Source organism: Arthrobacter sp. ISL-28, from assembly GCF_018613875.1.
In the GTDB taxonomy this organism is placed as follows: Bacteria; Actinomycetota; Actinomycetes; order Actinomycetales; family Micrococcaceae; genus Arthrobacter.
Window position 1 is genome coordinate 1 of sequence record NZ_JAGGPJ010000012.1, and the last position, 111,015, is coordinate 111,015.

Annotated in this window: 109 protein-coding genes, 3 tRNA genes, 6 pseudogenes and 1 riboswitch (1 of these 119 only partly in view); of the genes and pseudogenes, 25 read left to right on the forward strand and 93 right to left on the reverse strand. The window is 64.7% G+C overall.

Annotated elements, in window-relative coordinates; genetic code table 11:
• Together J7E80_RS09105 and J7E80_RS09110 are read right to left on the reverse strand one after the other, a co-directional pair.
• Window positions 1–211: pseudogene (locus tag J7E80_RS09105) on the reverse strand (hypothetical protein); the annotation flags it as partial.
• Window positions 212–413: 202 nt separating this feature from the next.
• Window positions 414–1,448: a LacI family DNA-binding transcriptional regulator gene (locus J7E80_RS09110; protein ID WP_215051160.1), complete on the reverse strand. Its 1,035-nt coding sequence runs from the start codon at window positions 1,446–1,448 to the stop codon at window positions 414–416.
• A gap of 97 nt (window positions 1,449–1,545) precedes the next feature.
• Here J7E80_RS09110 and J7E80_RS09115 point away from each other — a divergent pair, with 97 nt between their 5' ends.
• From J7E80_RS09115 to J7E80_RS09125, 3 genes are all read left to right on the forward strand, one after another.
• Window positions 1,546–1,881 (forward strand): hypothetical protein, encoded by a 336-nt coding sequence (locus J7E80_RS09115; protein ID WP_215051161.1) that lies wholly within the window; start codon window positions 1,546–1,548, stop codon window positions 1,879–1,881.
• Between the two features lie 347 nt (window positions 1,882–2,228).
• Window positions 2,229–3,002 carry a YqjF family protein gene (locus J7E80_RS09120; RefSeq protein WP_396020739.1) on the forward strand — a complete coding sequence of 258 codons (774 nt, stop codon included), beginning with the start codon at window positions 2,229–2,231 and terminating at the stop codon, window positions 3,000–3,002.
• A gap of 22 nt (window positions 3,003–3,024) precedes the next feature.
• Window positions 3,025–3,228 (forward strand): hypothetical protein, encoded by a 204-nt coding sequence (locus J7E80_RS09125; RefSeq protein ID WP_215051279.1) that lies wholly within the window; start codon window positions 3,025–3,027, stop codon window positions 3,226–3,228.
• A gap of 404 nt (window positions 3,229–3,632) precedes the next feature.
• Here J7E80_RS09125 and J7E80_RS09130 read toward each other — a convergent pair whose 3' ends face one another.
• The 6 genes from J7E80_RS09130 to J7E80_RS09155 form a co-directional block, all read right to left on the reverse strand.
• The gene (locus tag J7E80_RS09130) at window positions 3,633–3,863 is read right to left on the reverse strand and encodes a zinc-ribbon domain-containing protein (RefSeq protein ID WP_215051163.1); all 231 of its coding nucleotides are present in this window, start codon (window positions 3,861–3,863) and stop codon (window positions 3,633–3,635) included.
• 197 nt (window positions 3,864–4,060) lie between these two features.
• Complete coding sequence (locus J7E80_RS09135; RefSeq protein WP_215051164.1) at window positions 4,061–4,435, reverse strand: hypothetical protein; 375 nt, start codon at window positions 4,433–4,435, stop codon at window positions 4,061–4,063.
• A gap of 237 nt (window positions 4,436–4,672) precedes the next feature.
• A complete protein-coding gene (locus J7E80_RS09140; RefSeq protein ID WP_215051165.1) occupies window positions 4,673–5,218 on the reverse strand; it encodes a MarR family transcriptional regulator in 546 nt (181 codons plus the stop codon).
• Window positions 5,215–5,856 (reverse strand): DUF3618 domain-containing protein, encoded by a 642-nt coding sequence (locus J7E80_RS09145; protein ID WP_215051166.1) that lies wholly within the window; start codon window positions 5,854–5,856, stop codon window positions 5,215–5,217. The genes J7E80_RS09140 and J7E80_RS09145 overlap by 4 nt, the downstream gene beginning before the upstream one ends.
• Window positions 5,857–5,875: 19 nt before the next feature.
• Complete coding sequence (locus tag J7E80_RS09150) at window positions 5,876–6,274, reverse strand: phage holin family protein (protein WP_215051167.1); 399 nt, start codon at window positions 6,272–6,274, stop codon at window positions 5,876–5,878.
• Entirely contained in the window at window positions 6,271–7,089 is an 819-nt protein-coding gene (locus J7E80_RS09155; RefSeq protein WP_396020741.1) for a hypothetical protein, read from the reverse strand. Before J7E80_RS09155 ends, J7E80_RS09150 begins: the two co-directional genes overlap by 4 nt.
• A 158-nt stretch (window positions 7,090–7,247) precedes the next feature.
• On the opposite strand from J7E80_RS09155, the gene J7E80_RS09160 reads away from it, so the two are divergent.
• A complete protein-coding gene (locus J7E80_RS09160; RefSeq protein WP_251036699.1) occupies window positions 7,248–7,415 on the forward strand; it encodes a hypothetical protein in 168 nt (55 codons plus the stop codon).
• Between the two features lie 12 nt (window positions 7,416–7,427).
• Here the strand turns inward: J7E80_RS09160 and J7E80_RS09165 are convergent, their stop codons facing one another.
• Window positions 7,428–7,604, reverse strand: coding sequence for an ANTAR domain-containing protein (locus J7E80_RS09165; RefSeq protein WP_311380794.1), 177 nt, complete (start codon window positions 7,602–7,604; stop codon window positions 7,428–7,430).
• An 802-nt stretch (window positions 7,605–8,406) separates the two neighbouring features.
• Here J7E80_RS09165 and J7E80_RS09170 point away from each other — a divergent pair.
• Complete coding sequence (locus tag J7E80_RS09170; RefSeq protein WP_215051169.1) at window positions 8,407–10,329, forward strand: LVIVD repeat-containing protein; 1,923 nt, start codon at window positions 8,407–8,409, stop codon at window positions 10,327–10,329.
• Window positions 10,330–10,797: 468 nt separating this feature from the next.
• Here J7E80_RS09170 and J7E80_RS09175 read toward each other — a convergent pair whose 3' ends face one another.
• Together J7E80_RS09175 and J7E80_RS09180 are read right to left on the reverse strand one after the other, a co-directional pair.
• Window positions 10,798–11,313, reverse strand: coding sequence for a DUF2269 domain-containing protein (locus J7E80_RS09175; RefSeq protein ID WP_215051170.1), 516 nt, complete (start codon window positions 11,311–11,313; stop codon window positions 10,798–10,800).
• Between the two features lie 8 nt (window positions 11,314–11,321).
• On the reverse strand, window positions 11,322–11,570 hold the full coding sequence (locus tag J7E80_RS09180) for a hypothetical protein (protein ID WP_215051171.1): 249 nt from the start codon (window positions 11,568–11,570) through the stop codon (window positions 11,322–11,324).
• A 106-nt stretch (window positions 11,571–11,676) separates the two neighbouring features.
• Here J7E80_RS09180 and J7E80_RS09185 point away from each other — a divergent pair, with 106 nt between their 5' ends.
• Window positions 11,677–12,267, forward strand: coding sequence for a TetR/AcrR family transcriptional regulator (locus J7E80_RS09185; RefSeq protein WP_215051172.1), 591 nt, complete (start codon window positions 11,677–11,679; stop codon window positions 12,265–12,267).
• A 104-nt stretch (window positions 12,268–12,371) separates the two neighbouring features.
• Here the strand turns inward: J7E80_RS09185 and J7E80_RS09190 are convergent, their stop codons facing one another.
• The 8 genes and pseudogenes from J7E80_RS09190 to J7E80_RS09225 all read right to left on the reverse strand — a co-directional run bounded on the left by J7E80_RS09190 (window position 12,372) and on the right by J7E80_RS09225 (window position 19,411).
• Window positions 12,372–12,782: a four-helix bundle copper-binding protein gene (locus tag J7E80_RS09190; protein WP_215051173.1), complete on the reverse strand. Its 411-nt coding sequence runs from the start codon at window positions 12,780–12,782 to the stop codon at window positions 12,372–12,374.
• 126 nt (window positions 12,783–12,908) lie between these two features.
• Window positions 12,909–13,388, reverse strand: coding sequence for a hypothetical protein (locus tag J7E80_RS09195; protein ID WP_215051174.1), 480 nt, complete (start codon window positions 13,386–13,388; stop codon window positions 12,909–12,911).
• 1 nt (window position 13,389) lies between these two features.
• Window positions 13,390–14,274 (reverse strand): F510_1955 family glycosylhydrolase, encoded by an 885-nt coding sequence (locus J7E80_RS09200; RefSeq protein WP_215051175.1) that lies wholly within the window; start codon window positions 14,272–14,274, stop codon window positions 13,390–13,392.
• Between the two features lie 100 nt (window positions 14,275–14,374).
• Entirely contained in the window at window positions 14,375–15,007 is a 633-nt protein-coding gene (locus tag J7E80_RS09205; protein WP_251036671.1) for a DUF305 domain-containing protein, read from the reverse strand.
• Between the two features lie 152 nt (window positions 15,008–15,159).
• Complete coding sequence (locus J7E80_RS09210; protein WP_215051177.1) at window positions 15,160–15,648, reverse strand: hypothetical protein; 489 nt, start codon at window positions 15,646–15,648, stop codon at window positions 15,160–15,162.
• 85 nt (window positions 15,649–15,733) lie between these two features.
• Window positions 15,734–16,249: pseudogene (locus J7E80_RS09215) on the reverse strand (HAD-IC family P-type ATPase); the annotation flags it as partial.
• Window positions 16,250–17,125: 876 nt separating this feature from the next.
• Entirely contained in the window at window positions 17,126–18,256 is a 1,131-nt protein-coding gene (locus tag J7E80_RS09220; protein ID WP_215051178.1) for an EAL domain-containing protein, read from the reverse strand.
• A 657-nt stretch (window positions 18,257–18,913) separates the two neighbouring features.
• The gene (locus J7E80_RS09225) at window positions 18,914–19,411 is read right to left on the reverse strand and encodes a DUF1643 domain-containing protein (RefSeq protein WP_215051179.1); all 498 of its coding nucleotides are present in this window, start codon (window positions 19,409–19,411) and stop codon (window positions 18,914–18,916) included.
• A gap of 1,518 nt (window positions 19,412–20,929) precedes the next feature.
• On the opposite strand from J7E80_RS09225, the gene J7E80_RS09230 reads away from it, so the two are divergent.
• The gene (locus tag J7E80_RS09230; protein WP_251036673.1) at window positions 20,930–21,157 is read left to right on the forward strand and encodes a hypothetical protein; all 228 of its coding nucleotides are present in this window, start codon (window positions 20,930–20,932) and stop codon (window positions 21,155–21,157) included.
• 155 nt (window positions 21,158–21,312) lie between these two features.
• On the opposite strand, the gene J7E80_RS09235 is transcribed toward J7E80_RS09230, so the two are convergent.
• Both J7E80_RS09235 and J7E80_RS09240 read right to left on the reverse strand, forming a co-directional pair.
• Complete coding sequence (locus tag J7E80_RS09235) at window positions 21,313–21,471, reverse strand: hypothetical protein (protein WP_215051180.1); 159 nt, start codon at window positions 21,469–21,471, stop codon at window positions 21,313–21,315.
• Window positions 21,472–21,606: 135 nt separating this feature from the next.
• Window positions 21,607–22,017, reverse strand: a complete 411-nt coding sequence (locus J7E80_RS09240; protein WP_215051181.1) for a hypothetical protein — start codon at window positions 22,015–22,017, stop codon at window positions 21,607–21,609.
• A gap of 214 nt (window positions 22,018–22,231) precedes the next feature.
• On the opposite strand from J7E80_RS09240, the pseudogene J7E80_RS24250 reads away from it, so the two are divergent.
• A pseudogene (locus J7E80_RS24250) lies at window positions 22,232–22,516 on the forward strand (IS21 family transposase); the annotation flags it as partial.
• A 349-nt stretch (window positions 22,517–22,865) separates the two neighbouring features.
• Here the strand turns inward: J7E80_RS24250 and J7E80_RS09250 are convergent.
• From J7E80_RS09250 to J7E80_RS09260, 3 genes are all read right to left on the reverse strand, one after another.
• Entirely contained in the window at window positions 22,866–23,264 is a 399-nt protein-coding gene (locus J7E80_RS09250; RefSeq protein ID WP_215051183.1) for a hypothetical protein, read from the reverse strand.
• Window positions 23,265–23,330: 66 nt separating this feature from the next.
• Window positions 23,331–23,729 carry a cytochrome P450 gene (locus J7E80_RS09255; protein WP_215051184.1) on the reverse strand — a complete coding sequence of 133 codons (399 nt, stop codon included), beginning with the start codon at window positions 23,727–23,729 and terminating at the stop codon, window positions 23,331–23,333.
• Window positions 23,711–24,652, reverse strand: coding sequence for a hypothetical protein (locus J7E80_RS09260; protein ID WP_215051185.1), 942 nt, complete (start codon window positions 24,650–24,652; stop codon window positions 23,711–23,713). Before J7E80_RS09260 ends, J7E80_RS09255 begins: the two co-directional genes overlap by 19 nt.
• A 229-nt stretch (window positions 24,653–24,881) precedes the next feature.
• On the opposite strand from J7E80_RS09260, the gene J7E80_RS09265 reads away from it, so the two are divergent.
• From J7E80_RS09265 to J7E80_RS09275, 3 genes are all read left to right on the forward strand, one after another.
• Complete coding sequence (locus J7E80_RS09265; RefSeq protein WP_215051186.1) at window positions 24,882–25,322, forward strand: hypothetical protein; 441 nt, start codon at window positions 24,882–24,884, stop codon at window positions 25,320–25,322.
• 101 nt (window positions 25,323–25,423) lie between these two features.
• A complete protein-coding gene (locus J7E80_RS09270; protein ID WP_215051187.1) occupies window positions 25,424–26,098 on the forward strand; it encodes a DUF6766 family protein in 675 nt (224 codons plus the stop codon).
• A 107-nt stretch (window positions 26,099–26,205) separates the two neighbouring features.
• A complete protein-coding gene (locus J7E80_RS09275) occupies window positions 26,206–26,907 on the forward strand; it encodes a PAS and ANTAR domain-containing protein (protein WP_215051188.1) in 702 nt (233 codons plus the stop codon).
• 261 nt (window positions 26,908–27,168) lie between these two features.
• On the opposite strand, the gene J7E80_RS09280 is transcribed toward J7E80_RS09275, so the two are convergent.
• From J7E80_RS09280 to J7E80_RS09370, 19 genes and pseudogenes are all read right to left on the reverse strand, one after another.
• Window positions 27,169–27,402, reverse strand: coding sequence for a hypothetical protein (locus J7E80_RS09280; protein WP_215051189.1), 234 nt, complete (start codon window positions 27,400–27,402; stop codon window positions 27,169–27,171).
• A gap of 108 nt (window positions 27,403–27,510) precedes the next feature.
• Window positions 27,511–27,789 carry a hypothetical protein gene (locus J7E80_RS09285; RefSeq protein WP_215051190.1) on the reverse strand — a complete coding sequence of 93 codons (279 nt, stop codon included), beginning with the start codon at window positions 27,787–27,789 and terminating at the stop codon, window positions 27,511–27,513.
• Between the two features lie 44 nt (window positions 27,790–27,833).
• Window positions 27,834–28,225 (reverse strand): annotated as a pseudogene (locus J7E80_RS09290) (CBS domain-containing protein).
• Window positions 28,226–28,351: 126 nt separating this feature from the next.
• Entirely contained in the window at window positions 28,352–28,789 is a 438-nt protein-coding gene (locus J7E80_RS09295) for a hypothetical protein (protein WP_215051191.1), read from the reverse strand.
• A gap of 358 nt (window positions 28,790–29,147) precedes the next feature.
• Window positions 29,148–29,387, reverse strand: a complete 240-nt coding sequence (locus tag J7E80_RS09300) for a helix-turn-helix domain-containing protein (RefSeq protein WP_311380791.1) — start codon at window positions 29,385–29,387, stop codon at window positions 29,148–29,150.
• A gap of 560 nt (window positions 29,388–29,947) precedes the next feature.
• Window positions 29,948–30,631: pseudogene (locus tag J7E80_RS09305) on the reverse strand (magnesium chelatase domain-containing protein); the annotation flags it as partial.
• On the reverse strand, window positions 30,632–30,988 hold the full coding sequence (locus J7E80_RS09310) for a YraN family protein (RefSeq protein WP_215051192.1): 357 nt from the start codon (window positions 30,986–30,988) through the stop codon (window positions 30,632–30,634).
• Between the two features lie 162 nt (window positions 30,989–31,150).
• Window positions 31,151–31,477 carry a DUF2469 domain-containing protein gene (locus J7E80_RS09315; RefSeq protein ID WP_215051193.1) on the reverse strand — a complete coding sequence of 109 codons (327 nt, stop codon included), beginning with the start codon at window positions 31,475–31,477 and terminating at the stop codon, window positions 31,151–31,153.
• 53 nt (window positions 31,478–31,530) lie between these two features.
• Window positions 31,531–32,202: a ribonuclease HII gene (locus tag J7E80_RS09320; RefSeq protein ID WP_215051194.1), complete on the reverse strand. Its 672-nt coding sequence runs from the start codon at window positions 32,200–32,202 to the stop codon at window positions 31,531–31,533.
• 2 nt (window positions 32,203–32,204) lie between these two features.
• Window positions 32,205–33,128: a signal peptidase I gene (gene lepB, locus J7E80_RS09325; protein ID WP_215051195.1), complete on the reverse strand. Its 924-nt coding sequence runs from the start codon at window positions 33,126–33,128 to the stop codon at window positions 32,205–32,207.
• On the reverse strand, window positions 33,129–33,809 hold the full coding sequence (gene lepB / locus J7E80_RS09330; protein ID WP_215051196.1) for a signal peptidase I: 681 nt from the start codon (window positions 33,807–33,809) through the stop codon (window positions 33,129–33,131).
• Window positions 33,810–33,893: 84 nt separating this feature from the next.
• Window positions 33,894–34,253, reverse strand: coding sequence for a 50S ribosomal protein L19 (gene rplS, locus J7E80_RS09335; RefSeq protein ID WP_215051197.1), 360 nt, complete (start codon window positions 34,251–34,253; stop codon window positions 33,894–33,896).
• A gap of 261 nt (window positions 34,254–34,514) precedes the next feature.
• Window positions 34,515–35,309: a tRNA (guanosine(37)-N1)-methyltransferase TrmD gene (gene trmD, locus J7E80_RS09340; protein ID WP_215051198.1), complete on the reverse strand. Its 795-nt coding sequence runs from the start codon at window positions 35,307–35,309 to the stop codon at window positions 34,515–34,517.
• Window positions 35,310–35,897: a ribosome maturation factor RimM gene (rimM, locus tag J7E80_RS09345; RefSeq protein ID WP_215051199.1), complete on the reverse strand. Its 588-nt coding sequence runs from the start codon at window positions 35,895–35,897 to the stop codon at window positions 35,310–35,312. It lies immediately after the preceding gene.
• A gap of 147 nt (window positions 35,898–36,044) precedes the next feature.
• Window positions 36,045–36,287, reverse strand: coding sequence for an RNA-binding protein (locus J7E80_RS09350; protein ID WP_076802241.1), 243 nt, complete (start codon window positions 36,285–36,287; stop codon window positions 36,045–36,047).
• A 1-nt stretch (window position 36,288) separates the two neighbouring features.
• Window positions 36,289–36,699, reverse strand: coding sequence for a 30S ribosomal protein S16 (rpsP, locus tag J7E80_RS09355; protein WP_215051200.1), 411 nt, complete (start codon window positions 36,697–36,699; stop codon window positions 36,289–36,291).
• 223 nt (window positions 36,700–36,922) lie between these two features.
• Window positions 36,923–37,360 (reverse strand): hypothetical protein, encoded by a 438-nt coding sequence (locus tag J7E80_RS09360; protein WP_215051201.1) that lies wholly within the window; start codon window positions 37,358–37,360, stop codon window positions 36,923–36,925.
• 127 nt (window positions 37,361–37,487) lie between these two features.
• Window positions 37,488–38,363 carry a VOC family protein gene (locus J7E80_RS09365; RefSeq protein WP_215051202.1) on the reverse strand — a complete coding sequence of 292 codons (876 nt, stop codon included), beginning with the start codon at window positions 38,361–38,363 and terminating at the stop codon, window positions 37,488–37,490.
• Between the two features lie 50 nt (window positions 38,364–38,413).
• A complete protein-coding gene (locus J7E80_RS09370; protein WP_215051203.1) occupies window positions 38,414–39,523 on the reverse strand; it encodes an amidohydrolase family protein in 1,110 nt (369 codons plus the stop codon).
• 142 nt (window positions 39,524–39,665) lie between these two features.
• Window positions 39,666–39,773: riboswitch (TPP riboswitch) on the forward strand.
• Between J7E80_RS09370 and thiC the strand changes: the two genes are divergently transcribed.
• Entirely contained in the window at window positions 39,768–41,600 is a 1,833-nt protein-coding gene (gene thiC, locus J7E80_RS09375) for a phosphomethylpyrimidine synthase ThiC (protein WP_215051204.1), read from the forward strand. (Overlaps the previous riboswitch by 6 nt.)
• Before the next feature lie 75 nt (window positions 41,601–41,675).
• On the opposite strand, the gene J7E80_RS09380 is transcribed toward thiC, so the two are convergent.
• Both J7E80_RS09380 and ffh read right to left on the reverse strand, forming a co-directional pair.
• The gene (locus tag J7E80_RS09380) at window positions 41,676–42,410 is read right to left on the reverse strand and encodes an alpha/beta fold hydrolase (RefSeq protein WP_215051205.1); all 735 of its coding nucleotides are present in this window, start codon (window positions 42,408–42,410) and stop codon (window positions 41,676–41,678) included.
• A 55-nt stretch (window positions 42,411–42,465) separates the two neighbouring features.
• Window positions 42,466–44,043, reverse strand: a complete 1,578-nt coding sequence (gene ffh / locus J7E80_RS09385; RefSeq protein ID WP_215051206.1) for a signal recognition particle protein — start codon at window positions 44,041–44,043, stop codon at window positions 42,466–42,468.
• Between the two features lie 144 nt (window positions 44,044–44,187).
• On the opposite strand from ffh, the gene J7E80_RS09390 reads away from it, so the two are divergent.
• Window positions 44,188–45,594, forward strand: coding sequence for a glucose-6-phosphate dehydrogenase (locus tag J7E80_RS09390; protein WP_215051207.1), 1,407 nt, complete (start codon window positions 44,188–44,190; stop codon window positions 45,592–45,594).
• Window positions 45,595–45,735: 141 nt separating this feature from the next.
• Here J7E80_RS09390 and J7E80_RS09395 read toward each other — a convergent pair whose 3' ends face one another.
• Both J7E80_RS09395 and J7E80_RS09400 read right to left on the reverse strand, forming a co-directional pair.
• Window positions 45,736–46,074, reverse strand: a complete 339-nt coding sequence (locus tag J7E80_RS09395) for a P-II family nitrogen regulator (protein WP_215051208.1) — start codon at window positions 46,072–46,074, stop codon at window positions 45,736–45,738.
• Complete coding sequence (locus J7E80_RS09400; protein WP_215051209.1) at window positions 46,071–47,435, reverse strand: ammonium transporter; 1,365 nt, start codon at window positions 47,433–47,435, stop codon at window positions 46,071–46,073. The genes J7E80_RS09395 and J7E80_RS09400 overlap by 4 nt, the downstream gene beginning before the upstream one ends.
• A gap of 228 nt (window positions 47,436–47,663) precedes the next feature.
• Between J7E80_RS09400 and J7E80_RS09405 the strand changes: the two genes are divergently transcribed.
• Window positions 47,664–48,923: an MFS transporter gene (locus tag J7E80_RS09405; protein WP_215051210.1), complete on the forward strand. Its 1,260-nt coding sequence runs from the start codon at window positions 47,664–47,666 to the stop codon at window positions 48,921–48,923.
• A 33-nt stretch (window positions 48,924–48,956) separates the two neighbouring features.
• On the opposite strand, the gene ftsY is transcribed toward J7E80_RS09405, so the two are convergent.
• The 7 genes from ftsY to coaD all read right to left on the reverse strand — a co-directional run bounded on the left by ftsY (window position 48,957) and on the right by coaD (window position 57,101).
• Window positions 48,957–50,165 carry a signal recognition particle-docking protein FtsY gene (ftsY, locus tag J7E80_RS09410; RefSeq protein WP_215051211.1) on the reverse strand — a complete coding sequence of 403 codons (1,209 nt, stop codon included), beginning with the start codon at window positions 50,163–50,165 and terminating at the stop codon, window positions 48,957–48,959.
• Between the two features lie 60 nt (window positions 50,166–50,225).
• Window positions 50,226–53,837: a chromosome segregation protein SMC gene (gene smc / locus J7E80_RS09415; protein ID WP_215051212.1), complete on the reverse strand. Its 3,612-nt coding sequence runs from the start codon at window positions 53,835–53,837 to the stop codon at window positions 50,226–50,228.
• Window positions 53,838–53,945: 108 nt separating this feature from the next.
• Entirely contained in the window at window positions 53,946–54,899 is a 954-nt protein-coding gene (gene mutM / locus J7E80_RS09420; RefSeq protein WP_215051213.1) for a bifunctional DNA-formamidopyrimidine glycosylase/DNA-(apurinic or apyrimidinic site) lyase, read from the reverse strand.
• Window positions 54,900–54,906: 7 nt separating this feature from the next.
• A complete protein-coding gene (gene rnc, locus J7E80_RS09425; protein ID WP_215051214.1) occupies window positions 54,907–55,626 on the reverse strand; it encodes a ribonuclease III in 720 nt (239 codons plus the stop codon).
• 21 nt (window positions 55,627–55,647) lie between these two features.
• Window positions 55,648–55,851, reverse strand: coding sequence for a 50S ribosomal protein L32 (gene rpmF, locus J7E80_RS09430; RefSeq protein ID WP_009356569.1), 204 nt, complete (start codon window positions 55,849–55,851; stop codon window positions 55,648–55,650).
• Window positions 55,852–55,887: 36 nt separating this feature from the next.
• The gene (locus tag J7E80_RS09435; RefSeq protein ID WP_215051215.1) at window positions 55,888–56,412 is read right to left on the reverse strand and encodes a DUF177 domain-containing protein; all 525 of its coding nucleotides are present in this window, start codon (window positions 56,410–56,412) and stop codon (window positions 55,888–55,890) included.
• A gap of 188 nt (window positions 56,413–56,600) precedes the next feature.
• Window positions 56,601–57,101, reverse strand: a complete 501-nt coding sequence (gene coaD / locus J7E80_RS09440) for a pantetheine-phosphate adenylyltransferase (RefSeq protein ID WP_215051216.1) — start codon at window positions 57,099–57,101, stop codon at window positions 56,601–56,603.
• A 93-nt stretch (window positions 57,102–57,194) separates the two neighbouring features.
• Here coaD and J7E80_RS09445 point away from each other — a divergent pair, with 93 nt between their 5' ends.
• Both J7E80_RS09445 and J7E80_RS09450 read left to right on the forward strand, forming a co-directional pair.
• Window positions 57,195–58,403 carry an aminotransferase class I/II-fold pyridoxal phosphate-dependent enzyme gene (locus tag J7E80_RS09445; RefSeq protein ID WP_215051217.1) on the forward strand — a complete coding sequence of 403 codons (1,209 nt, stop codon included), beginning with the start codon at window positions 57,195–57,197 and terminating at the stop codon, window positions 58,401–58,403.
• Between the two features lie 2 nt (window positions 58,404–58,405).
• Entirely contained in the window at window positions 58,406–59,191 is a 786-nt protein-coding gene (locus J7E80_RS09450) for a spermidine synthase (RefSeq protein ID WP_215051218.1), read from the forward strand.
• 3 nt (window positions 59,192–59,194) lie between these two features.
• Here the strand turns inward: J7E80_RS09450 and rsmD are convergent, their stop codons facing one another.
• From rsmD to thiL, 4 genes are read right to left on the reverse strand one after another with little or no spacing between them, the layout of a single operon-like run.
• Window positions 59,195–59,800, reverse strand: coding sequence for a 16S rRNA (guanine(966)-N(2))-methyltransferase RsmD (gene rsmD / locus J7E80_RS09455; RefSeq protein WP_215051219.1), 606 nt, complete (start codon window positions 59,798–59,800; stop codon window positions 59,195–59,197).
• Window positions 59,801–59,860: 60 nt separating this feature from the next.
• The gene (locus J7E80_RS09460) at window positions 59,861–62,098 is read right to left on the reverse strand and encodes an ATP-dependent DNA helicase RecG (protein WP_215051220.1); all 2,238 of its coding nucleotides are present in this window, start codon (window positions 62,096–62,098) and stop codon (window positions 59,861–59,863) included.
• Between the two features lie 13 nt (window positions 62,099–62,111).
• Window positions 62,112–63,116: a DAK2 domain-containing protein gene (locus tag J7E80_RS09465; RefSeq protein ID WP_215051274.1), complete on the reverse strand. Its 1,005-nt coding sequence runs from the start codon at window positions 63,114–63,116 to the stop codon at window positions 62,112–62,114.
• 22 nt (window positions 63,117–63,138) lie between these two features.
• A complete protein-coding gene (gene thiL / locus J7E80_RS09470; RefSeq protein WP_215051221.1) occupies window positions 63,139–64,164 on the reverse strand; it encodes a thiamine-phosphate kinase in 1,026 nt (341 codons plus the stop codon).
• Window positions 64,165–64,387: 223 nt separating this feature from the next.
• Here thiL and J7E80_RS09475 point away from each other — a divergent pair, with 223 nt between their 5' ends.
• Complete coding sequence (locus tag J7E80_RS09475) at window positions 64,388–64,840, forward strand: DUF3515 family protein (protein ID WP_215051222.1); 453 nt, start codon at window positions 64,388–64,390, stop codon at window positions 64,838–64,840.
• 42 nt (window positions 64,841–64,882) lie between these two features.
• On the opposite strand, the gene J7E80_RS09480 is transcribed toward J7E80_RS09475, so the two are convergent.
• From J7E80_RS09480 to leuC, 6 genes are all read right to left on the reverse strand, one after another.
• Complete coding sequence (locus J7E80_RS09480; protein ID WP_396020745.1) at window positions 64,883–66,034, reverse strand: D-alanine--D-alanine ligase family protein; 1,152 nt, start codon at window positions 66,032–66,034, stop codon at window positions 64,883–64,885.
• Window positions 66,031–67,083, reverse strand: a complete 1,053-nt coding sequence (locus J7E80_RS09485; protein ID WP_215051224.1) for an NAD(P)H-dependent glycerol-3-phosphate dehydrogenase — start codon at window positions 67,081–67,083, stop codon at window positions 66,031–66,033. Before J7E80_RS09485 ends, J7E80_RS09480 begins: the two co-directional genes overlap by 4 nt.
• On the reverse strand, window positions 67,080–67,826 hold the full coding sequence (locus tag J7E80_RS09490) for a 1-acyl-sn-glycerol-3-phosphate acyltransferase (protein ID WP_215051225.1): 747 nt from the start codon (window positions 67,824–67,826) through the stop codon (window positions 67,080–67,082). The genes J7E80_RS09485 and J7E80_RS09490 overlap by 4 nt, the downstream gene beginning before the upstream one ends.
• Before the next feature lie 9 nt (window positions 67,827–67,835).
• Complete coding sequence (gene murA, locus J7E80_RS09495) at window positions 67,836–69,161, reverse strand: UDP-N-acetylglucosamine 1-carboxyvinyltransferase (RefSeq protein WP_215051226.1); 1,326 nt, start codon at window positions 69,159–69,161, stop codon at window positions 67,836–67,838.
• Between the two features lie 267 nt (window positions 69,162–69,428).
• Entirely contained in the window at window positions 69,429–70,031 is a 603-nt protein-coding gene (gene leuD / locus J7E80_RS09500) for a 3-isopropylmalate dehydratase small subunit (RefSeq protein WP_215051227.1), read from the reverse strand.
• A gap of 9 nt (window positions 70,032–70,040) precedes the next feature.
• The gene (gene leuC / locus J7E80_RS09505; protein ID WP_215051228.1) at window positions 70,041–71,498 is read right to left on the reverse strand and encodes a 3-isopropylmalate dehydratase large subunit; all 1,458 of its coding nucleotides are present in this window, start codon (window positions 71,496–71,498) and stop codon (window positions 70,041–70,043) included.
• Between the two features lie 111 nt (window positions 71,499–71,609).
• Here leuC and J7E80_RS09510 point away from each other — a divergent pair, with 111 nt between their 5' ends.
• Window positions 71,610–72,329 carry an IclR family transcriptional regulator gene (locus J7E80_RS09510; protein WP_043420062.1) on the forward strand — a complete coding sequence of 240 codons (720 nt, stop codon included), beginning with the start codon at window positions 71,610–71,612 and terminating at the stop codon, window positions 72,327–72,329.
• An 89-nt stretch (window positions 72,330–72,418) separates the two neighbouring features.
• On the opposite strand, the gene J7E80_RS09515 is transcribed toward J7E80_RS09510, so the two are convergent.
• Both J7E80_RS09515 and J7E80_RS09520 read right to left on the reverse strand, forming a co-directional pair.
• The gene (locus J7E80_RS09515) at window positions 72,419–73,102 is read right to left on the reverse strand and encodes a response regulator transcription factor (RefSeq protein ID WP_215051229.1); all 684 of its coding nucleotides are present in this window, start codon (window positions 73,100–73,102) and stop codon (window positions 72,419–72,421) included.
• Complete coding sequence (locus J7E80_RS09520; protein WP_215051230.1) at window positions 73,095–74,471, reverse strand: sensor histidine kinase; 1,377 nt, start codon at window positions 74,469–74,471, stop codon at window positions 73,095–73,097. The genes J7E80_RS09515 and J7E80_RS09520 overlap by 8 nt, the downstream gene beginning before the upstream one ends.
• Before the next feature lie 139 nt (window positions 74,472–74,610).
• Between J7E80_RS09520 and J7E80_RS09525 the strand changes: the two genes are divergently transcribed.
• Complete coding sequence (locus J7E80_RS09525; protein ID WP_215051231.1) at window positions 74,611–75,162, forward strand: DUF1697 domain-containing protein; 552 nt, start codon at window positions 74,611–74,613, stop codon at window positions 75,160–75,162.
• A 34-nt stretch (window positions 75,163–75,196) separates the two neighbouring features.
• Here J7E80_RS09525 and J7E80_RS09530 read toward each other — a convergent pair whose 3' ends face one another.
• From J7E80_RS09530 to J7E80_RS09560, 7 genes are all read right to left on the reverse strand, one after another.
• Window positions 75,197–76,810 carry a GTPase gene (locus J7E80_RS09530; RefSeq protein ID WP_215051232.1) on the reverse strand — a complete coding sequence of 538 codons (1,614 nt, stop codon included), beginning with the start codon at window positions 76,808–76,810 and terminating at the stop codon, window positions 75,197–75,199.
• On the reverse strand, window positions 76,807–78,594 hold the full coding sequence (locus J7E80_RS09535; protein ID WP_311380792.1) for a dynamin family protein: 1,788 nt from the start codon (window positions 78,592–78,594) through the stop codon (window positions 76,807–76,809). Before J7E80_RS09535 ends, J7E80_RS09530 begins: the two co-directional genes overlap by 4 nt.
• Before the next feature lie 7 nt (window positions 78,595–78,601).
• On the reverse strand, window positions 78,602–79,657 hold the full coding sequence (locus tag J7E80_RS09540) for an acyltransferase (protein ID WP_215051234.1): 1,056 nt from the start codon (window positions 79,655–79,657) through the stop codon (window positions 78,602–78,604).
• A gap of 126 nt (window positions 79,658–79,783) precedes the next feature.
• A tRNA-Glu gene (locus J7E80_RS09545) sits at window positions 79,784–79,859 on the reverse strand.
• Between the two features lie 131 nt (window positions 79,860–79,990).
• A tRNA-Gln gene (locus tag J7E80_RS09550) sits at window positions 79,991–80,062 on the reverse strand.
• Between the two features lie 303 nt (window positions 80,063–80,365).
• On the reverse strand, window positions 80,366–81,004 hold the full coding sequence (locus J7E80_RS09555; RefSeq protein WP_215051235.1) for an FMN-binding negative transcriptional regulator: 639 nt from the start codon (window positions 81,002–81,004) through the stop codon (window positions 80,366–80,368).
• A gap of 36 nt (window positions 81,005–81,040) precedes the next feature.
• The gene (locus J7E80_RS09560) at window positions 81,041–81,961 is read right to left on the reverse strand and encodes a DMT family transporter (protein ID WP_215051236.1); all 921 of its coding nucleotides are present in this window, start codon (window positions 81,959–81,961) and stop codon (window positions 81,041–81,043) included.
• Between J7E80_RS09560 and J7E80_RS09565 the strand changes: the two genes are divergently transcribed.
• On the forward strand, window positions 81,960–83,372 hold the full coding sequence (locus J7E80_RS09565) for a PLP-dependent aminotransferase family protein (RefSeq protein WP_215051237.1): 1,413 nt from the start codon (window positions 81,960–81,962) through the stop codon (window positions 83,370–83,372). The two genes, J7E80_RS09560 and J7E80_RS09565, sit on opposite strands and share 2 nt — an antisense overlap.
• A gap of 31 nt (window positions 83,373–83,403) precedes the next feature.
• Here the strand turns inward: J7E80_RS09565 and J7E80_RS09570 are convergent, their stop codons facing one another.
• The 17 genes from J7E80_RS09570 to J7E80_RS09650 form a co-directional block, all read right to left on the reverse strand.
• The gene (locus J7E80_RS09570) at window positions 83,404–84,129 is read right to left on the reverse strand and encodes an HAD family hydrolase (RefSeq protein ID WP_215051238.1); all 726 of its coding nucleotides are present in this window, start codon (window positions 84,127–84,129) and stop codon (window positions 83,404–83,406) included.
• A gap of 35 nt (window positions 84,130–84,164) precedes the next feature.
• The gene (gene gltX, locus J7E80_RS09575; protein ID WP_215051239.1) at window positions 84,165–85,688 is read right to left on the reverse strand and encodes a glutamate--tRNA ligase; all 1,524 of its coding nucleotides are present in this window, start codon (window positions 85,686–85,688) and stop codon (window positions 84,165–84,167) included.
• A gap of 78 nt (window positions 85,689–85,766) precedes the next feature.
• Window positions 85,767–86,543, reverse strand: a complete 777-nt coding sequence (locus J7E80_RS09580) for a fumarylacetoacetate hydrolase family protein (RefSeq protein WP_215051240.1) — start codon at window positions 86,541–86,543, stop codon at window positions 85,767–85,769.
• A 50-nt stretch (window positions 86,544–86,593) separates the two neighbouring features.
• Window positions 86,594–87,391 carry an MBL fold metallo-hydrolase gene (locus tag J7E80_RS09585; RefSeq protein ID WP_311380793.1) on the reverse strand — a complete coding sequence of 266 codons (798 nt, stop codon included), beginning with the start codon at window positions 87,389–87,391 and terminating at the stop codon, window positions 86,594–86,596.
• Window positions 87,392–87,524: 133 nt separating this feature from the next.
• Window positions 87,525–88,637: a branched-chain amino acid aminotransferase gene (locus J7E80_RS09590; protein WP_215051241.1), complete on the reverse strand. Its 1,113-nt coding sequence runs from the start codon at window positions 88,635–88,637 to the stop codon at window positions 87,525–87,527.
• 101 nt (window positions 88,638–88,738) lie between these two features.
• Window positions 88,739–89,791 (reverse strand): 3-isopropylmalate dehydrogenase, encoded by a 1,053-nt coding sequence (locus J7E80_RS09595; protein WP_215051242.1) that lies wholly within the window; start codon window positions 89,789–89,791, stop codon window positions 88,739–88,741.
• Between the two features lie 77 nt (window positions 89,792–89,868).
• Window positions 89,869–90,630 carry a sortase domain-bontaining protein gene (locus J7E80_RS09600; RefSeq protein WP_251036676.1) on the reverse strand — a complete coding sequence of 254 codons (762 nt, stop codon included), beginning with the start codon at window positions 90,628–90,630 and terminating at the stop codon, window positions 89,869–89,871.
• A 71-nt stretch (window positions 90,631–90,701) separates the two neighbouring features.
• Window positions 90,702–91,358: a hypothetical protein gene (locus tag J7E80_RS09605; RefSeq protein WP_215051243.1), complete on the reverse strand. Its 657-nt coding sequence runs from the start codon at window positions 91,356–91,358 to the stop codon at window positions 90,702–90,704.
• A gap of 356 nt (window positions 91,359–91,714) precedes the next feature.
• Window positions 91,715–93,274: a methionine--tRNA ligase gene (metG, locus tag J7E80_RS09610; RefSeq protein WP_215051244.1), complete on the reverse strand. Its 1,560-nt coding sequence runs from the start codon at window positions 93,272–93,274 to the stop codon at window positions 91,715–91,717.
• 35 nt (window positions 93,275–93,309) lie between these two features.
• Window positions 93,310–94,065: an ABC transporter ATP-binding protein gene (locus tag J7E80_RS09615; RefSeq protein WP_215051245.1), complete on the reverse strand. Its 756-nt coding sequence runs from the start codon at window positions 94,063–94,065 to the stop codon at window positions 93,310–93,312.
• A complete protein-coding gene (locus J7E80_RS09620; RefSeq protein WP_215051246.1) occupies window positions 94,062–96,857 on the reverse strand; it encodes an ABC transporter permease in 2,796 nt (931 codons plus the stop codon). Before J7E80_RS09620 ends, J7E80_RS09615 begins: the two co-directional genes overlap by 4 nt.
• A 200-nt stretch (window positions 96,858–97,057) precedes the next feature.
• Window positions 97,058–98,647 carry a phosphoglycerate dehydrogenase gene (serA, locus tag J7E80_RS09625; RefSeq protein WP_215051247.1) on the reverse strand — a complete coding sequence of 530 codons (1,590 nt, stop codon included), beginning with the start codon at window positions 98,645–98,647 and terminating at the stop codon, window positions 97,058–97,060.
• A gap of 124 nt (window positions 98,648–98,771) precedes the next feature.
• Window positions 98,772–99,797 carry a ketol-acid reductoisomerase gene (ilvC, locus tag J7E80_RS09630; protein ID WP_215051248.1) on the reverse strand — a complete coding sequence of 342 codons (1,026 nt, stop codon included), beginning with the start codon at window positions 99,795–99,797 and terminating at the stop codon, window positions 98,772–98,774.
• Between the two features lie 112 nt (window positions 99,798–99,909).
• A complete protein-coding gene (gene ilvN / locus J7E80_RS09635; RefSeq protein ID WP_108600449.1) occupies window positions 99,910–100,422 on the reverse strand; it encodes an acetolactate synthase small subunit in 513 nt (170 codons plus the stop codon).
• A 2-nt stretch (window positions 100,423–100,424) separates the two neighbouring features.
• Entirely contained in the window at window positions 100,425–102,326 is a 1,902-nt protein-coding gene (locus J7E80_RS09640) for an acetolactate synthase large subunit (RefSeq protein WP_215051249.1), read from the reverse strand.
• Between the two features lie 404 nt (window positions 102,327–102,730).
• Complete coding sequence (gene ilvD, locus J7E80_RS09645) at window positions 102,731–104,452, reverse strand: dihydroxy-acid dehydratase (protein WP_215051250.1); 1,722 nt, start codon at window positions 104,450–104,452, stop codon at window positions 102,731–102,733.
• 132 nt (window positions 104,453–104,584) lie between these two features.
• Window positions 104,585–105,523: a LysR family transcriptional regulator gene (locus tag J7E80_RS09650; protein WP_215051251.1), complete on the reverse strand. Its 939-nt coding sequence runs from the start codon at window positions 105,521–105,523 to the stop codon at window positions 104,585–104,587.
• A 174-nt stretch (window positions 105,524–105,697) separates the two neighbouring features.
• On the opposite strand from J7E80_RS09650, the gene J7E80_RS09655 reads away from it, so the two are divergent.
• The 3 genes from J7E80_RS09655 (at window position 105,698) to J7E80_RS09665 (ending at window position 108,221) form a co-directional block, all read left to right on the forward strand.
• Complete coding sequence (locus tag J7E80_RS09655) at window positions 105,698–106,726, forward strand: hypothetical protein (RefSeq protein WP_215051252.1); 1,029 nt, start codon at window positions 105,698–105,700, stop codon at window positions 106,724–106,726.
• A gap of 172 nt (window positions 106,727–106,898) precedes the next feature.
• Window positions 106,899–108,032: a sorbosone dehydrogenase family protein gene (locus J7E80_RS09660; protein WP_251036695.1), complete on the forward strand. Its 1,134-nt coding sequence runs from the start codon at window positions 106,899–106,901 to the stop codon at window positions 108,030–108,032.
• A gap of 116 nt (window positions 108,033–108,148) precedes the next feature.
• Window positions 108,149–108,221 (forward strand) — tRNA-Lys (locus J7E80_RS09665).
• Here the strand turns inward: J7E80_RS09665 and J7E80_RS23765 are convergent.
• Window positions 108,183–108,557: a helix-turn-helix domain-containing protein gene (locus J7E80_RS23765; protein ID WP_311380795.1), complete on the reverse strand. Its 375-nt coding sequence runs from the start codon at window positions 108,555–108,557 to the stop codon at window positions 108,183–108,185. The genes J7E80_RS09665 and J7E80_RS23765 overlap by 39 nt on opposite strands.
• A complete protein-coding gene (locus J7E80_RS09675) occupies window positions 108,502–109,038 on the reverse strand; it encodes a CGNR zinc finger domain-containing protein (protein ID WP_215051253.1) in 537 nt (178 codons plus the stop codon). The genes J7E80_RS23765 and J7E80_RS09675 overlap by 56 nt, the downstream gene beginning before the upstream one ends.
• Before the next feature lie 25 nt (window positions 109,039–109,063).
• Between J7E80_RS09675 and J7E80_RS09680 the strand changes: the two genes are divergently transcribed.
• Window positions 109,064–109,732, forward strand: coding sequence for a LysE family translocator (locus J7E80_RS09680; RefSeq protein ID WP_251036677.1), 669 nt, complete (start codon window positions 109,064–109,066; stop codon window positions 109,730–109,732).
• A 6-nt stretch (window positions 109,733–109,738) separates the two neighbouring features.
• Window positions 109,739–110,727: pseudogene (locus J7E80_RS09685) on the forward strand (IS481 family transposase).
• Here the strand turns inward: J7E80_RS09685 and J7E80_RS09690 are convergent.
• Window positions 110,724–111,015 carry the 3' end of an NADPH-dependent F420 reductase gene (locus J7E80_RS09690; protein ID WP_215051254.1) on the reverse strand. 350 nt of this gene lie beyond the right edge of the window, so only the last 292 of its 642 coding nucleotides appear in the window; the start codon falls outside the window, past its right edge; it ends in the stop codon at window positions 110,724–110,726. The pseudogene J7E80_RS09685 and the gene J7E80_RS09690 overlap by 4 nt on opposite strands.

The window sequence follows — 111,015 nt, forward strand, 5'->3', positions numbered from 1 at the left end:
TGTGGGAGTTGTTGAAGTTATCCACAACCGTGGCCATGTTGGGGTACCAGGCCCAAACGGAGACCTTCGGCGCGTCGGCATGGACAATCTTGTTAGTGCAATTGGTGCTGTTGGCACCGGCCCCCGCCGCATCCCCGCCGCCACTGCAGCCTGCCAAGGTGGCAGCCAATGCAGCGACTGACATAGCCGCTGCGATTGCTTTCTTGTTCACGTAGATTCCCTTCGGTCGTGCATGGACGTCGTCGTCGGAGGTAGAGCAGTGAGGGTGGCCCGTCCTACAGCCAGTGCTGGCGTGGAAGAAGCTGGACGGACTCGGCGATCGGACTCACAGAAGATTCCAAGGTCTTTACATCGATGTAAGTAATCGTTGTAAATCCATCATGGTGTGACGCGGCTTACATGTCAAGAAGAAATTAGGCGTGGGCCCCATTTGAACTCGGGATGGCCGTCGACTCCCGGCTGATGACCTTGAATCCGGCCTCGAACTCGCGGGCGGCTGCTGGCGCGGCAGCGCCCTCGATACGTTCCAGGAGCATCACGACGGCAGTTTCGGCTATCTCCCGCCGACCCGGATCGATCGTCGACAACGTCGGCAGTGAGTACCGGGTCTCATCGATATCGTCAAAGCCAATAATTGCCACATCCTCCGGGATTTTCAGCCCGACGTTCTGCATGACCCGCATCGCACCCAAGGCGAGGGAGTCGTTGAAGGCCACGACGCCGTCGAACGCCAATCCGGACTCCAAAACCTGGTGCATGGCCTGGGCACCGTCGGATCGGTGCCACAACTGGACATCGATTGCGAGCTCCTCCCGATACTCAACTCCCGCGTGCCGCAGGGCGCGGCGGTAACCTTCCAACCGGAGCCCGGCTGAGCCAATGACTTCATTCCTGTGAGCCCCGAAAGCGAGCAACTTGGTTCGTCCGCGCTGCAAGAGGTGTTCCGTGGCCGCTTGCGAAGCTTCAATGTTTTGCATGGTCACATGGTCCGCGGGGCCATGGAAGATCCGCTCACCGAGCAGGACGATGGGTGTCGGGATGTCAATGAGGTCCGCGTCCTCCTGACTCAGGCCCAACACACTGTAGAGGACGCCGTCAACCATTCGCATCCTTGGACCATGCAGGATTTCCAGTTCACGTTCCCTTAGGCCTCCGCTTTGCTCGATGATCACCACTTTCCCCCGCTTTGACGCGGCGGTCATTACGGCGTCAGCCAGCTCGGCGAAGTACGCGTTCTTTAAATCCGGAATGATGAGGCTAATGACATCTGTGCGGCCCGACCTTAACCCGCGGGCAGAGAGGTTGGGCTGGTAACCAAGTTTCTCAATGGCAAGCAAGACCCGCTCGCGTGTCCCGGGTTTAATGTTTGGATGTTCATTGATGACATTCGACACGGTCTTGATCGATACATCGGCCGCCTGCGCCACATCCCGCATGGTTATTGCCAACTTTTCCCTCTTCCGCGCGCACGTCAGTTTCCGCCTCCACAGCAGATTACATCGTTGGAACGAATTTGGGCCGAAAGCCGCCTCAAACACCACAAAGATGTGGTGTGAACTCCATAGAAGGGTCTACGCAGCACGGGAAATCTACCGCCAGATCACCAACCCCCAAGCAGCCCCAAACAACACCGACCTACGCCACATGCGCACCAAACTCGGATTGACCATCACGACCGCAGCCCGCGAACTGGGCCAATGGCCCTCCAAAATTTCCCTCCTGGAACGGGGCCTCGTCCGCAACGACCAACTTGCGATGGCCTACCGCCAATGGCTGACCAGTCAACAGACCCAAAATCACGACTTGCCCGCTGTACCCATCGCGGATGAGGCCGAATCTTCCTTGGTGCCGAGTTTGAGCCCGCTTCCAAGCGTGGTGTGAAGGACTAAGTTTCGGGTGAGGAAGAGTCGCCTACGGTCACGAGAGTCGGGGGCTGTCGGCTATGCGCGTATTGCCTGCAGGGGAAGCCCATACGCTCCCCCGCCGGTGGGCCGCGCACGGGCGGGCAGTTGGGTGTTGCCTTCGGACATTGCAGCCAGCGGTGAGTGCGTGGACGATGATTGCATGGGAACACACGTCTTAGCTTCCCGGACCCCGGTTCGGGGCGGTGCCTGATGGACGCGGACCGGGTCCCCTGGGCGGGGCCCTTGGGCGGGGACGCCACGTTTGTCCCTTTGCCGGTGTATCAGTCGTGGGCCGATGTGGTCTTCCTCCATTGGAGGATTCCCGTGGCAGCAGCGCAGCCGTACATGCCCCAAGGCGTCGAGCCCGACGTGTATGCGGATATGACGTGGGTTGGCTTGATCGGTTTCCGGGTCACCCGCACCTGTCTGGGGTCGCGCCTGCGCCTTCCCTATGTTGGCGCCTTTACCGAGGTCAATGTCCGGCTGTATTCCCGTGACGCGGCGGGGCAACGCGGCGTGGTGTTCCTCTCGCTGGACGCGGACAGGCTCGCCTTCGTGCTGGCTGGCCGTGCCGCTGGACTGCGCTACGTGTGGTCCCGCTGCCGGTCCACCACTACAAACGGCACCTCGCGAGGATACGCGTACGAGGTCGAACGTTTCCACGGCAAGGGGACTTCCTCGTTCACTGCATATCCCGACGTGGACCACAGGGCTGTGGACGGTTTGTCGCTCTGGCTCACAGCCCGCTTCGGAATCCATACCCGTATGGGTCAGCGTGCCGTTTATCTGCCCATAGCTCATCCGCCCTGGCGGCTGTATTGCGCTGCCGCGGCCGCAGTGGAGGACGGCCTGGTCCGGGCCGCAGGCCTCACGGTCCACGGTCCGCCTGACTCCGTACTGTATTCCGCCGGTGTGCGTACGCAGTTCGGGCAGCCCCGGCAGCTGGACGGCCGATCCCAAAACACCCTTGGCAGACGACTTATTCTGCCCTCACTGAAGCCTCTTGCTTCCGGCGGCCGGAAGGGCGGCCGAAGCTGGTCCAAAGCGGGAATCGATCATCCCTGCGCACGGGAAGAAACCTGCCCTTCCCGACAATGAAGCGCGGTGAGACGATCCATTTATGAGCGAAAAGAAGGCTAAAGGTCCCCCTGCGTCCGCGGATCGGCCCGCGCAGCATGGCCAGGACCAGGAGAGCTACAGCGGGTCCCCGTCCACGCAGCAGATGCGCACCGTGGGCAGGCGCCGGCGGGATGCTGAAGAAAAGCTGGAGCATCATCTGGATGAGGCCCGGCACAAGAACGATCCCCACCCGGACCACCACTGAGACAGCAGCGAGCAGCATCCCGACTAAAGCGGGCACCTGGGAGGAAAAACCGCCGGCGCGCCGGCTGCCCGCCAAGGCAGCGGAGCCAGGGGCTGATTCATCAGCAGCAACAGGCACCAGCTAACCGCTGATGCCCTTAACCGCGGTCGCGAAACGCTGTCACATCAGGTGTTTAGGGTTATCGGGGTCGCAGCGTCGCGCCGCACCCATCGAGGGAGAAGCATTGTGATAGACAATTATTGCGGCGCCCCGGTGGTCTTCCACGAGATTTATCCCCGCCGTTGATGCCGTGTGGATGTCTAGAAATGCCCTTAAGCACTATTGCCTGTACTGTTCGACGATCGTCCTGCCTCGCCTCGGCCGCCCGATACCGAAGGGATGACAGTCCGCCGAAAGGGACGGTTTCACCGGTTTAGCGCCTTTTTCTGTCGTCCGCTAATAGTGGAGCGTTGCCCGCAGTTTGAGCAGGTGACGTGGTAGGACCTGGACGTGGTGAAGACGGGGATGAAGAAGAGTGTGAGCCTGGTGGCGCGCTCGTCGGGGTAGTGCTGGACGAGCGCCTGGCAGTATTGGCAGGTTGCGGCCCGGGAGGGCAGCGCCTTGAACTTGGAACTGAGTCCGAAGATAAAAATCATCAGTGGCCTTTCAGCGGTGCCAGTCGGCGTGCGGTGTTGGTTTGCTCCCGGGCGAAAGGTTCGGGTCCGGCTGTGCCAGGGATGGATGCTCGGCCCTGTTCGTGCTGGCTAGGTCGGGTTCTCGTCCGGTAGGGCTGCCAGCGTGCCGAATGCGGTGACGTGTTTAGGCGGGCGAGGCCGGGACCGGGTGTCTGAGGCTATTTTTTCAATGGCCCGGTGCGCTCCTTCGATGAGGACCGCCGCCAAAGAAGAATCCAGGTCAATTCTGCCGCCGCATCAAGCAGGTACATCTTGCTGATTCTCCCCGAGAACCCATAGAAGGCATCGATGAAGGCCAGCGTGGCCGCGGTGCCGATTCCGATGCGTCTTGCTTGGGCGAGACTGTCGGATGAGTCGGCGGTTCGGAGTTGGGCCAGCCCGTTGGCGATTAGCAGGCCGGCGACGGTCCGGACGAGCCATGTGTCGCTTTTGGGCCCGAAGACCAGTTCAAAACTTCGCATATGGGCCAGCGGCCACAGCCCGGTGATGACGTTATAGAGTCCGTGGGACCGGGCGATATCCAATTGCCTCATGCTCTCCTCCTCCAGGACCTCTTCGTAGAGAGGTGTGCCATTCGCGTACAGCCCGGACCTTCCCAGGCTGCAAATATCGGGGCTGCGGTCCTGCGGGAGGGCCCGGCTGCCCGGGAGAATCCCAATGCATCGTCAGTGTTCATGATTCCGGGATGAATCCCAGGAACCCGACGAGCAGGAACACTGACCCTTCAGCCGGTGATGCTCTCTGAAGCCTGGTCGTGGGGTTGGTGGTCGTCATGCGGGTCTGCTTCTTGGTGGCTGTGGGAAGGGGTTGTGCTCTTCGTACTGTCTGAGCTCACGGATGTGATGTTCCAGATGCCGGCGGAGGGTCCTCTCAGCCTCCTGGCCGGTTCGCGGCAGCTCATGCAGGAGTTCTTCCGCGGCAGTCAGCGCGCTCCGGCCGCGGACGGTGAGCCGGATGTTGGCGTTTCGGCGGTCATCGCCGCGTTCCCTGGCGAGGAAGCCACGACTGTCAAGGCGCCGAACCATGCTGCCCAGGCTTTGTTTAGTCACGCAGAGCAGCGAGGCCAGGTCCGAGACGTTGACCGGTTCAAGTTCCGCTACCGCCTCCAGCACATCCAGGGCACTCTTGGTCAGGCCCAGTTGCGTGAGGTGCCGGTTGATCCACCGCTCGTCCAGACGGGCGGCAATGCTCAGGAGCCGGTGAATGGGCCAGCCATCCGGTTCCCTCGGACGGGCAGGCCCACTGCCGCGGCGCTCCCCGGGCCGTCCCATCGGATCGCGGCGGGGCGGCTCAGGGAGCGTGTCCGGGCAGCTCACGTGTTCTGGACGTGGTCCTTGGCGTCCGTGGCGCTGGACTTCACATCAGAGGCGGCGGTCTGGCCTTCCTCCTTGACGTGCTGGACCGCATCGCTTGCCGTGGTCTTGACGTTTTCCATGGCTTCCTGGGCGGGTTCCTTCAGGCCCTCGGCCATCTCTTTCGCGGCATCGGTCAGCTGGGTGGTAACGGGCTCCGCGGCGGATTTCAGGGCGTCGGCGGCTTCGCGTTCCTTCTGGCTCGGCGGGATCAGCGAGGAGACCAGGAGGCCGGCGCCGAAGGCGATCAGCCCGGCGGCCAGGGGGTTGCCATGCGTTTTCAGGGCGGCCTGGTGGGGCGCGTCGGCGACGGCGCTGCCGGCATCGCTGAGGGTGGAGCCGATGGCGGATCCGGCATCCCCCATGACGGAGCCGGCGCTGTCGGTGGTGGAGTGGACCTTGGCAGTGGCGGTGTCTGCTGCTCCCATGATTTTGTCCTTCACTCCGACGACGGCGTCTCTGACCTTGTCCTTGGCCTTGTCGGTCTGCCGGTGGACGATGTTGGACGGGGTGACTTTGTCCGCGACCGCGTCCACGTCGGTGCCCAGGCGGGTGCGGGTTTCTTCGATATCGGCGCGGATCGCGTCCGGGTTTTCACTCATCGGTTCTCTCCATTGGATTTCAGGGTGGCTGGAGTGTTTCAGCGGTCTGGGGCATGCCCTTGATTCGGTTAAGTTCCTTGCGGCCGACCGAGACGAGGATCGCCGCGATGATGCCCCAAATGACGGCCACGACGACGGCGGACCAGACGAGCCCGATCAGCTCGCCCGGGGCGTACCAGAGCGCGACGGAGAGGAACAGGAGAACGAAGTGCCCGGCCACGCCCGCGCCGGCGAGCAGGCCACCGCCCTTGCCGGCTTTCGTTGCGGACTGTTTCGCTTCGGCCTTGGCCAGCTCCAGTTCCTGGCGCATCAGAGTGGAGAGATCCCGGGTGACATCACCCAGGAGATCCCCGAGGGAATTGATGTCCGCTTTGGCGTGCGCGGCGGTCGGAGGAGGCTCCGGTATCTGGCTGCTCACAGGGGACGCCCTCCACCCTCGGCAAAGGGGTCATCGGCGTCGCGCAGCGGAACCCCCGCAGTGGAACTTCCCGGCGGGGTCTGTGCCGGGGCTCCACGCGTGCCTACGGTGGGCTCCGCGTACGAGGTCTCCCCGTAAGCCGGAACACCCGTCGTGGTTTCGTCGTACAGGGGCTCGCCCACCCCTGAGGTGACGGTGCTTTCCGGGGCCAGGGTCTGGGCTGCCTGCGGCGGAACAGCCGTGCCTGCCGCTGTGGAGTCCGGGACTCCGGCCTGGAGGCTGCGGCCCAGCCGGCCGGCGAGCAGACCGGCGCCCGCGGCGAGGAGCAGGAAGGTGCCGGGGCGTTGGCGCGCGAAGGTTTTGACCTCATCCAGCAGTGAGCCTGGGTCCCTGTTCTCCAGCCAGGAGGCGACGGATTCGGAGCGGTCGGCGGCCTGGTGGACCAGGTCGGAGGCGACACCTTGCTGGTCTGGGGCGTCGGCCATCGTGCGCAACTGCGAGGAGATGGTGCGGATGCCCTCGGCGGCCTTCTGCTGCTGGGCGCCCGCCTGGTCAGTCAGGTCGGACTTCGCCTGGTGCAGGAGATCCTTGGCGCTGGTCTTCGCCTCGGACGCCACATTCGCAACCTCGGTCTTGGCAGTCTCGGCCACCCCTTGGGCTGCGCCTGCTGCCTGCCCGGCCACGTTCGCCGCTTCCTCCTTTACCGCGTCTGTTTTGGTGCTGGCGCCGGCCTGTGGCGTGGCTGTTCCAGCGGTGCCGTAAGGGTCAGCGGGGTAGGGATCAGATGTCTGCGGCCATGGGTTCTCGGTCATCATTGCTCTCTTTCGTCAGGGGTAGCTGCTGTTGACGAACCAGCACGCGAGGCAATAGTAAGTCTGTTTACCATCAATAGTAAGTACCCTTGCTAACCAACCGGTCCTCCATGCCCGCCCGGCGGATGGGGGCAGACATGCAGGGCAAATGCAGGCGTTCCGTGGCACAACACGTGATTACCCTCGAAGATTTGTGGGTTCAGTACTGGGCCAATGGCGGTTGTGCCAAAGAAGAGGAGCTCGACGCTTATCTGAACGGGGTTCTGGAGCCTGACGCGTTCGAGCTTGCCGTTCTTGGGTGGGCCCTGGAGGACCTGGCGATCGGCTAGGTCGAAGCCCTGTCAGTCTTCAAAGTGACTAATGGCTGTTTCGCGGCCCGCGGTCCGTCCATTGAGGATGCCCCAGGCAACATCGTGGAGTTTCTGGTTGCGGTTCTGGGAGGCCCTTAGCAACATCTCGAAAGCTTCGCCTTGGTTGCACTCGTTTTGCGCCATGATGATTCCGGACGCGAGATCAATGGCAGTTCTCCATCAAGGTTCGCGCTGCCAGGCGCGGGTCTTTCACTGCAAACACCTCATTCCGGTGGCGCCGTGCCATCGGGAAGTCATCTATGCCCTTGCTTCTGAAGACTCCTCCATGATTTCAGATTCCCGAAGTCGCCGCTGGCCTGCCATCAGCCACTGCGCAGAAAACACCTGAATCCCGATTTGACGCCTATAGGAGCATCGTCGTAGACAGATCAGGGCCAGGGATGGCCGGAGCCCTGCGACGGACAGCACTGGACCCAACAGCCGGCCGCGCCAGCGGACGCCCGAACGGGTGCGAGCCCCGCGAGCATGCCTTGGTACAACCTGTTGCCCGATTCGACGTTTGCCAGCCCTGTGCTGGAAGTGAATCGCCCAAACCGGGCCGCACGCCGGCAGAAGGGAAAATCCGATCCGGTGGACGCCTACCAAGCCGCCCAATCGGTACTCGACGGCCGGACCAAATCTGTCCCGAAAGCCAAAGACGGTCCCGTTGAATGCCTCCAAACAACGGACTAAGGACTACGTGGCCAAACGCACCGCAGAGGGCAAGAGCAAACGTGGCTTTAGCGCGAGACCGCCGAAGGACCGAATACGCGTGATTCGAAAGCGCTCACCTGATAGCGGATCCCTAGGGGTATCTCTCCACTCATCCCTGGTTGCAAAAGGAATGTGGTGGCGTGACTTATCGGATGAAATTTAGCTAGACATTGGAAAAACTCAGGTTTACGCTGAGCGCCATTGGGGTCTCACAGAAAATCACAGCCGGGGGTAAGCCATGCTACGACGCAGTAGATTGGTTGTTTTTGCAGCATTAAGTACCTTGGCGCTGTCGGCCTTAGGGCTGACCGGTGCCATCGCAGATCCGGACGGGCGACACGGCACGGACGAGGGGCATCTCCTCGGCAGCGGGGAGTCCGGAAAGATCGAACTCGTGGATGTAGTCGGCCTGACCGATACGCCCGATCTGATAGCGGATGTTACCGTCTCACCGGACGGCAATACAGCATTTCTCGCCAACTGGGGCGAACCTGATTGTGCAGGGCCGGAGACCGGGGGGCAGACAAGCCCGGATGCCGGCGTCTACATCGTGGATATTTCCGGTGTGGACCAAACCGATCCCGCACCCGGATCCGAACCGAAGCTGATCGGGTTCATCCCGTCGCACCAGGACACCCGCCCGGGCGAAGGCTTGCAGGTTGTGGAGATCACCACCGCCAGCTTCAGCGGCGATATCCTGGTAGTGAACAATGAACTGTGCGGCAAGAACGGCAAGGGCGGTGTGTCCCTCTTTGACGTCACCGACCCGCTCAACCCCAAGAAGTTGTCCGAGAATTTCGGCGACCGCGCACCAGGCAGCCGTGATAGCAACGAGATCCACAGCGCTTTTGCCTGGGACGCGGGCGACAACGCCTACGTTGTGGTGACCGACAATGAAGAGCTCACGGATGTGGACATCTTCGACATCACCAACCCGCACCGGCCGCGTTTGGTCGCCGAATATGACTTGAATGACTTCGACGTGGACCAGCCCGGACTGGGACTCACCGACTCTTTCCTGCACGACATGGTTGTCAAGGAAATCAACGGCCAGTTCATAATGCTGCTTTCCTACTGGGACGGAGGCTACGTTCTCCTGAATGTCGATGATCCCGCCAACGCCCAGTTCATTGGCGACTCTGAATTCGCCGCAGTTGACCCCCAACTGCTGGAATCCCTAGGTGTATCCCTGACTCCGGAGGGCAACGCCCATCAGGCTGAGTTCACCATCGATAACCGGTTCATCATTGGCACCGACGAGGACTTCGCCCCCTATCGCACGGATGATTTCAAGATCACCAGCGGCGCCCATTCGGGCACCTACCCGTCGTCGATCGTCTCTGGCGGGCAAGCTCCGGCCATTCTGGACGACCTGACCCTGAACGGCCCAGTGGTCTATGGCGGCTACGGCTGCCCGGACTCTGCAGCGATCCCCACGCCCGAGAGCATTTCCGGGTACATAGAGTCACTGGAACCTGGCGAGGAAACCATCCTTGTGCTCCAGCGAGGCCCCGCTGGTGACTCCAGCGCCCCGGAAGAAGCCTGCTTCCCTGGCGAGAAGGCCCATGAGGCGGCCCTGGCCGGCTGGGACGTGATGCTCTTCGTGAACCACCACAGCGGAGAAGCCGCCGGCGGTGAGCCATTCTGCGGCTCCGGCGCCTTCGTCGATGAGATCGTCGCCATCTGCACCACCCACGCGGCCTTCCACCGGCTCTTCGACCTGGCACCACTTGATGCTCCGTGGAGCTACCCGGAAAACCTGGCCCTCGGTACGATCGGGGCGGAAATTGAGGTCGGCTCGATCTTTGACGGCTGGGGTTACGTCCACCTCTTTGATGCGAACACCTTGCAGGAGCTGGACACCTATGCGATTCCGGAAGCTCATGATCCGGCATACGCGTTTGGCTACGGGGACCTGAGCGTTCACGAGGTTGCAGTAGACCCGCAGGATCCGTCCCTGGCCTACCTGTCGTACTACTCCGGGGGCCTGCGGGCGATCCAGATCCAGTGCAGCAACCCCGCTGACACCGCCACCTGTGAACTGATGGAAGTCGGCAGCTACTTGGACCCGGAAGGAAACGACTTCTGGGGAGTGGAAACGTTCATCGGTGAGAACGGCACGACCTACATCCTCGCCAGCGACCGGGACAGCGGCCTCTGGATCTTCAAAGATCCGTAAAAGGAACAAATAGGAACGAAATCGAGTAGGAGGGCCGGGTTTCCCGGCCCTCCAACTCACCACCGTACGTGCTGGCCTCATACACACAGCGGTTCGTCAGGTTGTCCTGTAGCGACCCCAGGCATAGTGAAGGAATATATCAAGCCAAGGTTTTCCCAGTAATAGTTGGGCAAGGCCCCGGTTCAGGATGGGAAATTTCGCGATCCGCAACGGCTCGTCGAGCCGGTGGTCTTGTACTTTCCTTGCCTGGTGTCTGGCAGGCGGTTTCCCGTCACCCTGGCGGCAAATCCTGTTCGTTGCCTGAAAACGGGGCTGCGCCCGCGCCAGCGTTGGCGGCGGACGGCGGAGGAGTTCTCCTATAGTTCAAGGATGTGTCGCAGGAAGACCCGGTCCTACTTGGGTGAGCGCCCATGGCAAGGGACTCCTGAGTCGTCCCAGCTCCCTCGGGAGGTGCAGTTGCGGGGTCGGCTACGACACTGACTGCTTGCGCCGCTCCAGTCTTTTTCGCTGACCGTACCGGGTCATGCCTTGGGGCTTGTAGACGGCAAGGACCGTTATCAGAAGCAGCACGGCCAGGCCGCCTCCGGTGTGCAGCAGTGCCGAGGGAAGGTCCATGCCGGACATCGCAGGGTCTGCCGCCATGCCCGCCACCGTGGTGATTGTTTGGGTGTACAGCACCAGCACGACCGTGGCAATGAGAGTGAGCACGAGCTTAAAGAGCACCCAGTAATGCCGGAACAACCCCCAGGCGGTCCCGAGCGCCAGAACGACGCCGGTCAGCAGGGACGCGAAGGCCAGAGGAACGAGCAGAGACCAAACAGCCGGCTGCAGCGCCAGCCAGAGGATACGTCCCAGTTGGGGATCCCGGCCGGTCAGGGCCGCAATATCGAGGACGACAAAGACAGCAACGGCTCCAGCCCAGCCCAGTGACGACAACACATGCAGGGTCAGCAGAAACTTCCGGAGGGCGGATGTCAGGACCATATGGAGGCTCAGACCTGGCCGCTGCCGGCACGAATCTGCTCGTTATGCGCCTGGCTCGACACCGCGCCGGTGCCGCCCATTCCCAGGCCGTGCCTGGCCGGGCCGTGCTGGCCCCCGCTGAGCAGCATTACGGCAACAGCAACCAGGATCAGGATGCCCGCGACGATCGCCGAGACTTTGACCCAGCGAGGCGGTCCAGTCAGAGTTTCGCGGTCCTGTTCGTTGCCCTTGGCCGGCCGGTTTGGCTCGTTGGTCATGTCTTGTCTCCTGCTTTACCTGCTGCCTAAGCGGCAGCTTCTTATAAGACAGTATGTATTGTTGCCGTCTAACTGTCCAAAAGGCGACGTAGCGTATAATTCAGGAATGCCGAAGCTCTGGAACGAGACCATCGAGACGCACCGCAACGCTGTTCGTTCGGCGATTCTGGACACAACGGCGGCACTGGTCGCCGAACACGGGATCTCCTCGGTGAGCATGTCGCAGATCGCTCTGTCCGCAGGGATCGGGCGGGCCACCCTGTACAAATATTTCCCTGACGTCGACGCGATCCTCGTGGCCTGGCACGAACGCCAGATCCAGGCGCATCTGGAACATCTGGCCCAAGTGCGGGACCGCACGGAAGGCAAGTCGGACCTAAAACTTGAAGCCGTTCTCCAGGCCTACGCGCTGATCTCCCACTCCCACAATGGCGGTGCTCAGGCCGCGCGGCTGCATCAAGGTCCACATGTCAGCCGCGCCCAGCAGCATCTCCAGGAATTCCTGGCGGAACTGCTGGGTGAGGGAGCCGAGGCCGGGATCTTCCGCAACGATGTCGCCCCGGGCGAACTCGCCGGATACTGCCTCCATGCCCTGGAGGCAGCCGGCGGGCTCACATCCGGAGATGCAGTCCTCCGGCTCGTCAAAGTCACCATGACAGGGCTGCAGCCACCCGGCGTGGCAGTAACCGGGCACTAATAAGAACAACCGGTTAGGGCCAGCGGTCCGCAGGGGTCGGCATCAGTTCCTGCGGCCGGCAGGACGCACCGTCCCATTGCGAACGGACATTGTCCTCCAGCCGTTTAGGCCATTGCATCAAGCAGGGCTGTGCAGGCGGCTTCGCACCGGCGGCAGGCTTCGGCGCAAATCCTGCAGTGTTCATGCATGCCGGCGTGTCGCTCGCACTCTTCGGCGCAGGCCGCGCAGGCGGCGCGGCAGGCCTCAAGCGCCCCGCGCGTGATGGCGATGTTGGTGGCGGTTTGGCGAGTCAGAACGTTGCCGGTTGCGGCGCACATATCGGCACAGTCCAGGTCCGTACGGATGCACGCGGCGAGGTCGGCGACCATGTCCTCGCCCAGGCAAGCGTCAGCGCAGGCGATGCAGGTCTGGGCACATTGAAAGCAAGCGGCAATGCAGTCAGCCAGGTTGTCCTTATCAAGAGTGCCGGCCCCCTTGGGGTGGGCATTGAGCATCGCACTGATGTGGTGGGTCATGATGCAGCTCCTGTCACTTGTGATGGGGCGGTCGGGCCGTTTCCGGCCCTCACGCCTCACCCTAGACCCGCTCTGATCATGCCGTCTTCCCCTTGCACCTCCGGCCGGTACCGTGCCGGGTTCCCGCTAGCCTAGCACCAGCTTGACCAGCACGGTGAAAAGTCCCAGCAGGAACAGCAGGAGGCGGATGAACGCGCCGACGGATTCGGCAGCCCTGACCTGCCCTGGGTCGGCCGGTTCCGGGAGGTCGAACACCGCGGTGGCGGTCCTGAGCTGGAATCGAACCACTTCTTGGCGGAAAAGGAACCACACCACGGCAAGGAGCATCATCGCAAAGCCCAGCTCCGCGGTGATTCCCGACCGTGCCGGAGATGGCGCACCGATTCCATAAACCACGGCAACGTCGAGGCCGACCGCCGCCAGGGCGGCGCATCCTGCCAGCTGCCAGCGCAGGCCCGGAGCGGCTGTCTTCAAGGACGTCCGCGGGTAGCTCCCGTCGCGCTGCGGCCAGCCCACCGCCCGGTCCCTCCGGTTCAGGACCATCCACAGGGCGATGGCGGCTAAGACAAGGAATCCGCCTGTCAGGACTAGGGACGGGTCAAGCATGTCAGGAGGCGTCGGAGGGTCGGAAGGTGGTGCCGCCGTCCGTTGAGACGACGATCCCGTCAGCGGTGGCTGCCCAAATCCATGGGCTGCCGTCCGCGCCCTTGACGGCCGCAATCGCCAGTACCTGACCGTCGATGCGGCCCTTGCGGGTCCAGGTCGCGCCGGCGTCGGCTGAGTAGTGGACGGTTCCGTCGGGTTCGACCCCTGCTGCTTCTGCGGGATGGGCGAACGCGGCGAACTGGATGACGGGCCCGGACTTCACCGGCGTCCACGTGGTGCCGCCGTTGGTGGACCGTTGGATTCCCTCCGGCGTGGTGGCCAGGACGGTGTCGCTGTCGGGGTGGCCGGCCAACGCTGCGGGGGCAAAGTCAGCGGTCACGGTTTTCCAGGCCTTGCCGTCCGGGCTGGTGCGCAGTGTGCCGTCGAACGCTACGATGCCGGACTTGGTGGCGGTGAGGGCATGGAAGTCTGATTCGCCCTGCCGGGAGAGCTGTTCCCAGGTTTTGCCGCCGTCTACGGATTTGACCAGCCCGAGCGGGTTGGGAAGATCCGAACCTTCTCCGGGGTGGCCGGAGGCGTAGAAGACGCCTGCGTCTTTCCCGGCGGTGAAGCCCATCAGGTCGTTGGTGCCGCCGATTTTGCTGGCGGGCTGTTTCGTCACGTCGAACAGCCCGTCGTGGGTGGCCAGGAGTACCTGGCTGGTGTCGCCGCTGACGGTCAGCCCGTGGATGTGGGTGCTGGGCAGGCCGCTGCCGGCCTGCTGGGTGGACGATGCGCCGGCAGTCTGTTCGGCCGTCGGTGTGCAGGCCGCCAGGGTCAGGACCAGGGCTGTGGCACCGGCGATCAGGGCTGCGGACTGCAACATGGTTTTGGGTGAGATGGTCATTTGGGGAACTCCGGAAGATCGAGGGAAAAGAAGGAAAGCAGGGCCCGGTACCGGCACCGGCAGCGGCACGGGCGGCGGCCGGCGCCGGACGGTGTGCCGGTTAGACGGAGGAGAGCAGTTTCTCCATTTCCTGGATTTCGGCTTCCTGAGCCGTGACAATGTCCTTGCTGAGTTTGACCGCGTCGGTGTTCCTACCGGCGGTGTTCTCGGTTTTGGCCATCATGATCGCGCCTTCGTGGTGGGCGATCATCTGCTTCAGGAAGAGCCGGGCGGCCTCAGTGCCCTGGGCGGCGTCAAGCTTCTTCATGTCCTCATCACCCATCATGCCGCCCATGCTGTGGCTGCTGTGGCCGGAGGGCATCTGCGTGGGTTCGTTCCAGCTCTGGAGCCAGCCGGTCATCATTTCGATTTCCGGTCCCTGGGCGGCCTTGATCTTGGTGGCCAGGGCCGTAACCTCGGCAGGAATGTCCTGCTTCTTCAGCATCATGTCGCTCATCTCCACGGCCTGGGCGTGGTGCGGGATCATCATCTGGGCGAACGTGACGTCCGCGGCATTGTGTTCCGCGGCCGAAGCCGGGGCGCTGGTGGACGGTGCACTGGCGGGTGAGCTGCCGTGATCCATGCCGGGCATGGACGTGCCGGAGGATCCGGTGCCGGATCCGGACGCGCAGCCGGCCAGGGCCAGGACTGCGGCGACGGCGGTGGCGGAAAGGGGCAGAAGTTTCTTGTTCATGGACAATGGGTCCTTCAAAACATCAGGGGGCGAATGGCGCCGTGGAGTGGTGTGCATCAGCGGATGCGGGCTGATCGCCCGCCCCGGGAAGGGGGCCTCAGTAAGGGATGTGCGCGCCGGAGATCGTTGTTCCGGAGCGGGGGCGCCTGGTTTTACGTCCTGCTGATGGACAGCTCACCCGGTGAAGGACTGCCGGGACGATACGAATAGGAATGGGATACGGCGCCGGGGGCCCTGGCGTTGGAAATGATGCCCAAAACCGCGGTGCCTGGCAGCGGGGCCGACAGCGATCCGGTTTTCGCCGACGGGGTGCAGGACACCGTCATGGTGTGCATGCTTGTGCAGTTATCGGAGCACGAGCACTGTTCCACGGCGACGCTGGCAGCCGTATGCCCGCTCGAAGAAAGTTGGGCTGAGGAAGTGTCGGCCGGCCCGTGCGCCGTGTGGCCATGGGCCGTTGTGGATTCCGCAGGGACCGTTGCGGCCCCGGCCGCGGCGGTGAGGGCGGTCGGGGAGTGCATGCTGTGGCTGCCCGTCATGACGTGCATGCCCAGGATCCCTGCGAGGACGGCCAGGATGCCGGCCAGCAGGCCCGCGCGGTGGAGGAACGCCGACGCGACGTCCCGGTGGGATGCGGTCATGACGTTCCTCCTTTCGTTCGGGCTGTGATTTCTAGGCTACCGGCTGTTGGCGGCCGGGGTTCCCGGCGGTTTGGCGCCCTCTGGGTCAACGAACCTCGGCGGGGTTCAGTTTCACCCGGCGCAGCAGCTGGGCGTTGAGCGCAACCACGATCGTGGAGGCGGACATCAGCACCGCGGCGGCGGCCGGGGATAGCACGACCCCGGCGAAGGCGAGAACCCCGGCGGCCAGCGGGACGGAAATGATGTTGTAGCCCGTGGCCCAGACCAGGTTCTGCCACATCTTCCGGTAACTCGCCCGCGACAGGTCCACCATGGACAGCAACCCCGCGGGGGTCATTGCCGGCCAGGACCACCCCGGCCGATTCCATCGCCACATCAGTGCCGGCGCCGATCGCGATGCCGACCTCGGCCCTGGCCAGTGCCGGGGAGTCATTGACCCCGTCGCCGACCATGGCTACCCGCAGGCCGCGTGCCTGCAGCTCGGCGACCTTCTTGTCCTTGTCCGCGGGCAGGACTTCAGCGAAGACCTCGTCGATCTTCAACTCGGACCCCACGGCGCCTCGGCGACCTGGCGGGCGTCACCGGTGATCATGGCGACCTTGGCTAGTAGACACCGGAACAATCCGAGCGTTGGGCGCCGGAGAATCTATCTTCACGGCAATCGCGGTAGGAGCTGTTCTTATACAGATGTGGCCGTATCTGGCAGGCACCGCGGTCTAATCAACGGTCCACCGGAAATGTATATATGCCGGTCAACCCACATCGGCGGCGACTCAGGGCTCCAGTCTTAGGGGAGTGCCCGGTAGTTGTTCGGCTTCAGGGTCATGGGGCCGGGCCCTGTGGCTTGATGCTCTGTGATCGGGAACCGAGCCCGTCAGAACCAGCGCCAGACGTCCCTCATGAGCCAAACCAAGAAGGCGGCAACGGCGAAGGGTGGTATCAAGTACACCACCCAGTTGTCGCGCATACGCCGCTTCGCCATGTCTGCTCCCTTCCGCTACAAAATCAGTCTACGAGTCCAATAACTGCCCGTACGCGGCATGCAGTAGGGGCTTCATCAGCGAAACCATGAAGGCCACCTAGCCACGATTTCTTGTCCCGTTATAGAAATCTCTCCGCCACGCTATGCCCGGAGAGCGTCGCGGATCGGCGCCCGCCGGGCAGGCAACCCAGAAGCGACTTCCATCAGCACCGGTATTCTCCTGACACGCCTCCCCCGGAACCGGATATGTCGTTGATACAAGGTCTTTTCTCGGTCCTGCAAGTCCCACCGGTTTGCCAGCAGCGCCAGTTCATGGCTCCCGGGATTCTCATCGTTCGTCTCTGAGCCGAAGAGAAGATCGCTGCCTCTGCGTCCACTGCGTGCGGCAGCGGTCGTGTCGGCGGTGCTGATCCAGGCGACGATGCGTTGCGCCTGACACTGATTCGAAATACATCAGGATGCCTGCCGGCGCTGGCCATCCCGCGGTTGAGGACCCTACCGGAGGGGGCTCCGTTCACCTGCAGGCGGGGATTCCGTCTGCGCCTGGATGGTCCAGGCTGACCAGTCCAATGGCTGGATCGAGGGGCGTCCGAGAAGGTACCCCTGCCCTGCGGTCACGCCCAGGGCCTTGACTGCCGTAAGTTCGGCCCAGGTTTCGATTCCTTCGGCAATCACGGCGGCGCCGATCTGGTGGGCTAGCTCAACGATGGACGCTGCGCGGATCCGTTGCCCCTCGGAGTCCTGAATGCCTTCGATGAGATTGCGATCCAGTTTGATAATGTCCGGGCGCAACTGTGTGATCTGGTCCATGGAAACGAAGCCGGCTCCGGATGCGCTGACAGCCAGCCGCACACCTTGCCACCGCAAGGGTCCCAGAGCATCCGCCCAGGACAGACCTTCCACTGTCTCGGGGCTGCCCGTGATTTCAACGACGATCCTCTCGTGTGCCAGTTGCGCCCCGCCCAGCGTTGCGGGTACGCGGGGGTCATGGCATGTTGCCGGGGTGAGGTTGAAGGTGACGAACAGGTTCCGGGGAACTTCCTTTGCCGCTGTCAGGGCGCAGTGCAGTGCAGCGATTTCCAGATCCGTTCCCAGGCCCGCTGCCGCGGCTTCACGGAACCACACATCCGCGCTGGCACCGTCATGACTGACAAACCGTGTCAGCGCCTCCACACCGATCACGTTCCCAGCTGGAAGCTCATTGATGGGCTGGAATGCTGTCAGCAGCAGCTTGTCCCGCAAAACGGCCTTGATGCGTTTCCTGACGCCAGGGCTGAAAGACACCGGAACGGGCCGGGGCTTGACCGAGGATACCCGGTGTGGGACGCCCACGTCCGGGGGGAGAACCCTGTCAGGCGGTGATGCCGGACGGTTCCTGGTTGCGATCAGGTGCTCCAGCAGGGCGCCCTCCGGATCGTCGGGATGGGCCTCGATAAGATCGCGGAGCTGCGTCCTGGCCCATTCGCCACCGGGATCGGTATCGGCCAGGACAGCGTCGATTATCTCCACCACTTGCTGGCGCAGAGTCATCTCGTCCGCATCCCCTGCCGACGTATCCGGGGCCCCAGCACCCGGTGCCTGTTCTGCGCCGGCATCCGGTGGAACAGAAAACTCGTCCCAAGACATCGGCTATTCCTTTATGGCTATTCGTACTGGCTAAGCCCAATACGAGACAGGCCCAAATCCGGCAGAATGCGCATGACCAAGGCCATCACAGATCCTACAGTCATTAGAACAAGATTGTCATAAACTCTTTCAAATTTACTCAAACACGAGGACCGCGAAACAAAGCCAACACTTACGACAGGCGGGCGTGGAATAACTGCTAGGAGATAGCGAAGCAATCCAAACAATCACCCGCTCGTGACTGACAAGCCCCCGCCGGAGGCGCGGAGCCTTCCGTACTGCGCTCGGCCCCTGTCGCTCTCTGCTTCCCTGTGGACAGGCGCCGCCCGCGGCGTCCGGTCATTCTTCGAGGTCCTGGCACAGCTGCTCCATCTGGTGGGAAACACCGCACCACGGCATCGAAATAACGGCCTCCGCGGCCCTGCTCTACCACGCAAGAATGTGCCCGCTGCTGAACTTTCGAAGGCGCTCGGCTACGCGGAAACCTGCCATGTCAGGCAGGCCGAAGAGAACAATAAGGTCAGGCGATCGCTTAAGCACCGCATAAACACCTGCTGCGCCAGTGGATTTGCTGTGCACCATGAATCCTTTCGCGTCAAGGATTGCACTATCATTAGATTCTTTTCCCTGGGGGCGACACGTAGCTCGTGAGCGTGATCAAAGCTCCAAGGGCGGCCACGGTTGCAGTTGTGTGGAGCTGCGGACATAGAGCGGATGGCGCGGATGACCGTCCTTGGTTGTTCCCCAGCACTCCAACAAGACGTCCGCCTTCCGAAGCATGTCGTACACGACTCCTGCCCGGCGAGAAGCAAACGGATGAGCGCTCCAAGCTGCGACAATTCGGTCGCTTTCCCGAGCGGCCAGGAGGATGTACTCGTCGTTCATGGGTCCGACTGGATCATCAGCGCTGGCAAGGGCATCGGGATCCGTGCTCCGAAGGGCGAAGAGGTTCACGACCCGCAGACCCTCCGCTCCTGCCGTCTTTGCGAGTCTGATGCACCGGCGAATCGTGGGGTCGTCATGGGTGGCATCGGCGATTGAGGGATTCAGCATGACGACGGTCAACATTAACTGGTTGTCCGATTCAGCCCAGTGTCGGGTTAGCTGATACCTGTAAATGCCTCCAACACCAGCCGATGGCGGGCGGGCATTCATGAGGACGTCTCGCCGTCAGCTTTCGGGGCCTCGGGCGTCGCCTGCGGAGCGCTCTACTTCAGCGAAAACCGCGGCCAGATCACTGGCCATTTTCCAGCTCCATCCATCTGCCGGGCTGATGTTCCCCCAGCAAGGTAGGGGAAGCCGTCCAGCCGTCGACAATTGGCTTCCCTGACCGGGTTTCTGATCGGAAGGCACAGGCGCAACCCACTGCCGATGCTGTATTCACGCGTCAATTCGTCCGACCAAAGCTTCCCTTCGGGAAGCGCATCCAAAGGCTTAAGCGTCAGGTCGCCGACTCTCCAGGCTGTTCCCCGGCCGCCCTCCAGCTTGAGCAGGGCTCCGGCGGCACAGAATTCAGCTTGGGTTTCGAGCGGAGGATACACGTGACCACTATAGGACGTGAGCATCCTCGGCCTGTCTGCAGAAACGATCTTTGCCATTTCGGAAGCTGCGATGCCTCTGATCGATCTTCCCTTACGTCGCGGTGTGCCGGCGTCAGGGATGGCCGGGCCCGGCGCTACGGGGGAAATCCAGCGGGACCCGGCTGTCCTGTTCCTGATAGACGGCTTGCTGGGCACCATCGACTCCGGGACACCGCCAGTGTTGCGGATACGACTTGGAGAAAACCCGGATTCCCCGACCTCCGACCGGGTCTACAGCGCACAACCCACCCGCTTTAGGGGGCGCGTACGCGAAACCGGCAGTTGAACCGAACCCAGCCAAGGACGCCACCGGCGGAGCGGGAACCGTTTTCGCACTCCTGGCGCGCCTTTGTCTCTGATCGAATCTTGAGCATAGCGCGCGTCAACAACCACCACGTGATGTGCACGCACCGGAAATGCAAGTCAGCTTGGCAGACCGCACAACCGGGCGACGATAAGTTATGAACGTTGTGGGGACTAGTTTGAGGGGGCCCAGGATCTGGAACAGGCTTCGGGTTTTCCTAGGGTCGTCCTGCGAGCCTTTGGGTAGCTGATCGACGGACACCTTCGGTGGACGTTTTTGATCAGGCCCGCTGCCCCGACAGCGTCCGCAGTACCGGGACGCGGGGATATGGGTGAGCTCCTGCGGGTCCCTTGGGGGAGGGAGCGCTCCGCGAGCGGGAGGGCCGCTGAAGCCGGCCCTCCCGCTTTCTATCCATCTGAATTGCGGACGGCAGGCAGCAACGCTCAGTCTTCTGTAGGACGGACTGCGGCGAGTTTGCGGTACGGGTGGTTCTGCGGTGCCGCCTGCGGCTTCCCAGATGGAGCTGCCCGGCTGGGATCCTCTTTCAGGCTCCGACCAATGCGGCAGGAAACAGCCGGCGGCTTGCTGCCTTCCTGGCACCATGTGCCCGGAGCCTGCATTGGACTTTTCCGCCAGGAGCTCAGGGATCGCAGTGGGCTTCTTCGCCGATTCCATAGAGCCGGGAGAAGATGTCATCGGCAACCGGTGTGCAGCTTCTGGTTGCGCTTGTTCGAGACGCGCCTGAGGATGTCGAAGGCTTCCTGCTGCGAGTAGCGGTTTGCCGGACCAATGATCACCGTCGCCCTGCTGCTGGGAGGCTTCAGCCTGTTCACCGCCGGTGTACTCGTGGCCATCGGCACGATCATGCGAACCGCCAAAGGGGCCGGAAACCCAACATTCGGCGCGCTGATTGCCATGATGTTCGTCCCCTTCTACACAGTCAGCCTGATCAGACGGAGGTTATGCGGGGATGGTGCGGGGTATCACGGTGAGCCTGATACGAGCGTTCTGGCCTAAGCGGTTGCGGGCCGTTGGTGGGACGCGTTTCTCGCCGACCCAGCGGCGCACGTCATTGTTTAGGTCTTTCATCTCCGTGTTTGGTGTGGTTCCCATTCACGGGACGCGTAGTCGACCTCGCTCTTCCAAACGGCCCATGCTCGGGGCAATTTTCGTCACTGGCGGATTTCAATGTCGACAAGGAGGGAGTCGCTCCAGTCCTCGGTCTGCTCCAAATGGTCCGTGAACAAGAACCGGCCTTCCTCCTCCCGGATGGAGAGCAGCCGGAGGTTCAGCGCATGACGAAGCGTTGAGACCGGCTCGGCGCCGTTCATAGGACGTGGAGCAGTTGAGGAAAGAAAAGTCGTCAGCAGCGCTTGAGGGGTGTCAATTGTGTCATCGGTCACGAGCCGCTCTATCAAGATCGGACAGGCACAGGAGCGTATGTCGGCGTGGCCGGAGGCTGGGGCTCAGATATCGAGTACGCGACGCTTGGCAGCCACAAATTCTTCCGCGGAAAGAGCGCCCTGCGAATAGAGGTTTGCTATGAGGGCAAGCTCAGATGCTATGGATTCCTTCGCGGTTACGTTACTAGTGTTCTTGATGCGATGCTTTACTGACTGGGTAGTAGCGGACGCTGGCTTCGTCTTGTTCTTGGTCACGGCATACAGAACGAGCACGGTGGCGCCGAGAACTGCCATCGCAATCCCCAGGGGCATCGACAGATAGGAATTTGAGGCGGTTCCTATCACCGCGATTGCCACTCCGACACCAGCTATCCCGACACCGACAACCCATCGTAGTGTCTCGCGGAGGGGGTGCTTCCCTCTGAACTCAAACAAATACCTGCCGGTCTCGCTCGGAACCGCGTGGTCGTTCATGTGTTGAAGGATAGACCCGCGCCTAATCATTGAACATCCCTTCGTCTGAGAGCTTCCCAGACGAGGAATCCCCGACGTCGCGGGGCACATGTCGCCCCCTCCGGAATGTTGTGCTGGACAGTCCCTCCTTCTGGGCCGGTCGCTTTTCCTTGCGCGTCCTCAACCGCTGCGGGTTATCGAAACGTCCTTTCGTTTACCTGGCGAGTGCCTTTCTCCTTGCTCCACACTATGTCTTCGGGTATTCGTCCGCGCCCACGGCACCGGACCTGATGAACAGGTCATCATCGCCCGCCACCACCGGGCCAGGCCCGGACGCCCGGCCATCATCGATGAGCACTTCCCCGGAACCAGGACCAGGATCCCGGGCGACTACGCCGTGAAGGCACGCACCGCCGGGGAGGCCGAGTTCCTGGCCATCGGCGCCGGTGCCAGAACATGGCTTATCGAGGCCGCCGCGGCAGGAACGGGCAGGATGAACGTGAAAATGCCAGACCCTGTACCGGCACGTATCACCCACCGGGGAACTGCGCGCCAACGGTGAGAAGCTGTTCTCGCGATAGCTGCTTAACTACCCCGCCATGACAGGACCAGTGGGCCAGTTAAGCGAAAGGAATGGCTCAGGCCTTGAGGCAGCGCAAAGAAAGCCTGCCGGTGGGGGCGACAGGCTTCCCGTTTTTAACATTACGCGAAGCAGTCTGGACACCGAATGGGCTATCAGGCCTCTCGTCTTCATCGTGCTTATGGCCGCGGAGTTGGGCCAGCGCAAAGCTCAAGAAGCTGAGCAGCAAGCTCAACTGGTGCCGGAGATGTTGGGCCGCGGAAGGTGGAGTCGACGGCTGGGTTGAGGGTTAGTTTGTTTTGGTGGCTGTGGGTGGCGGCTTGTCCGGGATAGGTGCTGGCGGTACGGCCAGTGTCACGACGAGTTGGTTTGAGTTCTCTTCGTTGGCCTTGATGGTCAGGCTTCGTGTCGCCTGTGGAACTGATGGTGTGAAGATCTGGAGGTTCCGTAGGCCCAGTATTTCCGAACTCTTGAGTGAGTATTTGGTGCCGAAGTGATCTTCGAGCGCGATCCGGGGAATTGAAGGTGCAGCATTGTGCTGTGGTGCCAGGTGGATGTTGAGGACAATGGCGCTTTTCCAGATTTCTACAGACAGTACGGTGAACTCCGTCCCCTCGCTGTGGTGCTTCCCGAAGGTCGGGGGCAGCAGGACATGGCGGAGGCTATTCAGCGGCGTCAAATCGTTCATGGAGACCTTCCTGGTGAGCGGCGGGGAGAACGAATGGATGGCAATCTGAAAAGACCTTGGGTTCTCTTACGTTTCTTCGCTGTTCCGGTCTTGGGCCGTGAATCGCAGGGAGTAGTTGTTCAGTGTGCCGGGAAGGGGGCCCTGCGGGGAGATATGGGGTGCCGAGGTCAAGGTGAAGCTTCGGTCCTCCAGCAAGAATGAGAGCATGGCGCTGGTCATCATCAGTACGAGTTGTCGTCCTGGGCAGATGACTGGACCTTCGCTGAAGGGGACCATTGGCCAGTCCGTGTCTTCGGTTTCGTTGAGCCAGCGCTCCGGTCGGAAGCTGTGGGCGTGCGGGGGGTTGCTCTCGTCACGGTGAAAGTACGGGGTGTAGATGAGAACGCCGCAGTTTTCGGGCATGGTCCCGTCGGGCCATTGCACCTCCCGGACGCTTTGGCGCAGGATCATCGGCGTGGTGGGCATAGCCGCAATGATTCAAGGACGCAGGCTCGCAGGTACGGCAGCTGCTCTCTGCCGGTAGTCTCCTCCCGGATTTCGGTTTGCGCCCGGCCGTACTGTTCACTGTGCGTGGACAGGAGCGCGAGGGTCCTGAATGTCGCCATGCCCGCAGGGTCAAAGGCGAACAGCCACTGCGGTATCTGCTCGGCCGGGGCGTCCTGGCGGCTTGGCAGGTTGACCATTGCATGCGCCAAGCTGCCTGGTTCGGCCCCATCCATTCTGTTCTGGACCCGCTGGAGGAACCTGGCTCTGAGCTTCCGGTCCGGTGCTTTGAGGAACGACCAGTTCCCGTGCTGACGAAGTCGGGCGATCATGTCAGTGAGCTCATGGTCATCGCGCGCGCTGTCCCCGAACACGGTACGGCGTACCACCCGGTACCAGGACTCAATGAAGTCATCCCAGACCAATTCACTATTCTCGGCCGTGCCTTTGGGGTCAAGGTCAGCCAATAATTGCGCGGCTTCCTGGCGTATGACGGGAATGGGGGAAGATGCAAGCCGGTGCACGGGGCTGTGCGTATCGAGGACCTGTTCCTGCAGGGCCCGACGGACGGTCCTTTCCGGGCCCTGCGAGATCAGCACATTCCGGGGCTCGAAGTGCGAGAGAGCAGCTTTCTTTTCGCTGCTCGCCGGTGAGAAGGGCTCCGGGGAGTTAATCAGGGCATAGTGCAAGTGCCCGGACTGCAATATCACGGCCTGCTCCCGGAAGGGCAGACGCAGGAGCAGCGGCCCTGCCCGGTACTTGCCGGCCAGCTTTTTGACCCTGCGCACCGCGCGGTCATCCAGGCCCAGACGCTCTGCCAAAGCCACTGCCTTGGGACGGCGGATGATCGGGCCTTTGGCTACGTTGGGCAGGAACACATCGATCAAAAAAGCCGCTGTTTCCATACCGCTGGCCCTGGGAAGTCCTCTGCGACGATCCATATCACGTTCCTGTCCGCACACCATCAGCGCGTCGTGGGAAATTACTCAGTCCTCGCGCCCTGCCCGTGCAGGGCCTCTAAAGGCCCAGCATACCTACCCTTCCTCCTCGCAAGGAGGGCGAAGCTGCCACTGCGCCCGCCGCGTCGTCGTGTAGGTTCATCACAAGGAAGCTACCCAGGAGGATGGAGGATTTGTGAAAAACAGATGTTCAGAACGTCCCGGCCTTTCGCTACGGCAGCTCAAGCGCGGAACCACAGTGGCCGGAGCCGGTCTTCTCGTGTTGTTGACCGCCTGCGGCTGTTCCCCGGATACGGCGGCAGCGGCGGGCCGGGCCCGGGAGTTTCACCGTTTACTCGAAGCGTCGGACCTGCAGGGTGCCTGCGCCTTGCTGCAGGCAAAGGCCCAGAAGAAAGCAGCCGAGCAGGCCGGGGCTTGTGAGCAGGCCCTGGAAGCACTGGAGCTGCCGAGGGTCGGGGCTGTTCTGGAAACCCACGTGTATGGCCGCAGCGCCAGCGTTGTATTCGAAAGCGACACCGTCTTCCTCGCGACGGCCGAATCGGGCTGGCAGGTCACTGGGGCCGGATGCACGCCAGAGGGAGATGCTCCTTACACCTGTGAGATCGGAGGCGAGTAGGGTATGCGCTGGATCTTTGTGTTGTACCTGATTCTGATCTTCGGCGGGCTGGCCTATATGGCCGTCGTCGGCCTCGGACACGGATAGAAGAGGCCGGGACATTGAAAGAGGCTTTGAAAAACAACGGCCTGAGTATTTTCTTCGGCCTGATCTTCCTGCTGGCATTACTGGGGCAGGCACTGACCGGACAGGCGCTGTTCAACGAGGAACAGATCGCGGCAGGACTGGGAGAGATCAGCTTCGCGCAGTACGTGACATCGTCGTCTTTCGCTGTCGATGTCTCCGAAAACTGGCAATCGGAATACCTGCAGTTCCTGCTATATGTTTTCGCCACGATCTGGCTCGTCCAGAAAGGATCGCCCGAATCAAAGGAACTGGACAAGACAGGCCTTGAAACGGATGAAGACCAGCTCGTCGGGCAGTACAGCAACGCCAAATCCCCGGCCTGGGCAAAAGTCCGCGGCTGGCGCCGGACTCTGTTCTCCAATTCCTTGGGCCTGACAATGGGCCTGATCTTCCTCCTGTCCTGGTTCGTCCAATCCATCGCCGGCAACAGTGCCTACAACGAAGAACAGTTGAAGAACTTCCAGGCACCGGTGGCTTGGCCCGAATACCTCGTCTCGCCGGAGTTCTGGAACCGTACCCTGCAGAACTGGCAGTCAGAGTTCCTCGCAGTGGGATCGATGGTCGTCCTCTCCATCTACCTTCGACAGCGCGGCTCACCGGAGTCCAAACCCGTCGGCTCCGCACACGACGACACCGGAACCACAGGCTGACTTTCCGTCCCGGGCATCCAGTCATCAGGAGCCGAGAGGATAACGAAGCCCATGTTTGGGCCTATGATGATGGTTCTACTGGCCAAAGGCGGACCTAGAACTAGTCAATGGAGGGCGCGGTGCTGTCGAGGTTTGACACCTATCTTTTTCCTCTCGCGGAGGGCCAGAAGCGACTGGCTGGGACATTCGGTTTGGATGTCGCCTCGGGGACCATGGAATGGTCTGAGGAGCTGTTCGCCATTCACGGGTTCGCCCCCGGCGAAGTGGTTCCCACAATTACTTTGTGGATGTCCCACAAGCACCCGGACGATCGTGAACCGATACGGAAGCTCCTCGTAGGTGTACTCCAAACCGGTGGCCAGGCGGCTGTTCTTCACCGGGTGATCGATGCCCGCGGTAAGCACCACCAAGTACTTTCGTCTTTCGACGCCTCACCTGCAGGTACCGGAGCCGTGGAATGCGTCCAGGGATTCATGGTGGATCTGACCCGGAGCATTCACGAAGAAGCGCGCCAGGCCGCCGATGACGCCCTTCACGGTGCCTTCGCCCACAAATCGGTGATCGAACAGGCCAAGGGCATCATCATGGCGCTTCGAAGCGTCGACGCCGAAACAGCCTTTGAACTCCTGTCGGCAGAGAGCCAGCACACGAACACGAAGCTGCACTGCATAGCTACCGCGCTCGTTAGCGCCACCGCCCATGGGGAAGCGGCAGGTGCCCTAGCGCTGTTTAAAACGGCAGGAGCTTTCGAGGCAGGCAAGGACACCACTAATCCTGTCTGCTCTGAAGTAACGCGCGAGCCGTGGTGAGCAAGAAGGCCCGAAGCGGCCAAGAGGGTCCGGTAAGCGGAATCGCCGGCGACGGCTCATTCGCTCCGGGCCGGGGCCTTCAACGGCAGCAGCGCCTACACTACGGCGCGCATACTGGCACGTCGCGAGTCCGTCACTGGTAAGGATGGCGTTTCGGCCGGGAGTTGCCATGGACGTTTTGCCTGCTTGGTATTCGCGCTCTCGACGGCCATAGTTTGAACCAGTTTCTGTCGTCTCGACGGTCGCTGTAGCGCGGGCCGCTCATGCCCGGTCGACCAGCCGCTGCTCTCCGGAGTGGCGGGCACAGTTGGCGCAGCAGTAGATGCTTCCCTCACTTTCAACCCCATGTCCAAGGATGCGGCAGCCGCAGTGTCTACAGACGGGCGCCATGGTGTGGATCGCGCATTCAAAGCTGTCGAACGTACCGGTTTTGCCTTCCCTGCTGACGGTGAAGGTCTTGTCGTAGTCATTGCCACAGGTATCACAGGTTGCCATGAGAAATTTCCGATCACTTTGGCCGGTCCAGGGACTACTGAAACGTCCTGACCGCCAACGTCGGGCCGGGAGATGTTCACCTGGCCCCCACGGGAACGGTCTTTTCAGCTATCTGTTGACCAGTTTGAAAAAGGTGCTGGGTTCGCCGCTGGCTTTCTCCGTCTGATAGAGGAAGGCCAGCTTGTTTTTCTCGAATTTTTCGAACCAGTCCTCCCAGCTGATCTGCTTCAGGCTCTCTTCCCCTGCACCTCCGGGGAAGTCGATCCGAAGCACGCCGGGTTCCTGGCCTTCGGCAGTGTCTTTGACGGTGGCAGGCTTTCCTCCGTTTTCTTCGGCCCACTCCCGGATTTCCTCGTGGTTAGTGGTCGTCGAGGTCTTGGATGTCACGGTTTGATCCCCTTGGTGGGTGGTTTGCTGATGGCCGCCGCTTCTCAGTAGGAGATGGATTCGACCAGTTCGCCTACCCTGTCTTCGGGATAGTTGCGGGCGATGTCGGCTTGGCTGAGCATCCCGACGAGGTCGTGCCCGTCGATGACCGGGAGGCGGCGGACCTGGTGCTCCTGCATGGTTTTGATTGCTTCTCGATGGAGTCATCGGCGCCGATGGTGACAGGTTTGCCCTGGCCGAATTCTCCTGCAGTCGCGCTGCGGGGGTCTCCGCCTTCGGCCAGGCACTTGATGACGATGTCGCGGTCGGTGAGCATACCTTTGAGCCGGTTGTCTTCTCCGCAGATCGGCAATGACCCGACATCCAGGTCCTTCATCTTCCGGGCAGCCTGTTCCAATGTCTCGTTCTCGCCAATGCATTCTGCCCCGCCGGTCATGATTTCACGTGTGTCGATGGCATTCGTGTGGACTCCTTCTGTTGGATATTGGCTTCTTGCTGGAACCAAGGGGTCCGGCGCGCAGGCTTTGTACCGTCCCGCCGGCTTTCCCTGGCTGGATGTTGGTTATTCGGGTATTTCCATTTGGAATCCGCAGACGCAATGTAAAACCCGGGTGCGGAGATAGACGTCAAGGACGTCTTCCGAGCTCTGTTCCGTGCTCAGCGTTGTGTGGATGCCTCGCAGTTCAGATCCGGCCGTGTGCATAGGTTCGCCGCAGTGGATGTACTCGCCGCCGAACTGAAGGATCCCTGAGATCTGTTCCGGCCCGGGCCGGTTGAGGATGAGGGCTATTTGCGGGACGGTCGCCGGGTGCGTCCGGGAGTGGCCGCATGCAGTGCAGGTGTACCAGACAGCAACCATTCCCCGGACCGATGGCCAGAGAGCTTCTATGGATTCGATGACCAGGTGCCTGTCTGTGTGACAGTCAAAGCAGTGAAGGGAATCTGCCCACGGCTTGTCGGCACCCCCACCGGTGGTATAGGGCTCGGAGATGGTCGACATTGACTGTTTCCTTTACAAGGGGTCGCTGGCCGGACTGCTGGAATCGTGCTCCTTCGCTCAGGCTAGACCCGTGTCTGATCCGCTGGCAACAGGCAGGGCGTGCCCGGGCCGCCAACAGCCGGTCGTTTCCTTGTACCCGTTCGGCAGCTGCGGGATGTGTGGAGCCCTGCCGGGACCATCAGGGTAAGGTTCCCGTGCCGGGCTTCCAATGCAGGGGCGGGACATGTCTATCGGTAGTCGATGGCACCGTTCGTGCCGCGTAAAAACGGTCAAATTCGCCCGGCCGAACTTGCGGTGACCCTCGCGGGGCTTGCCGCCCCAGCCGGATGCCGCCTTTCACGCGATCATCAGCGACCCGTCACACAACGAACCGGGATGGGAGCATCCCGCCGGGGTAGACGCTCTGAAGCTCCTCTGCGGTCAGCGTCTCTGGAGGTCTTGGAGGAAGGTGCCGGTACAGGCTGGAGCGCGTGTTGCCTGTGGCTTTCACTATCGCCGAAATGGACTGTCCTTGGTCGCGGAGATGTTCTGCGTAGACGAGCTTGGTCGGGTTCACCACGCTGGGACGTCCGATGCGTTTGCCTTTGGCGGTCGCCACGGCCCGGGCGTGCGCGGCTCTCTCTATTGCACAGGTGCGTTCCGTTTGGACGAAAAGGGCCAGCATTACCCCGCGAGCTGGGACACCGGGTCCTCCAGGTTCCCGAACTAACCCGGATCGGATCGGCGAGGTTCCGCACTCCCACACCACCGACAAAACCGCATCCCAGCTGATCCAGGGCGTTGCTCATGCGCTCCAGGGTCCGGGTTCCAGCCATACGTCATCATCGAGATAAAGCGTCATGTCAGTCTGAGACTGACTCGAGCAGGAACTGCCGTGCTCTGCCATGCCGCGTCGGGGAGGTGACGCAGGCACGTGACCGCCCTGCCCTGGGCCTGGAGCACACGGACCATGGCCGCTGCGCCCTGACTTTCGCCAGGCACCGCAGTGAGGTGGCTCGGCAGACTGTCCTTCGCCGCAGCGTCGAGCTCCGCCGTCAACGCTCGCAGGTCGCCAGCTGACTCAGGCAGACACTCCTTCTGCGCGATAAAACTCGAGCGCATGGCTGACGGAACTCGTCCACCGCACGCACGACATCACAATCACGTTTAAGGACGTATCCCCGGTGGACCGGTAAGCAGCAGATGATGGGCACCGGCGGCGGCAACCTCGAGGGCCCGCCGCGCATCTCCCTGCCCGGAAACGTCGCACATGTCGGGGATGCTGCCGGTCACCGGACCGGCCTGTTCGCCGGGCTCCTCGTCGTCCGGTTCGAAATCGAGGGCCAGGTCCTGGGGGTCGGCCCCGAAGTCGAAGGCGAGCCGCGCCAGGGTCTTGTAGCCCTGGACCCGGGCGCCGGGCACGAGGGCAGCCTCGGCGGCGTTGGCCTCTGCCACCACGACGTCAACGTAGCCCGCTTGGACCGCAGCCATTACGGCAGGAAGGACGCCGCGGACGGGTCGCAGCCGCCCGTCAAGGCCGAGCTCGGCGATAAAGACGGTGCGACGCGTCGTCCGGATGTCATCCGAGGCACACAACGCGGCCATGGCGATGGCCAGATCAAAGCCGGAGCCGCTTTTAGGCAATGATGCTGGAATAAGGTTGGCCGTGATTTTCCGCCGGCTCAGCGGGATGCCGGAGTTCTGCGCCGCAGACCTGATCCGTTCCTTAGCCTCGTTGAGGGACGCATCGGGAAGACCCAAGATCACGAACGCGGGCAGGGTCTGGCCGATGTCAGCCTCTACCTCCACGATGTAGCCGTTGAGCCCCACCAACGCCACCGAGTACGTGCGCCCGAGAGCCAACTACCCCACTCCCTTGAGGTGTTCGAGGGTTGGTTCGCAGACGCCGTCGTCCAGCACTGCAATAACGTCGACGCGGCGCAGCGGCATCCGGAGCTCATGGTCGCGGCACCAGGCCGAACCCAGCCGGTGCAGGCGGGCGAGTTTGTCCGAACCCACTGCCTCGAACGGATGACCGTAGGCCAGGGAGCGGCGCGTCTTGACTTCGGCGATGACCAAGGCGTCACCGTCCAGCGCAACGATGTCGATTTCGCCGTCGGAACAGCGCCAGTTGCGCTCCACGATCAGCATGCCCAGCGATTCCAGGTATTCCGCCGCGAGCTCTTCCCCGCGCCGGCCAAGCAGGTCTTTGGCTTTCATTTGTACCTCCGCAACCAGCCTGCGGGGGCAGTGTCAGGCCCGACAGAGGCCTATTGCGCTATGTGGGAAACGCGGCAGAACCGGCCTGTGTGGAGGAACAGTGGGCCTGGGCACAGACGAGCCGGAGCCGACAAACGAAGCTCCCAAATGTCCTCAGCGGGATCAGTTCCCCAGGCCAGCGTCCTTGGGCAGCGCAAGCTCCTCGTTGCGCGGAAGTTCCTCGACATTGACGTCTTTAAACGTGATGACACGGACACTTTTGACGAACCGGGCGGAGCGATAGACGTCCCAGACCCAGGCGTCCTGCAACGTCAGGTCAAAGTAGACCTCGCCGTCAGCGCTGCGCGCCTGCAGGTCGACGTGATTGGCGAGGTAGAAGCGGCGCTCGGTCTCGACCACGTAGCTGAACAGCCCCACGACATCGCGGTATTCACGGTAGAGCTGAAGCTCCATGTCGGTTTCGTAGTTTTCAAGATCCTCGGCACTCATGGTTCCATCTTGCACCATGGAGCGCACACCCGCGCACAAGTGGCCAGTGCACGCTATTCGGTCAGCAGGTTCCAGCTGACCCGGTGATACGGAGTGGGGCCCTCAAGCCGGATGACTGCCCGGTGCGCTGCCGTCGCGTACCCCTTGTTGACGTCCCAGCCGAAGGCCGGGTACTCGAGGTGCAGCTCCTGCATCATGTGGTCGCGTTCCACCTTGGCCAGGACGCTCGCCGCGGCGACGCTGAGGCACTGCATGTCGGCCTTGACGAGGGTGTGCACGGGTGCGTCGCAGCCCTGTTCCTCTACCACTTCGTCGAACAGCGAAGGCTGCGCCGCGGGTGACAGCCAGTTGTGGCTCCCGTCCAGCAGCACGACATCCGGTATGATCCCCGCACCGAGGATCTCGAACCATGCGCGGTTTCCGGCCGTCCGGAGGGCACCCATGATGCCCAGTTCATCGATCTCCCGTGCGGAGGCGTGGCCTACCGCACTGGCAACGCTCCAGGCACGGACCAGCGGATCCAGCCGTTCGCGTTCGGCGGCCTTCAGCAGCTTGCTGTCCCGGACATCAGCCAGCAGGTCCATCCGCCGCAGGTCCACGACGGCGATGCCCACGCTTACGGGGCCGGCCAAGGCCCCACGTCCCACTTCATCGACGCCGGCCAGGAACCGCGCCCCCCGGGGGAGGAAGCGTTTTTCATAGTCGAGAGTTGGCGCTTCGGACATTGCTAGCCTGCCGGAGGAACATTCTTGAAGACATCAGGATATCGGTCCAGGGCCGCCCAGCGGTTAACCGGCCAGGCGATCACCGCGGCCTCGCCCTCAATGTCCGCGATATCCACGAAGCCCCCGTTGGAGTCCATATGGGCACGGGAGTCTGCAGAATGGTTGCGGTTGTCCCCCATCACCCAGACCTTGCCGGCCGGAACCACGACGTCGAAGTCGCGCACCAGCGGCACTTCGGCGGGGTTGACGTACTTTTCGTCCAGCGGGGCCCCGTTGACGGTCAGTTTGCCCCCGGCGTCGCAGCAGACGACGTGGTCGCCAGGCAGCCCGATGACGCGTTTGACCAGGTGCTGCTCGGAGTTGTCCGGAAGCAGGCCCACGAACGTGAGCCCGTCCTCGAACCACGTGTACGGCCCGTCGACCTTCTGCGGCGTAGGCGGCAGCCACCCCTTGGTGTCCTTGAAGACCACCACGTCGCCGCGCTCAAGGGCGAACGGTTCCGGAACGAGGAGATTAACGAAAATGCGGTCGTTGATGTCCAGGGTGCTCACCATGGACTCCGACGGAATGTAGAAGGCGCGGAAGAGGAACGTCTTGATGAGGAAGGAGAGGACGACGGCGATGACCACCACCGTGGCGATCTCCTTCAGCCACACCAGCAACGGGTTGCGGTCAGGAGCGTGCTCCTTCCGGCCGCGCCGGGACGGGGCGGCATCCCCACGGGCGGCAGGGGCAGCGTCGGCGCGGCCGGCAGCTTCGTCACTGCTCGCAGGGGCAGCACCGCCGGGGCTTACCGGAGCGCCGGCACCTGTACCTGCGCCTTCGTCCGGCACGGATACCGCCGAAACGGGCTCGCCCGAAGCGTGTCTTCCCGGCCTCGCAGCAGCCCGCTGCGGCTCGGAAGTCCCGGGATCTGTCTCGGGCATCTACTGTCCGTCCTTTGTCGTTGTAATGGCCGCCAATGGTGGCCGTGCCACTGACGCAAATCTATCAAGCGGCCAGATGATTTGTACCGGCCGCCCGATCACCCGATCCATGCGCACCATTCCGCCGCCGGGCGCCCCCAACAGGCTGCGGGAGTCGGCCGACACCGAACGGTGGTCGCCCAGGAGCCACAGCCGTCCTGCCGGGACGGACACACTGAACTTTTGACTGCTCGGCATGTCTCCCGCATAGAGGTAGGGTTCCGCCAGCGGCTTGCCGTTTACTGTAAGCCGCTTCCGGGCGTCGCAGCACACGACGCTGTCGCCGGGCAGGCCGATGACGCGCTTGACGTAGGTAGTATCACTGCCCGTGATCCCCAGCCAGTGTCCGGCTGCAACCACCGCATCCTGCACTGGCCCCGAGCCGGAGTTCAGGGGCGCGAACGAGCCGCGGCCGTCGAACACCACGACGTCGCCGCGGCGAATCGGGTCCGTCTGGAAATCCGTGCGGGAGACCAGAATCCTGTCGCCCGTATAGAACAGCGGTTCCATGGAGGCCGACGGTATGTAGTACACGTCCAGCCACAGCGAGCGGACCAGTCCGCTGATGACGAGGGCGAGGGCGAGGCCGAGAAACACAAAACGCCAGCCCGGTTTCCCTGGCTGGCGTTGTGTCTTGTCCATGATCCGTATCCTGTGGCGCTGTTGCGGATGGCTCCGGCGCTGGCCGGACACGGGTCAGGGACCCGCCGTGCAAGTCCCGAGGACTTACTTGGCGGTGCTGAAGTCGCGCTTTTCCTTGATCTTCGCAGCCTTACCGCGCAGTGCACGCATGTAGTAAAGCTTGGCGCGGCGCACGTCACCCTTGGAGACGAGCTCGATCTTTTCGATGATCGGGGAGTGTACCGGGAAGGTACGCTCTACGCCGACACCGAAGGAAACCTTGCGGACCGTGAAGGTCTCACGGACGCCATTGCCCTGGCGGCCCAGGACGAAGCCCTGGAATACCTGGACACGGGTGTTCTTGCCTTCGATGATGTTCACGTGAACCTTGAGGGTGTCACCCGCGCGGAACTCGGGAACATCGGTGCGCAGCGAGGCTGCATCTACGGAATCGAGGATATGCATTGATCCACTCCTGGTGAACGCCACAGGTCATTCACTTTGGGTCACGGCGGCCAAGCCCGGACAGCGTCCGGGAATTGCCGCTGAAAGTGTTGTGTCCGGTCCCGCCGCTGGTTGGCGGCACCGGGGTGACTTGCTGTTGGCGGCGCTCCCCCTGTGGCAGGTGCGGGCCCAGCAGACACAAGGATTAATTATGCCCCATATGGCACGAATTGGTTAATACCGGGCACAATCCGTGCCCGCTTGGAACGCCCAGTGGACATCTCAGGCGTCCGGGCGCCTCTTGAGGTGGCCGTCGACGACGTCGTACCCCAGGTCCGCGAGGGCGGTGCGGTCCGCGCGGGGCAGACTTCCGGCGTCGAGCTTCTCCAGCAGGTCCGGGCGGCGTTCCGCCGTCCGCCGGTACTGCTCGTGGCGGCGCCACTGCGCGATCTTTCCGTGGTTGCCGCTCAGCAGGACTGCCGGCACTTCCCGGTCCCGCCAGACTGAAGGTTTGGTGTAGACCGGGTACTCGAGCAGGCCGTCCGAATGCGACTCCTCGACAAGGGACTCGGGATTGCCGACAACCCCGGGCAGCAGCCTGCCGATGGCCTCCACCATGGCCAGGACGGCCACTTCGCCGCCGTTGAGGACGTAGTCGCCAAGGCTCACAGGGCGAACGGTGAAGTGCTCCTCCGCCCATTCGATGACCCGCTCGTCGATTCCCTCGTAGCGGCCACAGGCGAAGACCAGCTGGTCCTGCTCGGCAAGCTCGTAGGCCAGCGCCTGGTTGAATCGCTCCCCCGCGGGCGAGGGAACAATCAGCACCGGCTTGCCCGCACCGGCAGGACGCGCCGCGGCCACAGACGCCAGCGCCTGCGCCCAGGGTTCGGCCTTCATCACCATGCCCGCGCCCCCGCCGTAAGGGGTGTCATCGACCGTTCGGTGGCGGTCGGTGGTGAAGGAGCGGAGGTCATGGACGTGGAGGTCCAGCAGTCCGTCCTGGCGGGCTTTGCCGATCAGCGACAGGTCCAGCGGTGCCAGGTATTCAGGAAAGATACTGACGACGTCGATTCTCATCTAGGCTTTGGCCCCCGGCCTGGGTTCGCCAGCCTCAGGCTCAGAACCGCCGTCAGCGGCCGCATCGCCAGCGCCTTCCTCGGTGTTGACCTCGAACAGGCCTTCCGGCGGGGTCACCAGGATGTAGCCTTCCTCAACATTCACTTCGGGCACAATCTGCTCGACGAACGGAATCAGGATCTCCTTGCCGTCCGGCGTCTCAACCACCAGCAGGTCCTGGACGGGCATCGTGTTCAGGCCTGAGATCTTGCCGACCACCTGCGAGCCGACGCGCGCCTCAAGACCCACGAGCTCATGCTCGTACCAGCCTTCGTCATCGTCCTCATCGAGTTCCTCGGTTTCGATGAACAGCTTGGCGCCGCGGAGGGTTTCCGCCTCGTTCCGGGTTTCGATCTCCTCGAATCCAAGCAGGAGGATGTCCTTATTCCAGCGTGCACTAAGCACCGTCAGGGGCCCGGCGGACGCCGGCTCCACCACGAACTGGGTCCCCGGCACAAACCGGTCTTCGGGGGCATCGGTGAGCACCTGGACAGTCACCTCGCCACGGATCCCGTGGGGCTTGCCGATTCGTGCCACCTGAAGCTGCATGTGTTCCTCTGTTCCGGAGTGCTCTGTGAAAGGGAGTTCGTTAAATGAATGTGCCGATGATTTGCGGCCTTTTGGCCGGAAAGCAGTCCGGCCCCTCCACCGTTAGCGGGTGGAGGGGCCGGACTTAAGACAAGTGTTGCAGGCGCGTTACCGGCGGCGGTCGGTGTCGACAACGTCGACCCTGACCTGCTCGCCATCTGCCAGTGCCGCCACTACGGTGCGCAGTGCGCGTGCGGTGCGGCCCTGGCGTCCGATTACCCGTCCAAGGTCTTCCTGATGAACGCGCACCTCGAGGGTATCCCCGCGGCGGTTGTTCTTCGCGCTGACCTTGACGTCCTCAGGGGAGTCAACGATTCCGCGGACAAGGTGTTCGAGCGCTTCTGCCAGCAACTTACTCAGCCTCGGTGGTCTCTGCTTCAGCTTCGGCGGGAGCTTCTGCCTTGGCCTTCTTGGTGATGGCTTCCGGGATGATCACGGAACCCTTTTCCGGAGCAACGAAGGCTTCCTTGGCAACCTTGGTCTTCAAGGTGCCTTCCTGGCCCGGGAGACCCTTGAACTTCTGCCAGTCACCGGTGATCTTGAGGATCGCGGCAACCTGCTCCGACGGCTGTGCGCCGACGGACAGCCAGTACTGTGCACGCTCGGAGTTGACCTCGATGTATGAGGGCTCTTCGGTGGGGTGGTACTTGCCGATCTCTTCGATTGCACGGCCATCACGCTTGGTGCGTGAGTCGGCAACGACGATGCGGTAGTACGGTGCGCGCATCTTACCGAAGCGCTTAAGGCGAATCTTTACGGCCACTTTTGTGGTCACTCCTGTTTCTGAAACGGGGTTGAACCCGGCTTTCTGCACCCGTGGGGCGGGCCATACTTGGGGGTTCGAAAGGACAAGATCCAGACGCGGAGAGAGGGGCCGCGCAGATCGAGTACCTGTTTATTGTGCCAGATCAGCGGCGTGATTTCGACTTGACACACGCCCGGCCCCGGTTTTGGACGCTCCGCGACGGAATCGGCCCTGTGGCCGGTCAGGAAGACCAGACGTAAAGGCCAGTGCGGCTGTTCTCATCAACGCTTCCGGCGAGTTCCGCCAACTGCTGGACGTACGTCCGCGCCTCGTCCGCACCGAAGGGCATATCCTCCTCGGCAGCCCACCGCTCGGCGACGTCATCGAGGACGTCGCCCTCGCCTTCGGATTCGTAGCTAAGCAGTTCCGCGAGCGCCCGGACCATGGCCGGCGGCACACCCAGCAGGGAGTCACTGGCAACATCAACCATCGCAAGTTCGTAGTCGGCGCCGCCTGCATGGACAGCCGCACCGGCAAAGTCGCCAAGCTGTTCGATTTCAAAGTCGCTGATCCCCGGAATCCGGACGCCCTCGCCGGACCCGGCGCCGCCGGACTCAAGGGCAGCGGCGCGCTTGAGGGCCTCACTGTGAGTGGCAACAAAAATTTCGGTGAAGCCCATGGAATTCGTCCTCGTTCCGTCGACGGCGGGTGCCCCGGAGGCGGCGGGGCCGCCCGGAGTGTTCGAAATCAGCCTAACCCAGCCAGCCAGGCGAATTCGGCCCATTGCCGGCCCAGCCATGGCGGCCTCAGCGCACGGCCACGCGGATGCGGTTGCGCCACGGATCCTCGAACCGGAGCTCTGCCCCGGTGTGGTGAGCAGCGACGCCGGCGACCTTAAGCCGGTCGGCGAGGGCTCCGACGTCGTCACCGCCGGGGACTTCAATGAGGACCTCACCCAGGCCCAGGGTGTCCCGGCGCGGACCGGCGCCGCGGCTGTTCCAGACGTTCATGGCCATGTGGTGGTGGTAGCCGCCGGCCGAAACGAACAGCGCCTGGCCGTGCCAGCCTGCGGTCTTTTCGAACCCCAGGATTCCCACGTAGAAGTCGTGGGCGGACTGGACGTCACCGACCTGCAGGTGGACGTGCCCCACTCCTGCCTCCGTTCCGCGCTGGCCTTCCACGGCGCCCTGCGTCAGATGGTCCTGCAGGTACTTCTGCGGCGGCAGTGCGAGGCTGTCCATGACCACGGTCTTGCCGTCCCACGACCATTCCTCCCGGGGGCGGTCCCAGTACAGCTCGATGCCGTTTCCCTCCGGGTCACTGAAGTAGAACGCCTCGCTCACGAGGTGGTCTGCGCTGCCCGTGAAGGACCGGGGGTCGTACTGGGCGGTGGTGGCCACCGTAGCGGCGAGGGCCGACTGGTCGTCAAAGAGGAGCGCGGTGTGAAAGAGACCGGCTTCCCCCCGGCTGGGGATGCTCAGGCCGGGGGCAGGAGCGAGATGAACCAGCGGCGTCCTGAGTCGGCCGAGGTAGAGTCCGCCGTCCTGCTCCGCCACGACGTCGAGCCCGAGGGCCCGCTGATAGTAGTCGGTCATGAGCTTCATGTCCCCCACCTTGAGCATCACGGTGCCCATGGTGAGATCGGCAGGAAGAAGATCCTGGCTGCTGGATGCTGGCGTCATTTGAATACTCCCGGGTTCCCCGGCCACCGGATTTCGATGGTCCTACATATCTAAATTACTTGAAGCTTCAATTTATTCCTAGCGACCACCCTGCCGCGCAGGACCACCGCCCGCAACTCCCTGATCGTTCCGGGGTTCTCGCGCGGATCCTCGGAGCACAGCACCACATCAGCGCTTGCACCCTCGGCAATGCCGTCAGCCCCGAGCCAGCGGCGGGCACCCCAGCAGGCTGCATCCACGGCGGCGGCCGCCGGAAGGCCCGCAGCGTGGAGGGCCAGGATTTCGTCCGCTATCCGGCCGTGCAGGATCACGCTGCCTGCATCCGTACCGGCGAAAATCTGCACACCAGCCTCATGGGCCTCCAGGACCCGTTCGTTCCGGCGTTCCCAGAGGGCACGCATGTGGGCCGCGTAGCGGGGGAACTTGGGCTCCGCCTGGGCGGCGATGTCCGGGAACGTGGCGATATTGATCAGCGTGGGAACGATCGGCACCTGCTGCTCGACCAGCCGTGGAACGTGCCGCGGGAGGAGCCCTGTGGCGTGTTCGATGCAGTCGATTCCGGCGTCCAGCATGTCGTCCAGGCTGTCCTCACCGAAGCAGTGCGCCGTGACCCTGGCGCCTTCATCGTGGGCGGCGCAGACGGCGTCCCGAACAGCAGCGGCCGGAAACGACGGGGCGAGGTCGCCGGCGTCGCGGTCGATCCAGTCCCCCACGAGCTTTACCCAGCCGTCTCCGGAACGCGCCTGCTTCCGGACCGCCTCCACGAGGCCTTCCGGCTCGACGTCAACGGCAAAGTTCCTCAGGTAGCGGCGCGCCCGCGCGATGTGCCGTCCGGCACGGATGATCCTCGGCACTTCCGGCAGGTGCTGTAGCCACCGCGTGTCACTGACGACCCCGGCGTCCCTGACGAGCAGTGTGCCTGCATCGCGGTCTGTCATCGCCTGGGCATGGGCAACGTCGTCGTCCACGGCGCCCGCGGGCCCCAACCCGATGTGGCAGTGGGCATCCACGAAACCTGGCAACACCCAGCCATCCAGAACCACGTCAGGGCTGCCGGGCGGACGCTGGAATGTCAGCAGGTCGTCCACGGCCCAGAGACCGGATTGCTCCTGGTCCGGGCCTGCGAGCACGGTGCCGGTGAATTCAATGATGTGCGCCATGGTTCAAGCCTAGTTCGAACAGTCCACTTGGAGCCGCCCACTCCGCGGAACAGCACGGCGCTGGCCTTGCTCTTTCCGCCCGGTCCAGCCGTGTCACACGGAGTTCGGACGGGCACCGCCTGCAGGGCTGTGGTAGCTTCGTCTACGACCACACGGGTGCCCCTGCAGGGGCTGAGATCGGGCTAGCGCAGCCTGCGACCGTTGAACCTGTCCGGGTAATGCCGGCGAAGGAAGTGAGCAGTAAATGAGTACCCAGAAAACCCAGCTGATCCCTGCCCAAAATGAAGCAGTCCAAAATGAAGAAGCCCAAAAAGTAGCTGCCCAGGACACCACCCAGTCGCTGAAGTCGCATTCCCTGGCTTACATCGAGGGAGACGGCATGCGCGTTCCGGTCACGGAAATCGCACTGGAACCGTCACCCAGCGGTGAGCAGAACGAGCCGTTCCGGGTGTACCGGACGGCCGGCCCCGGCAGCGATCCGGTGGTGGGCCTCGCGCCTTTTCGCTCGGAATGGATTGAAGCCCGCGGCGACACGGAGCCTTACACCGGCCGCGAACGGAATCTGCTCGACGACGGGAAGTCGGCCGTCCGCCGCGGAGCAGCTTCAGCGGAGTGGAAGGGCACGCAGCCGGTGCCCCGCCGCGCCGTCGCCGGCAAGACGGTGACGCAAATGCATTACGCCAAGCAGGGAGTCATCACTCCCGAGATGCGCTTCGTGGCGTTGCGCGAAAACTGCGACGTGGAACTGGTCCGCAGCGAAGTGGCCGCAGGGCGCGCCATCATCCCCAACAACATCAACCACCCTGAATCCGAGCCCATGATCATCGGCAAGGCGTTCCTGGTGAAAATCAACGCCAACATCGGCAACTCGGCTGTGACCAGCTCCATCGCAGAGGAAGTGGACAAGCTGCAGTGGGCCACCCAGTGGGGTGCCGACACCGTCATGGACCTGTCCACCGGCGATGACATCCACACAACGCGTGAATGGATCATCCGCAATTCCCCCGTCCCGATCGGCACGGTGCCGATCTACCAGGCGCTCGAGAAGGTCAACGGTGAAGCCAATGCGCTGACGTGGGAGATCTTCCGCGACACCGTCATTGAACAGTGTGAGCAGGGCGTGGACTACATGACCATCCACGCCGGGGTCCTGCTGCGCTACGTCCCGCTGACCGCCAACCGCGTCACAGGCATCGTGTCCCGCGGCGGCTCGATCATGGCCGGCTGGTGCCTCGCCCACCACCAGGAGAACTTCCTCTACACGCACTTTGACGAGCTGTGTGAAATCTTCGCGAAGTACGACGTCGCCTTTTCCCTGGGTGACGGCCTCCGCCCGGGTGCCACCGCGGATGCCAACGACGCCGCGCAGTTTGCCGAGCTCGACACCTTGGCTGAACTGACCCAGCGGGCCTGGGAGTACGACGTCCAGGTCATGGTGGAAGGCCCCGGGCACGTCCCGTTCCACCTGGTGCGCGAAAATGTGGAGCGCCAGCAGGAGCTGTGCAAGGGCGCGCCGTTCTACACGCTCGGCCCCCTGGTCACCGACGTGGCCCCCGGCTACGACCACATCACCTCGGCCATCGGCGCCACGGAGATCGCCCGCTACGGCACGGCCATGCTCTGCTACGTCACGCCGAAGGAACACCTGGGCCTGCCCAACAAGGACGACGTGAAGACCGGCGTGATCACGTACAAGATCGCAGCCCACGCCGCGGACCTTGCCAAGGGCCATCCGGGTGCGAACGAGCGCGACGACGCCCTGTCCAAGGCGCGCTTCGAGTTCCGCTGGCGCGACCAGTTCGCCCTGTCGCTGGACCCGGTCACGGCCGAGGCCTTTCACGACGAGACGCTTCCGGCCGAGCCGGCCAAGACCGCACACTTCTGCTCCATGTGCGGTCCGAAGTTCTGCTCAATGAAGATCAGCCAGGACATCCGGAACGAGTACGGCTCGGCGGAAGCACAGGCGGCTTTGGCCGAGATGGCCGAAGGGATGCGGGAGAAGAGCCAGGAGTTCCTGGCCGCCGGCGGAAAGGTCTACCTTCCGGAGCTGACGCTTCCGGAGACCGCCCGCCGGTAACGGCCTTTTCGGGGCTCCGCCCGGCCGGCACATTGGGGGCCGGCCGGACGGGGCCCTGGATAACGAGCGGTGGGGTCAGGACGCCCGCGGATGTTGCCCGCGACTGACCTCGGCAACAAACGCTCGGATAAAACGGTCGCCCTCGGGGGAATCCTGGGGCCGGTGGCCTCCCGCGGCAATGCGGTGCAGGGCGCCGGTCTCCCTGAGATAGCCGGCAATCTCCTCATACAGGGGTTCCCAACCGCCAGTGAGGACCAAGGTAGGGACACCGGGAACAATCTGCAGCGGGGCCTGCCAGGGGGGTGCCTGCAGCCGCAGGCGCCTGGCGGCGCGCCGCGCTTCCGGCGTGCTGGGGCCCGGTGCTTCCGCCGCGAAGGCACGCCGTACGAACTCCCGCTCATAGTCGTCGTCGCCGAGCTGGTGCCGGACCTCAAACAGGGGCTCCATCAGTGACCGGTGCGCCGCCGTCGCCGGCAGTTCCGCGGTCAGGGACAGGCAGGCCGGCTCCACAAGCGTCAGCGAGAATACGAGGTCCGGCCGTTCGACGGCGGCCATCATCGCGGCGATGGCACCCTGGGAGTGAGCCACCACGTGGCCGCCGGCAGCGCCGCGGCCGTCATCGGCCAGCGACCGCAGCACGATGCGCACGTCCTCGGCGAAGTCCGTTTCCAGCGGTTCGGCCTCCGCGTCAAAGCCGTGCCGGCGCAGGAACAGGGCGTCATACTGCAGGGCCATGCCGTGCTGGCGCGGCCACGCGGCGGAGCCGAAACTCCCGGCCCCGTGGACGAACACTACCCGCTGCTTAAACATGACCCAACCTTATGGCAGAGGTCTGGCATCGCCGCCGGCCGACATGACCGTGCCCCTATTTGCCCAGGAACTTGTCGAAGCCCTTGGGCAGGTTCAGCTGGGACGGATCGAAGTCGCTGCCCTGCTGGCCGAAGGCCGCACCCGTGGGCAGCGCCTTTGCGCTGGCGCGCCGGGCTTCGGCGTCACGGAGTTCCTGTGCCGCCTTGGCCGGGTTGCCTGAACGTGCCTTCTTCTTCGGTGCGTTCTTGGCACCCTTGCGGGCACCGCCGCCGCCGCCCATGCCCGGCATCCCGGGCATTCCCGGCATGCCGCCGCCCTGCGCCATCTTCTTCATCATCTTCTGGGCCTGCGCGAACCGCTCAAGGAGACCGTTGACTTCGGAGACGTGAACGCCCGAACCCCGGGCGATGCGGGCGCGCCGTGAGCCGTTGATGATCTTGGGAGCCAGCCGCTCGTGCGGGGTCATGGAACGCACGATCGCCTCCACGCGGTCGATCTCGCGTTCGTCGAACTGCTCCAGCTGCTGGCGGATGTTCTGCGCGCCGGGCATCATCATGAGCATTTTCTTCATGGAGCCCATGTTGCGGATCTGCTGCATCTGGGCGAGGAAGTCGTCCAGCGTGAAGTCTTCCTGGTCGGCGAACTTCTTCGCCATCCGGGCTGCTTCGTCCTTGTCCCAGGACTTCTCGGCCTGCTCGATCAGGGTGAGGACGTCGCCCATGTCGAGAATGCGGGACGCCATGCGGTCCGGGTGGAACATTTCGAAGTCGTCCACGCCCTCGCCGGTGGACGCGAACATCACAGGCTTTCCGGTGACCGAGGCGACGGACAGCGCGGCACCGCCGCGCGCATCGCCGTCGAGCTTTGACAGCACGACGCCGGTGAAGTTGACGCCTTCATCGAACGCCATTGCCGTGTTCACGGCGTCCTGGCCGATCATGGCGTCGATCACGAAGAGGACTTCGTTGGGGACAATGGCCCGGCGGATCTGGCGCGCCTGTTCCATCATTTCGGCGTCCACGCCGAGACGTCCGGCGGTGTCCACGATGACGACGTCGTGCAGCTTCTGGCGGGCCTCCTCGACACCTGCGCGGGCGACGGCGACCGGGTCGCCGGCCGGGTGCTCCAGCTCGGACGTGGCGCCGGGGTGTGGGGCGAAGACGGGGACGCCGGCGCGCTTGCCGACGACCTGCAGCTGGGTGACAGCGTTGGGGCGCTGAAGGTCGCAGGCCACGAGGATGGGACTGTGGCCCTGCCCCTTCAGCCACTTGGCGAGCTTGCCCGCGAGGGTGGTCTTACCGGCGCCCTGGAGGCCGGCGAGCATGATGATGGTGGGCCCGGTCTTGGCCAGGCGGATGCGGCGGGTCTCCCCGCCGAGGATCTCGACGAGCTCCTCGTTGACGATCTTGACGATCTGCTGGCTCGGGTTCAGCGCCCCGGAGACCTCGGCGCCGAGCGCGCGTCCACGGACCTGGCCGGTGAACTCACGCACCACGGGCACGGCAACGTCAGCGTCCAGCAGGGCCCGCCGGATCTCACGGACTGTGGCGTCGACATCTGCCTCGGTGAGGCGGCCCTTGCCACGGAGATTCTTGAAGGTTGCTGTCAACCGGTCAGAGAGTGAATTGAACACGCGCCGTGCACTTCTTTCAGTGGATGTACGGATGGCGGCCCTTCGGCACACCAGCGTCTCGGCTGTTGTTTCCAACTGCGTCGACGACGGGACTCGACTATCTAGGGTACCAAGACGGGCCTCCAAGATGGCATGCTTGGCAAGGTGACGAGCCAAACAGCTGTAAAAACCCTGCTCATCCTTGGCGCCTCCGGCGATCTGACGGGACGCCTCCTGCTTCCCGGGCTCGCCAGGCTCGTGGCCACCGGCCGGGCGGACGGGCTCAGGCTGGTGGGGGCAGGCTCTGACCCTTGGCCGCAGGAGCAATGGCGGGACCGCGTCCACACGGCCTTCGCCGACGCAGCGGGCCAGGCCGACACCGCCGGAAAGAAGGCCCTCTCGGCGCTTGAAGAATTCACCGCCTACCACCAGCTGGACGTCACCGCGGACGGGCCTTTGGCCTCCCTGCTGGCGGAGCTCGAGGGGCCCGTGGCCGTCTACTTCGCCCTGCCGCCGCACGTGAGCCAGAAAGCCTGCGATATCCTGGCCCCGGCCCAGGTTCCGGCCGGGACGCGGCTGGTCATGGAGAAGCCCTTCGGCTCGGGCGAAGAGTCAGCGCGCGAACTGAACCGGACGCTCCTGACGCTCGTCCCCGAAGACCACATCCACCGCGTGGACCATTTCCTGGGCAAGGCCACGGTCCTGAACATCCTCGGCCTCCGTTTTGCCAACAACTTCCTCGAGCCGGTGTGGAACCGTGAGCACATCGCAAAAGTGGAGATCATCTTCGACGAGGACCTGGCCCTCGAAGGCCGCGCCCGGTACTACGACGGCGCCGGCGCCCTGCGGGACATGATCCAGAGCCATCTGCTGCAGATCATGGCGCTGATGGCCATCGAGCCGCCGGCCACGATCGGCGAGCGCGACCTCCGGGACGCGGTGGCGGCCGTTCTCCGCGCCAGCAGCATCAGGCCGCCGTATAACTCCAGCACACGGCGTGCCCGCTATACGGCCGGCACGATGGGCGGCAGGAAGGTCCCGGACTACGTCAGGGAAGAGGGGGTCGACCCGGACCGCAACACGGAAACGCTGGCTGAGGTCCAGGTGAAAATCGACAACTGGCGCTGGAAGGACGTGCCGTTCATCCTGCGCTCCGGGAAGGCACTGGGCGACAAGCGAAAGGAAGCAGTGGTCACCTTCCGGCCGGTGCCCCACCTCCCCCACGGATTCTCCGGTGTCGACGCACCCAACAGCCTAAGGATCGGTTTCGGCCCGGACACCCTGGCGCTCGATATCGATGTCAACGGCCCTGGGGACATCTTCAGCCTGGACCGCACCACGCTCACCGCAGAGCTGAACGCCTCCGAGCTGCTCCCCTACGGTGAAGTGCTTGAAGGCGTCCTCACCGGTGACCCCCTGCTTTCCGTCCGCGGCGACACCGCGGAGGATTGCTGGCGGATCCTTGAGCCGGTGCTCAAAGCGTGGGCCGAGGACGCCGTACCGCTCGAGGAGTACGACGCCGGCACGTCCGGCCCCGGAGGCTGGTCAGGTTCCGCGTCACACACCTCATAACCCCGCCATCTGGCGGCCGGGACGGCATGGCTGCCGGCATGCAGAAGGGCCGGTCACCATTGCTGGTGACCGGCCCTTCTGCATTCGCTTGTGCTTTGCCGGATGAACGGCGCCGGATGTGGACGGCGCAGCTGACGGCGGCTAAATGGCTGCTACGCCGCGTTCGCCCGTCCGCACCCGCACTGCTTCAAAAACATCCATAGTCCAGACCTTGCCGTCCCCGGCCCGTCCGGTGTTGGAGCTGGAAATGATGACATCCAGGATGTCGTCAGCCTGTTCGTCCGTTGCCAGAACCTCCACGCGGATCTTGGGCAGCAGGTCCACGTTGTACTCGGCACCCCGGTAGACCTCGGTGTACCCCCGCTGCCGGCCGTAGCCGCTGGCTGCACTGACCGTCAGGCCCTGGACGCCGTAGGCCTCCAGGCCTTCCCGGATGGATTCGAGCTTCTCCGGACGGACGATTGCTGTAATCAGTTTCATGCCCCCACGCTTTCCTTGCCTGATGCTGTTTCTGCCTTCTCGGCTGCTGCGCCTGCCGCCGGTGCGTTGTCCGTGCCGCTGGTGGAAGCGTTGCCCGTGATCAGTTCATGCAGGGGCTGGAAGCTTCCGCCGTGGCCGCCGACACCGAACTCGTAGGCCGTCTCGGCGTGCAGGCTGAGGTCGACGCCCACCACTTCCTGCTCCTGGGAGACACGGAAGCCCATGGTCTTGTGGATGGCCAGTGCGATCAGGAGCGTCAGGATGGCCGAGTATGCGATGGCGATGCCGGCCGCCGCGAGCTGTGCCCAGAGCTGGGTCAGGCCGCCGCCGTAGAAGAGACCGCCGCCGACGCCATCAACGGGCGTTGCGATGAAGCCCAGGGCCACGGTGCCGATGATGCCGGACACGAGGTGCACGCCCACAACGTCCAGGGAGTCATCGAAACCCCAGCGGAACTTGAGTCCGACGGCCAGGGCCGATGCGGCACCGGCTACGAGGCCGAGGCCGAGGGCACCAACCGGGCTGACGTTTGCACAGGCCGGGGTAATTGCAACAAGGCCGGCGACAACGCCGGATGCGGCGCCGAGAGAGGTGGGGTGTCCGTCACGAATTCGTTCCGTGATGAGCCAGCCGATCATGGCGGCGGCAGGTGCAGCCAGGGTGTTGACCCAGATCAGGCCGCCCTGCTCAGCGCTAGCGGCCAAGCCGCCGTTGAAGCCGAACCAGCCAAACCACAGGATGGCAGCCCCGAGCATCACGAAGGGGATGTTGTGCGGGCGGTGGTTCGGGTCCTTACCGAAGCCCTTGCGGTTGCCGATGATCAGGACGAGGATCAGGGCGGCCACACCGGCGTTGATGTGGACCACGGTGCCGCCGGCGAAGTCGATGGCCGGGCCGAGTGCCTGGCCGATCGCGCCGTCCTCACCGAAGAGGCCGCCACCCCAGACCATGTAGGCCAGCGGGCAGTAGACCAGTGTTACCCAGACGGGCACGAACACGGTCCAGGCGCCAAACTTGGCGCGGTCCGCGATGGCTCCGCTGATCAGGGCCACGGTAATAATGGCGAAGGTTGCTCCATAGCCGACAAGAATGAGGCCGTCCGGTTCCGTGATGCCTTCAAGCCCGAAGTTGGCGAACGGGTTCCCGACCATCTGCAGGAAGCCGTCACCCCCCGTCATGGAGTAACCCCAGAGTACCCATACAACGCTCACGATGCCGATTGAGATGAAGCTCATCATCATCATGTTCAGCGCCGCTTTGGCGCGCGTCATGCCGCCGTAGAAAAATGCCAGGCCTGGTGTCATGAACAGCACGAGTGCCGCTGCCACCATGAGCCATACGTGACCTGCGGTAAGTTCCATGGTGCACGTCCTCTCGTGATCGGTGATGCGGAGAAAAATCCGCTTGGCCAACGCCTTTTGCGTTCTGACTAAATTTTTGCCTCGCTGTGTTTCGCTGGCGGAGGATTTAGATTGCCGGCCTGTTACAAGAACCTCCCGGAAGTAAATGGTGCATATCTGGCTTGTTACGGTTATGTTTCACCCGTCCCAATCCGTCCCTCCGGCACGCTCTGCAAGGATCATCGCTCCATGACGCCACGCCCCCGTACCGCCGCCAGCAGATTGCGGTTCCCAGCCTTCAGGCGGACCCCCGATGCCCGGCTGCCCCGTGACATCAAGGTGATGCTTGTCGCGGCGTTCCTGATCGCCCTCGGCTTTGGGCTGGTGGCGCCGGTGCTCCCCCAGTTCGCCACCACGTTCGACGTCGGCGCTACCGCCGCCGCGGTGATCGTCAGCATCTTCGCCTTCATGCGGCTCATGTTCGCCCCGGCCGGCGGCGCGCTGATCGGACGGCTGGGCGAGCGGCCCGTCTATGTCGCGGGGGTGCTGATTGTCGCGGCGTCCACGGCCGCCTGCGCCTTCGCCCAGAACTACTGGCAGCTCCTGGTGTTCCGGGGGCTCGGCGGCGCCGGTTCGGTGATGTTCACAGTGGCGTCGATGGCACTGGTGATCAGGCTCGCCCCGGCCGAAAGCCGCGGCAGGGTTTCCGGCGCCTACGCCTCTGCGTTCCTGATCGGCAATGTCTGCGGGCCCATCGTGGGAGGACTGCTGGCCGGGTTCGGGCTGCGGGTTCCATTCCTTGCCTACGCCGGAGCGCTGGTCGTGGCGGCGCTCGTGGTGCAGACGCAGCTGAGCCATGTCCCCGGCACCGGAGGCCGCGACGGTTCGGCCGCCCCGGCGATGAAATTCGGTGAGGCGCTCGGCGACAGCGCCTACCGCGCCTCGCTGTTCTCCAATTTCGCCAACGGCTGGGCCACCTTCGGCGTGAGGATGGCCACGATTCCCCTGTTTGCCGTCACCGCTCTCGGGGCCGGACCCGAGGCTGCCGGCTGGGCCTTGGCGGTCTTCGCTGCCGGAAACGCGGTGGCCCTGACATTTTCGGGCCGGCTCGCTGACAGCCTTGGCCGGAAGCCCATGATGGTCGCCGGGCTGCTGCTGACGGGAGCGGCAACCGGCGGAATTGGACTCACCCAGGGGCTGGTCTGGTTCCTTGCCGCGTCGATGCTTGCGGGTGTGGGAGCTGGCCTGCTTGGCCCGGCCCAGCAGGCCGCGGTTGCCGACGTCGTCGGGCGTGAACGCTCAGGCGGGCGCGTGCTCGCCGCCTACCAGATGACCGCGGACATCGGGGCCATCCTCGGACCGGTCCTGGCCGGCCTGCTGGCGGACGAGCTCGGCTACGGCTGGGCCTTCGCCGTGACGGGAGGCGTGCTGGTGCTCGCGGCCGTTGCCTGGCTTGTCGCCCGCGAGACGGTGCAGCGGCAGCCCTCGAACGCCGCCCGGCCCAGCTAGCCCGCCGCGTCGCGTCCCAGCCAGTCATGGAAGCTAGTTCAGGAGCGCGTCCACGAAGCCTTCGGTTTCGAAGGGGGCGAGATCGTCCGCTCCTTCACCGAGGCCGATCAGCTTCACGGGCACGCCGAGGGTCCTCTGGATGGCCACGACAATGCCGCCCTTGGCGGTTCCGTCCAGCTTGGTCAGGACGATGCCGGTGATGTTCACGACTTCGGCGAAGACCCGGGCCTGGTTCAGCCCGTTCTGGCCGGTGGTGGCGTCCAGCACCAGGAGCACTTCGTCAACCTCGGCCAGCTTCTCGATGACACGCTTGACCTTGCCAAGCTCGTCCATGAGGCCGACCTTGTTCTGCAGGCGGCCGGCAGTATCAACCATGACGACGTCGACTTCCTGCTCGATGCCTGCCTTGACCGCCTCATAGGCGACCGACGCCGGGTCGGCTCCATCGACGTCGGACTTTACGGTGGGAACGCCCACGCGCTGGCCCCACGTGGCCAGTTGCTCGGCGGCGGCGGCGCGGAACGTGTCGGCTGCGCCGAGCAGGACGTCCTTGTCCTCTGCGACGAGGACGCGGGCCAGCTTGCCAACAGTAGTGGTCTTGCCCACCCCGTTGACGCCGACCACCATCATCACGGCAGGCTTGTCGGCGTGGCGTTCGATCCGGAGGCTCCGGTCCATGGTGGGATCCACCAGCTTGATGAGCTCCTCGCGCAGGAGTGCCTTGACCTGCTCGGGTGACCGGGTGCCCAGGACCTTGACACGTTCACGGAGCGCGTCGACCAGCTGCATAGTGGGTTCAGTACCGAGGTCGGCGAGGAGCAGCGTCTCCTCCACCTCGTCCCAGACATTCTCATCGATCTTGTCGCTGGACAGCAGCGCGAGGAGGCCCTTGCCGAGGACGTTGTTCGACTTGACCAGCCGCTCCCGGAGGCGGGTGAGGCGTCCTTCAACAGGCTGCGGAGTCTCGACCGGAATGGTTTCCAGGCCGGCGACATCGTCGGGAACCTCTGTTTCAAGGCCTTCGAGGCCGACGCCGTCTGGCGCCTTCCGTTCGGGAGCCTGCACCGGGCGGTCCTCGAGGAGGGTTCCTCCGCCGGCGGGCGGCTGCACGGGATCGTTGGCATCGCGGGTCCCCGGGTACAGGGTGCCGGACCTCCGTGCTTTCATCAGCACCGGGACCAGCCCGCCGATGACCACCAGGGCAGCAAGAATGGGCAGGAGAATAGGGAGGATGTCGTTCACACCCCTAGCTTCTCACAACAGCCGAGGGGGCGGCGGGCAGGTGATGACCGCCCGTCCGTGCTAGACCTCGGCGCCCAGACGCTGGCTGATCACGGTGGAGACACCGTCTCCCCGCATGGTCACGCCGTAAAGCGCGTCGGCCACCTCCATGGTCCGCTTCTGGTGGGTGATGACGATCAGCTGGCTGGATTCGCGGAGTTCTTCAAAGATCGTAATGAGGCGGCCCAGGTTGGTGTCATCCAGCGCAGCCTCCACTTCATCCATCACATAGAAGGGCGAGGGCCGCGCCTTGAAGATCGCCACCAGCAGCGCGACTGCCGTCAGTGACCTTTCGCCGCCGGACAGCAGCGACAGGCGCTTGATCTTCTTTCCTGCCGGCCTTGCTTCGACCTCGATGCCTGTGGTGAGCATGTCATCGGGATCGGTGAGGACCAGCCGGCCCTCACCGCCCGGGAACAGCCGGGCGAAGACGTGGACGAACTGGGCCGACGTATCGGCGAAGGCCTCCGCGAAGACCCGCTGCACCCGGTCGTCAACTTCCTTGATGATATCCAGCAGGTCCTTGCGGCTGGACCTGAGATCTTCCAGCTGCGTGTTCAGGAACTGGTGCCTTTCCTCCAGCGCCGCGAATTCCTCGAGCGCCAGCGGATTGACCTTGCCCAGGGATGAAAGGTCCCGTTCCGCCTTGCGAAGCCGCTTTTCCTGCTCTTCCCGGACAAAGGGTTTCCCCTCCACGACGGGCCGGCCGTCGTCATCGACGGGCGCCCGCAGCTCCGCCCACTTGTCCGTTGACCCGCCCGCCGGGAGCGGAACCGGCTGGTCGGGGCCGTAGTCGGCAACGAGCTGGCCGGCAGTCATGCCCAGCTCTTCGACCGCCCTGTTCTCCAGCGCTTCGATCCGAAGCCTCTGCTGGGTGCGCGCCAGCTCATCACGGTGCACCGAGTCTGTCAGTTCAGCGAGCTCACGGGCAAGCGCTTCATTGGCCGTCCGAATCTGCGCGAGCTCGCGGTCCCGCTGCTCGCGGTTTTGCTCGGCGACGTCGCGCTCCCGTCCGGCCAGTTCAACCGAGACGTCACTGAACCGGATGATCTGTTCCACAGCGTCGGACACGGCGGCTGCCCGCCGGGCCTGGATCCGGCGGCGGCGTGCGCGCTCGGCTGCTTCCTCCCGGGCCCGGCGTTCCGAGGCAGCGGCACGTTCCAGTGACGCTGCCCGGTTCCGGATGGCGGACAGCTGTTCCTCGGCGCTGCGCAAGGAGAGCCGGGCATCCATCTCGGCGGAGCGCGCCACGGCGGCGGCCTTGGCCAGGGCGTCCCGCTGCCCGGTGGACGGTTCCTCTTCGGTGGGAGCCTCCTGGGCGGCAGCGAGCCTCGCGGCAACTGCGGTCAGGGCTTCCTGTTCGTGCAGAATATTCGCCTCGGCCCGCGCCAATGACGCCGCCAGCCGTTCGCTCTCCCCCACGGCGCTGCGCAGCACCGAATTGAGATGGCCGAGCCGTTCAGCCACCGCCGCGAGCCGTGCGTCGGAGTCGTGCAACCTCTCAAGCGCGGCGTCCACCCGGTCCTGCGCCTCGGACCGTCGCGACTGTGCGCCAGCCAGGGCAAAGCGGTTTTGCTCCAGCCCGGCGGTGACCGCGGCGAGCCGGGAGGCGGCGTCGTCGACGGCGGCCTGAACCTCAAGCAGCGACGGCGCCTTTGCAGAACCTCCGGTGACGGTCAGAGCGGTGAAGACGTCCCCTGCGTGCGTGACCGCTGTCAGTTCCGGCCGCTCGCCAACCAGCCGGGCGGCGGCATCCAGATCGCCGACGACGGCTGTCCCGGCCAGCAGTCCGTGCACTGCCGTGGCTGCCGGGCCTGTGGCCGACACGAGATCGCTGGCCCAACGGGCCCCCTCGGGCAGCGCCCAGCGGGCCCCTTCCGGCAGCACGTCGGCATGCGGTGCCAGGCACGCCGGTTCCGGCGCATCCTCCAGCAGCAGCGTGGCCCGGCCGGCGTCGTCGTCCTTCAGGATCTGCGCCAGGGCCGTAGCGGTTGCACCGTCCCTGACCACGACGGCGTCCGAGGCACTGCCAAGGGCTGCGGCAATTGGAGCTTCGTACCCCGGTTCCACCGTCAGCTCCGACGCGAGCGGGCCCACGATGCCGGGGAGCCCGGCTCCGAGCGCGTGCTCGGAACCGTCCTTGCGGTTAAGACCCAGTTGGAGGGCATCGCGCCAGGCCTTGAGGGCGTCCCGTTCACGTACTGCTTCCCGCTCGGCGCTCCGAAGGGATTCGATCTCTGCAACGACAGCGTCCAGCGCCGCACTGGCTTCCTCATACTCGGCGTCGAGCGACTCCTCGCCGTCCTCGACCCCGGCGACCTGGGATTCCAGCGCCGTGAACTCGGACTGGGCCTGTTTTCTGCGTTCCTCGCCGGCAGCTTTCGATTCGCGGAGCCTGCCCACTTCCGCCTGCGCCGATTCCACCCTTGACCTTGCCGCCGCCACCTGGCCCGCGAGCCGCGCCAGGCCTTCGCGCCGGTCAGCTGCGGCCCGGAGGGAGGCAGTGAGGCGTTTCTCCTCGGCGGCGGCTGCCTCTTCGGCCTCGCTTTTCGCCGCGGTGGCAGCTTCCAGGGCACTGCGCCTGCCGGTCATCTCGCGTTCAAGTTCCGCCTGTTCGGCCCGGACACGGGCTGCCTGCTTCTCCAGTTGGTCGGGGTCGCGGCCCGGTTCAGGTGCGGCGTCCGCGGAGCCCAGGAGCCGGCACCGCTCCTGCGCCAGCGAGCCAAGGGAGCGCAGCCGCTCGCGTCCGGCCGACAGCTGGTACCACGTGTCCCGCGCGGCATTCAGCCGCGGGGTTGCTTCGGCGGCAAGCTGTTCCAGGGTGGCCTGGCTCTGACGGCCGGCCTCGAGTTCCTTTTCGACGACGGCGCGCCGGGCCTTGAGCGCGGTTTCGTCAGCGACCTCCTGCGCCAGGGTGTTCTGGAGCTGGACGAGGTCGTCGGCCAGCAGCCGGGCCCGCGCGTCCCGAACCTCAAACTGGACGGTCTGGGCCCGCCGGGCCACCTCCGCCTGCTTGCCCAGCGGCGTCAGCTGGCGCCGGATTTCGCCGGTGAGGTCGCTGAGCCGCTGCAGGTTGGCCTGCATGGCTTCCAGCTTCCGGACGGTCTTTTCCTTGCGGCGCCGGTGTTTCAGGATTCCGGCGGCTTCCTCAATGAAACCCCTCCGGTCTTCAGGCGTGGCGTGCAGCACCTTGTCGAGCTGGCCCTGGCCCACGATGACGTGCATCTCACGTCCCAGGCCGGTGTCGGAGAGCAGCTCCTGGATGTCCAGGAGCCGGCAGCCGGCACCGTTGATGGCGTACTCGGAACCGCCGGTGCGGAACAGCGTGCGGGAGATGGTCACTTCACTGTATTCAATGGGAAGCGCGCCGTCGGTGTTGTCGATGGTGAGGGAAACGTGGGCGCGCCCCAAGGGCGGGCGGCCGGAGGTACCGGCGAATATGACGTCTTCCATCTTGCCGCCGCGCAGGGTCTTGGCCCCCTGCTCGCCCATGACCCAGGCCAGAGCATCCACCACATTGGATTTACCCGAGCCGTTGGGCCCTATCACCGCGGTGACGCCGGGCTCAAAGTCGAAGGTCGTCGCCGAGGCAAAGGACTTGAAGCCCCGGACGGTCAGACTCTTGAGGTGCAAGGTGTTTCGGATCTCCTGAGTGGCGGCGGCTGGGTGTCCCGCCCTAAATGTACTGCCACGGGGCCGTAAATCCGCGGATTTAAGGTCTTTGGAGCCCGGAGACGGTAGTCACCAGCGGCCGTTTCGGGGCCGCGGCTGGCACACGGGACATGTGTAGGAGGAACGGTTCATGAACTGTTCGCGCTTCATGAGGCTGACGATGCCGGACTGGGCGCACCGCCGGCAGGCCTCCCCCTCCCGGCCGTAGGCGTTGAGGGAACGGTCAAAATAGCCCGAGGCACCGTTCACGTTGACGTACAGCGCGTCGAAACTGGTGCCGCCTGCGTCGAGGGCGTCGAGCATGACCTCGCGGGCCGCGGTGAGCACGCGCTCTGCCTCCGCGCGCCGCAGGGTATCGGTGGGTCGGGCGAAGTGAAGCCGGGCCCGCCACAGGGCCTCGTCTGCGTAGATGTTGCCGATCCCGGACACCAGGCCCTGGTCCAGGAGCGCCCTCTTCAGCCCGGTCTTGCGGCGCCGGAGCCGGCGATAGAAGTCCGGAAAGGAAAAGTGCGGGTCCAGGGGATCACGCGCAATGTGGGACGCTTCCTCGGCGATGAGCGGCAGCGGCACCTCGGCCAAGCCGCCGGGGCCGCCGTCTTCCGTCGGGACGAGTGACGTGACGAAAAGTCCGCCGAAGATCCTCTGGTCCACGAACCTCAGTTGCCTGGGCATTCCGTCCCGGGGGCTCAGGTGGAGCCGGACCTTGAGGTGCTTCTCGTCCGGCACGGCGCTGTCCTGCATCAGCAGCTGGCCGCTCATGCCAAGGTGTGCCATCAGGGCCACGGTGGGTGGCCCCGACGGCCGGACTGCGCCGTCGTCCTGCAGCGGCATCCACAGGAATTTTCCGCGGCGGACCACGTCAAGGACCCGTGCGCCCTCAAGGTTTCCTGCGAAATCCTCCGGTCCGAGCGCGTGGCGCCGCACGGACCGGGGATCGAGTACCTCGACGCTGGTGATGGTCCGGCCGAGGACCCAGCTGACCAGGCCGCGGCGGACCACCTCGACCTCGGGGAGTTCAGGCACCGGGCTCCTAGCTGCCCGAGGCGGCTTCCGAAGAAGCGTCCGTCGTGTTTGCGCCGGAGAGTTTCTGCCAGGCGTCGGCTGCGGCTTCCTGCTCCGCTTCCTTCTTGGAGTGGCCTGATCCCTTGCCGTACGGCTTGCCGCCGATCTGCAGCTCCGCGATGAACGTCCGCGCGTGGTCCGGCCCGGAGCCTTCCACGGCGTAGTAGATGCTGCCGAGCTGACGCATGGCGGCCAGTTCCTGGATGCTGGTCTTCCAGTCGGTGCCGGCGCCTAGTGCGGCGGCATCCTTCAGGAGGGGACCGATCAGGCGCATGACCAGCTGGCGGGCGGTCTCGATGTCGTTGGAGACATAGGTGGCGCCGATGAGCGCTTCCATGGTGTCAGCCAGGATCGAAGCCTTGTTCTTGCCCTCAGTGAGCTTCTCGCCCTGCCCGAGGTAAATGTAATCGCCAATGCCGAGGCTGCGCCCGATGCCCGCGAGGGCCCGCGTGCTCACGACGGCAGACCGCCGCTTGGCGAGGTCGCCTTCAGGAAGCGTCGGGTTATCGCGGTAGAGCGCATCGGTTACGGAGAAACCCAGAATCGAGTCGCCCAGAAACTCAAGCCGTTCATTGGTGGGTATGCCGCCGTTTTCGTAGGCATAGGAACGGTGTGTCAGAGCAAGACGAAGCGTCCCGGCGTCAATGGAGACACCGAGACGCTTCAGAAGCTCTTCAGTTGAAGACATCTTGGTCAGCCTGTGGGCCGATTAGACGTCTGCGACCTTGCGGCCCTTGTACTCAAGGAACAGCGCAGTGCCAGCCGAGTCGGTAACGACCTTTGCCTGGTGCGGCAGGCTGTAAGTAACCTGGCCGTTCTCGACGGTCTTCACCAGGTGGGGGGCAGTCGCCTTCCACTGGGAGCGGCGGGCGCGGGTATTCGAGCGAGACATTTTCCGCTTGGGAACAGCCACGGCTAACTCATTTCTCTCTAGAAAAACACTTACAAATCAATTTTGCCGGTCAGGCTTAGCCAGATCAGCTAGGGCAGCCCAGCGAGGATCTACGACCTCGTGGTGGTGCCCCGGCTCGTCTTCCAGGCGCGCTCCACATTCGGAACACAGGCCCTGGCAGTCTTCCCGGCACACCGGCTGGAACGGCAGCATGGTTACAACTGCGTCCCGCAACACCGGCTCAAGATCGATCAGATCGTGCTCGACTCGACGTTGCTCTTCATCGTCTTCCTCATCGGAAGGCAAGGCGCCTTCGTAGAAGAAAAGTTCTTGCACATTGACTTCGAGGTCATACGCAAGGGGATCCAGGCATCGGCCGCACTCGCCGGTTACTTCAGCAAGTGCAGTTCCTGATACCAGAATTCCTTCGTGTACGGCCTCAAGCCTCAGGTCAAGCTCGATGTCCGAGCCTTCCTGAACGCCAATGAGCGCCACGCCAAGGTCACTTGGCGCGGGTACATGTTCCGTCAGTGTACGCATGCTCCCCGGACTGCGTCCGAGGTCCTTGACATCAAGCATCAAGGGCGAACTAGCATCTCGCTTAATGAGAACTCCTGTTGAACATATGACCGACGTATTATCTTAGCCTGAAGTCCTTGGCGGACTCAAACCGGATACCTGCCCCGGCAGGCGGAGGAGCTAAAGCCGGCCGCCGGACAGCCGGGAAAAGCACTGCACAACCGGCAGGAGCCGGAATGTACCGATCCAGCCTACCCTCTCGGCGACTGGCCTGAGGCAGACCCGCCCGCGAGGAGTCTTTTCAGGACGGACCTGGGCACAAACTCGGATACGTTCCCGCCAAGGGTGAACACTTCCTTGATCAGCGTCGAGGACAGGTGGAGGTAGTGCGCCTCGGCGGGCAGGAACACGGTCTCCACACCGCTGAGCTGCCGGTTCATGGTCGCCATGGGCAGTTCATAGTCAAAGTCCGACGACGAGCGCAGGCCCTTGACGATGGCGGACACACCGCGCTGCCGGCAGTACTCGGCGAGCAGTCCTTCGCCGACCGGCTCCACGACAATGCCGCGCAGGGAGGCCAGCGTCTCCTTGGCCATCTCGATCCGCTCCTCCAGCGGGAAGCGATACTTCTTGGCGTAGTTGGTGGACACGGCCACGATCACTTCGTCGAAGAGGCTCGCGGCTCGGGCGATGACCTCAAGGTGTCCGTTGTGGATCGGGTCGAAGGACCCCGGGCATACGGCGCGTCTCATGCTCCGAACCTACCGTATCTTCGAGCCGGGATACCATGACTTGATGCACCGGCCGCGCGGGAAAGCGGGGCTGAACGGACAGGCAGGACAGCAATGAAAGAGACACTTCCGGCGCCTTGGCAGCGCGCGGCCACCGGCGCGAACCTCCTGGCTTCCGACGGCATCCTCGGCGTCACGATCTTCGAAGAGATGACCACGCTTGCCGTCCGAACCGGCGCCATCAATCTCGGCCAGGGCTTCCCGGATGAGGACGGTCCGGCAGAAATCAAGGCTGCTGCCCAGGCGGCCATCGCCGAGGGCTCAAACCAGTACGCACCGGGCAAGGGCATCCCCGCGCTGAGGCAGGCCGTGTCCGCACACCAGCAACGCTTTTACGGGCTGGCGCCGGACCCGGACACCGAAGTCATTGTCACGACGGGCGCCACCGAAGGCATCGCCGCATCCCTGATGGCATTCGTCGGCCCTGGCGACGAAGTCCTGACGTTTGAGCCGTTCTATGACTCGTACGGTGCGATCATCGGCCTGTCCGGTGCCACCCATGTCACAGCGCCGCTGCTCGCCCCTGACTTCATGCCCGACCCCGCAGCCCTCGAAGATGCATTCAGCCCGCGGACCAAAGTGGTGCTGATCAACAACCCGCACAACCCCACGGGGGCGGTTTTCCCGGCGGACGTCCTCCAGCGCGTGGTCGACCTGGCCCGGAAGCACGACGCCCTCATCATCACCGATGAGGTCTACGAACACCTCACCTTCGGCGTCCGCCACATCCCGGTGGCCACCCTGCCAGGCGCCGCGGAGCGGACCGTCACCATCTCCTCGGCCGGGAAGACGTTCTCCTTCACGGGCTGGAAGGTCGGCTGGCTGAGCGGGCCGGAGCATCTCGTGTCCGCCATCCGCACCGTCAAGCAGTTCCTCACCTACAGTTCCGGCACGCCCTTCCAGAGCGCAATTGCCGCCGGGCTGGGGCTGCCCGATTCCTTTTACGACGACATCGCCGCCACGCTGGGAAAGAAGCGGGACATCCTGAGCGACGGCCTCAGGGCGGCCGGGCTGGACGTGTTCACGCCCAAGGGCACGTACTTCGTGAACGTCGATACCTCTCCCCTCGGGATCCGCGACTCCGTGGAGCTTGCCCGCCGGCTGCCGGCACTTGTGGGCGTGGCCGCCATCCCCGTTCCTGTGTTCTGCCACCCCGACGGCGCCGAGCGGACAAGGAGCCTCCTGCGGTTTGCCTTCTGCAAGAAAACCGAAATCCTCGAAGAAGCGGCCGCGCGGCTGGCGACGCTGCGGGACAGGCTCTGACGGTGCCGGACGGCCAGGCACCGGCATCACGCTTTCTGCGCACCACCGGACAGCATGCCGTCATCGAACCTGACACGTACACCGACGGCGGCTTCATTCTCAGCATCGGCGGGGCGGAACAGTCACATGTAGATCTTGCCGATCCGGGGGACATTTTCTACGAGTACCTCCGCCGGATCGGCCATGTGGTGGATCTCGCCGCTCCCTGGGGCGAGCCGGTCACCGCGCTTCACCTCGGGGCAGGAGCGCTGACGCTGGCCCGGTACATCCAGGCAACCCGCCCGGGATCCGTGCAATACGCGGTGGAGCTGGAACGGGAACTGCTGGACTTTGTGCTCGAACAGCTTCCGCTGCCCGAGGGCACCCAACTGCACACACTCATCGGCGACGCCCGCGAAGAGTTGGCCGAGCCGCCCGCCGGGCTTCGCTTCGACGTCGTCATCCTGGACATATTCTCCGGTCCCGACGCCCCCGAGCATCTTGCCTGCACGGAGTTCTATGAGGAAGCCGCGGCACGGCTGTCCGAGCGCGGGGTGCTGATCGTGAACGTGGGAGACGAACCGGGCCTGACCTTGGTCCGGAGCCAGGTCGCAGCACTGCGGCGCGCCATGACCGACGTGGCAGCCTGTGCCGAAGCCGGCATGTTCACCGGGCGGTATCCCGGCAACATCATCCTGGCCGGCACGCAGAAGCCCTGGCCAGCCGAGTGGACCGCTGCACTGACGGCGCGGGGTCCGCACCCGGCCAGGGTGCTGGCAGGAGTCGAACTCGACCAGCTCGCAGGCTGAGGCCTATTCCACTGCCTCCAGGTCGACGTCCACCTGCTGGTCGCTGGCCGGTTCGGCGAACCACAGCCGGGTCTCGCCGTACTTCTTCTCAGCAAAGCGTTCAAGAGCTGCGGGCCAGGACGGCTCCGGAGACCTGGACGACCTTTCCACGACCACAACGGCGCCGGCCGCCAAGTGCCTCGCCAGCTTCTCCAGAACGGCGGCAAGGGCCGGTTCGTCCAGCGGGTAGGGCGGGTCCAGGAAGGCCACGTCCCATTGGGTTTCGTTGGCCGTCCGCTCCAGGAAGGACTCAACCCGTGAGCGGTGCACCGTGACCGCCTTCCGGCCCAGCACGCCGTTGATCAGGTCCGCGTTCCGCTGGCACACGCCGCTCGCCCGGTCAGCGAATTCCACAAGATCAACGGACTGGGCTCCTCTGCTGGCGCTCTCCACGCCCAGCGAGCCGGAGCCGGCGTAAAGATCGAGCACTCGAGCGCCTGCCAGCACATCGAAAGCGTCCAGCCGCGAGAACAGGGCTTCCTTGACACGGTCGCTGGTGGGGCGGGTCATTGAGCCCGGTACGCTGACCAGCGGCGTTCCTCCCGCAGCCCCTGCCACAATCCGGCTCATGCTGCCAGCCCCGCTGCCGCCTCGCGTGCCGCTGCAACAGGACCCGGCGCCTCGGTGGTGCTAACCGCGTTCAAGGAACGCCTCCTTTTCGGGGTTCAGGTAGTCCTCGATGGCCTCGGCCAGGGCAGGGTGGTCCGCGAGCGACGGGTCGCCACCCACGATCTCCTGGGCGTCCTGCCGGGCACGGGCGATAATGTCCTCGTGTTCCAGCACCCTCAACAGTTTCAGGGTGGACCGTCCGCCGGACTGGGAGGCGCCCAGGATGTCGCCCTCACGCCTCAGTTTCAGGTCTTCCTGGGACAACTCGAAACCGTCGGTCGTGGCGGCCACGGCGTCCAGCCGGCGGCGGCTCGGATGGCCGGGTTCAAGGGCGGTGACGAGCAGGCACGTGCCCGGCAGGCCGCCGCGGCCCACGCGCCCGCGCAGCTGGTGGAGCTGCGAAATGCCGAACCGGTCCGCGTCGAGGATGACCATCAGGGTGGCGTTGTGCACGTCCACTCCCACCTCGATCACGGTGGTGGACACCAGGAGTTTGGTTTCATTGGCCGTGAACGACGCCATGGTCTCCGATTTCAGCAGGGGATCCTGGCGCCCGTGCAGCGGTGCCAGCGGCACCCCTGCCAGGGCCGGTTCCTCGCGGAGCTGTTCGACGACGGCGGTCACCGAGGCCAGCTCGCGTGCGGCAGCGTCGCCCTCCAGGTCGCCGGGGGCCGGTTCCGCTTCCCCGGGAGTGAAGTCGCCGTCGTCGTCCGTCCCGATCTTCGGGCACACTACGTACACCTGGTGCCCGGCGTCAATCTCCTCCCGGGACCTCGACCAGATCCGGGAGGCCCAGCCGGGGTTTTCCGCCAGGCCCACCACATGGGTGGTGATCGGGGCCCTGCCGGCCGGCAGTTCGTCGAGCACGGACGTTTCGAGGTCACCGAAGACGGTCATGGCCACTGTCCTGGGGATGGGCGTGGCTGTCATGACCAGCAGGTGCGGCGGCTTGCTCGCCTTGGTGCGCAAAGCGTCGCGCTGTTCGACGCCGAAGCGGTGCTGCTCATCCACCACGATCAGGCCGAGGTCATAGAAGGAGACGTTGTCGCTGAGGAGGGCGTGGGTGCCGATGACGATGCCGGCCGTGCCGGAGGCGGCGTCAAGGAGCGCCTGTTTGCGGGCAGCTGTGGACATGGAGCCGGTGAGCAGGCTGACCTGAACCGTGTGGTCGCCCAGGCCGCCGAGCAGTCCGTCGCTGGCCAGCGGCCCGAGCGTCCGCCGGATGGAGTCAAAGTGCTGGGCTGCCAGGACCTCCGTGGGCGCCAGCAGGGCCGCCTGTCCGCCGGCGTCGACAACCTGCAGCATGGCCCGGAGCGCCACGATGGTCTTGCCCGAGCCCACCTCGCCCTGGAGAAGCCTGTTCATGGGTCCGTCCTGCGACAGCTCGCCGGACAGGGTCTTGCCGACGGCGGCCTGCCCCGCGGTCAGAGTGAAGGGAAGCTGCCGGTCGAAGGCAGCGAGCAGCCCGTCCGGCACGGGCCGCCGGGCCGTTGCTTCCTCCGCGGCCAGCTGGGCACGCCGGCGCGCCAGGGCGGACTGGAGGACCAGTGCTTCCTGGTAGCGGAAGCGGTCCCTGGCCCGGCGCCAGTCCTCGGGTGTCTGCGGAGCGTGGATGAGGCGGTAGGCCTGGGGCATCGGGAGGAACTTCTCGCGGGCAGAGATGCCTGCCGGCAAGGGGTCGTCCAGGGCGTCCAGGTCCACTGTGTCCAGGAGGGTGGAAATGACCTTCTGGATGGACCAGCTGGTCAGTTTGGCGGTGGCGGGATAGACCGGAATGGGCATGGCGGCCAGCTTTTCCGGATCCATGCCGGGCGCGTCCGGATCCTCATCCAGGAGCAGGAAATCCGGGTTGGTCAGGCCGAGCGCTCCCCCGTATCGCGTGACCTTGCCGGAAAACATCGCCCGGCGGCCGGGCTGCAGTTCGGCCTTGGCCCGGTAGCCGTTGAAGAAACTGATCTTCAGGGTTCCCGGCACGCCGCCTGGGGAGGTACCGGCGTCGTCGGAAATCACGACGTCGGTAAGGGAGCCGCGCCGGGCGCGCATCTGCCGGGTGGTGTTGGAAATGACGCGCGCGATCAGCGTCACTTCCTCGTCCAGGGGGACCTCGCTGATGGGCGTGAGCTCTCCCCGGCTCAGGTAGCGGCGCGGAAAGTAGTTGAGGAGGCCGCCCACCGTGGTGATCCCCAGATGTTTTTCGACGACGGCCGCGGAGCGCTTGCCGATCCGGCGTTCCAAGCCGAGTTCAAGCTCGGTGTTCATCTTCCCTCTGCATTCATTTGCCCTCAAGGCTCCGGACATCAGCCTCCAGCGGCTCAGGGTCCCGGGGCATGGCAAGCTCGCTGACCGAGACGTCCGTAGGTTCGCCGAGGGAGCTGATCAAATCCAGCGCGGGGCCCGGATCCAGGACGTGGACATGGACACGCCAGCGGTAACGGCCTTCCGGATCCGGAGACCGTTCCACCTGGCTCATGATCACTGAATCGCCGAGTTCATCGAGGCGCTGCCTGAGCGTGGCGGCGTCCAGCGGCGACAGGCTGATAGTGCACATGACCTCCACGCCGTCGTCGTCCGGCAAGTCAGCATGGATGTGCGGATCCTGCACATCGTAGCCATGGAGGCCGTCCAGCAGCTCACTCTGGAGCTCCTCGCCAAGCACTGCCGACCGCAGGCAGTCCAGGATCAGCAGCATTCCGACGCCGCCGGCGTCCACGACGTGGGCGGCCTGCAGGGCCTCCAGCTGGCCTTCGGTGCGGATAACGGCGTCGAGGGCCGCTTCCACGGCGGCGTCCAGCACCAGGCCCAGGGCATGGTTGCTGTCATTTCCGTTCTGTGCGGCGTCAACCGCGGCGGCCGCCCGCCCCGCTGCCTCCATGACAGACAGCATGGTTCCCGGAACGGGGTCGCTGAGTGCCGACCAGGCACGGATCTGTGCCCGGTTGAGCGCGGCCGCGAGCAATGTGGCGGTGAGCCGGGTGTGGCCGGACAAAGGCTCCGCGGCGGCGCACAGAAAAACCGAGAACAGTGTGCCGGAGTTGCCCCTGGCCTGCTCCATCGCGGTCTGGCCGGCCTTGGCAAGGACAGCGCCGACGTCATTCTGGACGGTAGGCGGCTTCGCCGGGTCCGGCGCGGAATCCTGAAGCGAACGGGCCGCCGCCCGGACCGTGAGGTAGAGGTTGGTGCCGGTATCGCCGTCGGCCACGGGGAAAATGTTGATTGCGTTGAGGCGGTCGCTGTGGTTCCCCAGGGCTGTTTCGGCCTTGCCCAACCACCGCTTCATCGCTTGCGCGTTGGCGGCAATCTTAGTCTGCAAAGTGATCCCATCCCACGGAGTCAGCGGGCCGTCCCGCGATCTTTACGCCCGCGGGTTCATTCGCGCCGCGGGCCTGTACTGAGCCTATCCCAGTGAACCCGGCCGGCAGCTGAATACCCGCGGGGAATGTGGCAAGCAGGCCATGATCCTCGCCGCCGCCCAGGACCCAGGCCAGCGGATCGGCGCCCAGCAGGCCGGCCGCGGGCTGCAGCGGCGTGGCCAGCAGCTTCAACCGGGCAGGGTCCAGGTCCAGCACGACATCGCTCGCGATGGCCAGCCTGGTCCCGTCGCGCACGAGGCCGTCGGAGATGTCCATCATGGCCGTGGCGCCTTCTGACCGGGCCAGGGGGCCGGCGTCGAGTGGAGGCTCGGGCCTGCACTGAAGGTCAAGGAACAGCCTCAAGTCCGGAGCCAGCGACTCCGCGGGGTGGTTCGATTCCAGCAGCGCCAGGCCTGCGGCGGCCTGGCCGGCGTTGCCCGCAATGGCCAGGGTGTCGCCCGCAACCGCCCCGGACCGCAGCACAGGCTGCCCTCCGTTGAGCGTGCCGAGGACCGCCACCGTGACGGACAGCTCTCCACCGCGGCCCAGATCGCCGCCGGCGACAGAGCATGAACCTGCCCCGAGCTTGCCGATGGCGGCGGCCAGGCCGTCCGCCAGGTCTTCGACCCAGTCCACCGGCGTGGCGGCGGGCATGGTCAGGCTGACCACGAGCGAGGTCGCGGACGCGCCCATGGCGTTGATGTCGCTCAGGTTCTGGGCTGCGGCCTTCCACCCCACGTCATAGCCGGTGGTGCGGTAGCCGTTGTTCCACTGAAGCCGGAAATCCTGGTCCTGCACCTGGGTGTCGATGCTGATGACAGTCCTGCCGTCCGGCACGTTAACGACGGCGGCGTCGTCGCCGGGCCCGAGAAGAACGGCGGCGCTGTGCTCAGCGCTCAGTACGAGCCGCGGAAAGATCCGTTTGAGCAGCTCGGCTTCGGAAAGTTCGGCAACAGTCAGTGGTGTTTGGGGCACGCCACTACGCTACCGCGGCGCGGCGACATTGTTTCCCGCCCGGCATCCGCGCCGGGGTCGCCCTTTGCTGGCCGCCCTTTGCCTGGCGGCCCAGTGCATGGCGGCGGGATAGGCTTAACCCATGCTCTGCCGCACCGCCCCTCAAACAGCTGGAAACGGATCAGTTCGAAACCGTTGGGTCCGTGGACCGGTTGGCCGGCCGGGCAGCTGGGCGGTCCTGGCCATGGCGGCGTGCGCCGCGCTTGCGCTGGGGGGCTGCGCACCCGCCGTCGATGTCGCCCCCGCTGCCGACGCCGCGGACCCGGCCTGCGCTCCCATGATGGTGGCGCTCCCGGACGCCATCGGTGACGCCCGGCTCCGCAAGACGAACAGCCAGGCGACAGCGGCGTGGGGCGATCCGTCCCTGGTGATCCTGCGGTGCGGCGTCAATGTTCCGGGGCCCACGACGGACCGCTGTGTCAGTGTCAACGACGTGGACTGGGTCATCAAGGAGGGCGATCCGGTGTGGACGCTGACCACCTTCGGCCGGGAACCGGCGACGGAAATCCTCATGGATCCGGACAAGATCAGCTCGGCCACTGTGCTCGCTGACCTCTCCGCGGCCGCCGCTAAGATCAAGGCGAGCCGCAAATGCGTGGGCCAGGAGGATCTTCAGGACGTTCCGACGAGCAAGTAAGTCTCGACAGGCCCAACCGGCGGGATCCTAGCCGGCGGGATCCTAGCGGAGGCCGGTTTTCCGGTTCAGTGCCAGATGGATCAGTTCGTCAATGAGCTCGGGGTAGCTCAGGCCCGAAGCGGCCCACATCTGCGGATACATGCTCTTCGGCGTGAAGCCGGGCATGGTGTTGATCTCGTTGATGATCACCGCACCGTCAGGGGTGTAGAAGAAGTCAACCCGGCTCAGCCCCTCGGCCCCGACGGCGTCGAACGCCACGGCGGCCAGCTCGCGGACCCTGGCTATGGCTTCGTCCGGCATGTCCGCGGGGCAGCTCAGTGCGGCCGCGTCGTCCACGTATTTGGCGTTGAAGTCGTAGAACTGATGCTCTCCGTCAGCCACGGTGATCTCGCCGGGAAGGGACGTCCGCGGCGCGTCAGTGCCCCGGCCCTCCAGCACGGCACACTCGATTTCCCGGCCAACGATGCCGGCCTCGATCACGAGCTTGGGGTCGTGTTCGCGGGCGGCTTCTATCGCGGCATCAAGGTCTTCGAGGGAATCCACCTTGGAGATGCCCATCGACGACCCGGCGCGGGCCGGCTTGACGAACACCGGGTAGCCGAGCAGGTCCACGCGCTTCCGCACTGATTCGGGGTCGTTGCGCCACTGCCGGTCCGTCACAGCGATGTAGGGGCCCACCCGCAGCCCGGCGGCCTCGAAGACCACCTTCATGAAGTGCTTGTCCATGCTCACGGCGGACGCCAGCACCCCGGCCCCCACATAGCGGGTGTCGGAAAGCTCCAGGAGCCCCTGGATGGTCCCGTCCTCGCCGAACGGCCCGTGCAGCAGGGGAAAGACCACGTCCACCGTGCCGAGTTCCTGCGGCACTTCATTGGGCGATGCCGCGATGAGTTGGTGCTCGCCGCCGATTTCGGCGAGGGTCACGGTCTGGGACGACGGTGGCACCTCGGGCAGCGAGGATGACGATAGCGACCATTGCCCGGTGTCCTCCGCGGCAAGGACCCACTGGCCGGTCTTGGCTATTCCGATGGGGATGACATCGTATTTGGTCCTGTCGATCGCGCCCAGCACCCCTGCTGCGGTGACGCAGCTGACGGCGTGCTCACTCGAACGGCCGCCGAAGAGCACCGCAACGCGGGGCTTGCTCGTCTTGCCCTGATCCGCTGCGGTCAAGTTTTCTTCCGACACTGTCAGTAATCGCCTTCGGGTTTCAGTTCCCGGGCCAGCAATAGCGGTCCCAGTTGGTCAACGGACAATTTTCCGGCCAGCACCGCGACAACGGCCGCGGTGATGGGCATCTCGACGCCGAGCTTACCGGCAAGTTCATGGACGGCCTGCCCGGACTTGATGCCTTCGGCGGTTTGTGTCATCTTTTCGGCCACTTCGTCCAGGGTGAGTCCCTGGCCGAGCAGGCGGCCGGCAGTATGGTTCCGCGAGAGCGGCGACGAACAGGTGGCCACGAGGTCGCCCAGACCCGCCAGACCGGCCATTGTCTGTGCCTCGCCGCCCAGGGCGAGGGCCAGCCGGGAGGTTTCGGCAAGCCCACGGGTTATCACCGAGGCCTTGGTGTTGTCCCCCATCTGCTTTCCCTCGCAGATTCCCACCGCCAGGGCGATGACGTTCTTGACGATGCCGCCAATTTCGACGCCCACGACGTCGGAGGTCGTGTAGGGCCGGAAGTATGGGGCTGTGCAGCTCCGCGCGATCCAGCCAGCCACAGCGGAGTCGGCGCAGGCCACCACGGAGGCGGTGGGTTCCTCCCTGGCGATTTCCATCGCCAGGTTGGGGCCGGAGACCACGGCAACGCGCTCGGCCGGGATGTCCAGCTCCTGCCGGATGACCTCGCTCATGCGGGCATCGGTGCTTAGCTCGAGGCCCTTCATCAGGGACACCACCAGGGCGTCCGGCTCCAGCAGGCCCTTCCAGGACCGGAGCTGCAGCCGCAACGACTGGGCGGGCACGGCGAGCACCACCAGGTCGGCTCCCGCGAATACCTCCGCGACGTCGGTGGACGCCGAAATGCTCGGCGGCAGTTCGACGTCGGCCAGGTACTGGGGATTCCGGTGGAGGCTGTTGATCTGGTCCACAATCTCAGGGCGCCTGCCCCAGATCCGGATGCGGCGGTCAACGTCGGAGGCGGTAGCCGCGTCCGCCAGGATCTTGGCGAAGGTGGTCCCCCAGGATCCGGCGCCGAGGACGGCCACGGACGCCGCGGAGCCAGGCCGGACTTGCTCAGGCGTCATTTCTTGCCCCGCTCGACGTCACGGCCGTGCTTCTTCTGGTTGTGCGCGGCCGGATCCCAGCGCTGGACAGGGGGCTGCTCTCCCCGGAGTTCGGCAAGCAGGCCGGTGACGGCGTCCATGATGACCTCTGTTGCCTCCGTGAGCGTGGCCTTGTCCCTGGGGCGGCCCGCGAAGCGGGACAGATCCACAGGATCACCGACCAGGATCCTGGAGGTCTTGCGCGGAAACAGGTGGAACCGCTTGGCGTACCGGGGGAAGACCTCGTGCGCCCCCCAATGGGCCATGGGCACTACAGGGATACCGCCCTCAAGCGCCAGGCGTGCGGCGCCGGTGTGACCCTTCATGGGCCAGAGGCCAGGATCCCGGGTCAGCGTGCCCTCGGGATAAATGACGATTGCCCCGCCCTCGGCCACAATCTCCTGGGCGAGCTGCAGCGAACGGTTCGCCCCCGCCGTCGAGCGTTCCACCGGGATCTGCTTGACGGCGTGAAGCAGGCTGCCCAGAACAGGCACCTTGAAGAGGCCAGCCTTGGCCAGGAAGTGCGGGGCGCGCTTCTGGTTGTACAGCATGTGTCCGACCACCAGGGGATCAATCTCGGTGCAGTGGTTGGGCGCGGCGATGAAACCGCCGGCGGGAAGTTTTTCGAGGCCTTCCCACTTCTTGTTCATCATCAGGTTCAGCAGGGGCCGGGCAATTCCGGCAATTATCACGAATGTGATGTGGCTCTTGGCCGATTCCTTCACAGGGGCACGCTACTTCTCTGAAGTGATGTCGAAATCGGCGCCGAGCCCGGCCAGCTTCTCGGTGAAGCGCTCATAGCCGCGGTTAATGATGTCGATCCCCGTCACCCGGGACGTGCCGGTGGCGGCCAGCGCAGCGATGAGGTGGCTGAAGCCGCCGCGGAGGTCTGGAACGTCGATGTCGGTGCCCTTGAGCTGCATCGGGCCGGAAATGACTGCCGAGTGCAGGAAGTTGCGCTGGCCGAATCGGCAGGGCACGCTGCCCAGGCATTCCCGGTGGACCTGGATGCTGGCGCCCATGCGGATGAGGGCGTCGGTGAAACCGAAACGGTTCTCGTACACGGTCTCGTGCACGATCGAAACGCCCTCGGCCTGGGTCAGGGCCACAACGAGTGGCTGCTGCCAGTCCGTCATGAAGCCCGGGTGGACGTCGGTCTCAAGCACCAGCGGGCTCAGCTTGCCGCCGCGGTGGTAGAAACGGATGCCGTCGTCGCCGATGTCCATCCCGCCGCCTACCTTGCGGAAGGTGTTCAGGAAGGTCATCATGTCGCGCTGCGAAGCGCCTTCGACGAAGATGTCGCCGCGGGTCACCAGGGCAGCGGAAGCCCAGGACGCGGACTCGTTACGGTCCGAGAGCGCCCGGTGGTTGTAGCCGCCCAGATCACGGACTCCTTCAATGCGGATGGTGCGGTCGGTCTGGACGCTGATGATGGCGCCCATCTTCTGCAGCACAGCAATGAGGTCAACGATCTCGGGCTCGGTGGCCGCTCCGGACAATTCCGTGATGCCTTCGGCACGGGTTGCACTCAGGAGGACCTGTTCGGTGGCGCCGACTGACGGGTACGGCAGGGAGATCTTGGCTCCGTGGAGTCCCTTGGGCGCGGAGATGTGGATGCCGCCCGGGCGCTTCTCCACTACCGCACCGAACTGCCGCAGCACGTTCAGGTGGTAGTCGATGGGACGGTCGCCGATCTTGCAGCCGCCAAGATCAGGGATGAAGGCCTCGCCGATGGCGTGGATCAGGGGACCGCACAGCAGAATCGGGATACGCGAGTCACCGGCGTGGGCGTCGATGGCCGTGCTCGGTGCCGTCTTGGCATCCTTGGGGTCCAACGTGAGATCGCCGGTGACGGGATCCTTGTCGACGGTGACTCCGTGGAGCTGAAGCAGGCTGGTGACGACCTCGACGTCCTTGATTTCCGGAACGTTCCGGAGTACCGAGGGCTCGTTGCCCAGCAGTGCGGCCACCATGGCCTTGGGCACAAGGTTCTTTGCACCGCGGACATGGACACGGCCAGTTAGCGGGACGCCTCCGCGGATTGTCAGAACACTACTCATTTACCGGTTTCCTCACGACTACTCGCCCCCAAATCCTTACAAAGGCACCAGCTAAGCATATGAGTTTGCGTTACCGAACCGAAATACGGCCTGTGGGAATGGCGGCCTGATGGCCTGCCGGGCCGGAACGGGCCCGGATGCCGGGCCGGGCCGGAGGGTGAATCCGCGGGGGTCGATTGCGGTATTCACCGGTGAAGCCGGGACAGCGAAAAGGCCCGCCCTGTCCCGCGGCGGGCCTTTTGCCGGCCATGGGCCGTTGGAAAGCCTTTAGGACAGCTTGGCCGGCAGGGTCTTCGGCTTGAAGGCCGGCCGCGTGGCCTCATAGGCAGTGATGTCTTCCTCGTGCTTCAGGGTCAGGCCGATATCGTCCAGGCCTTCGAGCAGGCGCCAGCGCGTGTAGTCATCGATCGTGAAGGGAGCGACCAGGTTGCCGCAGATGACTGTCTTGGACACGAGGTCCACCGTCACCTCGGTTCCCGGGGCGTTTTCCAGGGTCTTCCAGATCAGCTCAATATCATCCTGTGCGACTTCGGCGGCCAGAAGGCCCTGCTTGCCGGAATTTCCGCGGAAGATGTCGGCGAAACGGGACGAGAGCACGGTCTTGAAACCGTAGTCCTTGAGCGCCCAGACGGCGTGCTCACGGGAGGAGCCCGTGCCGAAGTCGGGACCGGCCACAAGGACCGAGCCGGCGTTGAACGGTGCCTGGTTCAGGATGAACGCGGGGTCCTTCCGCCAGGCCGAGAACAGAGCATCCTCGAAGCCGGTGCGGGTGATGCGCTTGAGGTAGACGGCCGGAATGATCTGGTCCGTGTCGACGTTGCTTTGGCGCAGCGGGACGCCGATTCCGGTGTGCGTGGTGAACTTTTCCATGTGGTCTTCCTAGGCTGCGTCGGTCGTCTGGAGGGCTGCGGATTCCGGTGCCGGATCAAGGTCCGACGGCGAGCTCAACGTTCCGCGCACGGCCGTCGCGGCTGCCACAACCGGCGACACCAGGTGCGTGCGTCCGCCCTTGCCCTGCCGCCCTTCAAAGTTGCGGTTGGACGTGGAGGCGCAGCGCTCCCCCGGTTCCAGCTGGTCCGGGTTCATGCCCAGGCACATGGAGCATCCGGCGAACCGCCATTCTGCACCGAAGTCCTTGAAGACCCGGTCCAGGCCTTCGGCCTCCGCTTCAAGCCGGACCCGCGCCGAACCCGGCACCACGAGCATGCGGACCTTGGGGTCCTTCTCACGGCCACGGATGACGTCCGCCGCCGCCCGCAGGTCCTCGATCCGGGAGTTCGTGCAGGAGCCCAGGAAGACCGTGTCCACCCGGATGTCCTTCATGCGGGTTCCGGCCTCGAGGCCCATGTACTGCAGGGCGCGTTCGGCAGCGGCCTTCGCGTTCTCGTCCCCGAAATCGTTCGGGGACGGGACCTTGTCCGAGAGCGAGACGCCCTGGCCGGGGTTCGTGCCCCACGTGACGAACGGCTCAAGAGTGTCGGCGTCGAGGTCCACCTCGGCATCGAAGACGGCGTCGTCGTCACTGCGGAGCGTGTTCCAGTACTGGACGGCGGCGTCCCAGTCGGCGCCTTCCGGGGCGTGCGGGCGGCCCTTCATGTACGCGTACGTGGTCTCGTCCGGAGCGACCAGGCCGGCTCGCGCACCGGCTTCGATGGACATGTTGCAGATGGTCATGCGGGCTTCCATGGACAGGGCCCTGATGGCCGAGCCGCGGTATTCCAGGACGTAGCCCTGGCCGCCGCCGGTGCCGATCTTGGCGATCACCGCGAGGATGATGTCCTTGGCCGTGACGCCTGGCTTCAGGGTGCCTTCGACATTGATGGCCATGGTTTTGAAGGGCTTCAGGGAGAGCGTCTGCGTGGCCATGACGTGCTCCACCTCGGACGTGCCGATACCCATGGCCAGTGCGCCGAAGGCTCCGTGCGTGGAGGTGTGCGAGTCACCGCAGACCACGGTCATGCCGGGCTGGGTCAGTCCAAGCTGCGGGCCAACCACGTGCACGATGCCCTGTTCGGCGTCGCCGAGGGAGTGCAGGCGGACGCCGAACTCCGCGCAGTTGTTGCGCAGGGTCTGGATCTGCGTGCGGCTGGTGAGGTCGGCAATTGGCTTGTCGATGTCCAGCGTGGGAGTGTTGTGATCCTCGGTGGCGATGGTCAGGTCCGGGCGGCGCAGCGTCCGGCCCGCGAGGCGGAGCCCCTCGAACGCCTGCGGGGACGTTACCTCATGGACCAGGTGAAGGTCGATGTACAGAAGGTCCGGCTGGGCGTTGGCGCCGTCGCCGTCCCCTTTGCGCACCACGTGCGCGTCCCAGACTTTCTCGGCCAATGTGTTCGCCATGGCCATCTCCCTTCACTGCTGTTGGCTGTTACTTCCACTGAAACAGCAGAGGTGTGTAATAAGCCAGTCAAAAGATTTGCATCTCAGATAATGAGACGGCAATATCATTACATGGACAATTCTAGTGGAGTCGGCGTCATTGATAAAGCGGCCCAGGTGCTTGATGCGCTCGAGGCCGGACCCACCACTCTGGCGCAGCTGGTGGCCGCCACCGGACTGGCCAGGCCCACCGTGCACAGGCTGGCTCTGGCGCTCGTTCACCACCGCCTGGTGAGCCGGGACATCCAAGGCAGGTTCGTCCTTGGCAGCCGTCTCGTGGAGCTTGCTTCGGCCGCCGGCGAGGACCGGCTCATCGCCTCGGCTGGCCCGGTTCTGATGCAGCTGCGCGATGCCACGGGCGAAAGCGCCCAGATCTTCCGCCGCCAGGGCGACTGGCGTGTCTGCGTCGCATCTGCAGAACGGCCCATCGGTCTCCGCGACACCATTCCCGTCGGCACCCAGCTGTCCATGAAGGCCGGCTCCGCTGCCCAGGTCCTGCTCGCCTGGGAGGACCACGACCGGCTGCTCGAAGGCCTGCAGTCCGCGCGCTTCACGCCCACGGTTTTGGCGGGAGTACGACGGCGGGGCTGGGGCCAGAGCCTCGGCGAACGCGAGCCGGGGGTCGCCTCGGTTTCGGCGCCCGTCCGCGGGCCCTCCGGCCGGGTCATTGCCGCCGTCTCCATCTCCGGCCCGATCGAGCGGCTCACCCGCCAGCCCGGCCGGCTGCACGCGGAAGTCGTCTGCAACGCTGCCCGCGTCCTGACCGAAGCCCTGCGCAAGAACAACGACTAAATATCTCTGGCTGACGGAAATGCCGGCCCGTTCACGCGGCGCGGTTCCTGTTCAACGCCGAGGTGCGCGTTCAGTCGCGGAGTGCTCGGTCAGTCGCCGAGAAGGCGGCGTTCGTGGGCGAAGGCAACCAGCTGGAGCCGGGTCCGGAGTTCCAGCTTGTCCAGCACGCTTCGCAGGTGCGTCTTGATCGTGGCTTCCGAGACGAACAGCCCCTCCGCCATTTCCCCATTGCTGAGGCCCTTGGCAGCCAGCAGGAAGACGTCCCGTTCCCGCACCGAGAGAACGTCGAGGACGGACAGGTCCGGCCCTGGTGAAGGAGCATTCCGGGCGGCATGTTCGAAGAGCGAATGGATGGATCCTGGGGCAATGACGGAGTAGCCGGAGTGAACGGTCCGGATGGCTGCCAGCAAAAACTCCGGTTCCGCACTCTTGAGCAGATACCCGCTGGCTCCCGCCTGCACCGCCTGGACCACGGCCTGATCCCGGTTGAAGGTGGTCAGTGCAATGATCTTGGGCTTGTCGATGCCGGCCGCGATGGCATGCTCAACAATTCTCCGGGTAGCTGCGACGCCGTCCAGGATGGGCATGCGCAGGTCCATCAACATAACGTCGGGACAACGCAGGGTTGCCAGAGCGACCGCCTGTTCCCCGTTGCCGGCCTCGCCGGCGACGTCCATATCCTCCTGACTCTCAATGAGCATCCGGATACCCGCACGGAACAGATGCTGGTCATCAACCAAGGCCACTGCGATGCGCGCCCCGGCATCAGCCACGGTTGCCCGCTCCCCGTTCCGCCGCTTCCGAACGCGGCAGGCCTACTCCGGCCAGAGCCGGTTTCGCTTCCGCAATTTCCGGAATGGAGCCTCCGGCTTCGTCACCGGATGAGGCATCCTCCGGGCCGGCCTCCCGGGTGCCGTAGGGGATGAAAACCGTGACACGGAAGTGTTCTCCATCAGGTCCAGCCGTTAGCCAACCACCCGCCAGATGAGCGCGTTCACGCATACCCGGTAGTCCGCGCCCGATGCGCGCTGATGCCGGACGGTCCGGGGGTCCCTGGGCGGCGTGGGCCATCACCGAGGCCACATGCAGGGTCAGTCCCGGACCACTCCAGTCAAAGTGGAGCCTCACGGCCGTGCCGCGCCCGCCATGTTTGAGCGCATTTGTCAGGCACTCCTGAACGATCCGGAAAACCGCCACCTGCTGCCCCGTCGAGAGTTCCACGGGCGTTCCTGACGCGCTGGGATGAATCTTCAAACTGCCCCGCTGCATACCCTCGATCAAAGATTCGATGTCCTCGAGCTGCGGCTGGGGTGTCACCATGCCGTCATCCCGGACACCTTCAATCACACGCTGGGCATCTACCAGAGCGTTGCGGGCCAACCGTGCGATGTTGTCCAGAGCGTTGAGGACGGCCCTCGGCTGGCCCTTGCTCAGATATCGTGTCCCATCCGCCTGTGCGGCAATAACGGCCAGGGAATGGGCCAGGACATCGTGAAGATCCCTGGCGATGCGTGTCCGTTCCTGCTCCACAATCAGGTCGACTTCCGTTTCCTTCAGGCTGGTCTGGGCGAGCTCCCTAGCACGGAAGAGACTGCCTCGTTCCTGATAGAGCGCGAGCAGAAGGCCGACAGCGGAACACGTAGCACCGATCAGCAGGAGGAGAGCGAATAACTGCCAGCCGTAATCCATAAGCATCCCCCGGTCACCGCCGTATGAGGGACCATACCAGCCCACGCCGCCTCCGTATCTCCACGACAGCATGAGGAAGGCCATCATGGCCGCGAAGACCACATTCGTTCCGGCCGCGACGAATCGAATCCGCCGCGGTGCAGTCCACAGGACGAACGTCAGGGATATGAACGAGCCCAGATAGATGGCCCAGTGGTTGGAAGCCATCGGCGGAATGGAATGGCTCAGCTGTCCGAAGAGCAGCGCCGCTGTGAACCCCAGGGACACGATTGGTTTCCATGAGGCCGTCGCAACGGCCAATGTCATCAGTGCCAGCGGCCAGGTGCCTGACCATGTCGGCAGCCCCGGCCAGGCACCCATCCGGCCGGCCTCACCCACGCACCACAGGGAAAAGAAAATGACGGCCACCACGGGGGCGCCCCAACGCCGTGCAATTTTCAGAACAGATTCCATGCCTGCCACCATATCCACGGCAATCACGAGAACTTCCCGGATCACGGCAATCTCAACCTAAAAGCCAGATGATTCATTCATCGGGCCAGGATTTCCGTGCCTTCCCCTGATCAGTTTGCGCTGGAAGTATTCTGGGCCGATGACCAGTTATGCAGTGTTCCTCCGCGGCATCAACGTGGGCGGAATCAACATCAAAATGGCGGACCTTAAGGAGGCCCTGAAGTCCCGTCCGTTCGATCACGTGAAGACACTTCTGGCCAGCGGCAACGTCGTGCTGACGAGCGACCTGGAACCGGCCGCCGTCAAGGACGCCTTCGAGGCCTGCCTCCGGGAAGCGTTCGGCTACGACGCCTGGGTGGTGGTGCTGACGGCCGGCCGCGTGGCCCAGCTCGTGGAGGCATGCCCCTACCCGGCGGACGACAGGACCACCCACACCTACATCACGCTGGCCTCGGACACTTCCATGCTGGATGAGCTGTTCAACGCCGCCGCCTCGCTCGATGGAGTGGAACAGACCCGGCTCGGACCGGAGGCCTCTGCATGGCTGGCGCCCGCAGGGGGCACCCTTGACAGCCCGTTGAGCAAGCTCTCCGCCAAGTCCAGGTATAAGGCCTCCACCACGACGCGGAACCTGCGGACAATGGTCAAGGTCCGGGACGCCGCTTCCTCCCTCGAGACCGGCAAAGCCTAGGTATCCGCAGAACTCTGGCCCGTTGCCGCGGCCGCTACCTGCCGGCCGACTTGAGCGCCGCGTTGAAGGCTTTCAGCCGGCCGATCTCCGTTTCCACGGGCTCCACCACATGTTCTCCCGCGACCTGAGTGACTGCTGCCTTGAGACGTTTTCGCGCCGCCCCTGCCCGGGCCCGGGCCGCTCCGGCGGTAATGAATTTGGCAGTGAGGGCGAGCAGCACGCCCAGCGCCGCGCCTCCGGCAATCATGAGTGTGGGGAGAGGCCAGCCTTCCACGCGGGGCACGTCCGGAACCGGCAGCTGCAGGTATCCCAGCACGGCGAGCACTCCGAGCCAGCCCAGTCCGCCCACGGCCGTCAGCAGGGCCAGCCACTGCACCACGTTGAAGACGCCCCACCACCAGGACTTCCGCCCGGCCTTCACATCAGTGCCGGCGATGGCCTGGTCCAAGGCATCCGGAAGCCTGTCCCTCCCCTGCCGCGCGGCGCTCCTGATCGACGCCCGCCACGGGCCGGGTGCGCCTTCGCTTGCCGCATCGGCGAATTCGCGGACTGCGCCGTCCGTCCTTGCCCGTTCCGGGGCGCCGGGAGGAGGCAATGAGGTCCTGGTGACCTCGGGATTGGTGCCGCGGCGCAGGTTGAGGCGCCGGAGCGGGTCCGGCCGGAACCGCACGAGCCACCTCGTCACAGGCCATCCTGTGCGCCGCATCGACTCCTGCCGATAGGAGCGGGCCACGGCGTCCACGACCACCGGCACATTGGCGGCCACCGCAAGCTCCTCCGCCAGCCGCGCCTTGGTTCCAGTCTTCACCCCGGCGGCCTCGCCCACACCGGAGACATCCAGCAGCTGGGCGGACGCCTTGGACACGTCTGCCGAGAGCCTCAGGGAAAGGGCTGCCCGCCGTTCCGCCACTTGCCGGATGGCGGCCCGGACCTTGTCCACCCCGGCACCGGTAAGGGCCGAAGCAGCCAACACCTGGACGTGGCCGAGGCCGTCGCGCGCCAGGATTCCCTTGAGCGATTCCAGCACCGGCTGCACGTCCGTTGCAGGAAGCCTGTCGATCTGGTTCAGCACCACTAAGGTGACGGCGCCGTGCGATGCCAGCGGTGCCAGGAAGTCATTGTGGATGGCCGCGTCCGCATACTTCTGCGGATCCAGCACCCAGACCAGGACGTCCACCATGCCCACGAGCCGTTGCACGGTCTCCCGGTTCGCCGCCCGCGTCGAATCGAAGTCCGGCAAGTCAAGGAGGATGAGGCCGGTGGATTCGTCCGCCAACCCCGCCACAGGCTCGGCATGATGGCGCTGGCGCACTTCCAGCCAGTCCAGCAACGGCTCGCTGCCGTCCGCTCCCCAGACACTCGCCAAAGGTTCCGTCGTGGTGGGCCGGCGGGCGGCCGCCGTCGCGATTTCAGCCCCGCCGACGGCATTGAACAGGGTTGACTTGCCGCTGCCCGTCGCCCCGAAGAAGCCCACCACGGTGTGGTCCGCGGACAGGGACCGCCGCGTACTGGCGCGTTCCAGAACCTGGAAAACCTCGTCTAGCGCCGCGGCGGGCAGGACTCCTTCGGCGAGCTCCCGGGCTTCGTTTAACGCTTCAAGGCGGCGTTGTACCTGCGTCGCTTCCTTGGCCAGGCCGTGCCGGCTCATGCCGCGCCCGCCAGCCCCGCCAGGGACCGGGCATGGCCCGCCAGGACGTCGGCCGACGCGCCTTCATCGAATTCCAGCCGGTCCAGGAACCGCTTCTGTTCACTTTGCAGCAGCTTCTGGCAGCGCGCGTGGAGGTCTTCCCGTGCTGTTTGGGCGAGCCGCCTCACGGCCTCCTCGCCGAAAAGGGCTTCAAGCAGTCTCTGACCAACGACGGCGGTACCTCCCGCCACTCCGATCTCCAGTCCCGTCAGGCCGGCAGTCATGGAAAACACCACAATCATCAGAGCGGCGCCGAGGCCGTTGATGCCAAAGGACAGCCATCTGGCCTGCGTCCGCTTTCCTTGGCCCTCAGTGCGGATCAGTTCCATCAGGCTCCCCTGCCAGGCCCGGATCTCCGCGGCCACGTCGTCCGGAAAGCCGGGGCTGGTTCCGGAGAGGTCGTCAGTGCCCAGCAGCTGGCGTCCTGCCGGATCCGAGCGCCAGCGCTGGTCCGTGTCCTCCGCTGCGTTGGCCGCTTCATCGACGATGACTGCCTGCAGCCCTGTTTCGATGGCTGTCTCCACCTTGATCGCCGGAGCAGGCTCCCCGCGAAAAAACGCCCCCATGCGGTCCCGGAACCGGCCGATGTTTTGCTCAAGGTTCCGGAAGAACTCCCCCGTCCCCACGAAGTCCTGCCAGCGGGCCAACACCTCGCCGCGCAGGAGGGCACCGTTCTTGGTGGCATTGAGGATCCGGACCACCGCGTCCTGGTAGGCCCTCCGCGCATCGTCGCCGAGGAGCACGGCAGCGCGCCGCTGGTCCTCCGAGGCCTCCGCCACGAGCTGGACCCGCCGGCCCAGGGCCTTGACGGTGCCATTCAGCGTGCGCCGGGCAATGTCAGCCCGCCCGGCGGCATCGGCGGCGAGGTCACCCAGCCAGGTTTTGAGCGGTTCGACGGCGGAACCCGGCAGCATGCCGAGCTGGTCGAGGGACACTTCCGGAACAACGAACAGCCGGGCTTCACCGAGCCCTTCCCGGGCAAGCATTGCGCGCAGGTCTTCGCTCACTTCAGCCTCCGCTGCCGGAGGCACGCGGTCCAGAACTACGGCAACCGTGATGTCCCGCGTCGCGGCGTTGAGCAGCAGCTTCCATGGAACGGCGTCCGCGTAGCGATTAGCGGTAGTCACAAAGACCCACAGGTCGGCCGCCGCCAGCAGCTGGCCTGCCAGCTTTCGGTTGTCATCGGAAATCGAATCGACGTCCGGCGCGTCCAGGAGTGCAACTCCCTGCGGCACGGCATGGTCCCCCACCAGGACCAGCGACGAAACTGATGCTGCATCCGGAGCGGGGCCGGCCTGGTTGGCCGGGACCTGCATGGAGACCACTGTTCCCCGGATGCGGCTGAGGCTCGGAAGGATGCGCTGGTCCTCAAACCAGGCGGCATCCGCCGGGTGGTGCAGGAGTATGGGCTGCCGTGTGGTGGGGCGGATTGCCCCGGCCCGCGTCACCGGGTGCCCGACGAGGGCGTTCACCAGGGTCGATTTGCCGGCCCCGGTCGAACCTCCGACGACGGCCAGCAGCGGAGCATCGAGGCTCCGATACCGCGGAAGGATGTAGTCATCGAGCTGGGCCACTGAACTGCGGATCTCCAGCCGGGCCTGATCGACGCCTGGTAACGCCAGCGGCAGCGACACCGAGGCGAGGTCGCGGTGAACAGTTTCCAGGAGCGCCACGGCACCAGCGGACTGTTCTGCGGCCGTCCGCTTCCGGCTGCTGGGCAGTGGGTACTCGTTGGAGGAGGTCACAGCATCATCATGCCAGTTTAGGGATCGTTCGCGGCGCATCCTTGGACCGGCGCCAGCGCCGGGCCGGACCCTCTACATAGCGGCAAGACAACCAGGCCAGGGGCGCCACGACGAGCAATGCGGCACCGGCGAAAACGAGCGGTGGAACAGCGTCATGGACTCCGAGGGAAGCAAGGACCTGCTGCATGGGCCAGCCATAGATGTAGACGCCATAAGAAACGTCGTAGCGGGATCCCACCTGGGCAAGCGGCAACTGCAAGGAACCGGCCAGCAGAAGAATACACAAGGGAATATGTATCAACGACGGGGCAAATCCTAGGCCGGCAATGACAGCGACCAGGGCAGCGTAGACACCGAGAGCAAGATGACTCGCAGGAATCCGGTCCCGGAAGAGGTATGCCAGCGAACCCGCCAGGAACGTCAAGACGGGCACCAATGGCCAGTCGTAAGGAGTGGGAGAGGCAAGCCATCCCGCATCGACGGCAAAAACAACCGCGGAACCGAGAATGAAGAGGCTAATCAGCGCAAGGCGGGCCAGCTCCGTGCGGAAGATCCCGAATACCACGCCAACCAGGACGTAGCAGGCTATCTCCCAGAACAGGGTCCATAGCGGGCCATTCCATAAGCGGGGATCCGGCAGGCCGTCCAGCGTTCCCGGGATCCCCGCAAGTGCTACATCCGGCGTTCCTGCAGTCAGATTCGTTGCGAAATATAACAGCGCGTCCGGCCAGGCGAATCGCCGTCCTGTGATGCTCGCCGAAAGGGGCGCTATGAAGAAGGCGACCACGGCGACGCACACGATGAGTCCCGGATAGATTCGCAGGAACCGCGCTCGCGCATAGCTCCCCGCGGTCCTGGCCTGCATCCTGCTTTGGGTAATTAGGTAACCGGAGATTCCAAAAAATCCTATGACGGCCCAAGTCCCTAGCTTTACACCCCCCGGCTGCGGTTCCGTTCCGTAGCCGCCCAACCACCAAGAGTGGGAAACGATGACCATCGCAGCCAGAACCAGTCTGACGGCGTTGAGCGAATTCTTGCCCTCTGCGAACCTGTGCCCCAGCATGCTTTCCCCCAGTGAGTTGACTGGGTTCAGGGTATTGCAGGGCTCACAGCGTGGCTATAGGACCGTCAGAACGCGTACACAGCCTGGCAACAAAAAATCCCCCGGAGCCAAGGCTCCGGGGGATATTGGTGACCCCAGCGGGATTCGAACCCGCGTTACCGCCGTGAGAGGGCGGCGTACTAGGCCGCTATACGATGGGGCCGTGTACTTTACAGATCCGCATTTCTGCCGATCAGGCTAAGTGATTGTTTCATACACTCAGCAAGTGTTTCAAATCGATAATTTCTCTTTGAAACTCTCGAATATCCGCGGAATTCCGCAGACAATTCGAAGCTGGGATACCAGGACTCGAACCTAGAATGACGGTACCAGAAACCGTAGTGTTGCCAATTACACCATATCCCAATGGAACTTTCGGGCCGGTTCCGCAGGACCAATCCTGCGCTCCTAGCGCCTCAGCACGAGTAGTTACTTTACCCGAGAGTTTTGCCGCGCACAAATCGAGGGAAGAGGCCTCCCCCGCGCGGGTACGCGGACCGGTTTCCGCGGCACCCGGCCGGGACGGGGCGGAAACTCCTTGCCGTTGCACGGAAAATAAGGACCCTCGCGGCCGGCTACCCCCAAGCCGCTATCTTCCTTCCGCCCCTCGGCGGGCTGGGGCGCAGATCTTCCGCCCTGTTAGCTGCATCACAGCAAGCCTTGGCTCGATCACAGCAAGCCTCCTTGGAGCGGGCACCCTCTCGCTACGTCGGCAGCGCTTTCAGCCTCCCCTCGGGCAGTGAGCCCTTCCACAACGCCCGCCCTATCGGCGTCGGACCGGTTTTGACTGAGTTTGGTTTTCGCTTCGATCCTGGTGATGAGCAGTTCGACGCCAACGATAGCGCGCAGCTGGCCGGAAATATAAGGCTCCGGTGCATCCTCCACAGTCCAAGGCCGGGCCGAGCTGGCCTCGTGGAGGTCGGTGAGTCGGCGTACCTGATTGCCGAGCCAGTCAGGGTCGTCGTGGACGATGAGCTTGCCGTAAACGTGGGCAGTGGAGTAGTTCCATGTTGGCACGACGCGTCCGTGTTCGGCCTTGGAGGCATACCAGGTCGGCGATATGTAGGCGTCCGAGCCTTGGATGATGACCAGTGATTCTCCCATCACGGGTTCGGACCATTGGATGTTGTTCCGGGCGACGTGTCCCTGCAGCGCCCCATGTTCACCGATCGAAGGGTCGTAGGTGAAGGGCAACAGCGTGGCGAGCAAGCCGCGCGGGGTCATGGTGATCAGGTTGGCGGCTGCCGGACGGGTCAGGAGATCCCGGATGGCATCGGGGCTGGCTGCGAAATGTGCTGGGATATACATGGTTCTTCCATTCGAGTGGGACGGGGTGGGGGCGGGCTACGGGCTGAGGCGCACGCGGACCGCGAGGCCGGCGCAGAGAACGACGGCCAGGCCACCGAAGACGGTGGTCCATGTCACGTTCTCGCCCAGCAGGAGGCCGGCCCAGCAGATGGTCAGGACGGGCTGCACGAGTTGCACCTGGCTGATCCGGGCCATGGGCCCGATGGCCAGGCCGTGATACCAGGCAAAGAAGCCGAGAAACATGCTGACGACGCCGAGGTAGACGAAGGCCGCCCACTCAACCGGGGTGCCTGACGGTGCCTGGTGCGCTATTGCGAGCGCTGTCAGGAACACCATCAGCGGCGATGCAAGGACGAGGGCCCAGGATACGGTCTGCCATGCACCCAGTTCGCGGGCCAGCAGGCCACCCTCGGCGTATCCGACGGCGGCTGCAATGACAGCGCCGAAGAGCAGCAGGTCGGTCCAATGGAGCTGTCCAAAACCGCCCGACTGTGCGAAAGCAAAAGCGATCGCCGCCAGCGCTCCGGCACCGGTCACCATCCAGAACGCGGCCGACGGACGTTCGCGGCCGCGGAGGACCGCCATCGTGGCCGTCGCGGCCGGCAGCAGCGCGATCACAACCGCGCCATGGCTGGCCGGGGCGGCAGTGAGTGCGAAGGAAGTGAGCAGCGGAAAGCCCACGACGATTCCTCCGGCCACCACAGCAAGGCGCGCCCACTGGGCGCCTCGTGGAAACGGCTGCCTCGCCAGGGACAGGGCCACGGCGGCCAGAAGCGCAGCCACGACCGCCCGCCCCGAGCCGATGAACAACGGCGGCAGGCCGCCGACGGCAACCCGCGTGAACGGAACCGTGAAGGAGAAGGCCGCTACTCCGAGCATGCCCCACCACAGGCCCGTCGTCGGCCGGGCCGGTATCACTGGGCGAATTAGCGTAGTAGCGCTACTATTGTCTTTCATGAACAACGATAGCAGTTCACTGATCGCCGCACGACTGAGGGAGTGGATTTCCGGTGCCCGGCCAGGGTCGCGTCTGCCATCCACGCGGCAACTTGTCGCGGAGCACAATGCGAGCCCTGTGACCGTGCAAAAGGCGCTCCAGGCCCTCGCGCAGCAGGGCCTCATCGAAAGCCGGCCCGGCGTCGGCACTTTTGTGCGGGCCGTTCGAACTGCGCGGCCCTCGGACTACGGCTGGCAGACAGCAGCACTGCGCTCACCCCAGGCTCCCGCCCGCCCGGTCTCCACCGCGATGCGGAGCGCCCCGAACGATGTCATCGCGTTCCATTCCGGCTATCCAGACCGGGAACTCCTGCCCGAGCGGCTGGTGCGGGCGGCACTCACCCGGGCCGCCCGTGGCGACGCGGCCCTGTCATGTCCACCTGTCGCGGGGCTCCCGGAGCTGCAGTCCTGGTTCGCACACGAGCTCGGTGCCGCTACCCAGGCCGGCGTCACCCCACCGACACCGAGCGATGTCATAGTGCTCCCGGGAAGCCAGAGCGGGCTGAGCTCAATATTCCGTGCCCTCGTCGGCAGCGGGCAGCCCCTGCTGATGGAATCCCCAACCTACTGGGGAGCCATTCTGGCAGCCACACAGGCCGGCGTCCGCGTCGTTCCGGTGCCCAGCGGCCCTGACGGCCCTGACACGGATGAGCTGGCACGGGCCTTCGAGGAGACCGGCGCGCGCTTGTTTTACGCGCAGCCGAACTACGCCAACCCCACAGGTGCGCAGTGGCTAGCCAGGCGGGGGGAAGAGGTCCTGGACGTAGTACGCCAATACGGCGCTTTCCTCGTAGAGGACGACTGGGCGCACGACTTCGGCATCACCACCACCCCCGTACCCGTTGCCGCCAGTGACGATTCCGGCCATGTCGTTTACTTGCGCTCGCTGACCAAGAGCGTGTCCCCTGCCATTCGCGTGGCCGCCGTCATCGCCCGGGGTCCGGCCCGCGACCGCATCCTGGCCGCACGGGGAGCCGAGTCGATGTATGTCAGCGCCGTCCTCCAGGCCGCAGCACTCGATGTCGTCACCCAGCCGGCCTGGCAGACACACCTGCGCGGCCTCCGCCAGCAGCTCCAGTCCCGCCGCGACCTGCTGGTCACGAGCATGCGGGAACACGCACCCCAAGCCCACATCGACCTCCTGCCAAAGGGAGGACTGAACCTCTGGGCACGCCTGCCGGACGGGACGGACCTCGGAAAGCTCGCCCATGATTGCGAGACCGCGGGCGTCATCATCGCCGCCGGCACGGAATGGTTCCCTGCCGAACCCGCCGGTCCCTTCATCAGGCTCAACTACTCAGGTCCGAACTCCGGAGCGTTTCCCGAAGGTGCCCGCATCATCGGCGAAGTCCTCGAACGCAACAGCCGCTAGGCACTCTTCATGGCACAGGCAGGCTGGTCCGCTAATCCCGGGCGAGCAGCTCCAGGAGCGTGCCGACCTCGGGCCCCTTGAAGTCCGGGGCGGCCTCCCCGGTACGGTTCAGCCACACGCCCAGCAGTCCGGCCGCCGTCGAGCCTTCTGCATCGAGCAGCCGGTTGTCCCCGATGTATAGCGTGCTGTCCGGAGTGCTGCCAAGAAGCCGCACACCCTCCAGATAGATGGCGGGATCCGGCTTGGGTACGCCCACGGTGTCGGTGCCCACCAGGGTCCGGATCCGTTCCAGCCCAGCGCTGTCCAGCTTGACGCGCTGGTAGTCGTGCACGTTGTTGCTCACCGCCCCGTAGGGTATGCCGGCAGCATCCAGCGCGTCCAGGAGCGGTATGACGTCATCGAACGCCCTGACGTAGCTTGGCTGCAGGCGGGAGTAGGAACTGAGCCACGTGTGGGATTCCTCGCCTTCGCCCAGTTCGACGCCGAAATGGCCCAGTGCCGCGCGGCCCCGGAGCAGCCGCTGCTCGTTGAAGGTCAGTTCTCCAGCGAGGTAGCGGTCATAGTAGTGCGTGGTTTCGTGCGTGAATATCCTGCCGAACTTGTCCCACCCGGCCTGGTCCAGGCCGGGCAGGAGGTGTTCACTGACATCGCGCAGGGCCGTGGTCATGGCGAAGGCCAGATCCACCAGGGTGTCGTCGATGTCGAAAAGGACGCCGCCCACCGCACCAAACCTGCGGTCAAGGACAGTATTCTGCATGGGTTCCGTCGCCCCCGGCGCCGCCAGCCTGGGCATCAGCCGCGGAAGGCGCGCATGCGCGCCAGTGACGAGGCCCTGCCCAGGATCACCATGGATTCAAACAGCGGCGGCGAGATCCGGCGACCGGAGATGGCCGTGCGGACAGGTCCAAATGCCAGCCGCGGCTTGATGCCGAGGTCCTCCACCAGAGCCTGCTTCAGGGCCGTCTGGATGTTCTCGGCGCTCCAGTCTTCGATGGGCTCAAGGGCGGCCAGCGCAGCGTCGAGGACCTCGTCCAGGTTCGCGGGCAGTCCCTTGCGCGCGTCATCGGCGATGTCGATCGCATCGTCGTTCTTGAACAGAAAGGCGAGCATCTCCGGCGCTTCACCGAGCAGCGAGATGCGCTCCTGGACCAGCGGCGCGGCCTCGGCCAGGATCTCCTCCTGCCGCGGGGTGAGGCTCTCCCCCACGAATCCTGCGGCCCGGAGGTACGGGACCAGGCGCCCGCGGAAATCCTCCGGGTCGAGCATGCGGATGTGGGTGCCGTTGATGGCTTCGGCTTTCTTGATGTCGAAGCGGGCAGGATTGGCGAGCACGTCCTTAACGTCGAAGTGCTCGATCAGCTGGTCCACAGTGAAGATGTCCTCGTCGGCGGAGAGGCTCCAGCCCAGCAGGGAAAGGTAGTTGAGCAGACCCTCGGGGATGAAGCCGCGGTCCCGGAGCAGGAACAGGTTGGACTGCGGATCACGCTTGGAGAGCTTCTTGTTGCCCTCCCCCATGACGTAGGGAAGGTGCCCGAAGATGGGCATGTAGTTGGCGACGCCGATGTCCATCAGCGCCCGGATCAGCACCACCTGGCGCGGCGTGGAGGAAAGAAGGTCCTCGCCGCGAAGGACGTGCGTGATGCCCATCAGGGCGTCGTCGACCGGGTTGACCAGCGTGTACAGCGGGGATCCGTCCGCCCTGACAATGACGTAGTCCGGAATGCTGCCGGCCTTGAAGGTGATCTCGCCGCGCACGATGTCGGTGAACGTCACATCCTCGTCCGGCATGCGGACACGCAGCACTGGCTGACGCCCCTCGGCTTTGAACACTGCCAGCTGCTCGTCGGAGAGCTCGCGGTCAAAGTTGTCATAGCCCAGCTTGGGGTCGCGCCCGGCGGCCCGGTGGCGTGCCTCCACCTCCTCCGGGGAGGAGTAGCACTCGTAGGCATATCCCGCGTCGATGAGCTTGGCGACCACATCCTTGTAGAGGTCCAGGCGCTGCGACTGGCGGTACGGTTCGTGCGGCCCGCCGACTTCCACGCCTTCTTCCCAGGTGATGCCGAGCCACTTCAGGGCCTCAAGCAGCTGCTGGTAGCTCTCCTCCGAGTCGCGTGCGGCGTCCGTGTCCTCAATGCGGAACACGAACGTGCCCTTGGTGTGCCGGGCGTGGGCCCAGTTGAACAGGGCCGTTCGGATCAGGCCGACGTGCGGGGTGCCCGTGGGCGAAGGGCAGAACCGGACCCGGACGGGGGTGTCGGCGGTGACTTCACGGAGGGCGGAGCTGGAGACGGCGTTGGGCGCAGAAGGAGTAGTCATAGTGACTCCAACTTTACCGTCTGCCCCCTCAAGGAATTCGCCGCCGGCTCCCTCGAGGAAATTCGCCGGGAAACCAGGCTAGCGGCGGACTATCGGGTTGGAGAGTCTGCCGATGCCCTCAATTTCCACGTCGTAGCGGTCGCCGGCCTGCACCAGGTCCACCCCGGCCGGGGTGCCGGTCATGATGACGTCGCCTGGGAGTAGGGTAAACGCGCTCGAGACGATGGAGACGAGTTCCCGGACGCCTCGGATCATCTGGTTGGTGCTGCCGTCCTGGCGGAGCTCACCGTTAAGCCAGCCCTTGATGGACAGGTCCTCTGGGTCCAATTCGGTTTCGATCCACGGTCCCAGCGGCGCCGAAGTGTCGAACCCCTTGGCACGGGCCCACTGCAGGTCGGTCTTCTGGACGTCCCGGGCCGTGAGGTCATTGCCGCAGGTATACCCGAAGATGACGTCATCCGCGCGTTCCTCCGGAACGTCCTTGCAGATCCGGCCGATCACGACGCACAGCTCGGCCTCGTAGGAGACTTCGTCGGAGAACTCCGGCAGCACGACCGGATCGTTCGGGCCCACAACCGAGGTGTTCGGCTTGAGGAACAGCAGCGGCTGCTGCGGCACTTCGTTGCCGAGTTCGCGGGCGTGTTCCGCGAAGTTCCGCCCCACACCGATAACTTTGCTGCGCGGGATGATGGGCGCGAGCAGGCGGACGTCCTCCAGCTTGTGCCGGACGTGGGTGCGTTCCACGCCGTGGAAGAAGGGGTCGCCATGGATGACGGTGATTTCCTCACTGCCAGGCTGGCCTTCAACAACGCCGTAGAGGGGATCAGAATCGAGTACAAACCGGGCAATACGCATGGCCTCAAGCCTACACAGTCCAGGCCCGGCTCCCCCGCCGCATCCTGCCGTCAGGGTCTGTTGCGCAGGCTGCGCAGGTACTCCAGCTGGGCCGCCACCGAATTCTCCGCCGCGCGCCGCACGGACGGATCGACGTCGGCATAGACAGCATCGGTGACCTCCCGGACTCCGGCGTCCCCGCCCAGTCCGGCGAGGGCGGTCCGGATCTGGGTGAGGCGGTCCAGGCGGTGGCTACGGTAGGCACGGACGACGGCGTCCAGTGCAGGCAGGACCGGCCCGTGGGCGGGCAGCACCGTGGCGGGCCCCAGCACTTCCAGCCGGTCGAGGGAGGACAGGTAATCAGCCAGCCGGCCGTCCGGGTGGTCCAGCACTGTGGTCCCGCGCCCCAGGATGGTGTCGCCGGTGAGCACTGAACCGGCCGGTCCGTCAAGTGGCAGGTGGAAGCAGACCGAATCGGAGGTGTGTCCCGGCGTCGCGACAACCCGGACCTCGGTCCCGGCAGCAGCGATCGTCTCGCCCGGCTGGAGCGGTGCCGCCTCGATGCAGTGCACCGGGTCGGCGGCGCGGACGGGCGCACCGGTCAGTTCGTGGAGGCGGGCCGCCCCGGCGGTGTGGTCACGGTGGCGGTGGGTGATCAGGATCAGTTCGACGGAACCGGCATCGGCCAGCTCCTGCAGGTGCGGTTCATCGAGCGGGCCGGGGTCCACGACGGCGACGCCCGGGTGGCCGGCGGCCGCTATGACATATGAACGGGTGCCGTCCAGGCTCATTGGCCCGGGATTCGGGGCCAGGCGGTACCTGGTCAGTGTGCTGCTGACGGCGAAGGCTGGTGGCGTGTCCGGATTCACAGCCCCATTCTTGCATTTGATCGGAAAGGGCACTGATCCCAAACGGCACTGAGCGGAAAACGCCGACGGCGGGTGGCCGGCCAGGTGCCTCGACAGCACCCGCCGGCCACCCGCCGTCGTACGTGAAAAAGCGTCAGGCGAGCCGGGTGAGCCAGCCGTGGGTGTCCGCAACCTTGCCGGTCTGGATTCCCAAAAGGTGCTCACGGATGGCCATGGTGGTTTCGCCGGCTTTGGCATCCTCGGAACCGATGAATTCCGTCTCGTCCTTGAGGACGCCGATGGGTGTGATGACCGCCGCCGTCCCGCAGGCGAAGACCTCGGCGATGTCACCGGAGGCGACGCCCTCACGCCACTCGTCCAGCGTGATCTTGCGCTCACTCACGTCCCGGCCCATGTCCTTCGCCACTTGGATGACCGACATGCGGGTGACGCCCTCCAGGATGGTGCCGGTGAGGGCGGGGGTGACCAGCGAGCCGTCCTTCATCACGAAGAAAACGTTCATGCCGCCGAGTTCCTCAACCGCGTTGTCATTGAACTGGTCCAGGAACAGCACCTGCTTGCAGCCGTGGGCCTCGGCCTCCTGCTGCGCGATCAGCGACGCGGCGTAGTTGCCGCCGCACTTGGCGGCACCGGTGCCGCCGCGGCCTGCGCGGGCGTACTCGCGTGAGATCCAGATGGAGACGGGCTTCACTTCTCCACCGAAGTAGTTGCCAACCGGCGAGGCGATGACCCGGAAAGATACTTCGCGGGCTGCCCGGACACCCAGGAAAGCCTCGGTGGCGATCATGAAGGGGCGGAGGTAAAGGGCTTCGCCGTCGCCGGACGGAACCCATTCCCTGTCCGCGGCCACGAGTTCGCGGACGGCACCGAGGAAGTATTCTGCGGGAAGCTCCGGCAGGGCAAGACGGCGTGCCGACTGGTTCAGGCGTGCAGCATTGGCCTCAGGGCGGAAGGCCCAGATGGTGCCATCGGCATGCCGGTACGCCTTCAACCCTTCGAAGATCTCCTGCCCATAGTGCAGGACCGCCGCCGACGGGTCCAGCATGATGGGTCCGTAGGCCTCAATCCGGGCATCGTGCCAGCCGCCATGCCCCTTTTCGTCGACTTTGTAGTCGACGATCGCGGTGTGGTCGGTGAAGTAATTGCCAAATCCCGGGTTCGCCAGGATGGCTGCACGCTCTTCAGCAGACTTCGGGGTTGCCGAGGGCTGCTGGGTGAATTCGACGCCATGGGCAGTCTGAGTCATGGTTCCTCCACGGTCGGCTGCCTGGCATGTGAACGTGGTTCAGCATCGGACCACGGCAGCATATTGGTGATTCAGGTCAAGCTTACGCCTGCTGGACAGGGCTAAATGGCCGCAGCAATGGCGTCACCAATGGTGCTGGTGCTGCGCACTTCGCCGTTGCGGCTTTCGATATCGGCCGCCACGGCCGACTCGATTTTTCGGGCCGCCTCGGCATATCCCAGGTGGTCCAGCAGCAGCGCCGCCGACAGGATGGCGGCCGTGGGGTCTGCCTTCTGCTGTCCGGCGATGTCCGGCGCGGACCCGTGGACCGGTTCGAACATCGAAGGCGCGGTGCGGTCCATGTTGATGTTGCCGGAGGCAGCCAGTCCGATGCCGCCGGTGATGGCCGCTGCGAGGTCCGTGATGATGTCGCCGAAGAGGTTGTCCGTGACGATCACATCGAAGCGTGACGGGTCGGTCACCATGAAGATGGTGGCGGCGTCGATGTGCAGGTAGTCATGGCTGACTTCGGGAAATTCCTGGGCGACAGCTTCCACCGTGCGCTTCCACAGGTGCCCGGCGTACACCAGGACGTTGTGCTTGTGGACGAGGGTCAGCTTTTTGCGCGGGCGTGCGTTCGCTCGCCGGAAGGCGTCGCGCACCACGCGCTCCACGCCGTAGGCAGTGTTCAGCGAAACTTCCGTGGCCACTTCCTGGGGCGTTCCCCCGCGCAGGCTGCCGCCGTTGCCCACATATGGGCCTTCGGTGCCTTCCCGGACCACGATGAAATCAATGGCTCCCGGCTCGGCGAGCGGGCTGCCCACGCTGCCGTACAGCTTGGAGGGGCGCAGGTTGACGAAATGGTCGAGGCTGAAGCGCAGCTTCAGGAGCATCTCGCGTTCGATGATGCCGGACGGGATCCGGGTGTCACCGGGAGCCGCACCGACCGCCCCGAACAGGATGGCGTCGCGGGAGCGCAGATCGTTCAGGACTTCGTCCGGAAGCGTCTCGCCGGTCTCCAGCCAGTGCTGGGCTCCAAGCTTGTAGTGGGTCTGCTCGAGGGTGACGCCTTCTGCGGCGACGACCTTTTCGAGGACCTTGAGGGCTTCGGCGATGACCTCAGGGCCAATGCCATCGCCCGGGATGACAGCAAGATTGATCGTGGATGCGCTCATGTTTTTCAGAGTAACGAAATGATCCACATACTGGTCAAACCGTCTCATTATACGAACGGCGGGAGCGGGCTCGGGTTCTATTTTGCCCGGACCGGCGATGCCACCACAGCCACGTTCTTGCCCCACAGGTCTCCCGTGTAGCAGCTGATCAGCACGAGGCGGTTCGGAACAACGGACCAGATGGAACTGTCCTTCAAGCTCGACTTCGTGTACGTGGTGACGGAGTCCACTCTGTACCTGAGATTGCCGGCTGACGTGACGACCGTGAAGAGATCGCCAGGGGCCGCGGCAGAGCTCAAGTGGTTGAAAGGAGCATCCTGGCCCTCCCAGCTGTGGCCGATGACGTAGGTGGTATTCGTCGAGCCGACGCCCGGCTTGCCATAGGGTGTGAGCCAGTACCCGTCCATCGTCTCTGGCGGCACGATGGACCGGCTGGTGACATCCCCGTTTCCTGGCTTCAGCGGGTGCACCACCACATCCACGGCCGCAGCCGGGTAAATAATGCGTTCGGGTCTGGAAGCGGTGCTGACCGGCGGCTTCGGGGCTGTGCGTTTAACGGCCGAAGCTGCCTTGCCCGCCGGGGACGCCAGCGCTGAAGGAACGGGCACGGGGGTGGCTGTGGCCTCTTGCGCCGCGGCGTCGGGAGGTAGGTACCGTGCGATCGGCACCTCCACACCGGACGCCGACAGTGTGTGGCTCCCGCCGACAACGCCATAGACAAGCCATGCTGCCAGGAGACCGAACCCGCAAAGCGCCAGGACAACCAGGTCCATGTAGCCAAGGAACAGTCTCCGTTTGCCCGCTACCGCGGGTCGCAGTCTCCGGCCATGACTTGCCATGACGCCTCCTTAGAGAGAAATAGCTGAGCGGGTGCCACGTTGCGCACGTGGCACCCGCTCAGCACTGCCTGTCAGCCCTCAAGCTTCCGGGCCCGGGCTCCGCCCCGCGCGAGTACCAGCGCGGACAGACCGGTAAACAGGGCCGTCAGCGAGGCAAGCCATGCCGGGATCCCTGTCTCGGTTCCCCCGCCAGCAGCCGTCTGAACGTTGTATCCCGCATTGGTCGCCGCCGGTACCGCAACGGGCGCAGCCGCAACGGGAACCGCCGCAACGGGAACCGCGGCGGCCGGCTTGGCCGCTGGCTTAATAACTGGTGCTGCCGGCTTCACCACCGGGGCCGCCACCGGGGCCGCCGGCACCTCTGCTGGCGGTGCCACAACTGGAGGCTGCTCCGCCGGAGGCTGCTCCGCCGGAGGCTGCTCGGCCGGAGGCTCCTCCGCCGGTGGCTCCTCCGCCGGTGGCTCCTCGGCCGGAGGCTCCTCGTTCTCTGGGCATCCATGGCCGATGCCGTTTCCGTTGCCGCCGTTACCGTTCCCGCCGTTGCCGTTCCCGCCGTTCCCGTTGTCATGACCGTTGTCATTGACGTCAATCTCAATGACCGGGTTCTGCTCGGAGCCAGTTTCATGGCAGATCTCGACCTGCCCGTCGCCCGGCGCGGCACCCGCCGGAATCGTGATGCCCAAGAGTCCAAGACCCAATAGCCCCACAGCCGCGATTGTTCGTCTCATTTCGTGTCCCCTCCATACTTCTGGTTCAAACCGACCAGACCATGGGGTATTTCCGCCTTTCAAGGGACCACTGTTCGAACGTCAAACGGTGGGATCAAGGGTGCTGGATACTCCCAAGGGTGTTGTCAGTCTGCTTGCCTTTTCAGCGTAGGATGCGGCTCTGCGCCAGTCCCGAGTAGTCACTACGCCTTCTTTGAGGGCCAATTACCTGCTGGTGGCGGGTTTGTCACCCAGGTGTACTCGGCCACCACTTGGACGCCGGCCAAATGGGCAGCCGGGCGAAGAAAAATGCCCCCTTGCCCGGACAGACCGGGGCAAGGGGGCATGGCGGCAGCGACGTGCCGGAAAGGGCAGGGTCAGGCCTCGGCCGGCTCCTCGTATTTGGGGAAGACCGGCGCGGGGGCCGGAAGTTCGATGCCCGGGACGATCGGCGTCGAAATGGCAGAGAACTGCCGGGGGGCCCCTTCAGCCTGGCCCAGCGTGGCCAGGAGGGTGGCCATTGCTGTCGGCATGACGGGCTGCGCCAGGATCGCCACAATGCGCAGTACTTCCAGGGTCACATACAGTACGGTCTGCATGCGTTCGACGTCGGTCTTCCGCAGGACCCACGGGGCCTGCTCGGCGAAGTACGCGTTGGTGTCGCCCAGGACGCCCCAGATTGCTTCGAGGGCCCGGCTGAATTCCTGTTTGTCGAAGGCGGCACGCGCCTGGTCGAGCAGGGCGTTGGCCTTTGCCAGGATGGCCTGGTCCTCCGCGCTGAACTCGCCGGGAACCGGCACGCGGCCCTCGCAGTTCTTCGCCACCATCGACAGCGAACGCTGCGCCAGGTTTCCGAAGTTGTTGGCAAGGTCCGAGTTCATCCTCCCCACGATCGCCTCGTGGTTGTAGCTGCCGTCGGCGCCGAAGGGCACCTCGCGCAGGAAGAAGAACCGTACCTGGTCCAGGCCGTACTGGGCCACGAAGTCTGCCGGCGCCACCACGTTGCCGAGTGACTTGGACATCTTGACGCCGTTGTTGTGGAGGAAGCCGTGGATCATGATGCGCTTGGGGAGTTCCAGCCCCGCGCTCATGAGGAAGGCAGGCCAGTAGATGGCATGGAAGCGCGAGATGTCCTTGCCGATGATGTGAACGTCTGCAGGCCAGTACTTCCGGAACGATTCCGAATCAACATCCGGGTAGCCGGCACCGGTCAGGTAGTTGGTCAGCGCGTCCACCCAGACGTACATGACGTGCTTGTCGTTGCCCGGTACCGGGACCCCCCAGTCAAAGGTGGTGCGGCTGATGGACAGGTCTTCCAGGCCGCGCTTGACGAAGCTGATGACCTCGTTGAAGCGGGACTGCGGGGCGCCGAATTCCGGCTGCTGCTCATACAGCGCCAGCAGCTTGTCCTGGTAGTTGGAGAGACGGAAAAAGTAGCTCTCCTCGGCGGTCCAGGTCACCGGGGTATCGGTCTCCTTGGTGTACCGGGCACCATCCTCCTTGACCACGGTGTCGTCCTCCACGTAGTAGGCCTCGTCGCGGACGGAGTACCAGCCTTCGTACTTGGACAGGTAGATGTCCCCGTTGGCTTCCATCTTTTTCCAGATGGCCTGCGATGCGGTGTAGTGGTCGTCGTCCGTCGTGCGGATGAAGCGGTCATAGGAGATGGCCAGGGTGGCGTGCGCCGCCTTGTAGATTTCCGCGTTCCGGTCCACGAGTTCCTTGGGCGTGAGCCCTTCCTTCTCGGCGGCCTGGGCGATCTTCAGCCCGTGCTCGTCAGTGCCGGTCAGGAACATCACGTCGTAGCCATCAAGCCGCTTGAAACGGGCCATTGCATCGGTGGCAATGTATTCGTAGGCATGGCCGATGTGCGGCACGCCGTTGGGGTACGTGATGGCCGTGGTGATGTAGAACGGGCTCTTGTCTGAGGAAGTCACGGGCGGAAAGTTACCTTTAGTGCGGAGGGATGGTTCTAGATCAGTTCAGTCAGCGTATCGCTCAGCCGGACCAATTCGTGGTCGTGTGAAGCAACCAGGACGGCAATGCCATCGGACGTGGTGTCCTTGAGGATGCTGATGATCCTGTTCGCGGAGGCACGGTCAAGGCTGGCCGTTGGCTCATCGACCACCAGGACACGCGTTCCCAGAATCAGGGCACGGGCAATCGCAACCCGCTGGCGTTCGCCGCCGGAAAGCTGGGCGGGCCGGTGCCGCATCCGGCGGCCCAGTCCCACGAGGTCCAGCAGGTCCTTGGCCATGTCCCGGCGCTGGTCCACTTCACCGTCCGGAACGGCGGGCAGCAGCACGTTCTCAAGGGCGCTCATGCCGTCGATCAGCGCGCCGCCCTGGTCGACGTAGCCGATCAGGGCGCGCCTGCGGTCCGCGATCTCGTCATCGCCCATGCTTTCGAGCGACTGGCCTTCCCAAAGCACCCGGCCCGACGTCGGCAGGGTAAGTCCCGCTCCCACTGTCAGGATGCTGGTCTTGCCGGAGCCGCTTCGGCCGGCGACACAGTGCATCTCACCCGCGTCCAGCGTCAGGTCGAGGCCCTCCACCACGCTGACGGCGTCGGCTCCGCCTTTTCCGCCACCGTAGCGGATGGTGATGTTGCTCAGTTCGAGCGGGGTACCGTGATCGGCGGCCTTGACGAGGGTGTTGGCGCGCGTCAGAAGCGAGCTCTCGCCGTCGTCGTTCCCGCGCGTCCGGCGAAGGTTAAGGTCCTTGGTCATTGGACTACTTTCGTTGCAATCGGAATCCAGCAAAGTACAGCCACGAGCCCGGCCAAGGCGGCCCAGAGCGCGGCATAGGGAGCCAGGAGCAGGCCGACTCCCAGGGCACCCAGCACGCCCAGCGGCACCGCCACCGCGCCCACCAGGGCATTTTCAAAGAAACGGACCTGACGCAGCATGTCAGGGTTCCAGCCCATCGCCTCAAGAGTACTCAGGTACTGGCGCTTGGCCTGCAGTTCGAAGCGGCCGGTCACGAGCGTCAGCAGGAGGCCCACGGCAACCCCGGAGGCGCCCAGGACGATGCTCGGCAGGGCGACGCTGGTCGCGGCCACGCCGCTTAGCGCGCTGGCGCCGGCGGCCCGGGGAATATCGATCAGCAGGGCGAGCAGGCCGCCCACTGCCGCCCCGAACACTCCTACGGAGACCGCGAGCGAGATGGCGTTGAAGCGGTTGGTGGTCAGCTGCCTGTTGGCGAAGGTCAGGGGGGAATCGACGGCGATGAGCCGCTCGTCGTGCTGGGGCTCCTGGTCCACTTCTTCGCGGTGGCGGAGCTGCTGCGCGGCAAAGAAGGCGGCAGCCCCGTAAAGGACCAGCACCGATGCCGAGACGATCATCGTGGCGAGATTCCAGCTCAGCAGGCTCAGGACGATGCCCGCCACGGCCAGCAGCCCGGCACCCACGGCGAACTCCTCCAGCACCCAGGAACGGATCCGCCCCTGGGTCCAGCCCATGGCGCGCAGGGTGCCCGCCTCGCGGCGGCGCTGGCGGACGTAGCTCACGATGGAAGCGCCGGTCAGCAGCGCTGCGCCGCACAGGGTGAGGAAGAGCAAGGTGACGTTGGTTGCGGTCAGCGAGCCGGTCACGGCATCGGCGGCATCCTGCCTGACCCATGACTGCCGGACGGTGCCCAGCGCGGACTCCTTGCCGGCGTCGTCCTTCGAGTAGCCGGGGACGAAGATATTGGCGTCCTCACGCGCAGAGCCGGCCACGATCGTGACTTCGAGGCCCATGTCGCGGATCTCGTTAGCAAGCTTCTCAACCTCCGGCTGCGCCTGCTTCCAGCCTCCCGGGGCTGCGGCGCGCACGCGGACGGCGTCAATGACGGAGGCGTTCTTCTCGTACCCCCGGGCGGCCGCGAGGCCGTAGTAGTCCGTGATGGCGCCAGCGGACTGGCTGGCGAGGCCGGTGGCGCTGAGCGACGGTTTGAGCGCGGTCTCCGCGATGTCCTTGCCCTCGGCGTCCTTGATCAGGGTCATCGGTGTGGGATCGTAGCCGCCCAAGGGAAGCCTGTTGACATCCCCGGCTGCCTTCTGGACGGTGGCGGGGTCGAATGTGCCGTACACCATGGCGAGCGGCGCGGCGAGCTTCTTTCCCGTTTCGAGGTTCTCCCGATAGGAGCGTTCATCGACGGGATTACGCTGGGTCTGGTCCACCAGTTCCCCGGCGGCGGTCTTCTCCGGAAGGCGGTTGACCGTTACCCACTCGCCGGGGGTTGCGGTTTTGTCCACGGCTCCATTGCCCGCGGTCGAACCGTCCGTGTACTTGGGTGCCGACGCGAAGTTCGTGGTCCAGGTGGCAGGGGTGTAGAGACCGCGGCCAAAGCTCGCCGGGTTGCCCAGCAGCTGGGAGTGGTCCGTGGACCCCGGCCAGGAGAGGGCGAACGGCGACTTCGAGACGAACGGCAGGTAATCCTTGTCCAGGGAGCGGTCCACCGTCCCGACATCCTTGACCACGTTCCCGGCCTCATCGATTTCCTCGATTTTTACGGAGTATTTCAGGTCCAGGGACGTGCCCGAGCGGACAATCAGCGGAATGGCCTGGGAATCCTCGGTGAGCTGACCCTGAAGCTTCGCCTGTTGGTACTGGGTCATCAGGGGTGCCCAGTACTTTAGCTTGACGCCAAGGAAGTCCGGGCCCTCCTCCAGCTCCTTCATGCCGATGCCGCTGGTGAAGAGGCTTTCAAAGTGGCGGCCCACCGCCTCCGCATTGCGGGCGTCGGCCGGCGGAGCCTTCTCCAGCGGAGCAAGGAAGTCCCCGGCGGTTCCGAGCAGCGCGCGTTCGGAAACGGGGTCGACGGCGACGACGGACTCGGTGACTTCCGGCGCCATGGGCAGGGACACGGAGAGGTTGAAGAGGTTGTGCTCGGAGCCGCCGGCGGGTGCCGGGAACTTGATGCCCGTCTCCCCCTCGGGTCCGGCGATGCGGATGCTCTTGCCGCCGGCCGCCTCCTCTTCAATGAGGCGGCCCTTGCCGAGGGTTCCTTCGGCGGTGGATTTGAAGAGCGTTTGTTGGGAGGAGCCGTCGGAGCTCGTGGCGCTGGCTGTCAGGCGGTACTTCTTGGGGGTGTCGCTCAGAACGGATTCTGGTTCCGGCCATTTGCCGGGATCCGTTGCGCTCGGGTCCCCGGCGGTGGCCGTGCCGACAAGTCCGGAGTTGAAGCCGAGGTAGTCCATCGCTTCAAGCCGCGGGGCTTCAAGGTTCTGGGTGACACGGGACACCAGGCTGATCGGGGCCGCGACCGAGGTGCCGGAAAGGTCCCGGATGCCCTGCAGCTGGTCGAAGCTGATGCCGCCCTGGCCGTTGGCGATCTCCGGCTGCATCAGAGCGCCCCCGGAACCGGCCTTGGCCTGCACCAGGATGTCGTAGAGCCCGCGCGAGTTTTCGTCCACGGTCCGGTTCAGCGCGGCCTGCGACTGATTCTGGATTAGGACGGACAGGCACATGGCGGTGATCAAAATGGCAGCGGTCAGCAGCAGCACTTTGCTTCTGATGAACCTCTGGACGGCGTTCATTGGGCTCCCTGAAACCTGGATGGCGTGCGCACGCCTCATCACCGCTGAAGGTGAAAGTTGTCCCTTGCGGGCGTACAAAAGGTATTGGCCCGTCTGCCGGCAAGATCCTAAATTCGGACCTAGCCATTGTACGCAGACCGGCCAATCATACTTGGCAGGGTGGACTCCGTCGGCGCCGAGTTCACCCTGTGTTCATCTTGCTAGTCTTCGAGATCCACTTCACGCACCATCTCGGCACCGATACCGGCCTTGATGGCGTCAAGGACCTGCTGCGGGACGGAGCTGTCGATCGTCAGCAGCGCCAGCACCTGGCCGCCTTCTGCGTTCCGGGCCACCTGCATGCCGCCGATGTTGATGTTGTTCATGCCCAGGATGTGGCCGATAGTGCCGATAACCCCGGGCCGGTCCGCATAGGAGACCACAACGAGGTGTTCGCTGATGGGGATTTCAACGTCGTAGCCGTTGACGCCGACGAGCTTCTGCACCTGCTTGGGACCGGTCAGAGTGCCGGCGACGGAGATCTGGCTGCCGTCGCTCAGGGCGCCGCGGAGGGTCAGGACGTTGCGGTAGTCCTCGGCATCCGGGGTGGTGATGAGGCGGACATTGATGCCGCGCTGTTCGGCGATGACAGGGGCGTTGACGTAGGAGACCTGTTCGGTGACAACGTCGGCGAAGATGCCCTTCAGGGCGGCAAGCTCCAGGACCTTGACGTCCAGGGCCGCGATTTCACCGGCGACCTCGACGTCGATCTGGGTCAGCGAGTCATGCGTCAGCGCGGTGAAGATGCGGCCAAGCTTCTCGATCAGCGGGATGCCGGGGCGGACATCGGGGGCTATCACGCCGCCGGCAACGTTCACGGCATCGGGCACCAGCTCACCGGCGAGGGCGAGCCGGACGGACTTCGCCACGGAGACGCCGGCTTTTTCCTGGGCTTCGTCCGTGGAGGCGCCCAGGTGCGGGGTCACCACCACGTTGTCCAGCTTGAAGAACGGCAGGTCGGTACTGGGCTCCTGGGCGAAGACGTCCACTGCCGCTCCGGCGATCTGGCCGTCCTGCAGCGCCGTGTAGAGGGCTTCCTCGTCCACGAGTCCGCCGCGGGCGACGTTGATGACGTAGGCCCTGGACTTCATCTTGGTGAAGGCGTCCGCGCCGAGCATGCCGACCGTCTCGGGGGTCTTGGGCATGTGGATCGTGACGAAGTCCGACTGGGCCAGCAGCTCGTCGAGGGTCACCAGTTTCACGCCGAGCTGGGCGGCACGGGCCGAGGTGATGTAGGGGTCATACGCGAGGATTTCCGTGTCGAAGCCCTGGAGCCGGGCGGCCACCAAGGCACCGATGCGGCCCAGGCCGATGATGCCGATCTTTTTCTCGAAGAGTTCGATGCCCGTGTACTTGGAGCGCTTCCATTCGCCGTCCTTGAGGGCAGCGCTGGCCTGCGGGATGTGGCGTGCGAGGCTCAGGATGTGGCCGACGGTGAGCTCGGCGGCGGAGACGATGTTCGACGTCGGGGCATTGACCACCATGACGCCGGCCTGCGTGGCCGCCTTGATGTCAACGTTGTCGAGGCCGACCCCGGCGCGGGCGATGACCTTCAGGTTCTTCGCCGCTGCGATGGCTTCGGCGTCGACCTTCGTGGCGGACCGCACCAGAATGGCGTCAACGTCCGCAATGGCAGAGAGCAGCTGGGAGCGGTCGGCGCCGTCGGTCTGGCGGATTTCAAAGTCCGGGCCAAGGGCCTCGATGGTGGCGGGCGAAAGTTCCTCAGCGAGGAGTACTACGGGTTTTGACACGGCTGATCCTCTGCGTTGCAGTCCTGGGGGGTAAAACTAGTCTAGGCCGACGGAAAGGCCGGGCCCACATTGTGAAGTGTGAACCCGGCCATTTCCGTGCGGTGGGCTATGCGGAAAGCAAGGCCTAACGGGCTACGGAGCCCTCGGTGTAATCGTCGCTGGTCTTGATCCAGGAGAACAGCTTGCGGAGTTCGCGGCCGGTGGCCTCGATCGGGTGGTTCTCACCCTTCTTGCGCAGTTCGGCGAACTCGGGGGCGCCGGCGTCCTGGTCATCGATGAAGCGCTTGGCGAAAGTGCCGTCCTGGATGTCCTTGAGGACAGCCTTCATGTTTTCCTTCACCTCGGGGGTGATGACGCGCGGGCCGGAGACGTAGTCACCGTACTCTGCAGTGTCGGAAACGCTCCAGCGCTGCTTGGCGATGCCGCCTTCGACCATCAGGTCAACGATGAGCTTGAGCTCGTGCAGCACCTCGAAGTAGGCGACCTCGGGCTTGTAGCCGGCCTCGGTAAGGGTCTCGAAGCCGTACTGGATCAGCTGCGAAGCACCGCCGCAAAGGACAGCCTGCTCGCCGAAAAGGTCCGTCTCGGTCTCTTCGGTGAACGTCGTTTCAATGACACCTGCACGGGTGCCGCCGATTGCCTTGGCGTAGGACAGGGCGAGTTCCTTGGCCTTGCCGGAAGCGTTCTGCTCCACGGCGATCAGGTCGGGAACGCCGCGGCCGGCCTCGAACTCGCGGCGCACGATGTGGCCCGGGCCCTTGGGGGCAACGAGCGCGACGTCAACGTCGGCCGGCGGCTGGATGAAGCCGTAGCGGATGTTGAAGCCGTGGCCGAAGAACAGGGCGTCGCCTGCCTGCAGGTTGGGGGCGATGTCCTCGGCGTAGACGTGGCGCTGGACCTGGTCCGGCGTCAGGACCATGATGAGGTCGGCTTCGGCAACGGCGTCGGCGACGTTCAGGACGCGCAGGCCCTCGGCCTCGGCCTTGGCACGGGACTTGGAGCCTTCCTTCAGGCCGACGCGGACGTCAACGCCGGAGTCGCGCAGGCTAAGGGCGTGCGCGTGGCCCTGGGAGCCGTAACCGATGACGGCAACGGTCCGGCCCTGGATGATCGACAGGTCGGCGTCGTCGTCGTAGAACATTTCAGTCACTTGGGTGTCTCCTTTGAGTGGATTCTTTATAGATGGTTGTCTGTGGTGCGGTAATGCATGGGAGCTGCCGCAGGCTTCGGGCTGGGCGTAAGGCTATGCCTTACTCTCGGCCTTACGCGCTGCGTAGCGCCCTGTCACTCATGGAGCGGGATCCCCGTCCAACGGCCAAGGTGCCGGACTGCACAATTTCGCGGATGCCGAAGGGCTCCAGCACTGACAGCAGCGCCGTGAGCTTTTCGGGGTGGCCGGTGGCTTCAATGACTACGGAGTCTGTGGAGACGTCAACCACTGAAGCACGGAACAGGTCTGCAGCCTGGGTCACCTGCAGACGAGTTGCGGCATCCGCACGTACCTTGACCAGGATGTGGTCGCGTTGCACGGAAGATTCGGAGGTCAGTTCAACAATCTTGATCACGTTGATCAGCTTGTTCAACTGCTTGGTGACCTGTTCAATCAGGTCACCGTCGGCGTCGACGACGACGGTCATCCGGGACATGCCCGGTACTTCCGTCGGGCCGACGGCCAGGGAATTGATGTTGAAGGCACGGCGGGCGAAAAGGCTCGCGACGCGGGTCAGCACACCGGGCTTGTCTTCGACCAGAACGGACAGTGTATGGCGGCTCATGATCAGTCCTCCTCTTCCCATTCCGGGGTCATGTTGCGGGCAACCTGGATCTGGTCGTTGCTGACCCCGGCGGGCACCATCGGCCACACCATGGAGTTGGGGCTCACAACGAAGTCAATCACCACGGGGCGGTCATTGATTTCCAGGGCCTTCTGGATGGTGGCGTCGATGTCCTCGTCGCGGTCGCAGCGGAAGGACGCACAGCCGTAGGCCTCACCCAGCTTAACGAAGTCCGGGATGCGGACCGTGTCGTGGCCGGTGTTGAGGTCAGTGTTGGAGTAGCGGCCTTCGTAGAAGAGTGTCTGCCACTGCCGGACCATGCCCAGCGAGGAGTTGTTGATGACGGCAACCTTGATGGGGATCTTGTTAATGGCGCAGGTGGCCAGCTCCTGGTTGGTCATCTGGAAGCAGCCGTCGCCGTCAATGGCCCAGACCACACGGTCCGGCTCCCCCACCTTGGCACCCATGGCTGCGGGAACCGCATAGCCCATGGTGCCGGCACCGCCCGAGTTCAGCCAGGCGTGCGGGCGCTCGTACTTGATGAACTGCGCCGCCCACATCTGGTGCTGGCCCACGCCCGCGACGTAGACGCCTTCCGGGCCGGTCAGGGCGCCGATGCGCTCGATGACCCGCTGCGGGGCGCTGAGCCCGTCCTCGGGTTCAGTCCAGCCCAGCGGATACGTTTCCTTCAGGTTGTTAAGGAAAGCCCACCAGGTCGTGAGATCCGGGGTTCCGGCGCTGCCGAACTGGGTGCGGACGGCTTCCGTGAGCTCGGGGATGATTTCCTTCACGGAGCCCACAATCGGAACGTCGGCCGTGCGGTTCTTGGAGATCTCGGCAGGGTCGATGTCGGCGTGGATCACCTTCGCATTCGGCGCGAACGTCTTCAGGACCCCGGTAACACGGTCATCGAAACGGGCGCCGAGCGTGATCAGGAGGTCCGACTGCTGCAGGGCCGTCACCGCGGACACAGTACCGTGCATGCCGGGCATGCCCACGTGTTGCGGGTGCGAGTCGGGGAAGACGCCCCGGGCCATGAGAGTGGTAACCACAGGGGCGCCGGTCAGCTCGGCCAACTCGCGCAGCTCGGCGGAGGCGTGGGCTTTGACCACGCCGCCGCCCACGTACAGCACGGGTTTGCTGGCAGCACTAATCAGCTTTGCCGCCTCGCGGACCTGCTTGTTGTGGCCGCGGACCACCGGCCGGTAGCCGGGAAGATCGATTTTCGGCGGCCAGGAGAACGTCATCTGGCCCTGCTGCGCATCCTTGGCGACGTCAACAAGGACAGGTCCCGGACGCCCCGTGGAGGCGAGGTGAAAGGCCTCGGCCATCACGTGAGGGATGTCATTGGGGTCCGTCACCAGGAACGAGTGCTTGGTGATCGGCATGGTGATGCCGACAATGTCCGCTTCCTGGAAGGCATCGGTGCCGATGACTCCGCTGGACACTTGGCCCGTGATGGCCACGAGCGGAACGGAGTCCATGTGCGCATCCATGATGGCGGTGACGAGGTTGGTGGCACCGGGGCCCGAGGTGGCGATGCAGACGCCCACCCGCCCGGTGACCATGGCATAGCCTTGCGCGGCGTGGCCGGCTCCCTGTTCGTGACGGACCAGAACGTGGTTCATTTTGGAGGCCATCAGAGGGTCATAGGTGGGCAGGATCGCGCCACCGGGCAAACCGAAAATATCGTCGACGCCGAGTTCTTCGAGCGAACGGACAATAGCTTGCGAGCCGGTCATCACCGTTGGGGGTACAACGTTGTTCGGCCCAAGGACAGGAGAGGCGGCTGCAGCAGTGTCGACTCCGGACTCGGCCGGACGGTCGACGCGTTCCGAAGCCTTGGCGGCTCCAGCGGACTTTGTAGCCATCAGCGAGGGGCTGATCGGCGATCCTTTGCTCATCGGACTCTTCCTTATTGGATCTTGGATTGGGCGGTGCTACATGAAAGCTCAAGCAGCTGCCACGCTGGAAAATAAAAAAACCCCTCAGCCTGGCGGCTTTTCGAGGGGTTGCGCGTGACAGTTCGTTACCAGTCGGGCTATAGAGCCACGCGCTTGGTAAGTACGACAGTGCCCACGGTGGCGCCGACGGTAACGAGTGCGATCATGCGTTCAGTTTTCCCTCTGGTGGGATGCGTGTCAACGGAGCGGCACGCGATCTCACCATGTGGACATCACTGTCCACTTCTTGATCCTTCCCTAAGGGATCAAACCGCTCCCGCCCGTGTAGGCGGCAGGGCTAAATAGGGGTAATGCCGAGGGGCCCCTTGCGGGAGGCGCTCAGCGCCTCCCGCAAGGGGAAGGCATCACCCGCAGTATGCGCCGGTGGAGGCGCTGTGCACCAGCTTGGCGTACTTGGCCAGGACACCCTTGGTGAACTTGGCCGGGAGCGGTTCCCAGCCTTCCTTGCGGGAGGCCAGCTCGGCGTCGTCGACCAACAGGTCGAAGGTGCGGGCGGCGATGTCCACCCGGATGCGGTCGCCGTCCTTGACGAAGGCGATCGGACCGCCGTCGACCGCTTCCGGCGCAACGTGGCCGATGCACAGGCCCGTGGTGCCGCCGGAGAAGCGGCCGTCCGTCAGGAGCAGGACATCCTTGCCGAGGCCCGCGCCCTTGATGGCGCCGGTGATGGCCAGCATCTCGCGCATTCCCGGGCCGCCCTTGGGTCCTTCGTAGCGGATCACCACGACGTCGCCCTTCTGGATCCGGCCGTTGTCCAGCGCGTCCAGGGCGCCCTGCTCGCGTTCGAAGACGCGGGCCGTGCCCTCGAAAACGTCGGCGTCGAAGCCTGCGCTCTTAACCACCGCGCCCTCGGGGGCCATGGAACCGTGCAGGATGGTGATGCCGCCGGTCTTGTGGATCGGGTTGTCCAGGGCGCGCAGGATCTTGCCGTCCAGGTCCGGCGGATTGATGGCCGCCAGGTTTTCGGCGACGGTCTTGCCCGTCACGGTGAGGCAGTCACCGTGCAGCAGGCCGGCGTCGAGCAGCGCGCGCATGATGACCGGCACGCCGCCGATTTTGTCGACGTCGGTCATGACGTAGCGGCCGAACGGCTTGAGGTCACCCAGGTGCGGGATCTTGTCTCCGATGCGGTTGAAGTCATCAAGGCTCAGTTCGACTTCGGCTTCACGGGCGATCGCCAGCAGGTGCAGGACAGCGTTGGTGGAGCCGCCGAACGCCATGGTGACGGCGATCGCGTTCTCGAAGGCCTTCTTTGTCATGATGTCCCGTGCCGTGATGCCGAGGCGGAGCAGGTTCACCACCGCTTCGCCGGACTTGCGGGCAAATTCATCACGACGGCGGTCTGCCGAGGGCGGCGCCGCCGAGCCGGGCAGGGACATGCCCAGGGCTTCGCCGATACAGGCCATCGTGTTGGCTGTGTACATGCCGCCGCAGGCGCCTTCACCCGGGCAGATGGCCTTCTCGATGCGGTCCAGGTCCTCGCGGCTCATCTTCCCGGCAGCGCACGCACCGACAGCCTCGAAGGCGTCGATCAGCGTGACCTCCTTTTCGGAGCCGTCCTCCAGCTTGACCCAGCCCGGCATGATGGAACCGGCGTAAAGGAACACGCTGGCCAGGTCCAGACGCGCCGCGGCCATCAGCATGCCCGGCAGCGACTTGTCACAGCCCGCAAGCAGCACTGAACCGTCGATCCGCTCGGCCTGCATCACCGTTTCCACCGAGTCAGCAATTACCTCACGGGAAACCAGCGAGAAGTGCATGCCCTCGTGGCCCATGGAGATGCCGTCGGAAACGGAGATCGTGCCGAACTGCATCGGGAACCCGCCGCCCGCGTGGACGCCCTCTTTGGCGCCCTGGGCCAGCCGGTTCAGGGAGAGGTTGCACGGAGTGATTTCATTCCATGAGCTCGCAACGCCGATCTGCGGCTTGGCGAAGTCATCATCGCCCATTCCCACGGCCCGGAACATCCCACGTGCCGGAGCCGCATGAATGCCGTCGGTGACAACCCGGCTCCGGGGTTTGATGTCAGGTTTGTTGTCGGTTTCGATCAGGGTGTCCTCACTCATGGGTCAAAGTCTATGACTCCCATCGACGGGCCAACGACCCGGCCGGGCCCTTTAAGCGCAATTCCGGGAATATTTCGATCAAATGCTGGACTCTTGTCTCGAATAGTGGAACCGGTAGGCGCTGGGAAAACTTCACGGGCGTGTGCCAGGTGACGCCCGCCGCAGCTGATCCGTCAATTGCTGCGCTTCAGTCGTGAGCATGTCCAACACGTGCCGGATGGTGGTCCGGGCCGCCACATCCGGCCGGGCAAGGGCCACGATGCTCCTCCGCGCCGTGACTCCGGTGAGCGGGCGGAGGACGAATCCCCTCCCCTGGTTCCTCAGTGAGGTGTATCGGGGCAGCAGGGACAGACCGTGACCCGCGCTGACCAGTGCCTCGAGCACCCGCAGGTCAGCGAACAACTGGGCACGTACTGCCGTGGCGCCCGCCTGCGCCTCGATTTGCCGGAGCACGGTGTCGAACGGAAAGCCTTCCGGGACTCCCATCCAGGGAAACCCCACCACGTCCTGAGCAGTCAGACTGGACTTCGAGGCCAGCACGTGGCTTGCAGGGATGGCGACGTCCAGCGGTTCATCCAGGAGCGGAACCACGACCAGGCCCCGCCGTTCAAAGACTTCCGGTCCGTCCACGCTGTGGGCCAGAACAATATCGTAGTCGGCCGCCAGACCGGCGAACCCGGCCACCCCCGGATCCTCCAGGTGCGCTTCGAAGCGCAGCCCGTCGATCCCCTTCACCCTGTGCAGGAGCCCTGGCAGCAGCATTTCCGCGGCACTGGGGAAGAACGCCGCCTTCACCTGGGTCTGCCATCCCCTGCGGTAGGTATCCACGGTCGCCTCTGCCCTGGCCATCGCGACGGCCACCTCGGCTGCGGCCAAGGCCATGGCAGAGCCGGCCTCCGTAAGCCGCACGCCACGGCCGGACTTCTCCACCAGTGCGACCCCCAGCTCATCCTGAAGTGTTTTGAGCTGCTGTGAAACTGCAGACGGCGTCACACCCAGCGCGTCGGCCGCGGCTCCCACGGAGCCGCGGTCCGCCAGTTCCCTGAGGATGCGTAGACGCTTGAAATCCATTAAGCGAGGCTACGTGATGGCCGGGGTACTGCTGAACCCCCCTACCGCTCCGCAGGCCAGGGGCAGGCCGGCCAAGGAGCACAGACGGGCATTGACAAAACCTAGACAGCCGTATTGACAGCGACGTACCGTCAAGCAACGGCAACCTCGCCTTACGGACAGAAGGGCTTTGCTATGGAGTGGATTATCTGGGTCATCGTCATCGTGTTGATCATTGCCGTCGTCTGGTGGCTTCTGAACCGCAATTCGAGCACCACCGCGGGAACCCGCGACGCGGCCGGGACGGACCAGGTAACTCCCTCGCCTTCCCAGGCCAGCACGGCCAGGCCCCGCGCCGAAGCAGCGGGTAAGCAGACGGCCGGTGCCGGGGTAGCGGAACCGGGCATCCAGGCGGCCGGGGGTGCCGCTATCGCAGCCGCGGCAGGGACAGCGGGAACGGGCGGCGCAACACGCGTCGAAGAACCTGGCCAGACGGACACATCCTGGCCAGAGGGCACAGCACCTGCCCGTCAGGACTCCTCCCCCACAGCGTCCCGGCCCAACCCGGAGGATGTGGAACCGGACATCGAATCCTGGGACGCCGCCACTCCCCGCACCGCTGCAGGAACGCCCGCGCCGTCGGGGGGCGACGTGGATGACTGGGACGACGACGAGGATAAAGCCGAATGGGAGACGCAATGGTCAGAAGCAGGTCCCGGAACCGGACCTGGAACCCGGACAGGCACGGCCGAGCCCCGGCCGGCCGCGGAGTCCGCGTCAGCTGCGCCTGCCGCACCCGTCCATCACCCTGAATACACCGAGCCCCACGCCCCCACCCTCCCCGGGGCGGAGTCGGCGGCCGCCGATGCTTTGGACGCGGAGGCAGAGACACAGCAGCGGATGGAGTCGTCGGCAGTCACCGAGGCGGCCGCGAGCCATGGTGCCGAGCCTGCCGGCCATGAGGCTGGCCCTGCTGCGGCGCCAATGGGTGACACTCCGGCTGGCGAGGACGCTACCGGCCAGCCCTATGGCGAGGGGTCGGCTGCGGCCGCAGCCGACGGCAGCGGCCCCGAAGGCTACACGGTCAAGGCTGATGCCGGCTCGATGACCTACTACGAAGAGGACAGCGCCGGCTATGACGAGGCCCGCGCGGAAGTGTGGTTCCTCTCCCCCGCACATGCCGAAGCAGCCGGTTTCCGTGCTCCCCGCCGGATGCGGCGCTGACAGGGCCGCCCACGGCGGACCGCTGACAGAGCGGCCCACGACGGACCGCTACGGGCACTGGCAACCACGGCCGGGCAGGACCATGATCACGGACAGGACGCGCAGCACCAGGGCCGGTACTTCGCTGGCTTGCCCCGACAGGCCAACGCAGGCTGGAGCGGGCGCGGCGGCCATGGCCGTGGTGCTCGCGCTTGCGGGCTGCACCGGACCCGGCCCCGGGCCTACGGGCGGGAATAGCCCATCGCCTACCGCCACAACTGGCGCAGGCAGCACAGCCCCCGCGTCTCCCGGAACTCCCGGGACGCCGACGGCGAGTCCCGGGTCAGTCACTGCAACCACCCCCGGGCAGCCCCGGGTCCGCACCACAATAGAGGGCCTGCAGTTGCCCTGGTCCACGGTCTTCTTGCCGGACGGGACCGCGGTGATATCCGAGCGTGATTCTGCGCTCCTGAAGTCCGTGCAGAATGGCAGGATCAGCACCGTCGGCGAGGTGCCTGGCGTGGTTCCCGGCGGTGAGGGCGGGCTCATGGGTCTTGCCCTGTCCCCCGACTACGCCTCCGACAAGTTGCTGTATGTCTACTTCACTGCAGCCGAGGACAACCGGATTGCCCGGGTGCGCATCGAGAGTGCCGGAACAGGCGGCGGACTCCAACTGGGCGCCCCGCAGATCATTTTCTCCGGCATTTCCAAGGCTTCCACACATAACGGCGGCAGGATCCGTTTTGGCCCTGACGGCTATCTCTATGTGGGGACCGGCGATTCGCAGCGCCGCGAACAGCCCCAGGACCGGAACGCCCTGGGCGGGAAGATCCTTCGACTGACAAAGGACGGGAAGCCGGCACCGGGAAATCCGTTCCCAAACAATCCCGTCTACAGCCTGGGGCACCGGAACGTCCAAGGCCTCGCCTGGGACAGCGAAGGCCGGCTCTGGGTCAGCGAGTTCGGCCCAGAGGTCAACGACGAACTCAACCTGATCCAAGCCGGCGGAAACTACGGCTGGCCCGAGGTCACCGGCGCACCCGGGCGCCGGGAGTTCATCGATGCCAAAGTCGTCTGGCCCTCCACAGCCGAGTCATCCCCCAGCGGCTTGGAGATCGTCGGCAATACGGCCTTCCTGGGCGCCCTCCGCGGCCAGCGAATCTGGAGCGTTCCGCTTGAGGGCGAAAATGCCGGCACCCCTGTGGCCCATTTCACACGTCAATACGGCCGTATCCGGAGCGTTTCGTTGGCCCCGAACGGGGAACTGTGGGCCCTGACCAACAACAACAACCCTGATTCCGTGCTGATTTTGAGCCTATCCGGCTAGTCGCGCGGGACCGTGCGGGCTCGATTTCACACGCGCCAAAAGTTCGTGTAGAGTTACATGTCGTTGCGGAGGTCAACGAGGGAAACAAAAGCCCACGGTTGAACGAAACAGCAGCTGCACCTCTAGCTCAATTGGCAGAGCAATTGACTCTTAATCAATGGGTTCCGGGTTCAAGTCCCGGGGGGTGCACAGATGAGGAACCCCGTCTTTATCGGCCACAAGCCATAAAGGCGGGGTTTCGTTTTGCCCGAAAACAGCCGGCCTGAGTTGGCCTTCAACCCGTGCGTCCGGGTCTGACGGAAGACGAAATCGCCGAGACTCTCGAGGCAGCCATTCCCACGCCGGGTCGTACACGAATAGGTCTCCGACCTGGCAGTCCAGTGCTTCACAAATTGCTGCCAGGGTGGAGAACCGGATCGCTGGTGTTGACTCGCAGCGCCTAGATGTACTGCCCGGACACGTTGATTGATCAGGCCGACTGGGTGGCGTTCCTTGAGCGGGTGCGGTGGCGTCGGACGGCGTCACGGCTGGCGCATCGTGGTGAGCAGTAGCGCTGAGTGCCGTTGCGCGAGATGTCCACGATCACGTTCAGGCATGGATTCGAGGCGCAGCGCCCGAGGCGGTTGATGCCACGCGTGGTCAGGTGGAGTGCTGTCCCGACGGCGAACACCGAGTGGAGGACCAGGGGCAGGTCGTCGTCGGTGTCGCGGTAATGCAGGTGCCATCCCTCGCGGTTGTGGTCGGTCAGGCGTGGGTAGGCCGAGACAGCCGCCATCTGCTGGTTCAGCAGGTCGGCGCGTTCATCAGCGCTGTCGGCGTCCACAACGGTCAACCATTGGTCGAGGACGTCTCTGCAGCGGGCGTGGTCGCCGGGCCGCTCGGGGAAGGGCATCGTCATGCCGTGCTCACGAGTGCGGGCAACGATGCCTGCGCGGTCCGAGGGCCAGTCGTTCGCCAACGATTGCGCGAGGAGTACCGCGTACTCACCGTAAGGGTTGAGATGCATAAGGCCATTACATCAGAGTGAAGCCATGATGACTCCCTTGATGATGTTTCCGGTATCCGCGCAGGCGGCCCTCGGGATGGTGGCCACTGCTCTGGCGATGGTGCTCACCCCCGGACCCAACATGATGTACCTCGCCTCACGCAGCATCGGACAGGGCCGACGCGCGGGGCTGGTGTCGTTGGCCGGAACCGGCGTGGGCTTCGCGATCTACATGCTGATGGCCAACCTCGGCCTGGCCATCGTGTTCGTAGCTGTCCCGTGGGTGTTCATCGGGTTCAAGGCAGCTGGCGTCGCCTACTTGGCCTGGTTGTCGTGGCAGGCGCTCCGCCGAGGCGGCGCCGGCGTCTTCGAGGTCCGCGACCTGCCCCCAGACAGCGACTGGCGACTGTTCCGGATGGGGCTGGTCACCAACCTGCTCAACCCCAAGGCCGCGATCATGTACCTGACGCTAATCCCCCAGTTCATCAACCCGAACCGGGGGCATCAACTCACACAGGGCGTGGCCCTCGGCCTGCTGCAGATCGGCGTCAGCATCACCATCAACGCGCTCATCGTGATGGGTGCCGGGTCGATCGCCGCTTTCCTCGCTCGCCGCCCCGCCTGGACGATCTGGCAGCGGCGCATCACCGGCACACTGCTCGGCGCTGTCACGATCATGCTTGCTCGGGAAGTTCCTGCCCGAGCCCACATCTGAGCTGCCATGTCGCACCAAAACGCCGCACTCACGCCCCGCCATCGCCTCAAGGTCGCCCAGCTCGTCGGCGAAGAAAGCTGGCCGATCAGCGAAGTCGCTGCCCCGCTTCCAAGTCTCCTGGCCCACGGTCAAACGTTGGGTCGACCGGTACCTCGCTGGCGAGCCTATGCACGACCGCTCGTCACGCCCGAAGACCTCGCCGAACAAGACGAACAAACCGGTGACGAGGCGCTGCGTGAGCCTACGCATGCGGCTGAGGGAAGGGCCGGTCCAGCTCGCCGCGCGGCTCGGGATCGCCCCATCAACGGTCCACCGCATACTGCGATTGGCGCACCTGAACCGGCTGTCCTACGTCGACCGCGCGTACCGGCGAACCAATCCGCCGGTACGAGCACGACCACCCCGGCTCGCTCGTGCACGTCGACGTGAAGAAGCTCGGGAACATCCCCGACGGCGGCGGCTGGCGGTATGTCGGCCGCCGCCAAGGCGAGAAGAACCGCTCAGCCACCCCGGACAAGCCGAAGAGCAAGTGGAACAACCCCAAGCTCGGCTACGCGTTCGTGCACACGGTCATCGACGACCACTCCCGCGTCGCCTACACCGAGGTCCACGATGACGAGACAGCAGTAACCGCCGTCGGCGTCCTACACCGGGCCGTCGGGTGGTTCGCCGAGCGTGGGGTCACCATCGAGCGGGTCCTATCCGACAACGGCGGCGCGTATCGGTCTTACCTGTGGCGCGACACGTGCGAGGCCCTGTCGATCCGCCCGAAGTTCACCCGCCCATACCGACCACAGACGAACGGGAAGGTGGAGCGCTTCCACCGCACGATGGCCGACGGGTGGGCCTACGCCCGCTGCTACGCCAGCGAGCAAGAACGCCGCGACGCGCTCCCCAGCTGGCTCCATCAGTACAACCAGCATCGGCCCCACACGGCCTGCGGGAACCAGCCGCCCTTCTCACGATTGATCAACGTCCCCGAGCAGTACACCTAGATAGTCCGCGTTGCCAGGGCCAGGTTCTCCTTGAGCTCGGCAGCGTTCTGGCGGATGACGTAGGCCGGGCGGTCACGCTCGGCACGCCAACTCTCGGACAATGGGCCGATGTTGACGGTGTCGAAGCCGAACTCGTCATACAGCTCGGTCACCAAATCGCTGGCTTCGAGGTAGTCGCTGGCGGTGGCGAGTGCCCGGCGGTTTTCAGTGCCGGCGGGAGTGCCGTCGCTGGTAATTTCCTGGGCCATGATGTGGTTGAAGCCCTTGGCGACCTTGGCAGCGGGCAGG

What these genes read in the sequence shown, in the direction of transcription:
- J7E80_RS09115 (WP_215051161.1), top strand. Translation starts at nt 1,546, where the DNA reads ATGTGGTGTGAACTCCATAGAAGGGTCTACGCAGCACGGGAAATCTAC.
- J7E80_RS09125 (WP_215051279.1), top strand. Translation starts at nt 3,025, where the DNA reads ATGAGCGAAAAGAAGGCTAAAGGTCCCCCTGCGTCCGCGGATCGGCCC.
- J7E80_RS09130 (WP_215051163.1), bottom strand. Translation starts at nt 3,863, where the DNA reads ATGATTTTTATCTTCGGACTCAGTTCCAAGTTCAAGGCGCTGCCCTCC.
- J7E80_RS09135 (WP_215051164.1), bottom strand. Translation starts at nt 4,435, where the DNA reads ATGAGGCAATTGGATATCGCCCGGTCCCACGGACTCTATAACGTCATC.
- J7E80_RS09145 (WP_215051166.1), bottom strand. Translation starts at nt 5,856, where the DNA reads ATGAGTGAAAACCCGGACGCGATCCGCGCCGATATCGAAGAAACCCGC.
- J7E80_RS09155 (WP_396020741.1), bottom strand. Translation starts at nt 7,089, where the DNA reads ATGATGACCGAGAACCCATGGCCGCAGACATCTGATCCCTACCCCGCT.
- J7E80_RS09175 (WP_215051170.1), bottom strand. Translation starts at nt 11,313, where the DNA reads ATGGTCCTGACATCCGCCCTCCGGAAGTTTCTGCTGACCCTGCATGTG.
- J7E80_RS09180 (WP_215051171.1), bottom strand. Translation starts at nt 11,570, where the DNA reads ATGACCAACGAGCCAAACCGGCCGGCCAAGGGCAACGAACAGGACCGC.
- J7E80_RS09185 (WP_215051172.1), top strand. Translation starts at nt 11,677, where the DNA reads ATGCCGAAGCTCTGGAACGAGACCATCGAGACGCACCGCAACGCTGTT.
- J7E80_RS09190 (WP_215051173.1), bottom strand. Translation starts at nt 12,782, where the DNA reads ATGACCCACCACATCAGTGCGATGCTCAATGCCCACCCCAAGGGGGCC.
- J7E80_RS09195 (WP_215051174.1), bottom strand. Translation starts at nt 13,388, where the DNA reads ATGCTTGACCCGTCCCTAGTCCTGACAGGCGGATTCCTTGTCTTAGCC.
- J7E80_RS09200 (WP_215051175.1), bottom strand. Translation starts at nt 14,274, where the DNA reads ATGACCATCTCACCCAAAACCATGTTGCAGTCCGCAGCCCTGATCGCC.
- J7E80_RS09205 (WP_251036671.1), bottom strand. Translation starts at nt 15,007, where the DNA reads ATGAACAAGAAACTTCTGCCCCTTTCCGCCACCGCCGTCGCCGCAGTC.
- J7E80_RS09210 (WP_215051177.1), bottom strand. Translation starts at nt 15,648, where the DNA reads ATGACCGCATCCCACCGGGACGTCGCGTCGGCGTTCCTCCACCGCGCG.
- J7E80_RS09220 (WP_215051178.1), bottom strand. Translation starts at nt 18,256, where the DNA reads ATGTCTTGGGACGAGTTTTCTGTTCCACCGGATGCCGGCGCAGAACAG.
- J7E80_RS09225 (WP_215051179.1), bottom strand. Translation starts at nt 19,411, where the DNA reads ATGAATGCCCGCCCGCCATCGGCTGGTGTTGGAGGCATTTACAGGTAT.
- J7E80_RS09230 (WP_251036673.1), top strand. Translation starts at nt 20,930, where the DNA reads ATGATCACCGTCGCCCTGCTGCTGGGAGGCTTCAGCCTGTTCACCGCC.
- J7E80_RS09235 (WP_215051180.1), bottom strand. Translation starts at nt 21,471, where the DNA reads ATGAACGGCGCCGAGCCGGTCTCAACGCTTCGTCATGCGCTGAACCTC.
- J7E80_RS09240 (WP_215051181.1), bottom strand. Translation starts at nt 22,017, where the DNA reads ATGAACGACCACGCGGTTCCGAGCGAGACCGGCAGGTATTTGTTTGAG.
- J7E80_RS09250 (WP_215051183.1), bottom strand. Translation starts at nt 23,264, where the DNA reads ATGAACGATTTGACGCCGCTGAATAGCCTCCGCCATGTCCTGCTGCCC.
- J7E80_RS09255 (WP_215051184.1), bottom strand. Translation starts at nt 23,729, where the DNA reads ATGCCCACCACGCCGATGATCCTGCGCCAAAGCGTCCGGGAGGTGCAA.
- J7E80_RS09260 (WP_215051185.1), bottom strand. Translation starts at nt 24,652, where the DNA reads ATGGAAACAGCGGCTTTTTTGATCGATGTGTTCCTGCCCAACGTAGCC.
- J7E80_RS09275 (WP_215051188.1), top strand. Translation starts at nt 26,206, where the DNA reads ATGGAGGGCGCGGTGCTGTCGAGGTTTGACACCTATCTTTTTCCTCTC.
- J7E80_RS09280 (WP_215051189.1), bottom strand. Translation starts at nt 27,402, where the DNA reads ATGGCAACCTGTGATACCTGTGGCAATGACTACGACAAGACCTTCACC.
- J7E80_RS09295 (WP_215051191.1), bottom strand. Translation starts at nt 28,789, where the DNA reads ATGTCGACCATCTCCGAGCCCTATACCACCGGTGGGGGTGCCGACAAG.
- J7E80_RS09310 (WP_215051192.1), bottom strand. Translation starts at nt 30,988, where the DNA reads ATGAAAGCCAAAGACCTGCTTGGCCGGCGCGGGGAAGAGCTCGCGGCG.
- J7E80_RS09315 (WP_215051193.1), bottom strand. Translation starts at nt 31,477, where the DNA reads ATGAGTGCCGAGGATCTTGAAAACTACGAAACCGACATGGAGCTTCAG.
- J7E80_RS09320 (WP_215051194.1), bottom strand. Translation starts at nt 32,202, where the DNA reads ATGTCCGAAGCGCCAACTCTCGACTATGAAAAACGCTTCCTCCCCCGG.
- lepB (WP_215051195.1), bottom strand. Translation starts at nt 33,128, where the DNA reads ATGCCCGAGACAGATCCCGGGACTTCCGAGCCGCAGCGGGCTGCTGCG.
- lepB (WP_215051196.1), bottom strand. Translation starts at nt 33,809, where the DNA reads ATGGACAAGACACAACGCCAGCCAGGGAAACCGGGCTGGCGTTTTGTG.
- rplS (WP_215051197.1), bottom strand. Translation starts at nt 34,253, where the DNA reads ATGCATATCCTCGATTCCGTAGATGCAGCCTCGCTGCGCACCGATGTT.
- trmD (WP_215051198.1), bottom strand. Translation starts at nt 35,309, where the DNA reads ATGAGAATCGACGTCGTCAGTATCTTTCCTGAATACCTGGCACCGCTG.
- rimM (WP_215051199.1), bottom strand. Translation starts at nt 35,897, where the DNA reads ATGCAGCTTCAGGTGGCACGAATCGGCAAGCCCCACGGGATCCGTGGC.
- J7E80_RS09360 (WP_215051201.1), bottom strand. Translation starts at nt 37,360, where the DNA reads ATGGGCTTCACCGAAATTTTTGTTGCCACTCACAGTGAGGCCCTCAAG.
- J7E80_RS09365 (WP_215051202.1), bottom strand. Translation starts at nt 38,363, where the DNA reads ATGACGCCAGCATCCAGCAGCCAGGATCTTCTTCCTGCCGATCTCACC.
- J7E80_RS09370 (WP_215051203.1), bottom strand. Translation starts at nt 39,523, where the DNA reads ATGGCGCACATCATTGAATTCACCGGCACCGTGCTCGCAGGCCCGGAC.
- thiC (WP_215051204.1), top strand. Translation starts at nt 39,768, where the DNA reads ATGAGTACCCAGAAAACCCAGCTGATCCCTGCCCAAAATGAAGCAGTC.
- J7E80_RS09380 (WP_215051205.1), bottom strand. Translation starts at nt 42,410, where the DNA reads ATGTTTAAGCAGCGGGTAGTGTTCGTCCACGGGGCCGGGAGTTTCGGC.
- J7E80_RS09395 (WP_215051208.1), bottom strand. Translation starts at nt 46,074, where the DNA reads ATGAAACTGATTACAGCAATCGTCCGTCCGGAGAAGCTCGAATCCATC.
- J7E80_RS09400 (WP_215051209.1), bottom strand. Translation starts at nt 47,435, where the DNA reads ATGGAACTTACCGCAGGTCACGTATGGCTCATGGTGGCAGCGGCACTC.
- J7E80_RS09405 (WP_215051210.1), top strand. Translation starts at nt 47,664, where the DNA reads ATGACGCCACGCCCCCGTACCGCCGCCAGCAGATTGCGGTTCCCAGCC.
- rnc (WP_215051214.1), bottom strand. Translation starts at nt 55,626, where the DNA reads ATGTCTTCAACTGAAGAGCTTCTGAAGCGTCTCGGTGTCTCCATTGAC.
- coaD (WP_215051216.1), bottom strand. Translation starts at nt 57,101, where the DNA reads ATGAGACGCGCCGTATGCCCGGGGTCCTTCGACCCGATCCACAACGGA.
- J7E80_RS09445 (WP_215051217.1), top strand. Translation starts at nt 57,195, where the DNA reads ATGAAAGAGACACTTCCGGCGCCTTGGCAGCGCGCGGCCACCGGCGCG.
- rsmD (WP_215051219.1), bottom strand. Translation starts at nt 59,800, where the DNA reads ATGAGCCGGATTGTGGCAGGGGCTGCGGGAGGAACGCCGCTGGTCAGC.
- J7E80_RS09460 (WP_215051220.1), bottom strand. Translation starts at nt 62,098, where the DNA reads ATGAACACCGAGCTTGAACTCGGCTTGGAACGCCGGATCGGCAAGCGC.
- J7E80_RS09465 (WP_215051274.1), bottom strand. Translation starts at nt 63,116, where the DNA reads ATGAAGCGGTGGTTGGGCAAGGCCGAAACAGCCCTGGGGAACCACAGC.
- J7E80_RS09475 (WP_215051222.1), top strand. Translation starts at nt 64,388, where the DNA reads ATGGCGGCGTGCGCCGCGCTTGCGCTGGGGGGCTGCGCACCCGCCGTC.
- J7E80_RS09485 (WP_215051224.1), bottom strand. Translation starts at nt 67,083, where the DNA reads ATGACGCCTGAGCAAGTCCGGCCTGGCTCCGCGGCGTCCGTGGCCGTC.
- murA (WP_215051226.1), bottom strand. Translation starts at nt 69,161, where the DNA reads ATGAGTAGTGTTCTGACAATCCGCGGAGGCGTCCCGCTAACTGGCCGT.
- leuD (WP_215051227.1), bottom strand. Translation starts at nt 70,031, where the DNA reads ATGGAAAAGTTCACCACGCACACCGGAATCGGCGTCCCGCTGCGCCAA.
- leuC (WP_215051228.1), bottom strand. Translation starts at nt 71,498, where the DNA reads ATGGCGAACACATTGGCCGAGAAAGTCTGGGACGCGCACGTGGTGCGC.
- J7E80_RS09510 (WP_043420062.1), top strand. Translation starts at nt 71,610, where the DNA reads ATGGACAATTCTAGTGGAGTCGGCGTCATTGATAAAGCGGCCCAGGTG.
- J7E80_RS09520 (WP_215051230.1), bottom strand. Translation starts at nt 74,471, where the DNA reads ATGGAATCTGTTCTGAAAATTGCACGGCGTTGGGGCGCCCCCGTGGTG.
- J7E80_RS09525 (WP_215051231.1), top strand. Translation starts at nt 74,611, where the DNA reads ATGACCAGTTATGCAGTGTTCCTCCGCGGCATCAACGTGGGCGGAATC.
- J7E80_RS09530 (WP_215051232.1), bottom strand. Translation starts at nt 76,810, where the DNA reads ATGAGCCGGCACGGCCTGGCCAAGGAAGCGACGCAGGTACAACGCCGC.
- J7E80_RS09540 (WP_215051234.1), bottom strand. Translation starts at nt 79,657, where the DNA reads ATGCTGGGGCACAGGTTCGCAGAGGGCAAGAATTCGCTCAACGCCGTC.
- J7E80_RS09555 (WP_215051235.1), bottom strand. Translation starts at nt 81,004, where the DNA reads ATGTATATCCCAGCACATTTCGCAGCCAGCCCCGATGCCATCCGGGAT.
- J7E80_RS09565 (WP_215051237.1), top strand. Translation starts at nt 81,960, where the DNA reads ATGAACAACGATAGCAGTTCACTGATCGCCGCACGACTGAGGGAGTGG.
- J7E80_RS09560 (WP_215051236.1), bottom strand. Translation starts at nt 81,961, where the DNA reads ATGAAAGACAATAGTAGCGCTACTACGCTAATTCGCCCAGTGATACCG.
- J7E80_RS09570 (WP_215051238.1), bottom strand. Translation starts at nt 84,129, where the DNA reads ATGCAGAATACTGTCCTTGACCGCAGGTTTGGTGCGGTGGGCGGCGTC.
- gltX (WP_215051239.1), bottom strand. Translation starts at nt 85,688, where the DNA reads ATGACTACTCCTTCTGCGCCCAACGCCGTCTCCAGCTCCGCCCTCCGT.
- J7E80_RS09580 (WP_215051240.1), bottom strand. Translation starts at nt 86,543, where the DNA reads ATGCGTATTGCCCGGTTTGTACTCGATTCTGATCCCCTCTACGGCGTT.
- J7E80_RS09590 (WP_215051241.1), bottom strand. Translation starts at nt 88,637, where the DNA reads ATGACTCAGACTGCCCATGGCGTCGAATTCACCCAGCAGCCCTCGGCA.
- J7E80_RS09595 (WP_215051242.1), bottom strand. Translation starts at nt 89,791, where the DNA reads ATGAGCGCATCCACGATCAATCTTGCTGTCATCCCGGGCGATGGCATT.
- J7E80_RS09600 (WP_251036676.1), bottom strand. Translation starts at nt 90,630, where the DNA reads ATGGCAAGTCATGGCCGGAGACTGCGACCCGCGGTAGCGGGCAAACGG.
- J7E80_RS09605 (WP_215051243.1), bottom strand. Translation starts at nt 91,358, where the DNA reads ATGAGACGAACAATCGCGGCTGTGGGGCTATTGGGTCTTGGACTCTTG.
- J7E80_RS09615 (WP_215051245.1), bottom strand. Translation starts at nt 94,065, where the DNA reads ATGACCAAGGACCTTAACCTTCGCCGGACGCGCGGGAACGACGACGGC.
- J7E80_RS09620 (WP_215051246.1), bottom strand. Translation starts at nt 96,857, where the DNA reads ATGAACGCCGTCCAGAGGTTCATCAGAAGCAAAGTGCTGCTGCTGACC.
- ilvN (WP_108600449.1), bottom strand. Translation starts at nt 100,422, where the DNA reads ATGAGCCGCCATACACTGTCCGTTCTGGTCGAAGACAAGCCCGGTGTG.
- J7E80_RS09640 (WP_215051249.1), bottom strand. Translation starts at nt 102,326, where the DNA reads ATGAGCAAAGGATCGCCGATCAGCCCCTCGCTGATGGCTACAAAGTCC.
- ilvD (WP_215051250.1), bottom strand. Translation starts at nt 104,452, where the DNA reads ATGAGTGAGGACACCCTGATCGAAACCGACAACAAACCTGACATCAAA.
- J7E80_RS09650 (WP_215051251.1), bottom strand. Translation starts at nt 105,523, where the DNA reads ATGGATTTCAAGCGTCTACGCATCCTCAGGGAACTGGCGGACCGCGGC.
- J7E80_RS09655 (WP_215051252.1), top strand. Translation starts at nt 105,698, where the DNA reads ATGGAGTGGATTATCTGGGTCATCGTCATCGTGTTGATCATTGCCGTC.
- J7E80_RS09660 (WP_251036695.1), top strand. Translation starts at nt 106,899, where the DNA reads ATGGCCGTGGTGCTCGCGCTTGCGGGCTGCACCGGACCCGGCCCCGGG.
- J7E80_RS09675 (WP_215051253.1), bottom strand. Translation starts at nt 109,038, where the DNA reads ATGCATCTCAACCCTTACGGTGAGTACGCGGTACTCCTCGCGCAATCG.
- J7E80_RS09680 (WP_251036677.1), top strand. Translation starts at nt 109,064, where the DNA reads ATGATGACTCCCTTGATGATGTTTCCGGTATCCGCGCAGGCGGCCCTC.